Source organism: Pseudomonas sp. DrBHI1 (assembly GCF_002205115.1).
GTDB lineage: Bacteria > Pseudomonadota > Gammaproteobacteria > Pseudomonadales > Pseudomonadaceae > Aquipseudomonas > Aquipseudomonas mosselii.
The window spans coordinates 1-112288 of record NZ_NIBE01000061.1; the positions used below are offsets into that span (position 1 = coordinate 1).

Consider the following 112288-nt stretch of genomic DNA (forward strand, 5'->3'; position numbering starts at 1 on the left):
ATCGGTTCATCAGGCCGACCTGGTGAAAGTCAGGGCCTGCCTGACGGCAGGCCGTTACCGGCCCGCACACAAAAAATCTGACACTTCCTTATCTTCTACGAATGCGCATAAAAAAATCAAAACAATCACCCCGAACCCGAACCCGAACTACCCCCGAAAAGCCCGAACAAAAACCCCAACAGCCTCCCTCACATGCGCCTCAGCCTCATCCCCACTCAGCGCCTGCGCGCACCCCAGCAACAACCGATAATCCGGCGCCCCCTTCACCAGGCAGAAGAAATGCTCCGCCGCCCGCAATGGGTTGTCGATCCGCAGCAACCCCTGCTGGTCGACACAGTGCAGCAGCGCCGCCATCCCGGCCATCACCCGCTTCGGCCCCGCCTCGTAGAAATACTGCCCAAACCCCGGATCCTGGCTGCCGAGGGCAAAGATCAGGCGACTCAGCTTGACCGCCTCGTCACTGCTGATGAGCGCCTGGAACCCCCGGGCAATGTTCAGCAGCACATCCTCCACCGCCACCCCTTCCGGATACTCGAACATCAAGTCAGGCAACTGGTTCTGGCAGGTGGCCATGACCGCCGCGCCGAACAGCGTCTGCTTGTCGGTGAAATGGCTGTAGACGGTGAGTTTGGAAACACCTGCCGCCGCCGCGACCGCATCCATGCTGGTGTTGGCATAGCCAAGGCTGAGGAACAGGTGCTTGGCGGCTTCGAGAATGGCCTCGCGCTTGGCCAGGTCCTTGGGCCGGCCTGGGCCGATGGGTGCGTCGTTGGACATGAGGGACCGCATTCAATGTGAAAGAGGCACATCTTACCGGGTCGAGAAGGTGTCGGCTGCAGCATCCGTCGCAACACTATTATGGATTTTCTCTAACGCGCCCGCTTCCCCGGCCAGGTTCGCTGACTTAATATACTCGCCAGTATAAATATTCGATGCGCCCTCTGCCAAAGGTCATTCATCATGTTGCGTCGTGCGTTGTCCCTCGCTCTGCCGGCAGCCGCCGTGCTTCTGCTCTCCGCTTGCGGCCAGGAGGCCGCTTCACCTGTCGCGCCGCGCCCGGCGCTGGTGGTCCAGCCGCACCCCGCGCAGGCCTCGGCCGACAGCTATCCAGGCGAGGTGCGCGCGCGCTTTGAACCCGAACTGGCGTTTCGCATTGGCGGCAAGGTCAGCAAGCGCTTGGTGGAAGAGGGGCAGCGGGTCAAGGCCGAGCAGCCGCTGGCCGAACTCGATCCCCAGGACGTGCGCCTGCAACTGGAGGCCAACCGCGCCCAGCTGGCGGCGGCCGAGGCCAACCTGGCGCTGGTGCGCGCCGAGCGCGACCGCTACCAGAAGCTACTGGGCCGGCAGATGGTCAGCCGCTCCCAGTTCGACAACGCCGAGAACCTCTACCGTGCCGGCCAGGCGCGGCTGAAGCAGGCCAAGGCCGAGTTCGAAGTGGCCGGCAACCAGGCCGAGTACGCGGTGCTGCGCGCGCCCCAGGCCGGGGTGATTGCCAAGCGCCAGGTCGAGGTGGGCCAGGTAGTGGCCGCCGGGCAGACCGTGTTCACCCTCGCCGCCGACGGTGAGCGCGAAGTGGCCATCGGCTTGCCCGAGCAGCAGTTCGCCCGCTTTGCCGTCGGCCAGGCGGTGAGCGTGGAACTGTGGTCGCATCCTGACCGGCGTTTCGAGGGACTGATTCGCGAGCTCTCTCCGGCGGCGGACCCACGTTCGCGGACCTTTGCCGCACGCATCGCCTTCACCTCCAATGCCACGCCGGCCGAGCTCGGCCAGAGCGCCCGGGTGTTCATCGATCATGCCGAACGCTCGCCACTGGCGGTGCCGCTCTCGGCGGTGACCGCAGAGGCCGGGCAGGCCTATGTCTGGCGGGTCGGCAAGGATAATCGCCTGGAGCGTGCGCAGGTGCGCCTGGGCGCCTATGGCGCCGACAGCGTGCCGGTGCTCGAAGGACTGCAGCCCGGCGACTGGGTGGTCGCCGCGGGCGGTCATGTTCTGCGCGAAGGGCAACAGGTGCGGCCTGTGGACCGCAGCAATCGTGAAGTGAACCTGGCGGCCAAGGAGTAAGTCCCGATGGGTTTCAACCTTTCCGCCTGGGCGCTGCGCAATCGCCAGATCGTGTTGTTCGTGATGATCCTGCTGGCGGCGATCGGCGCCATGTCTTACACCAAGCTGGGGCAGAGCGAAGATCCACCCTTCACCTTCAAGGCCATGGTCATCCGCACCCTGTGGCCCGGGGCGACCGCCGAGGAAGTGTCGCGCCAGGTCACCGAGCGCATCGAGAAGAAGCTGATGGAGACCGGCGAGTACGAGCGGATCGTCTCGTTCTCGCGGCCCGGTGAGTCCCAGGTCACCTTCATGGCCCGTGACTCGATGCATTCCGCGGATATTCCCGAGCTGTGGTACCAGATCCGCAAGAAAGTCGCGGACATCAAGCACACCCTGCCGCCCGAGGCGCAGGGGCCGTTCTTCAACGACGAGTTCGGCACCACCTTCGGCAACATCTATGCCCTGACCGGCGCCGGCTTCGACTATGCCGTGCTCAAGGACTACGCCGACCGTATCCAGATCCAATTGCAGCGGGTCAAGGACGTGGGCAAGGTCGAGTTGATCGGCCTGCAGGACGAGAAGGTCTGGATCGAACTGTCCAACGTCAAGCTGGCCACCCTGGGCGTGCCGTTGGCCGCCGTGCAGCAGGCGCTGCGCGAGCAGAACGCGGTAAGTACAGCGGGCTTCTTCGAAACCGCAAGCGAGCGCCTGCAACTGCGGGTCAGCGGGCGCTTCGACAGCGTCGAGCAGATTCGCCAGTTCCCCATCCGCGTCGGTGACCGCACCTTCCGCATCAGCGATGTCGCCGACGTGCAGCGCGGTTTCAACGACCCACCCGCGCCGCGCATGCGCTTCATGGGCGAGGATGCCATCGGCCTGGCGGTGTCGATGAAGAACGGCGGTGACATCCTGGTGCTCGGCAAGGCCCTGGAAGCCGAGTTCGCCCGCCTGGCGCAGAGCCTGCCGGCGGGCATGGAGCTGCGCAAGGTGTCCGACCAGCCGGCGGCGGTGAAGGCCGGGGTCGGCGAGTTCGTGCAGGTGCTGATCGAGGCACTGGCGATTGTCCTGCTGGTGAGCTTCTTCTCCCTGGGCCTGCGTACCGGCCTGGTAGTGGCGCTGGCGATCCCACTGGTACTGGCCATGACTTTCGCCGCCATGCACTACTTTGGCATCGGCCTGCACAAGATCTCGCTGGGGGCGCTGGTACTGGCCCTGGGGCTGCTGGTGGACGACGCGATCATCGCGGTGGAGATGATGGCGATCAAGATGGAGCAGGGCTACGACCGGCTCAAGGCGGCGAGCTACGCCTGGACCAGTACCGCGTTCCCGATGCTCACCGGCACCCTGATCACCGCCGCCGGTTTCCTGCCGATCGCCACGGCGGCTTCGAGCACGGGGGAGTACACCCGCTCGATCTTCCAGGTGGTGACCATTGCCCTGCTGACCTCCTGGGTCGCCGCGGTGGTGTTCGTGCCTTACCTGGGCGAGCGCCTGTTGCCGGACCTGGCCAAGCTTCACGCGGCCCGCCATGGCGCCGACGGGCATGCCCCCGACCCCTATGCCACGCCGTTCTACCAGCGCGTCAGGCGGGTGGTGGAGTGGTGCGTGCGGCGGCGCAAGACGGTGATCGTGCTGACCATCGCCGCGTTCGTCGGCAGCATCCTGCTGTTCCGTTTTGTGCCGCAGCAATTCTTCCCGGCCTCCGGCCGGCCGGAGCTGATGGTCGACCTGAAACTGGCCGAAGGCGCTTCGCTGAACAACACCGCCGAACGGGTCAAGCAGCTGGAGGCGCTGCTCAAGCAGCAGGACGGCATCGCCAACTATGTCGCCTACGTCGGCACTGGCTCGCCGCGCTTCTACCTGCCGCTGGACCAGCAACTGCCGGCGGCGAGCTTTGCCCAGTTCGTGGTGTTGGCCAAGTCGCTGGAGGACCGTGAGCGTCTGCGCAGCTGGCTGATCGGCACCCTCGAGCAGCAGTTCCCGGACCTGCGCTCGCGGGTCACGCGCCTGGAGAACGGCCCGCCCGTGGGCTATCCGGTGCAGTTCCGCGTCACCGGCGAGCACATCGAGAAGGTCCGCGCCCTGGCTCGCGAGGTGGCGGCCAAGGTGCGCGAGAACCCCCATGTGGTCAACGTGCACCTGGACTGGGAAGAGCCGAGCAAGGCGGTGTACCTGGATATCGACCAGGACCGTGCCCGGGCGCTGGGAGTGAGCACCGCGCACCTGTCGAGCTTCCTGCAGAGCTCGCTGACTGGCAGCAACGTCAGCCAGTACCGCGAGGACAACGAGCTGATCGAGATCCTCCTGCGCGGCACCCCGGAGGAGCGGCGCGAGTTGGGTAACCTGGGCAGCCTGGCGGTACCCACCGACAACCGCCAGAGCGTGGCCCTGTCGCAGGTGGCGACCCTGGAATACGGCTTCGAGGAAGGCATCATCTGGCACCGTAACCGCTTGCCCACTGTCACCGTGCGCGCCGATATCTACGACAAGGAGCAGCCGGCGACCCTGGTCAAGCAGATCCAGCCGACCCTGGCCCAGATCAAGGACGAGTTGCCCGATGGCTACCTGCTGGAAGTGGGCGGCACAGTGGAGGACTCCGAGCGTGGCCAGCGCTCGGTGAACGCCGGCATGCCCTTGTTCATCGTGGTGGTGCTGAGCCTGCTGATGATCCAGCTGCGCAGTTTCTCGCGGATGTTCATGGTGTTCCTCACCGCGCCCCTGGGGCTGATCGGCGTGACCCTGTTCCTGCTGGTGTTCCGCCAGCCGTTCGGCTTCGTCGCCATGCTCGGGACCATCGCCCTGGCGGGGATGATCATGCGTAACTCGGTGATCCTGGTAGATCAGATTGAACAGGATATCGCCGCCGGGATGGCGCGTTGGCAGGCGATCATCGAGGCCACTGTGCGGCGCTTCCGGCCGATCGTGCTGACCGCGCTGGCGGCGGTGCTGGCGATGATTCCGCTGTCGAGGAGCGTGTTCTACGGGCCGATGGCGGTGGCGATCATGGGTGGGTTGATCGTCGCCACGGTGTTGACCCTGTTGTTCCTGCCGGCGTTGTATGCGGCGTGGTTCAGGGTCAGGAAGGACTGACAACATCGCGGGTCAAGCCCGCTCCCACGGTGGGAGCGGGCTTGACCCGCGATCGGAACCGACGCCTCAGAGTGCGCCGAACACCTTCTTGGCCAGGCTGGTCGCGGCACCGGCCGGGTTCTGGCGAATGCTCTCTTCCTGCTTGGCGATCATCTCGAACAGACCGTCCAGCGCCTTCTCGGTCACGTAGTTCTCGATGTTGGCGCTCTTGGCGTCGACCACGCCCAGGCCTGCGGCCTGCCCGGCGAAGTTGTTGTACTGCTGGGCCAGGCCGACCTTGTCGGTGGCCTGCTTGACGATCGGCAGGAACTTGGCGCGGATCTGCTCGCGGCTGCTCTTGTTCAGGTACTGGGTGGCCGAGTCCTGGCCGCCGCTGAGGATGCCTTTGGCATCGGTCACGGTCATCTTCTTCACCGCGTCCACCAGGATCGCCTGGGCTTGCGGCACAGCGGCCTCGGCGGCCTTGTTCATGCTGGTCTCCAGGGCTTCGACCTGTTCACCCTTGCCGAACATCTTCATGGCCTTGGCGGCCTTGCCGAGGTTGCCCGGCAGCTCGATGCGCACGTCGGGGTTGTTGCTGAAACCGCCGGGGGTGCTCAATTGCTTGACGGCGATCTGCGCGCCTTGGGTGAGGGCGTCCTTCAGGCCGCCGGAGGCGTCGCTCTGGGACAGGTCGCCCAGCGACAGGGCCAGGGCGCTGGCCGACAGCAGCAGGCCGGCGCACAGGGTGGTGAAGCGCAAGGAGGAGCGAATCATGGGGATTTCCTTATGGGCAGAATGGAGCAGGTTCAGCGTATCGGGTAGACCGGGATCGGGCCAGTTCACTCAACCGCCACAGGTTCCGGTGTTTCATCGCGGTGCAAGGCTACCTGGCGGATCGACAGGCGCAGCTCCGCCGACAGTACCCGCTTGGCCACGCCTTCGGCCAGCTCGGCGAGCTTGTCGTGGTAGCCCAGCTTGCCATCGGTGTCCGGCTGCAGCACGCCTTCGCGCACCAGGGTCTGGATGAAGTGGCGGAACAGGGTCTTGTCGAAGAACTCCGGGGCGTTCAGGCCATGCAGGATCGACAGGCGCTGGGCCATCATCACACACAGCTCCTCCAGCTCCTCGGCACTCAGCGTGTGCTGGCCGCTGTTGAGCAGCAACGAGGTGGCCATGTAGAAGCGCTGCAGGGTCTGGGTGATGGTGCGCGCCAGCAGCGTCAGCAGGACGAACTGCCGCGAGCTGGGGGCCGGGCGCATGTAGATGTCCTGCTCCCGGCGTAGCAGCCCCTGCTCGACCAGCGCTGTCAGCCATTGGTCGATCACCTCGTCCAGTTGCTCGGGCGTCCAGCGCAGGAACAGCTCGGCCTGCAGGTACGGATACAACGCTCGCACGTACTGGCCCAGCAGGTCGCGGCTCATGCGCGAGCTGCTGAGGAAGAAGCTCGCCAGCAGCCCCGGTAGGGCGAAGATGTGCAGCACGTTATTGCGGTAGTAGGTCATCAGCACCGCGTTGGCTTCGTCCAGGTAGAGGATCCGGCCCAGCGCATCCTTCTGCTCGGCCAGCAGGTCCATGCCCAGCACGTGGTCGATCAGCGCCTTGCCGTCACCTTCTGGCAGGGTGGTGTGCGGCGAGTAGGGCACCTGGCGCAGCAGGGTCAGGTACAGGTCGAGCACGCGGGTCAGGGCGCGCTCGTCCAGGGCCAGGCGGCTGGTCGACAGCAGGGCCAGAGCCACCAGGTTGACCGGGTTGATCGCCGCAGCTTCGTTCAGGTGACGGGCGACGGTCTCACCCAGGCGGGTGGTGGTGTCGTTGAGCCAGGCCGGTCGGAACTGCGGGCCGAGCGGCTGATCGCGCCAGCCGGGCTGCTGTTCGTCGAGGAAGCTATTGAGGCGGATCGGCTCGCCGAAGTTGACGTAGACCTGGCCGAAGCGCTGCTTGAGCGCGCCGATGACCTTGAAGATGTCGAAGATCGATTCTTTCTTCTTGCTGGCGCCGCGCAGTTCGCCCAGGTAGGTGCGGCCTTCGAGCACCCGCTCGTAGCCGATGTACACCGGGACGAAGACGATCGGCGTGCGCGAGGAGCGCAGGAAGCTGCGCAGGGTGATCGCCAGCATGCCGGTGCGCGGCTGCAGCATGCGCCCGGTGCGCGAACGGCCGCCCTCGACGAAGTACTCCACCGGGAAACCCTTGGTGAACAGGGTGTGCAGGTACTCGTTGAACACCGCGGTGTACAGCGGGTTGCCCTTGAACGTGCGGCGCATGAAGAAGGCGCCGCCGCGGCGCAGCAGGCCGCCGATCACCGGCATGTTGAGGTTGATGCCGGCGGCGATGTGCGGCGGCGTCAGGCCATTTCGGAACAGCAGGTAGGACAGCAGCAGGTAGTCGATGTGGCTGCGGTGGCAGGGCACGTAGATCACCTCGTGACCGGGGGCGATGCCCTGCACCTGCTCAATGTGGTTGACCTTGATGCCGTCGTAGATCTTGTTCCAGAACCAGCTGAGCACCACTTCGAGGAAGCGGATGGCGGTGTAGGTGTAGTCCGAGGCGATCTCGTTGCCGTAGTGCAGCGCCTTGGCCTCGGCCTTGGCGTAGGGGATCTTCTCGCGGTCGGCCTCGTCGCTGATGGCCTGGCGCACCAGCGGGTCGTGCACCAGGCCCTTGACCAGGTTGCGTCGGTGCGAGATGTCGGGGCCGATCACCGCGGTCTTCAGGTTGCGGAAATGCACGCGCATCATGCGCTGGGCCATGCGCACGGTGCGCTCGTGGCCCTTGTTGTGCTGCACCAGTTCGCGCAGGTGGATCGGCGCGGAGAACTGCACCCGGGTCTTGCGCCCCAGGATCAGCACGCTGAGCAGGCGGCGCAGGCGGCCGGTGACGGCCCAGCTGTCGGCGAACAGCAGCTTCCACGGACTCGACTCGCTGGCGGGGGTCTGGCCCCAGAACACGCTGACCGGAATGATTTGCGCGTCTTCCTCGGCGTGCTGGCTGATCGCCGCAACCAGGCGCTCCAGCGTCGGTGGCGCGCCGCGTTTGTCCTGGCGGCCGAGCCAGTCAGGCTCGGGGGTCAGGTAGAAGAACGCCGCAGGCTCCTGCAATGGGCCGACAGCCACCGGCAGCACTGGGCGTGGCAGCCCCGCCTTGGTGCACTCGTGGTCGATCACGGCCAGGTCGGTGAGCGACGGCGAGGAGAGGGCGTAGAACACCGGTCGGCTACGGTCGAGCTTGAGCGTCAGCGAGGATTGGTTGATGGTTTCGGAGCGCACCCACAGGTAGAGAACGCGACGCAGGGCGCCGAAGATGAGGCGGCGCAGGGGAGAACGGGTCATGGGGTGGGGCCCTGGGTGAAAGTTTTCGTGTTTTACAGCCCGTTAGTCTGCCGTATCTGCGTAAGTTCAGCAAAATTCGGCCAAAAATGACCCTGTCATGAATTTTTTTTGTTCCCTGTCATATACTCGGCCTGCCGCTTGCAGGATATTTGTGCAAGCTGCGTCGGCGCGGATGGTGAACCCGCGCCAGCAAGGCGATCTTCAAAATAAAAATCCGGAGTAGTTCAGATGTCGTCTCGTGAGACTGGGAATGTGAAGTGGTTCAACGATGCCAAGGGTTATGGCTTCATTCAGCGCGAAGGTGGTGCGGACGTGTTCGTCCACTATCGGGCTATCCGCGGTGAGGGGCATCGCACCCTGGTCGAAGGGCAGCAGGTCGAGTACGCCCTCGTGCAAGGCCAGAAAGGCCTGCAGGCCGAGGACGTGGTAGGGCTCTGAGCCTCGAGGCTTAACGCTCAAGCTGCAAGTTGACCGTGGAACTTGCAGCCTGATGCGAACGCCTTCAGTGAGTGCGCCAGGTGATTTCCTGTTCACCGTCGGCGCTGATGCGGATCCAACGGTCTGCATCTTCTTCCCCGTCTTCCTCCGTCCAGCTGCCTGGCGCGCAACGCACTTCGACGTTGAGCGCGGCGAATGCCGCCCGGGCGCAGGCGATGTCGTCGGCCCACGGGGTCTGGTCGCTTTCTAGGTACAGGCTGTTCCATTTTCCCACAGCCTTCGGTAACCAAGTGACCGGAATGTTACCGGCCGTGCACTTGAAGGTCTGGCCCTTCTGCTTCCATTCGCTGCACGGCCCCAGGGCCTGGGTGAGCCAGTCGGCGATCTGCTTGTGGTCGACGTCGTCGTCCTTGAGGTAGATCTCGATATCGGGTTGACGCATGGGGGGCTCCAGTGTGCTCAGTCTTGGCGCACGAAATAGTCATAACGCATGGAAACGGTGACCTCGAAGGGTTCGGGCTGGTCGATCACCCGCGCGCGCTTCTCGGCGCTGGCGCGCCAGCCGTGCGGGGTCATGGCCAGCAGGTCGGCGCGGGCCTTGGCGTCGGCCAGGGTCAGGCGGAACTCGAGAATCTCGCCGTGGGCGTGGGCCATGCCTTCGGGGACCAGGGCCAGGTGCTTGTCGTCGGCGTAAGGGCGCACTTCATCGTAGAGCACCTCGCGCAGTTCCATCAGGTGGCCGCTGGTTGGGCCGACCCGCATCAGGCCGCCGCCGGGTGCCAGCAGGCGCTTGGCCTCCTGCCAGTCGAGCGGGCTGAACACGCTGGCGATGAAACCGCAGCTGGCATCGGCCATGGGCACGCGGGCCATGCTGGCGACCATCCAGGTCACCTCGGGGGCGCGGCGGCAGGCGCGCTTGACCGCCTCGCGGGAGATATCCAGGGCGTAGCCGTCGGCCGCCGGCAAGGCCTGGGCGATCTGCGCGGTGTAGTAGCCTTCGCCGCAGCCGATGTCCAGCCAGGCCTGGGGCTGGCGCTCGGCGGCCAGTTGCGCCAGGCGCCGGGCCACCGGCGCATAGTGGCCGGCGTCGAGGAAATCGCGGCGGGCTTCGACCATGGCCTGGTTATCGCCCGGATCGCGGCTGTTCTTGTGCTGCACCGGCAGCAGGTTCAGGTAGCCCTGGCGGGCGCGGTCGAAACGGTGGCCGGCGGGGCAGGCCACGCCATTGTCGAGTCGCGCCAGGGGTGCCTGGCAGAGTGGGCAGGCGAGCATCAGGCGAGCAACCGCACCAGGGTCTGGTAGTAGATTTCGGTCAGCAGGTCGAGGTCGCTGGCCAGGATGCGTTCGTCCACCTGGTGGATGGTGGCGTTGACCGGACCGAGCTCGACCACCTGGGTGCCCATGGTGGCGATGAAGCGGCCGTCGGAAGTGCCGCCGCTGGTCGACGGACGGGTCTCGCGACCGGTGACCGCCTTGATGCTCGACGACACCGCATCGAGCAGATCGCCCGGCTCTGTGAGGAACGGCAGGCCCGACAGCGCCCAGTCGATGCTCCATTCCAGCTGATGCCTGTCGAGGATCGCCGCGACGCGCTGCTGCAGGCCCTCGACCGTCGATTCTGTGGAGAAGCGGAAGTTGAACAGCGCGGTCAGCTCGCCCGGGACCACGTTGGTGGCGCCGGTGCCGGAGTTGAGGTTGGAGATCTGGAAGCTGGTCGGCGGGAAGAACGCGTTGCCTTCGTCCCAGTGCTCGGCGGCAAGTTCCGCCAGGGCCGGCGCGGCCAGGTGGATCGGGTTGCGCGCCAGATGCGGATAGGCCACGTGGCCTTGCTTGCCGCGCACGGTCAGCTTGGCGCCAAGCGAGCCGCGACGGCCGTTCTTGACCACGTCACCGAGCAGGGTGGTGCTGGACGGCTCGCCGACGATGCACCAGTCCAGGCGTTCGTTGCGTGCCTTGAGGCGCTCGACCACGGCCTTGGTGCCATGGTGGGCCGGGCCTTCCTCGTCGCTGGTGATCAGGAAGGCGACCTTGCCGCGGTGGTTCGGGTAGTCGTGCACGAAGCGCTCGCTGGCCACCACCATGGATGCCAGGCTGCCCTTCATGTCGGCGGCGCCACGGCCGCAGAGCATGCCGTCGGCATCGATCAGCGCCTCGAACGGCTCATGCTGCCACTGCTGCACCGGGCCGGTGGGGACCACGTCGGTGTGGCCGGCGAAGCACAGCACCGGGCCATCCTGGGTGCCATGGGTGGCCCAGAAATTGTCGACGTCCTCGATACGCATTGGCTCGAGCTGGAAGCCGACGGCGCCCAGGCGGTTCATCATCTGGGTCTGGCAGTCGGCATCGACCGGGGTGACCGAGGGGCGACGGATCAGGTCGCAGGCCAGTTGCAGGGTAGGCGAGAGCTCGGCTGGGGCCGTCATTGAGGGACTCCGGGGCATGGCAAGGCGGGAAACTGAGGGGCGTTATCTTATATCAAACTGACGGGCCGATGGGGCCGCTGTGCGGCCCTTTCGCGACACAAGGCCGCTCCCGCAGGAGTTGCACAGGCCTTCTGGGCTGCGGTAATCCTGTGGGAGCGGCCTTGTGTCGCGAAAGGGGCGCAACGCGCCCCCGGCGATCTCAAGCCTGTTGTGGCTCTGCAACCTTTTCGGAGGGCTTGGGCAACGACGACAGCAACGCCATCACCAGCGCCGCCAGGTATGGCAACGACTGCACCAGCAGCATCGCTACCCAGAAGCGCATGTCCGAACTCGGCAGCCCCTGTACCAGGTAGATCCCCAGTGCAGCACCCCACAGCAACAACATGATGAACAGTTCTTCGCGGGCCTCGGAGATCGCCACCAGCACACCGTGGCTGTCGGCATTCTTTGGCGTGCGGAAGAACGGCATGCTGCTGGTGAAGAACCCGTACAGCACCGCCTTGGCGATGGTGTGCGACAGCGCCAGCCCCGCCAGCGCGGCGGCGAAGGCATCCTTCAGGTTGACGCCTACCGCGCGGCGGTAGAGGAAGACGATCTTGCCGACCTTGAAGAAGAACAGCGCCAGCGGCGGAATGGCGAACATCATCAGCGGCGGGTCGACCCGGTGCGGCACGATGATCATCGCCGCCGACCACAGCAGCGCGCCGACGGTGAAGAAAATGTTCATGCCATCGGCAATCCAAGGCAGCCAGCCGGCCAGGAAGTGGTAGCGCTGGCCACGGGTCAGCTCGCTGCCCTTGCCACGCAGCAGGGCGCCGGCGTGGTGCTTGATGATCTGGATGGCGCCGTAGGCCCAGCGGAAGCGCTGCTTCTTGAAGTCGATGAAGGTGTCGGGCATCAGGCCCTTGCCGTAGCTGTTGTGGGCGTAGGCCGCCGACAGACCCTTCTCGAACACGCGCAGGCCAAGCTCGGCATCCTCGCAGATGCACCACTCGGCCCAGCCCAGTTCATCGAGCACGCTGCGCCTGGTCATGGTCATGGTGCCGTGCTGGATGATCGCGTCACGGTCGTTGCGGGTGACCATGCCGATATGGAAGAAGCCCTTGTATTCGCTGTAGCACAGCTTCTTGAACGCGCTCTCGTGTTGGTCGCGGTAGTCCTGGGGCGATTGCACCACGGCGATCTTCGGGTCGGCGAAGTGCGGCACCATGTGCTTGAGCCAATTGCGGTCGACACAGTAGTCGGAGTCGATCACCGCGATCACCTCGGCGTCCTTGGCCGTGTGCGGGATCAGGTAGTTCAGCGCGCCGCCCTTGAAGCCGGCCAGCGGCGCGACGTGGAAGAACCTGAAGCGCTCGCCGAGCTTCTCGCAGTGGGCCTTGAGCGGTTCCCACACGGCTGGGTCCTTGGTGTTGTTGTCGATCACCAGCACTTCGTAGTCCGGGTAGTCCAGCGCGGCGAGGGCATCCAGGGTCTGCTTCACCATCTCCGGCGGCTCGTTGTAGCACGGCACGTGCACCGAGACCTTCGGGCGATAGGCGCTGTCGCCCTGCACGGGCAGGAACTCACGGCGGCGCTTGTGGATCCACACTGCCTCGGCCAGTTCGTGGGCCTCGGTCAGCAGCACGATGAACACCCCGAGGGCGCCCAGCGCCAGCAGTACACCGACCGTCAGGCTGAACCAGGTGCTGTACTGCTGGCTGTAGTCGTAGGCGATCCACACCAGCACCGACCCGCACAGGAAGGTGATGAAGGTGAGGAAGGTACGCCCGCGCTGGCGCAGGGCCGAGCCGTCGATCAGCAGGATGGCCAGGGCGATCATCGCCAGCACCACCGAGGCCACGGCCAGGGCGCGCCATTGCGGGATCGCCACGATCGGGCCTTCAAAGTTGAATTTCTGCTGGCGCTCGGCGTTGTACACGCCCCAATAGGCGCCCACCGAGCCTTCGTCGCTGGCCTTCCAAGGCTGGTCGTAGGCCTCGATGACGAAGTAGTTGTAGCCGCGGCGGTTGAGGGTGTTGACCAGGGTGCGCAGGTAGATGGCCTGGTCGGCCTGGGTGGCGTCGGCGCCGCCACGCATGCGGCCGTTGCTCGGCCAGCCGACCTCCGAGAGCAGCAGCGGCTTGCGTGGGAATTGCTTGCGCAACTCGCGGGCGCGGTCGAGGACGAACTGCACCGAGTCCTTCATGGGCACGAACTCCCAGTAGGGCAGGATGTGCGCGGCGATCAGGTCGACGTGTTTTGCCAGCTCCGGGTGCTCCTTCCAGATGTGCCACTGCTCACTGGTGGTCACCGGCACCTTGACCGCGGCACGGACCCGGTCGAGGTAGCCGATCAACTGCTCGGCGCTAACTTCCTCGCGGAACAACGCCTCGTTGCCGACGACCACCCGCACCACGCTGCGCGAAGTGTTGGCCAGGCCGATGGCCTTTTCGATCTCCCGCTCGTTGCGTTCCTGGTCGTTGCTGATCCAGATCCCCAGGGTGATGCGCAGGCCAAGCTCCTCGGCCAGGCGCGGCACCTCGGCCTGGGTACCTTCGACGGTGTAGATGCGGATGTTGTCGGTCAGCTTGTTCAGTTGCTCAAGGTCCTGGCGGATCTCATCCTCGCTGGGGTACTGGCCCTTCTGTGGGCTTTGGCCGAGACGGAAGGGCGAGTAGGAAAAACCGGAAATCTGTTCCGGCCAGGCGGGGGCGGATACCGGGCGGTTGATCAAGGCCCAGAACCCGGTGAACAGCGCGGCGATGGCCAGGACCACTACCAGGTTGAGACCGAATTTGCGTGATGGCATAGGTGTTCGAGGTTCCGAAGAGGGGCGCGAGGCTTAGCCGCTGGGGCGTGGGGCCACGGATTCCGAGGAAGGTAACCCGTTGGATTATCGGCAGGGGATGTAGTTCTCAGTCCGCCTGCCTGTCGTCCAGATATAGTTACTTGATAGGACATTAAAGCAGGCTTGGTAGGACTTTTTCCAACCCGTGGCCGCTCTGGCATGCCCTGGCGGCATGATCGGGTGGTGCGCTTTGCCCGCGACCCCATGGCTTGGCCTATAATGCGCGCCGGTTTTTTCGGGGTATCAGCATGAGCACAGAAGATCCACGCTTTGCCGGCGTCGCCCGGCTCTACGGCGACGACGGCTTGCAACGCTTGCGCCAGGCCCATGTGGCCATCGTCGGCATTGGCGGCGTCGGTTCGTGGGCGGCCGAAGCGCTTGCCCGCAGCGGCGTGGGCGAGATCAGCCTGTTCGATCTGGACGATGTCTGCGTGAGCAACACCAACCGCCAGGCTCACGCCCTCGAAGGCCAGGTCGGCCGGGCCAAGGTCGAGGTGATGGCCGAGCGCCTGCGGGCGATCAACCCGGCCTGCGCAGTGCACGCGGTGGCCGATTTCGTCACCCGCGAGACCATGGCCGAGCACATCACCGAGCAGATGGACTGCGTGATCGACTGCATCGACAGCGTGATGGCCAAGGCGGCGCTGATCGCCTGGTGCCGCCGCCGCAAGATCGCCATCGTCACCACCGGTGGCGCCGGCGGGCAGATCGATCCGACCCAGATCCAGATCGGCGACCTCAACAAGACCTTCAACGACCCGTTGGCTTCACGGGTGCGCTCGACCCTACGCCGGGACTACAATTTCTCGCGCAACACCAGCCGTAACTATGGCGTGCCGTGCGTGTTTTCCAGCGAACAGCTGCGCTACCCCAAGGGCGACGGCAGCGTGTGCCTGCAGAAGAGCTTTGTCGGTGAAGGCGTGCGCCTGGACTGCGCCGGTGGATTCGGCGCGGTGATGATGGTGACCGCGACCTTCGGCATGGTCGCGGCGAGCAAGGCCGTGGAGAAGCTGGTGGCCGGGGCGCGGCGGCCTTCTGAGCGGATCAAGGCCGAATAGGTTATCGCGGGCTTGCCCCGCGATGAATCCAACAGCGATTCAGGCTTGGGTAGCGAGTTCGGCCATCTTCAGCAACACCGCATGCAGCCCATTGCTGCGCGACGGAGACAACTGCCGCTCAAGCCCCAACTGGGTAAACCAGGCGCTCAGGTCGAGCGCTGCCAATCGATCGCTCGCCAAGCCCTGCACCCGCACCAGCAGCAGTGCCAGCAAGCCGCGCAACAGCCGTGCATCACTAGCGGCTTTGAAATGCCACTGACCCTTTTCTTGTTGGGCCACCAGCCACACCAGGCTCTCGCAGCCATGCACTCGGTTGGCCTCGATCTTCTCGCTGTCGTCCAGCGGCTCCAGCCGATCACCCCATTGCATCAGCAACCGCGCCCGCTGCTCCCAACCGCGCGCTTGCTCGAAGCTCTCCAGCGCCTGGCTGGCCTCGGCCGACAGGCTCATCGCAGCAGCTCCAGGCCCTGATCGAGTGCGTCGAAGAACCGTTGCAGGTCGTCGCTGTCGCTGTAAAGCCCCAGCGACACGCGGATCGCGCCGTCCAGGCCCAGATGCCTGAGCAGCGGCATGGCGCAATGATGCCCGGCGCGCACGGCGATGCCCTGTTCGGTCAGCAGATGGGCAATATCGGCGTTGTGCACCCCGTCAATGACGAAGCTGGCGAGCGCCGCTTGCGGTGAGCCAAGCAGGCGAACCCCCTCGCGATCGGCCAGGCCGCGCACCAGGTGCTGGTGCAAGGTGGCCTCATGGGCGGCCACGGCATTGGCATCAAGGCTGGCCAGGTAGTCCAGGGTGGCGCCCAGGCCAATGACACCGGCGATCGGCGGCGTGCCGGCCTCGAATCCCAGCGGTGCCGGGCGGAAGCTGGCCTCCTGGTAGTCCGCCAACTGCACCATCTCGCCGCCGTACTGCCAGTGGCGCAGCAGTGCCAGCGCCTGCTGGCGACCGTACAGCACGCCGACGCCATCCGGGCCGTACAGCTTGTGGCTGGAGAACACATAGAAGTCGCAGTCCAGCTGCTGCACATCGTGGCGCCCGTGGACCACGCCCTGGGCGCCATCGACCACGCTCAGCACGCCCTGGGCGCGGGCATGGGCCAGCAACGGCGCCAGAGGCTGCCAGGTCCCCAGCACATTGGACAGTTGGCTGATCGCCAGCACGCGGGTGCGCGGGCCGATCAGTTGCAGCGCTTGTTCCAGATCTACCTGCCCCAGATCGTTCACCGGCAGTACTACCAGGCGCAGCTGACGTCGGTGGGCCAACTGTTGCCAGGGCAGGAGATTGGCGTGGTGTTCCAACGCGCTGACGACAATCTCGTCACCGGCCTCGAAGCGGTGCTCCAGGCCATAGGCCAGCAAGTTCAGGGCCGAGGTAGCACCATGGGTGAAGACGATCTGCCGCGCGTCGGCGGCATTGAGCCAGGCAGCGAGCTTGTCGCGAGTGCCCTCGAAGGCTTGGGTGGCCAGGGCGCCGGGCAGGTGCTGGGCGCGGTGCACGTTGGCGGCGCCATGGCCATAGTAATGACCCAGGGCATCCAGCAGAGCCTGGGGCTTCTGGGTGGTGGCGGCGCTGTCCAGGTAGGTCTGGTGCTGCCGTTGCAGGGCGCCGATGGCGGGGAAATCGGCACGCCAGGGGGAGGGCTGGAACATGTTAGCGGGGCCTGGAAAGAAAAATCGGGTCTGCCCACAGGCAAAACCTGGGAGCAGACCCGATCTTATCACTTCAAACCCAGGCGGGTTCTCAGTTGTGCGCGTGCAGCGCCTCGTTCAGCTCGATGGCCGACTTGTGAGTCTTGCACTCCACCGCGCCATTGAGCGAGTTGCGACGGAACAGCAGGTCGGTCTGGCCGGCCAGGTCGCGGGCCTTGACCACCTTGACCAGCTGGTTGTTCTCGTCCAGCAGGTTCACCTTGGTCCCGGCGGTGATGTACAGGCCGGCCTCGACGGTGTTGCGGTCGCCCAGCGGGATGCCGATGCCGGCGTTGGCGCCAATCAGGCAGCCTTCGCCGACCTTGATGACGATGTTGCCGCCACCGGACAGGGTGCCCATGGTCGAGCAGCCGCCGCCCAGGTCCGAACCCTTGCCGACGAATACGCCGGCGGAGACGCGGCCTTCGATCATGCCCGGGCCTTCGGTGCCGGCGTTAAAGTTGACGAAACCTTCGTGCATGATGGTGGTGCCTTCGCCGATGTAGGCGCCCAGGCGCACGCGGGCGGTGTCGGCGATACGCACGCCGGCCGGCACGACGTAGTCGGTCATCTTCGGGAACTTGTCCACCGAGAACACTTCCAGCAGTTCGCCTTTCAGGCGCGCTTCCAGTTGTAACTCGGTCAGCTCGGCCAGGTCGACCGCGCCTTGGTTGGTCCAGGCGACGTTCGGCAGCAGCGGGAAGATGCCGGCCAGCGACACGCCGTGCGGCTTGACCAGGCGGTGCGACAGCAGGTGCAGCTTGAGGTAGGCCTCTGGGGTGGAGGTCAGCGCGCCGTCTTCGGCCAGCAGGGTGGCGACCAGCGGCTTGTGGCTTTCGGCCAGGCGGGTCAGCAGGGCGGCCTGGGCGGCATCGACGCCCTTGAGTGCGTCGGCCAGTTGGGCGGCCTGGGCGGTGGTGAAGGCGATGGCCTGGTTGCCCCCTTCGTAGCCCAGCACTGGTGCGACGGCTGCGACCAGCTCGGCGGATGGCTTGAGCACGGGTTGTGCGTAGAAGACTTCCAGCCAGGTGCCCTGGCGGTTCTGGGTGCCGACACCGAAGGCCAGGCTGAACAGCGATTGAGACATGCGATTACCTCGTACGAAAAGGGGATGGAGCGTAATGCGGGATCAGGCCAGCGCCGCGGCGTACAGGTCAGGCTTGAAGCCGACCAGGGTACGCTCGCCGAGGTCGAGCACCGGGCGTTTGATCATCGACGGTTGGGCGAGCATCAGTTCGACGGCCTTGGCCTGGTCGAGGTCGGCCTTGCTGGCGTCGTCGAGCTTGCGGAAGGTGGTCCCGGCGCGGTTCAGCACGACTTCCCAGCCATGTTCGTCGCACCAGCGGTTCAAGCTGTCGCGGTCGATGCCCTGGGTCTTGTAGTCGTGGAAGTCGTAGCCGATGGCCTTGTCTTCAAGCCAGGTGCGGGCCTTTTTCATGGTGTCGCAGGCTTTGATGCCGTAGAGAGTGTAAGCCATTGAATGCCTGGGGCCGCCTGGTCGGGCTGGGCGTCCCCGATGCTCCTTGAAGATTGGGTGGGCCGATTATGCGGTATCGATGGGGCTGGCGCCACGGCTGCGGGCTGGAAGGCGTCGCCGATGTGTTTCACCGCTTCTCGCGTAGCATTGTGTTACACATTCCCGGCCAGGCTGCGACTATCGTGCAGCGGTCCACGATAGCGAGTCCCCGCTAACATATTGTTTCAATGGCGATGTTTCGCCTCGCTGTGGTTTCTCCGATCAAACAGGAAGCTTGCCGATGCAGTCAGCCTATACCGTTCTAATCCTGCTGATGCTGGTGAGCGTGTCGAAACTGGTCGGGCGGGTGCTGCCACTGCCCCTGCCGCTGGTGCAGATTGGCGCCGGCGCCTTGCTGGCCTGGCCGACCCTGGGCCTGCACGTGGCGCTGGACCCGGAGCTGTTCCTTTTCCTGTTCCTGCCGCCGCTGCTGTTCGCCGACGGCTGGCGCATGCCCAAGCGCGAACTGTGGCGTATCCGCGGGCCTGTGGTGGCGCTGGCGGTGGGGCTGGTGCTGTTCACCGTGGTCGGCGCCGGCTACTTCATCCACTGGCTGTTGCCGAGCATTCCGCTGGCGGTGGCCTTCGCCCTGGCGGCGGTGCTGTCGCCCACCGACGCCGTGGCCGTCTCGGCCATCACCCAGGACCGCCTGCCGACACCGCTGATGCACATGCTTCAGGGCGAGGCGCTGATGAATGACGCTTCGGGCCTGGTGACCTTCAAGTTCGCCCTGGTGGCGGCGATCACCGGAGTGTTCTCGTTGACCGAGGCCAGCCTGACCTTCATCCTGGTCGCCCTCGGCGGCCTGGCGGTGGGGGTGGCGCTGAGCTGGCTGGTTGGGCGCCTGCGTATGTGGATGATCACCCGCGGCTGGGACGACCCGGCGACTCACGTGGTATTCATGCTGCTGCTGCCCTTTGCCGCCTACGTACTGGCTGAACGGCTCGGCGTATCCGGCATTCTCTCGGCGGTGGCTGCCGGGATGATGCAGAGCTGGCTGGACCTGCTGCCCCGGCAGACCAGCACGCGCCTGCTCAATCGCAGCGTCTGGTCGCTGCTGGAGTTTGCCTTCAACGGCCTGATCTTCCTGCTGCTGGGGCTGCAATTGCCGGACATCATCAAGGCAGTGGTGACCGACGAAGCCGCAGCCTGGACGACCCTGGCCTGGCGCTGCCTGGATGTGGTGGCGATCTTCGCTGCGCTGGTGCTGTTGCGGTTCATCTGGGTGCAGAGCATCTGGCGGGCTATCGGCGTGGTCAGACGCTGGCGCGGCAAGCCTGCGCTGGTGCTGATGCCGACCGCGCGCTCCTGCTGGTTGCTGACCCTGGGCGGCGTACGTGGTGCTGTGACCCTGGCGGGCGTGATGTCGGTGCCGCTGCTGATCGGCGCGGGCAAGGCGTTTCCCGAGCGCGACCTGCTCATCTTCATCGCCGCCGGAGTGATTTTGCTGTCGCTGGTCAGCGCCTGTATTGCCTTGCCTCTCTTGCTGCGCGGGGTAACCAAGAGCCCGGACGAGCGCTTGCACCAGGAGGTGCAGGAGGCCTGGCGGCGCACCGCCGAGGCGGCGATCCATGCGCTTGAGGCCGAGGAGGTGATCGATGCAAACGCGCCGCAGGATGCCGCCCAGGCGACCCTGGCCACCGAGCTCAAGGCGCGGCTGATGGCCGAATACCGCGATGAGCTGGACAGCTACAACGACAGTGCCGAGGCCCGGGCGTTGGCCGAGCAGATGGATCTGCTCGAACGTCGTTTACGCCTGCGGGCCCTGCGTGCGCAGCGGCTGGAGTTGTACGAGTTGCATCGCCAGCACCTGGTCGGGGACGAAGTGGTGCGTCAGGTGCTAGGCGAGCTGGACCTGAGCGAGGCCAACCTCGGGCAGGTCCGCTAGTTATTGGCATGAAGCCGGATAGACCAGGCGCATGAAGCGCTTGTCCTTTTTGCTGATTTTCAGGTTATGGCTGCGCTTGAACGCGTGGCGCGTGAGTTTCTGCCTGATGGGGTAGTGCATGATCGACCGCCTGTCATAGGGCAGGATGAGCAGGTCGCCGTTGTCGGGCAAGGGCAGGAACTGAGTGGCAAGGTCCTCTTCGATCAGGTCGTCGAGGTCATTCGGGTTGTTGGCCTCGTCGGCCAGGACCACGGCCAGCATTTGGCGCACCGCGTCAAGGTCCCAGGGTATGTTGGCCCTTGGGTGTTGGTGCTCATGCTCCATCCCCAATGCGTGTCCGAACTCATGCAGTACGAACGGCTCGAACAGCGGGTCCGACAGCTTGACCCCCAATGCCATGGTGGCACCGCCCACGTCCAAGGCCTGGTTGCCCAGGAAACTGAAATTCACGCCTTCCTGCACATCGGTCTGGATGCGGATCTCGGCTTTGTCGACATCGTTGTCCAGGAGCTCGAAGTTCAGGTTGGCATATTTCAGCCATTGGCACGCGGTGTCGAAAATCGATTTCTTGAGCCAGGGGCATGGCGTGCCGATGAACGAGATCCTGAGTGTCTGGCCGGGGCGCCAGAATACAGAGTGATCGGCCACCGAGCGTTTCTTGCGCGGCTTTATCGCCTGGGGCAGATGCAGCTTCTGGCGTAGACGGTAGATCGCGTTTGCCACGAGAGTATCGGACATGGTTGTGCACCTTCAGGGGTTGATAGGTGCCAACTATCGGTCGCCAGTGTTCTGCACCAGCGGTACTTAATGCTTGTCTCGATAGAGATTGCGCCCCCCTGTGAGGAGGGGCGCCTGCCATCAGCGGCCCAGGAACGCGCGAATCCGCTCGGCCGCCTCGATGCATTCGGCCAGCGGCGCGACCAGGGCCATGCGCACGCGCCCGGCGCCCGGATTGACTCCGTCTACTTCGCGGGACAGGTACGAACCCGGCACCACGGTCACATGCTCGGCCTCGAACAGGTCGCGGGTGAAGTCGGCATCGCTGCCCGGTACCTTGGCCCACAGGTAGAAACTGCCGTCCGGGCGTTGCACGTCGAGCACCGGCTGCAGGATGTCGAGCACGGCGTCGTACTTGGCGCGGTACTGGTCGCGGTTTTCGCGTACATGGGCCTCGTCCTGCCAGGCGGCGATGCTGGCCAGCTGGGTCTGCACCGGCATGGCGCAGCCGTGGTAGGTGCGGTACAGCAGGAACGGCTTGATGATTTCGGCGTCGCCGGCGACGAAGCCCGAGCGCAAGCCCGGCAAGTTGGAGCGCTTGGACAGGCTATGGAACACCACGCAGCGCTTGAAGTCATTTCGGCCCAGTGCCGCGCAGGCGCTGAGCAAGCCCGGTGGTGGCGTTTCCTCGTCGAAGTACAGCTCGCTGTAGCACTCGTCGGCGGCGATCACGAAGTCGTGCTCGTCGGCCAGGGCGATCAGCTTTTTCAGGGTGTCCATCGGCACCAGGGCGCCAGTGGGGTTGCCCGGGGAGCACAGGAACAGGATCTGGCAACGTTTCCAGACGTCGGCCGGCACGGCGTCGAAATCCGGGTTGAAACCGTTGTTTTCCAGGCAGGGCAGGTAGTGCGGCGTGGCGCCCGCCAGCAGGGCCGCGCCTTCGTAGATCTGGTAGAACGGGTTGGGGCTGACCACCAGGCCGTCCGCGGAGCGATCGACCACGGCCTGGGTGAAGGCGAACAGCGCCTCACGGGTGCCGTTGACCGGCAGGATATGGCGGTCGGCGTCCAGCCAGCCGGCCGGCACGCCGAAGCGCCGCTCGCACCACTGGCCGATGGCCTGGCGCAGGGCCGGCAGGCCCAGGGTGCTGGGGTAGACCGCCAGCTTGTCGAGGTTGTCGGTCATGGCCTTGGCGACGAAGGCCGGCGATTCGTGCTTCGGCTCGCCGATCGACAGGGCGATCGGGCGTTTGTCCGCCGCCGGTTTCACGCTCCCCAGCAGGGCACGCAGTTTCTCGAACGGGTAGGGCTGGAGCTGGGTCAGTGCTGGGTTCATTGGCGCAAGGTCTCGTTATCGTCAAAAGGTCATGCGGGTGGGGCTGGCATCGCTGGCCTGGCCGGCCTGCAGCTGCCGGACGATGGCCTCCTGCAGGCGGCTGCACAGCTGCGGGTCGGACAGCGGCTGGTTGTCGGCGTCGGTGATGAAGAACACGTCCTCCACGCGCTCGCCTAGGGTGGCGATCTTGGCGTTCTGCAGCGAGATGTCGAACTCCAGGAAGATCCGCCCGATCCGTGCCAGCAGGCCGGGGCGGTCCGGGGCGGTGATCTCGAGGATGGTCACTGGCCGTTGGGCGTCGTTGAGGATGGTCACCTGCGGCGGGAAGTCAAAGTGCTTGAGCTGGCGCGGCACCCGGCGCTGGATGATCGTCGGGTAGTCTTCGGGGGTGCGAAGCGCTTCGGTCAAGCCGTCGCGGATCTGCCTGACCCGCTGCGGATTGTCGCCGATCGAGCCGCCGTCGTTATCGAGCACAATGTAGGTGTCGAGGGTGAACTGGCTGCTCGAGGTGATAATCCGGGCGTCGTGGATGTTCAGGTTGAGCTGGGCCATGGCGGCCACGGTCACGGCGAAGAAATCGTGCTGGTCGGGGGCATAGATGAAGATCTGCGTGCCGCCCTCGAACTCGCGCTGGGTGGTTTCCTTGATCAGTACCAGCGGCCCGCCGTCGGCCGGCTGCTGGAGGATCGCGTCGCTGTGCCAGGCCACGTCGGCGGCGGTGTGTTTGAGGAAGTAGTCGTCACCCAGTTGCGACCAGAGCTGTTCGACGTCGTCCGGGTCGGTCCCTTCGCGCACCAGGATGTCGAGTGCGGCGCTCTGGGTCTGGCGGATCTGCTCCTCGCGGTCCAGCGGGTTTTCCAGGCCCCGGCGCAAGGCGCGCTTGGTCTCGGTGTAGAGCTGGCGCAAGAGGCTCGCCCGCCAGGAGTTCCACAGGCTGGGGTTGGTGGCGTTGATGTCGGCCACGGTCAGCACGTAGAGGTAGTCCAGGCGCGTCTCGTCGCCCACGTGCAGGGCGAAGTCGTTGATCACCTGAGGGTCGGAAAGGTCCTTGCGTTGCGCAGTGGTAGACATCACCAGGTGGTTCTGCACCAGCCAGACGATCAGCCGGCTGTCCCAGGCCGGTAGCTGGTGGCGCGCGCAGAAGGCCTGTGCGTCCACTGCGCCCAGCTCGGAGTGATCGCCCTGGCGACCCTTGCCGATGTCGTGGTAGAGGCCGGCCAGGTAGATCAGCTCGGGCTTGGGCAGGCGGCCCATGAGCTTGCTGGCCAGCGGAAATTTCTCGGAAACCGGGGTGTACTGCAGCTTGCGCAAGTGCTTGATCAGGTTGAGGGTGTGCGCATCGACCGTGTAGATGTGGAACAGGTCGTGCTGCATCTGCCCGACGATCAGGCCGAACTCCGGCAGGTAGCGGCCGAGGATGCCGTAGCGGTTCATCCGCCGCAGGTTGCGGTGGATGCCGATTTCGCACTTGAACAGCTCGATGAACAGGCTGGTGTTGCGGATATCGTTGCGGAACTTGTCGTCGATCAGGTGGCGATGCTCGCGCAGCAAGCGCACGGTGTCGGCGCGCACGCCCTTGATCTCGGGGTGCTGGGCCATCAGCACGAAGATCTCCAGCATGGCAAAGGGGGTGCGCCGGAAAACGTTCGGGTTGACCGCTTCTATATAGCCGTCGTGCAGGCGGAAGCGCGCGTTCAGCGGCTGGGTGGCGCCGCTGTCGTCATCGGCGAGGATCACTTCCTCGAAATGCTGGATGATCAGGTCGCACAGCTGGCTGATGCTCATTACCACCCGGTAGTACTGCTGCATGAACTGTTCGATGGCGCGCTTGGGGTTGTCGTCGGTGTAGCCCAGCAGCGCGGCGATGCTGCGCTGGTGGTCGAACAGCAGGCGGTCCTCGGCTCGCCCGGCGAGCATGTGCAGGGCATAGCGCACGCGCCAGAGGAAGGCCTGCGACGAAGCCAGCAGTTCGTTCTCGCTCTCCAGCAGGAAATCCTCGCCGGCCAGGGCATGCAGGTTCAGGGTGCCGTACTGGCGCCGGGCCACCCAGAGCACCGTTTGAATGTCGCGCAGGCCGCCCGGCCCGCCCTTGACGTTGGGCTCGAGGTTGTACTCGGTGTCGTTGTATTTGTGGTGGCGGGCCTTGAGCTCGGCGCGTTTGGCCAGGAAGAACTCCTTGCTCGGCCACATGTGCGCGGTGCTGGTGGCATCGAGCATGCGTTGGCGCAGCGACTCGGGGCCGGCGATGGTGCGGCTTTCCATCAGGTTGGTGATGACCGTGAGGTCGGCCCGGGCCTGCTCGGCGCATTCGTCGACGGTGCGCACGCTCTGGCCGACTTCCAGGCCGATATCCCACAGCAGTGTGAGGAAGCGCTCGATGGCGTCGCGGTACTGCTCGTGCTCGGCGGCGTCGAGCAGGATCAGCAGGTCGATGTCCGAGAACGGGTGCAACTCGCCGCGGCCATAGCCGCCCACCGCCACCAGGGCGATGCCGTCCGGCGTGCCCCAGCTGAACTGGTGCCAGGCCTGTTGCAGGATGTTGTCGACGAACCAGGCACGATCCTCGATTAGCCGGCGGATCTCGCGGCCTTCACGGAAACGCTTGTCGAGCACCTCGCCGGCCATGCGGATGGCTTTCTTGAAAGCGGCGATAGGGCTTGCCTTGAGGGCCAGTTCCGCCTGGAACTGGCCGCGGTCGAACAGCTCGGGATCCACCTGGGGCATCGAGTCGCGTTCCTGTTAGTCAGTGTCAGGCCGAGGTGCGCGCAATGGTGTCGTCCTTGCGCAGGGTGAAGATCTCGTAGCCGTTGGCGGTCACTACCAGGGTGTGTTCCCACTGGGCCGAGAGCTTGCGGTCCTTGGTGATGGCGGTCCAGCCGTCGCCAAGCACCTTGGTGTCGGCCTTGCCCTGGTTGATCATCGGCTCGATGGTGAAGGTCATGCCTTCCTTGAGCTCCATGCCAGTGCCGGCGCGGCCGTAATGGAGGATCTGCGGCTCTTCGTGGAACACCTTGCCGATGCCGTGACCGCAGAACTCGCGAACCACCGAAAAACCGTTCTTCTCGGCGTGCTTCTGGATCACCTCGCCAATGTCGCCAAGACGGCAGCCGGGCTTGACCAGCTCGATGGCCTTGTACAGGCACTCCTGAGTGACCTTGGACAGGCGCTCGGCCCATGGCGCGACGGTGCCGACATGGAACATGCGGCTGGTGTCGCCGTGATAGCCGTCCTTGATCACGGTCACGTCGATGTTGATGGTGTCGCCGTCCTTTAGCGCCTTGTCATTGGGAATGCCGTGGCAGACCACATGGTTGATCGAGGTGCAGATCGACTTGGGGAAACCCTTGTAGTTGAGAGGCGCGGGGATCGCCTGCTGGACGTTGACGATATAGTCGTGGCACAGGCGGTCGAGTTCCTCGGTGGTGACGCCGGGCTTGACGTGCTCCTCGATCATTTCCAGCACTTCGGCGGCCAGGCGGCCAGCGATGCGCATCTTCTCGATGTCTTCTGCGGTCTTGATGGTGACGGTCATGAACAGGCTCTCTACGGCGCCCTGTGTGGCGCGAACAAACGGGAAAGACCGGATTCTACCAGAGCGCGGCGGCGATCTGTCGGGAGAGTCCCGTGGATCCGGAGGTCTATTGAAGGCATTCTGGCCGCAAAGCGTGGGGCCTGCAAAAGCCGCTGACGGACGAAGCATGATCCGGGTTCCGTTCGCGCTCGGCCTGTGGTATAAAATGCGCCGCTTTCGGGGGATGTCCTCCGTCAGCTCAAACCCACACACGTGTCGACACGATGGCCTGGGTGCCCGGTTTCCCTGGAAACACGGGTTGGTCATTGGGATACGTGGAGGCCCAACCCGACTTATCAAGGAACTATCATGTCCCAAGTCAACATGCGCGATATGCTGAAGGCCGGTGTGCACTTCGGCCACCAGACCCGTTACTGGAACCCGAAAATGGGCAAGTACATTTTCGGCGCGCGTAACAAGATCCATATCATCAACCTGGAAAAAACCCTGCCAATGTTCAACGAAGCTCTGTCCTTCGTAGAGCGCCTGGCCCAGGGCAAGAACAAGATCATGTTCGTCGGCACCAAGCGTTCCGCCGGCAAGATCGTCGCCGAGCAAGCTGCTCGTTGCGGTTCGCCATACGTTGATCACCGTTGGTTGGGCGGCATGCTGACCAACTACAAGACCATTCGCGCCTCGATCAAGCGTCTGCGCGACCTGGAAACCCAGGCCGAAGACGGCACCTTTGCCAAGCTGACCAAGAAAGAAGCCCTGATGCGTTCGCGCGATCTGGAAAAGCTGGATCGCAGCCTGGGTGGTATCAAGGACATGGGCGGCCTGCCTGATGCCCTGTTCGTGATCGACGTCGACCACGAGCGCATTGCCATCACCGAAGCCAACAAGCTGGGCATCCCGGTCATCGGCGTTGTCGATACCAACAGCAGCCCGGAAGGTGTTGACTACATCATCCCAGGTAACGATGACGCCATCCGCGCCATCGAGCTGTACATGACTTCGATGGCTGACGCCGTCATCCGCGGTCGCAACAACGTTGCCGGCGGCACTGAAGTCTACGCTGAAGAAGCGGCTGCACCTGCTGCCGAGTAATTGACGCCTGGCGTCGACTTGGCACGCAAAAAGGGGGCTTGGCCCCCTTTTTGCCACCTTGAAATCCTGCTGTCAGCAACGGCCCCGCATCATGGGCGAGCTGATATAAAGGCAGCGATTTGCAGAATTTAACGCCCGTGACGAGCGGGTGGAATGGTTGAAAAACTTTCCAAGAGGATTTTGAAATGGCAGCAATTACTGCGGCGCTGGTCAAAGAACTGCGCGAGCGTACCGGCGAAGGCATGATGGATTGCAAGAAGGCCCTGGAAAAGGCCGGCGGCGACATCGAAAAAGCCATTGACGACATGCGTGCCTCGGGCGCCATCAAGGCCGCCAAAAAGGCTGGTAACGTCGCTGCTGAAGGCGCTATCGCGGTCAAGACCGACGGTAAATCCGCCGTTCTGCTGGAAGTGAACTCGCAGACCGACTTCCTGGCCCTGCAGGACGACTTCAAGAACTTCGTTGCCGAAAGCCTCGAAGAAGCCTTCGCCCAGAAGCTGACCGACGCAGCTCCGCTGATCGCCTCGCGTGAAGCCGCTCGTGAAGCCCTGGTTGCCAAGTGCGGCGAGAACGTCAACATCCGTCGCCTGGTGCGCGTTGAGGGCGACGTTGTCGGCGCTTACCTGCACGGCAACAAGATCGGTGCCGTTGTTGTCCTGAAAGGCGGCGACGTCGACCTGGCCAAGAACATCGCCATGCACGTTGCAGCCTCGAACCCAGAGTTCCTGGACGCGTCGGAAATCTCCGCCGAGGCCATCGAGCGCGAGAAGAACGTCTTCCTGCAACTGAATGCCGACAAGATCGCCGGCAAGCCGGAAAACATCGTTGAGAACATGATCAACGGTCGTATCTCCAAGTTCAAAGCCGAAGCCTCGCTGAAAGAGCAAGCCTTCGTCATGGATCCGGAAGTCAAAGTTGGCGCGCTGGCCAAGAAAGCCGGTGCTGAAATCGTTTCCTTCACCTACTTCAAGGTCGGCGAAGGCATCGAGAAGCCGGTTGACGACTTCGCTGCCGAAGTTGCCGCCCAGGTAGCTGCCGCCAAGCAGTAAGACGGATTCGTCTGTCGCCCCGAAGAGGCTGCCCGCTTACGCGCGCAGCCTCTTTGTCAAAGCGGGAGCGGTTCACGAGACCGTTGCTCGCTGACGCATCAAGTGCGTCACGCTAGAGTTACGCGCAGGCTGAAACAGCCCGCCAGATTTTTACAAACGCCGCAGGAGAGATTCGCAATGGCTCAGCAGGGCAGTGGTCATCAGGCTCGCTATAAACGCATTCTACTCAAACTTAGCGGCGAGGCCCTGATGGGCTCGGAAGAGTTCGGGATCGACCCCAAGGTCCTGGATCGCATGGCGCTGGAAGTCGGCCAGCTGGTCGGCATCGGCGTTCAGGTCGGCCTGGTGATCGGTGGCGGCAACCTGTTCCGTGGCGCGGCGCTCAGTGCGGCCGGCATGGACCGCGTTACCGGCGACCACATGGGCATGCTGGCCACCGTGATGAACGGCCTGGCCATGCGCGACGCGCTGGAGCGGGCGAACATCACCGCCATCGTCATGTCGGCTATCTCCATGGTGGGTGTGACCGATCACTACGATCGCCGCAAGGCCATGCGCCACCTGAATTCCAAGGAAGTCGTAATCTTCGCTGCCGGTACCGGCAACCCGTTCTTCACCACCGACTCCGCCGCTTGCCTGCGCGCCATCGAAATCGATGCCGACGTGGTATTGAAGGCAACCAAGGTCGATGGTGTATACACTGCAGATCCATTCAAGGACCCGCATGCCGAGAAGTTCGATCATCTGTCCTACGATGAAGTGCTGGATCGCAAGCTGGGCGTAATGGACCTGACGGCAATCTGCCTTTGCCGCGATCACAAGATGCCGCTGCGCGTCTTCAACATGAACAAGCCCGGCGCCCTGCTCAATATTGTGCATGGTGGTGCGGAAGGAACTCTGATCGAGGAAGTTCAAAAATGATCAACGACATCAAGAAAGACGCCCAGGAGCGCATGGGCAAGTCCCTCGAGGCCTTGGCCCGCAACCTGGCGGCGATCCGCACCGGTCGCGCCCACCCGAGCATCCTGGATAGCGTCAAGGTGCCGGCCTGGGGCAGCGACATGCCGCTGAACCAGGTGGCCGCGATCACCGTCGAGGACGCCCGTACCCTGAAGATCGTCGCCCACGACAAGAACCTCAGCGCAGCCATCGAAAAGGCCATCCTGACCTCCGACCTGGGCCTGAACCCGTCCAGCGCCGGCACCACCATTCGTGTGCCGATGCCGGCCCTGACCGAAGAAACCCGCAAGGGCTACACCAAGCAGGCCAGCGGCGTTGCCGAGGACGCCAAGGTTGCAGTGCGCAACGTGCGTCGCGATGCCCTCGCCGATCTGAAGAAGCTGACCAAGGACAAGGAAATCAGCGAAGACGAAGAGCGCCGCGCGGCTGACGAGATCCAGAAGCTGACCGACAAGTTCGTTGCTGAGGTCGATGCTGCCTTCAAGGCCAAGGAAAAGGACCTGATGGCCGTTTGAGGCCAGGGTTGCTCTCTTAATGGAAAAGACCAAGTCAGCGGCACCGGGCTCGGTGCCGCGTCACGTCGCGATCATCATGGACGGCAACAACCGCTGGGCGAAGAAGCGTCTTCTGCCCGGCGTCGCCGGCCACAAGGCCGGCGTGGATGCCGTTCGCGCGGTGATCGAAGTCTGCGCCGAGGCCAAGGTCGAGGTGCTCACGCTCTTCGCCTTCTCCAGCGAAAACTGGCAGCGTCCGGCCGAGGAGGTCGGTGCGCTGATGGAGCTGTTCTTCTCGGCATTGCGTCGGGAGGCCAAGCGCCTGAACGACAATAACATCAGCCTGCGCATCATCGGTGATCGCTCGCGCTTTCACCCTGAGCTCCAGGCGGCGATGCGCGAAGCCGAAGCGGCGACGGTGGGTAGCAACCGTTTCATCCTGCAGATCGCCGCCAACTATGGCGGCCAATGGGACATCGCCCAGGCCGCGCAACGCCTGGCGCGAGAAGTCCAGGCCGGTCATCTTCGCCCCGAGGACATCACCCCGGATCTGCTGCAGACCTGCCTGGCTACCGGTGACCTGCCGTTGCCCGACCTGTGCATCCGAACCGGTGGCGAGCACCGCATCAGCAACTTCCTGTTGTGGCAGCTGGCCTACGCCGAGCTGTACTTCTCCGACCTTTATTGGCCGGACTTCAAACACGAGGCCATGCGCAACGCGCTGGCCGATTTCGCTTCACGCCAGCGACGCTTCGGTAAGACCAGCGAGCAGGTCGAAGCCGGAGCCCGTGCTTAATGCTTAAACAACGCATCATTACCGCGCTGATCCTGCTGCCGATCGCGTTGGGTGGTTTCTTCCTGCTCAACGGTGGGGATTTCGCCCTGTTCATCGGCTGCGTGGTAACGCTCGGCGCCTGGGAGTGGGCGCGTCTGGCCGGCCTGGTGGCGCAGCCGCTGCGCATTGCCTACGCCGCCGTGGTGGCCGGTGGCTTGATGCTGCTCTACCTGATGCCCGACCTCGCGCCTTGGGTGCTGGGTGCATCGGTGATCTGGTGGGCCCTGGCCACCTGGCTGGTGCTGACCTACCCGCGCAGCGGCGAGCTGTGGAGCAGTGCCGCCTGTCGCCTGCTGATCGGCCTGCTGGTGCTGCTGCCTGCCTGGCAGGGGTTGGTGCTGCTCAAGCACTGGCCATTGGGCAACTGGCTGATCCTGTCGGTCATGGTCCTGGTCTGGGCTGCCGATATTGGCGCTTACTTCTCCGGTCGGGCCTTCGGTAAGCGCAAGCTGGCGCCGCAGGTCAGCCCGGGCAAGAGCTGGGAGGGCGTCTATGGCGGTCTTGCGGTCAGTCTGCTGATCACCCTGACCGTGGGCTTTGCCCGTGACTGGAGTATCGGCCAGGTGCTACTGGGGCTCTTGGGCGCCGGGGTGGTGGTGATGTCTTCGGTAGTCGGTGACTTGACCGAAAGCATGTTCAAGCGCCGTGAAGGCATCAAGGACAGCAGCAATCTGCTGCCGGGTCATGGCGGCGTGCTCGATCGCATCGACAGCCTGACTGCGGCGATTCCGATGTTTGCCGTGCTGTTGTGGGCGGCTGAGTGGGGTGTGATGTGAGTGCTGTGCAACGCATAACCGTGCTGGGAGCCACTGGCTCCATCGGCCTTAGCACGCTGGACGTCATTGCCCGGCACCCTGATCGTTACCAGGTGTTCGCCCTGAGCGGCTATTCGCGCATCGATGAGCTGCTCACCCTGTGCAAGCGTCATCGTCCGGCGTTTGCCGTGGTGCCGAGCGCCGAGGCGGCCACGCGCCTGCGTCAGGGGCTGGGCGCGGCGGGCTGCGCCACCGAGGTGCTCGAGGGTGAGGCCGGATTGTGCCAGGTGGCCGCTGCGTCAGAGGTGGACACCGTGATGGCGGCCATCGTCGGCGCCGCCGGCCTGCGCCCGACCCTGGCCGCGGTCGAGGCGGGCAAGAAGGTGTTGCTCGCCAACAAGGAGGCCCTGGTGATGTCCGGGGCCCTGTTCATGGATGCGGTGCGCCGCAGCGGTTCGGTGTTGCTGCCGATCGACAGTGAGCACAACGCGATCTTCCAGTGCATGCCCGGCGACTACGCCCGTGGCCTCGGTGCTGTCGGTGTGCGCCGGATCCTGCTGACCGCCTCAGGCGGGCCGTTCCGCGAAACCCCTGCCGAAGTGTTGCTGGATGTAACCCCGGAGCAGGCCTGCGCGCACCCGAACTGGTCCATGGGTCGCAAGATCTCGGTCGATTCGGCCAGCATGCTGAACAAAGGCCTAGAGCTGATCGAGGCCTGCTGGCTGTTCGATGCCAAGCCGTCCCAAATTGAAGTGGTGGTACACCCGCAAAGCGTCATCCATTCGCTGGTGGATTACGTCGATGGCTCGGTGCTTGCCCAGCTGGGTAACCCGGACATGCGCACGCCAATCTCCAACGCCCTGGCCTGGCCAGAGCGTATCGATTCGGGCGTCGCGCCGCTGGACTTGTTCGCCATCGCCCGTCTGGATTTCCAGGCGCCCGACGAACAGCGCTTCCCATGCCTGCGCCTGGCGCGTCAGGCTGCCGAGGCGGGCAACAGTGCGCCGGCGGTGCTCAACGCCGCCAACGAAGTGGCCGTCGAGGCGTTTCTCCAGCGGCGTATCCGCTTCCCGGAGATCGCGGGTATGATCGAACAGGTGCTCGACCAGGAGCCCGTGGTGGCATTGCCCACCCTCGAGGCGGTGTTCGCCGCCGACCAGCGTGCCCGGGAGCTGTCCCGGGAGTGGCTGCGACGCCACGGCCGCTGAAGCCTGCGGCCGACTCCGCCGAATGTCACCCGGAGATTGGACATGACTGCGCTCTACATGATTGTCGGCACCCTGATTTCACTGGGTGTGCTGGTTACCTTCCACGAGTTTGGCCACTTCTGGGTGGCGCGGCGTTGCGGGGTCAAGGTCCTGCGTTTCTCGGTGGGTTTCGGCACGCCGCTGGTGCGCTGGCATGATCGCCACGGTACCGAGTTCGTCGTCGCCGCTATTCCGCTGGGCGGTTACGTCAAGATGCTCGACGAGCGCGAGGGCGAGGTTCCTCCGGCGCTGGTCGAGCAGTCGTTCAATCGCAAGTCGGTTCGCCAGCGTATTGCCATCGTGGCCGCCGGTCCCATCGCCAACTTCCTGCTGGCCATCCTGTTCTTCTGGGTTGTGGCCATGCTGGGTTCGCAGCAGGTACGTCCGGTCATCGGTGGCGTCGAGGCTGGCAGCCTGGCGGCCAGCGCCGGTCTGAGCGTTGGCCAGGAAATCGTTTCCATCGATGGCGAACCGACCAATGGCTGGTCGGCGGTCAATCTGCAACTGGTACGCCGTTTAGGCGAGACCGGCACGTTGCGGATCGGGGTGCTCGATGAGGGCGCGACGGCCGAGCGCCAATTGAATGTTTCCCTGAATCAATGGCTCAAGGGCGTTGACGAACCCGAGCCGATCCAGTCCCTAGGCCTGCGCCCATGGCGTCCGGCTGTGGTGCCGGTACTGGCAGAGATCGATCCGAAAGGGCCGGCGGCCGCGGCCGGGCTCAAGACCGGTGACAAGCTGCTGGCGCTCGACGGCGTGGAGCTGGCCGATTGGCAGCAGGTGGTCGACGCAGTCCGTGCCCGTCCCGAGAAAAAGGTCAGCCTGCGCATCGAGCGTGACGGCGTGCCACTCGAGGTTGCCGTCACCCTGGCACGCAAAGGCGAGGGCCAGGCTTCTGGCGGCTATCTGGGCGCCGGGGTCAAGGCCGCCGAGTGGCCGGCGAAGATGCTCCGCGAAGTCAGCTATGGGCCGCTGGAGGCGGTGGGCGAGGGACTTTCCCGCACCTGGAACATGAGCGTCCTTACCCTCGAATCGCTGAAGAAAATGCTGTTCGGGGAGCTCTCGGTAAAAAACTTGAGCGGACCGATAACCATTGCTAAAGTGGCGGGCGCTTCAGCCCAGTCGGGCGTTGGGGATTTCCTGAATTTCCTGGCCTACCTGAGCATAAGCCTGGGGGTTCTGAACCTGCTGCCCATCCCGGTACTGGATGGGGGGCATTTGCTGTTCTACCTGATCGAGTGGGCGCGCGGTCGTCCGCTCTCGGATCGGGTGCAAGGTTGGGGGGTCCAGATCGGTATCAGTTTGGTCGTCGGGGTGATGTTGCTCGCCCTGATCAACGATCTGGGTCGACTATAAAAGCTTCGCTCAATCGCGAAAACCTGCCGCCTTGTCGCGGCAGGTTGTTTATTGCCAGTTGGAATAAAAGGACTTCATGAAACGTCTGCTGCTAACTGCGGTGCTCTCCGCACTGATGATCGCTGAAGTTCACGCCGAGTCCTTCACCATCTCCGATATTCGTGTCAACGGCCTGCAGCGGGTGTCCGCCGGCAGCGTGTTCGGCGCGTTGCCGCTGAACGTCGGTGACCAGGTCGACGACCGCCGTCTGGTCGAATCGACCCGCTCGCTGTTCAAGACCGGCTTCTTCCAGGACATTCAGCTGAACCGCGACGGCAATGTCCTGATCATCAACGTGGTCGAGCGCCCCTCGGTGTCGAGCATCGAGATCGAAGGCAACAAGGCGATCAGCACCGAAGACCTGATGAAGGGCCTGAAGCAGTCGGGCCTGGCCGAAGGTGAAATCTTCCAGCGCGCGACGCTGGAAGGCGTGCGTAACGAACTGCAGCGCCAGTACGTTGCCCAGGGCCGCTACTCCGCCGAGGTCGACGCAGAGGTCGTTCCGCAACCGCGCAACCGCGTCGGCCTGAAGATCAAGATCAACGAAGGCACCGTGGCCGCGATCCAGCACATCAACGTGGTGGGTAACACGGTCTTCGACGACGAGACCCTCGGCCAGTTGTTCGAGCTCAAGACCACCAACTGGCTGTCGTTCTTCAAGAACGACGACAAGTACGCCCGGGAAAAGCTCTCCGGTGACCTGGAGCGGCTGCGTTCCTACTACCTGGACCGCGGCTACATCAACATGGACATCGCGTCCACCCAGGTGTCGATCACCCCGGACAAGAAGCACGTCTACATCACCGTCAACATCAACGAGGGCGAGAAGTACACCGTCCGCGACGTGAAGCTGTCTGGTGACCTGAAAGTGCCGGAAGACCAGGTCAAGTCGCTGCTGCTGGTGCAGCCGGGCCAGGTGTTCTCGCGCAAGGTGATGACCACCACCTCCGACCTCATCACCCGTCGTCTGGGCAACGAAGGCTACACCTTCGCCAACGTCAACGGCGTGCCGCAGCCGAACGACCAGGATCACACCGTCGACATCATGTTCGTCGTCGATCCGGGCAAGCGTGCCTACGTCAACCGCATCAACTATCGCGGCAACACCAAGACCGAAGACGAAGTGCTGCGCCGCGAAATGCGTCAGATGGAAGGTGGCTGGGCTTCGACCTACCTGATCGACCAGTCCAAGACCCGCCTCGAGCGCCTGGGCTTCTTCAAGGAAGTCAACGTCGAGACGCCGCCGGTACCGGGTACCGACGACCAGGTCGACGTCAACTACAGCGTCGAAGAGCAGGCCTCCGGCTCGATCACTGCCAGCGTCGGTTTCGCCCAGAGCGCCGGCCTGATCCTGGGCGGCTCGATCAGCCAGAACAACTTCCTCGGTACTGGTAACAAGGTCTCCATTGGCCTGACCCGCTCCGAGTACCAGACCCGCTACAACTTCGGCTATGTCGATCCCTACTTCACCGCCGATGGCGTGAGCCTGGGCTACAACGCCTTCTACCGCAGCACCGACTACGACGACCTCGACGTCGACGTGGCCAGCTATGCGGTGGACAGCCTCGGTGCCGGTGTCAGCCTCGGCTACCCGATCAGCGAGACCTCGCGCCTGACCTACGGCCTGACCGTGCAGCAGGACAAGATCAAGACCGGCCGTTACACCGTCGATGAGATCTTCAAGTTCCTTCAGGACGAAGGCGACAACTTCCTGAACTTCAAGGCCTCGATCGGCTGGTCCGAGTCGACCCTGAACAAAGGCGTGCTGGCTACCCGTGGTCACTCCCAGAGCCTGACGCTGGAAACCACCGTGCCGGGCAGCGACCTGTCGTTCTACAAGCTCGACTACCGTGGCCAGCTGTTCAAGCCGATCAATAACGACTACACCCTGCGCCTGCACACCGAACTGGGCTATGGTGATGGTTTCGGCTCGACCTCCGGCCTGCCGTTCTATGAAAACTACTATGCGGGCGGCTTCAACTCCGTGCGCGGCTTCAAGGACAGCACCCTGGGCCCACGCAGTACTCCGAGCCGTGGAGCTGCGGTAACCGGCAACCAGGGCACCATCGCCGACCCGGACCAGGATCCGCTGCCGTTCGGTGGTAACGTCCTCGTCCAAGGTGGCGTGGAGCTGCTGTTCCCGCTGCCGTTCGTCAAGGATCAGCGTTCGCTGCGCACGTCCGTGTTCTGGGATGTGGGTAACGTGTTCGACACCAACTGCGGCTCGAAGCCCGATTGCACCAAGGTCGGCTTCTCGGACATGGCCAGCTCGGTCGGTCTGGGCGTGACTTGGATCACCGCGCTGGGCCCGTTGAGCTTCAGCCTGGCGATGCCGATCAAGAAACCGGACGACGCCGACACGCAAGTGTTCCAATTCTCTCTGGGCCAGACCTTCTGAGGTCGGCCCTTGCATAACGACAACGGATTATCCAGGAGTGCATCGTGCGTAAGTTGACCCAACTGGCCTTCGTAGCCGCGGCGCTGGTCGCCACCCCGGCTTTCGCCGAAATGAAAGTTGCCGTGCTGAACTATCAGATGGCTCTGCTGGAATCCGACGCGGCCAAGAAGTACGCCGTTGACGCCGAGAAGAAGTTCGGCCCGCAACTGACCAAGCTCAAGGGCCTGGAAAGCAGCGCCAAGGGTATCCAGGATCGCCTGATCAAGGGCGGCGACAAGATGCCTCAGCCTGAGCGTGAACGCCTGGAGCTCGAGTTCAAGCAAAAAGCCCGCGACTTCCAGTTCCAGTCCAAGGAACTCAACGAAGCCAAGGCCGTGGCCGACCGCGACATGCTCAAGCAGCTCAAGCCGAAGCTCGACGGTGCTGTCGAGGAAGTGATCAAGAAGGGCGGTTTCGACCTGGTTCTGGAGCGTGGCGCGGTCATCGATGTCAAGCCTCAGTACGACATCACCCGTCAGGTCATCGAGCGCATGAACCAAGCCCGTTGATATGACTGTGACCATGACGCTCGGCCAGCTGGCCGAAGCCCTCGGGGCCGAACTCAGAGGCCCCGAGGCGCTGCAGATCACCGGGCTGGCCACCTTGCAGGAGGCCGGTTGCGGGCAGTTGAGCTTCCTGGCCAACAAGCAGTATCGCAAGTTCCTGGACGATTCCTCGGCCAGTGCGGTACTGCTCAAGGCCGAGGACGCCGAAGGTTTTGCCGGCAACGCCTTGATCGTTCCCGACCCTTACCTGGCCTATGCGCGCATTTCGCACCTGTTCGATCCGAAGCCCAAGGCTGTGGCGGGAATCCATCCCAGCGCCGTGGTGGCCGAGGATGCCCAGGTCGATGCCAGCGCCAGCATCGGCCCGTTCGCGGTGATCGAAAGCGGCGCGTGCATCGGCGCCAATGTGACGGTCGGCGCGCACTGCTTCGTCGGTGCCCGCTGTGTCATCGGCGAGGGTGGCTGGCTGGCTGCGCGTGTCACGCTGTATCACGACGTGACCATTGGTAAGCGCGTGGTCATCCAGTCTGGCGCGGTGATCGGTGGCGAGGGCTTCGGCTTTGCCAACGAGAAGGGCATCTGGCGCAAGATCGCGCAGATCGGCGGCGTCACCCTGGGTGATGATGTGGAGATCGGCGTGAACACCGCGGTAGACCGTGGTGCGCTGTCGGACACCCGCATCGGCGATGGCGTCAAGCTCGACAACCAGATCCAGATCGCCCACAACGTGCAGGTCGGCGACCACACGGCGATGGCGGCCTGCGTCGGGATTTCCGGCAGTACCCGCATCGGCAAGCATTGCATGATTGCCGGTGGTGTCGGGATGGTCGGCCACATCGACGTCTGCGACAATGTCTTCGTTTCCGGCATGACCATGGTGACCCGTTCGATTACCGAGCCGGGTGGCTATTCTTCCGGTACGGCCATGCAACCCTTGGCCGAGTGGCGCAAGAGCGCCGCTCGCATTCGCCAGCTGGACGAGATGTCCAAGCGTCTCCAGCAGCTGGAAAAGCGTGTCGACACCGTGACCTCAGGTGGCCAGCCGACATCAGAAGGCTGATACCATTTACTGAGCGAGCGTTACAGTCGCTAGCTGGCTCCTCTTTGGATCTGCAAAAGGAGCGTGTGGTCAGCACCTGCGCTCCCTATTCTTATACAGGCTTCCCCCCGAAATGATGGACATCAACGAGATTCGCGAATACCTGCCTCACCGTTACCCGTTCCTGCTCGTGGACCGAGTGACGGATCTGGACTTCGAGGCTCAAAGCATTCGTGCCTACAAGAATGTCAGCATCAACGAGCCGTTCTTCAATGGCCACTTCCCGGCGCATCCGATCATGCCGGGCGTGCTGATCATCGAGGCGATGGCCCAGGCGGCCGGGATTCTCGGATTCAAGATGCTCGACGCCAAGCCGGCGGACGGCACCCTCTACTACTTCGTCGGCTCCGATAAGCTGCGTTTCCGCCAGCCGGTGCTGCCGGGCGACCAGCTGGTGCTGGAAGCCAAGTTCCTCAGCCGCAAGAGCATGATCTGGAAGTTCGAGTGCCGCGCCCTGGTGGACGGCAAGCCGGTCTGCTCGGCCGAGATCACCTGCGCGGAACGCTCCCTATGAGTTCGATTGACCCACGGGCGATCATCGACCCCTCGGCCAAGTTGGCCGAGGGCGTCGAGGTCGGCCCCTGGTCGATCGTAGGCCCCGATGTGGAAATCGGGGAGGGTACCGTCATCGGTCCGCATGTGGTGCTAAAGGGGCCGACCCGTATCGGCAAGCACAACCGCATCTATCAGTTTTCCTCGATCGGCGAAGACACCCCTGACCTGAAGTACAAGGGTGAGCCGACGCGCCTGGTGATCGGTGACCACAACGTGATCCGCGAGGGTGTCACCATCCACCGCGGCACCGTGCAGGACCGTTCGGAAACCACCCTGGGCGATCACAACCTGATCATGGCCTATGCCCACATCGGCCACGACAGCGTCATCGGCAACCACTGCATCCTGGTCAACAACACCGCGCTGGCGGGCCATGTGCATGTCGGCGACTGGGCCATCCTGTCCGGTTACACGCTGGTGCACCAGTACTGCCATATCGGCGCCCATGCGTTTTCCGGCATGGGCACCGCGATCGGCAAGGACGTACCGGCCTATGTCACCGTGTTCGGCAGCCCGGCCGAGGCGCGCAGCATGAACTTCGAAGGCCTGCGTCGTCGCGGTTTCAGCGACGAAGTGCTGCACGCCCTGCGTCGCGCCTACAAGATCGTCTACCGCCAGGGCCTGACTGTCGAAGAGGCGCTCAAGGAGCTGGATGAGCTGGTCACGCAGTTCCCTGAAGTCGATCTGTTCCGTCAATCGATCGCCAATTCCGCACGCGGCATCACCCGCTGATATGGCCCAGCTCTGCGTGGCGCTGGTCGCCGGCGAGGCCAGCGGGGACATTCTCGGTTCCGGCCTGATGCGCGCTATCAAGGCACGTCATCCCGATGTGCGGTTCATCGGTGTTGGCGGTCCCTTGATGGAAGCCGAGGGCATGACCTCCTACTTTCCGATGGAACGCCTGGCCGTCATGGGCCTGGTCGAGGTGCTCGGGCGCCTGCGCGAGCTGCTCAAGCGGCGCAAGGAACTGATCCACACACTGATCGGCGAAAAGCCCGACGTGTTCATCGGTATCGATGCCCCCGATTTCACCCTCAATATCGAACTCAAGCTGCGTCAGGCCGGAATCAAGACGGTGCATTACGTCAGCCCGTCGGTCTGGGCCTGGCGGCAGAAGCGCGTGCTGAAAATTCGCGAGGGCTGCGACCTGATGCTCACCCTGCTGCCGTTCGAGGCGCGCTTCTATGAAGAGCAGGGCGTGCCGGTGCGTTTCGTTGGCCATCCGCTGGCGGACACGATTCCCCTGGAGGCCGACCGTGGCGCGGCGCGTGCCGAACTGGGCCTGGCCGAAGGCCCGGTGATCGCGTTGATGCCTGGCAGCCGGGGCGGTGAGGTAGGGCGCCTGGGAGCTTTGTTCCTCGATGCCGCCCAGCGCTTGCGCGAGCTGGTGCCCGGCGTGCGCTTCGTGCTGCCGTGCGCGAATGCCGCCCGGCGCGCTCAGGTCGAGCAGATGCTCGAAGGGCGCGAACTGCCACTGACCTTGCTGGATGGCCGCTCGCACCAGGCGCTGGCCGCCTGTGACGCGGTGCTGATCGCCTCCGGCACCGCCACCCTGGAAGCGATGCTGTACAAGCGACCGATGGTGGTGGCCTACCGCTTGGCGCCGCTGACCTACTGGATCCTCAAGCGCATGGTCAAGAGCCCGTACGTGTCGCTGCCCAACCTGCTGGCCCAGCGCCTGCTGGTACCGGAGCTGTTGCAGGACGCCGCTACCAGCGAAGCCCTGGCACAGACCCTGGCGCCGCTGGTCAAGGACGGCTCGCAGCAGACGGACAGCTTCGACCAGATCCACCGCACCTTGCGCCGCGACGCCTCCAATCAGGCGGCCGACGCGGTGCTCGCCCTGTTGAAGGACCGCTGAGATGCAGATGGGACTGGATTTCAACCTGGTTGAAGAGCTGGTAGCCGGCGTCGATGAAGTGGGCCGTGGCCCGCTGTGCGGCGCGGTGGTCACCGCGGCGGTCATTCTCGACCCGCGCCGACCGATCCTCGGCCTGAACGACTCGAAAAAGCTCACCGAGGCCAAGCGCGACGCGCTGTTCGACGAGATCTGCGAGAAGGCGCTGAGTTTCTGCATCGCTCGCGCCGAGGTCGAGGAAATCGACCGACTGAACATCCTCCATGCGACCATGCTGGCCATGCAGCGTGCGGTCGAAGGGTTGCACATCACACCGAAACTGGCGCTGATCGACGGCAACCGTTGCCCGAAGCTTTCGGTACCGGCTGCGCCTGTGGTCAAGGGTGACTCGCAGGTGCCGGCGATCGCCGCTGCATCGATCCTGGCGAAGGTCACCCGCGACCGCGAGATGAGCGCGTTCGAGCTGATCTACCCGGGTTATGGGATCGGCGGGCACAAGGGGTATCCGACTCCAGTGCACCTTGAGGCCCTGGCCCGGCTTGGGCCGACGCCCATTCATCGGCGTTCGTTCGCGCCGGTTCGGGCCGCATGGGAAGCCCGTGAAGGCATTTCCACTTCGCTGATCTGATCGGCGCCACTCATCGCGGGGCAAGCCCGCTCCCACGCCAAGCCTGCACTGGAATCGGCTGCGTGGGAGCGGGCTTGCCCCGCGATGCATTCTGCAACCAACCGCTGACCTCCAGGCGAGGCAAGCGAAGAGCAATACGCTACAATCCCGCCCTTGTCGTTCAGCACTGCTACAGGATCCTCCATGTCGGTCTCCTTCGTTCACCTTCGCGTGCACTCCGAATTCTCCCTGGTCGACGGCCTGGTGCGGATCAAGCCGCTGGCCAAGGCCCTGGCCGGGATGAACATGCCGGCGGTGGCAATTACCGACCAGAGCAACATGTGCTCGCTGGTGAAGTTCTACAAGACCGCCATGGGCGCTGGCATCAAGCCGATCTGCGGCGCCGACCTGTGGCTGGCCGGGGCCGATTCCGAGGCGCCGCTGTCGCGCATCTGCTTCCTGGCCATGAATCCCAAGGGCTATCGCAACCTCACCGAGCTGATCTCCCGAGGCTGGACCGACGGCCAGCGCAACGGCCTGGTGATCATCCAGCGCGACTGGATCGCCCCGGCCAGCGAGGGGCTGATCGCCCTGTCGGCAGGCAAGGAAGGCGATATTGGCGTGGCCCTGATGGCCGGTCGCCAGGACGAAGCCGAAGCCCTGCTCGGCGACTGGATGGGCATGTTCCCGGACCGCTTCTATGTCGAGTTGCAGCGTACCAATCGCGCCGGTGACGAAGAGTACGTGCACGCCGCCGTGGCCCTGGCCGACAAGCTCGGCGCCCCGCTGGTGGCGACCAACGATGTGCGCTTCATCAAGCAGTCGGATTTCGACGCCCACGAGACCCGCGTGTGCATTGGCGAGGGCTGGACCCTCGACGACCCGCGCCGCCCGCGCGGCTACAGTGACCAGCAGTACCTCAAGTCGCCCGAAGAGATGGCCGAGCTGTTCAGCGACCTGCCGGACGCCATCGCCAACACCGTGGAGATCGCCAAGCGCTGCAACATCACCGTGCAGCTGGGCAAATACTTCCTCCCCGATTTCCCGACGCCCAACGGCATGGGCATCGACGACTACCTGCGTCACGTCTCCCACGAAGGCCTGGAGGAGCGCCTGGCGGTGCTTTGGCCGAAAGAGACCACGCCCAATTACGAAGAGAAGCGCCAGGTCTACCTGGACCGCCTGAAGTTCGAGCTGGACATCATCATCCAGATGGGCTTCCCCGGTTACTTCCTGATCGTTATGGACTTCATCAAGTGGGCGAAGAACAACGACGTGCCGGTTGGCCCGGGCCGGGGCTCGGGTGCCGGCTCCCTGGTGGCCTATGTACTGAAGATCACCGACCTCGACCCGCTGGCCTATGACCTGCTGTTCGAGCGCTTCCTGAACCCTGAACGTATTTCCATGCCTGACTTCGACGTCGACTTCTGCATGGATGGCCGTGACCGGGTGATCGACTACGTGGCCGAAGCCTACGGCCGCAACGCGGTGAGCCAGATCATCACCTTCGGCACCATGGCCGCCAAGGCGGTGGTGCGCGACGTGGCGCGGGTGCAAGGCAAGTCCTACGGCCTGGCCGACCGCCTGTCGAAGATGATCCCGTTCGAAGTGGGCATGACCTTGGAGAAGGCCTACGAGCAGGAAGAGATCCTGCGCGACTTCCTCAAGGGTGACGAGGATGCCCGCGAGATCTGGGACATGGCGCTCAAGCTCGAAGGTGTCACCCGCGGTACCGGCAAGCACGCCGGTGGCGTGGTGATCGCGCCGACCAAGCTCACTGACTTCTCACCGATTGCCTGTGACGAAGAGGGCGGCGGCCTGGTGACCCAGTTCGACAAGGACGACGTCGAGGCTGCGGGCCTGGTGAAGTTCGACTTCCTCGGCCTGCGGACCCTGACCATCATCAAGTGGGCGATGGAGATCATCAACCGCGAGCAGGCCAAGAAGAACCTGCCCGACGTCAACATCGACTTCATCCCGCTGGACGACCGCAAGACTTACGAGCTGCTGCAGAAAGCCGAAACCACGGCGGTGTTCCAGCTCGAATCCCGGGGCATGAAGGAGCTGATCAAGAAGCTCAAGCCCGACTGCCTGGAAGACCTCATCGCACTGGTGGCGCTGTTCCGTCCGGGCCCGTTGCAATCGGGCATGGTGGACGACTTCATCAACCGCAAGCACGGCCGAGCGGAACTGGCCTACCCGCACTCCGACTACCAGTACGAAGGTCTGAAACCGGTACTCGCGCCTACCTACGGCATCATCCTGTACCAGGAACAGGTGATGCAGATCGCCCAGGTGATGGCCGGCTACACCCTCGGTGGCGCCGACATGCTGCGCCGGGCCATGGGTAAGAAAAAGCCCGAGGAAATGGCCAAGCAGCGCGGTGGTTTTATCGAAGGCTGCGTGGCCAACAACATCGATGCGGACCTGGCCGGTAACATTTTCGACCTGGTAGAGAAATTCGCCGGCTACGGCTTCAACAAATCCCACTCCGCCGCCTACGGCCTGGTGTCCTACCAGACCGCCTGGCTGAAAACCCACTACCCGGCGCCGTTCATGGCCGCGGTGCTGTCGGCGGATATGCACAACACCGACAAGGTGGTGGTGCTGGTCGAGGAAGTGCGCAGCATGAAGCTGCGCCTGGACGCGCCGGACGTGAACTTCTCGGACTTCAAGTTCACCGTCAACAACGATGGCCGCATCGTCTATGGCCTGGGCGCGATCAAGGGCGTCGGCGAGGGGCCGGTGGAGGCAATCGTCGAGGCCCGCGCCCAGGGCGGCCCGTTCAAGGACCTGTTCGACTTCTGCGAGCGTATCGACCTCAAGCGGGTCAACAAGCGGACCCTCGACGCGCTGATCCGCAGTGGTGCGCTGGACCGCCTGGGGCCGCATTTCCATGACGAGATCAAGGCCTATCAGGCCAACATCGACATCAACCGTGCAACCTTGCTGTCGGCGCTGGGCGAGGCAGTCAAGGCTGCCGAGCAGGCCGCCCATACTGCGGACAGTGGCCACGTCGACCTGTTCGGCGGCATGTTCGACGAGGCGGATGTCGACGTCTACGCCAACCACCGCAAGGTGCGCGAGCTGACGCTCAAGGAACGCCTCAAGGGTGAAAAGGACACCCTTGGCCTGTACCTGACCGGCCACCCGATCGACGAATACGAGACCGAGATCCGCCGCTTCGCCCGCCAGCGCATCGTCGACCTCAAACCGGCCCGCGACACCCAGACCATCGCCGGCATGATCATTGCCCTGCGGGTGATGAAGAACAAAAAGGGTGACAAGATGGGCTTCGTCACCTTGGATGACCGTTCCGGGCGCATCGAGGCCTCGCTGTTCGCCGATGCCTTCATGGGCGCCCAGGCCCTGCTGCAGACCGACGCCATGGTGGTGGTGGAGGGGGAGGTGAGCAACGACGACTTCTCCGGCGGCCTGCGCCTGCGGGTCAAGACCGTGATGACCATGGAGGATGCCCGGACCAAGCTGGCCGAGAGCCTGCGCCTGAAGGTTGGTCACGACGCGCTCAAGGGCGATCGCCTGAAATGGCTGGGCGAGCTGATCACCCGGCACCGTGGTGGTTGCCCGATCACCCTGGAGTACACCGGCAGCGACGCCAAGGCCATGCTGCAGTTTGGCGACCAGTGGTCGATCGACCCGGCCGATGGGCTGATTCAGGCACTGCGTGACCAGTTCGGGCGTGAGAACGTCTTCCTGCAATACCGTTGAAACGACGCATTTTAATCTCGACCTTTATGCGCCTGATCCCTTAAGGTAGGGCGCCAAACGGATCAACCGGCCGGCCGCCTGGCCGTAGACCCAAGACGGAAGCCTATGAACCCGAATTTCCTCGATTTCGAACAGCCGATTGCCGACCTGCAAGCCAAGATCGAAGAGCTGCGCCTGGTGGGCAACGACAACTCGCTGAACATCAGCGATGAAATTGCCCGTCTGCAGGACAAGAGCAGCACCCTGACCGAGAGCATCTTCGGCAACCTGACCAGCTGGCAGATCGCCCGTCTGGCCCGTCACCCGCGCCGCCCGTACACCCTCGATTACATCGACCACATCTTCACCGAGTTCGAGGAGCTGCACGGCGACCGTCACTTTGCCGACGACGCCGCGATCGTCGGTGGCACCGCGCGCCTGAACGACAAGCCGGTCATGGTCATCGGTCACCAGAAGGGCCGTGAGGTGCGTGAAAAGGTACGCCGCAACTTCGGCATGCCGCGCCCTGAAGGCTACCGCAAGGCCTGTCGCCTGATGGAAATGGCTGAGCGTTTCAAGATGCCGATCCTGACCTTCATCGACACCCCGGGTGCCTACCCGGGCATCGACGCCGAAGAGCGCAACCAGAGCGAGGCCATTGCCTGGAACCTGCGCGTGATGGCGCGCCTGAAGACGCCGATCATCGCCACCGTGATTGGTGAGGGTGGTTCCGGCGGCGCACTGGCCATCGGCGTGTGCGACCAGCTGAACATGCTGCAGTACTCCACCTACTCGGTGATCTCGCCGGAAGGTTGCGCCTCGATCCTGTGGAAGACCGCCGACCGCGCGGCCGATGCCGCCGAGGCCATGGGCGTGACCGCCGAGCGCCTGAAGAGCCTGAACATCGTCGACAAGGTCATCCCCGAGCCGCTGGGCGGCGCCCACCGCGATCCGGCGAAGATGGCGGCCAATGTTCGCGCCGATCTGATCGAACAGCTGGACATGCTCGGCAAGCTCGACAACGACGCGCTGCTCAAGCGCCGTTACGATCGCCTGATGAGCTACGGCCTCTGATGGATTCCGGGGGGCCGCTTCGCGGCCCTTTCGCGACACAAGGCCGCTCCCACAGGATTGCGCAGTATTCGAAACTGACGCCATCTTGTGGGAGCGGCCTTGTGTCGCGAAAGGGGCGCAAGGCGCCCCCGGCGATCTCAAGTCCTGTGAGGCCCTGATGCTCAACCTCACCCCCTGGCTCAACGCCCCCGCCTGGTACGTCGCCTTCTCCGGTGGCCTGGACTCCACCGTCCTCCTGCACCAGCTCGCCGACTACACCCGCAACCACCCCGCGCCCCCTCTGCGCGCCATCCATGTCCATCACGGCCTGCAAGCCGCCGCCGATGCCTGGCCCGATCACTGCCGAGCGGTGTGTGCTGCACTGGGTGTCGAACTCGATGTGCTTCCTGTCCAGGTTGCCCCCGGTGCCAGCCTCGAACAGGCGGCCCGCAACGCCCGCTACGACGCCTTCGAAAAACGGCTGGGCCTAGGCGAAGTGCTGTTCACCGGCCAGCACCGTGACGATCAGGCCGAGACCCTGCTGTTTCGCTTGCTGCGCGGCGCCGGCCTGCGTGGCTTGTCCGCCATGCCGCAACAGCGGCCGCTAGGGCAGGGCAGCCTGGTGCGCCCATTGCTGGGGCTGTCGCGCCAGCAACTGCAGACCTACGCCGACATGCACGGGCTGGTATGGGTCGACGACCCTTCCAATAGCGATACAGCCTTTGCCCGCAACTTCCTGCGCGGCGAGGTCTTCCCAATCCTGCGCCAGCGTTGGCCACAGGCCGAAGCCAACCTGGCACGCAGTGCCGAACACCTGGGCGAGGCGATGGGCCTGCTGGACGAACTGGCCGCCAGCGACCTGGCGATCGCCTGCGACAATGCGCCGCTGCCCTGGCTGGAGCTGTATTCGCTCAGCCTCGAGGTGCTCGCCGCGATGTCCCCAGCGCGCCAGCGCAATGCCCTGCAGTTCTGGCTCAGCCAGCGCACCCGCCTGCCCGACAGCCGCCACTGGGCCGGTTGGAACGATCTGCGCGACGCGGCGGCCGATGCCTGCCCGGTCTGGCGCCTGACCGATGGCGAACTGCATCGCAGCCATGGACGTATCTGGTGGCTAAATGGCGTTTGGCTGGCCGCGGTGTCGGGTAATTACCCCTGGCTGGACAGCGGGCAACCGTTGCGCCTGCCGGGTAATGGCAGTGTCCGCCTGATGTCGGCCCCGTTGGGTGAAGGCCTGCACATCCGCTACCGCCAGGGCGGCGAGATCATGCAACTGCCTGGTCGCGGTCGGCGCGATCTCAAGCGCCTGCTCAACGAGCTGCAGGTCCCGCACTTCGTGCGCCCGCGACTGCCGCTGCTGTATCGCGGCGAGCAGTTGCTCGCGGTGGCCAACCTGCCCGAGCTGGCGCAGGCGGATTGTCAGTTGCACTGGCAGCCGCCGACGAACGTGCAAGGTTTGAGCTGAAGGGTACATTCGGGTAGACTACCCTCCCTTCTTGATACAGCTTCTGTGGGTTGCGCAAAATCACAGAGGTTGCCGATTACCAAGCAGTTTTTTGCTGGGCTGATTTCTTAAAATGACGAGCGAGCTCCATGCCGGGGACACCCCTGGTCTGTACAGACGCGGCAGTTTTTCGAGATGCACTGTGATTGACGCAGGTGATCGGGGGCTTCGGCCTTCCTTCGCTTTCTCCGGCGGCCCATGCCGCCTTAACGCAGACTTCTAGGGTTTTTCATGACGCGCTACATATTCGTCACGGGCGGTGTTGTTTCTTCATTGGGGAAAGGCATTGCCTCGGCTTCCCTGGCGGCCATCCTGGAAGCGCGGGGGCTCAAAGTCACCATGCTCAAGCTGGACCCGTACATCAACGTCGACCCGGGCACCATGAGCCCGTTCCAGCACGGTGAAGTATTCGTCACCCACGACGGCGCCGAGACCGACCTTGACCTGGGCCACTACGAGCGGTTCATCCGCACCACGATGACCCAGAACAACAACTTCACCACCGGCCGCATCTACGAGCACGTGCTGCGCAAGGAACGCCGTGGTGATTACCTGGGCGCGACCATCCAGGTCATTCCGCACATCACCGACGAGATCAAGCGCCGCATCATCAAGGGCGCCGGCGATGCCGACGTCGCGCTGGTCGAGATCGGCGGCACCGTGGGCGACATCGAGTCGCAACCGTTCCTCGAGGCGATCCGCCAGCTGCGCGTCGAAGTGGGCTCCAAGCGCGCCATGCTGATGCACCTGACCCTGGTCCCGTACATCGCCACTGCCGGCGAGACCAAGACCAAGCCGACCCAGCACTCGGTCAAGGAGTTGCGCTCCATCGGCCTGCAGCCCGATGTGCTGATCTGCCGCTCCGACCACCCGGTCGATGCCTCGTCGCGTCGCAAGATCGCGCTGTTCACCAACGTCGAAGAACGTGCGGTGATCTCGCTGGAAGACGTCGACACCATCTACAAGATCCCAGGCGTACTGCACGCCCAGGGCCTGGACGACTTCGTCGTCGAGCGCTTCGGCTTGCAGTGCAACAGCGCCGACCTGTCCGAGTGGGACAAGGTCGTCGATGCCAAGCTCAACCCTGAGCAGGAAGTGACCATCGCGATGGTCGGCAAGTACATGGAGCTGCTGGACGCGTACAAGTCGCTGATCGAAGCGATGAGCCACGCCGGCATCACCAACCGCACCAAGGTCAACCTGCGTTACATCGACTCCGAGGACATCGAGAACCAGGGCACCAGCCTGCTCGAAGGCGCCGATGCCATTCTGGTCCCGGGCGGTTTCGGCCTGCGCGGCGTCGAAGGCAAGATCACCGCGGTGCAATATGCCCGTGAGAACAAGGTCCCGTACCTGGGCATCTGCCTGGGCATGCAGGTGGCCGTGATCGAGTTCGCCCGCAACGTGATGGGTTGGAAAGACGCCAACTCCACCGAGTTCGACCGCAACAGCGGCCACCCGGTTGTCGGCCTGATCACCGAATGGGCCGATGCCACCGGCGCGGTCGAGACCCGTACCGAAGCCTCCGACCTGGGCGGCACCATGCGCCTGGGCGCCCAGGACTGTCAGCTGGCGGCCGGCTCCAAGGTTCACGACTGCTACGGCAAGGACGTGATCACCGAGCGCCACCGTCACCGTTACGAAGTCAACAACGTCCTGCTGCCGCAACTGGTTGACGCCGGCCTGGTGGTTTCCGGCCGTTCCGAGGACGGCGCGCTGGTCGAAGTGGTCGAGTCCAAGGACCACCCTTGGTTCGTTGCTTGCCAGTTCCACCCGGAGTTCACCTCGACCCCGCGTGACGGCCACCCGCTGTTCAGCGGCTTCGTCAAGGCGGCCCTGGCACAGAAGAACAAGGCCTGATCCATGACTCAGAAGATCATTCGCGTCGGTAACATCGAGATCGCCAACGACAAGCCGTTCGTCCTGTTCGGCGGCATGAACGTCCTGGAGTCCCGTGACCTGGCCCTGAAGGTCTGCGAGGAGTACGTGCGGGTGACCGAGAAGCTCGGCATCCCGTACGTGTTCAAGGCCAGCTTCGACAAGGCCAACCGTTCGTCGGTCAACTCGTACCGCGGCCCCGGCATGGAAGAAGGCCTGAAGATCTTCGAGGAGATCAAGCAGACCTTCAATGTGCCGGTGATCACCGACGTGCACGAGCCCTACCAGTGCGAGCCGGTGGCCAAGGTGTGCGACATCATCCAGCTGCCGGCCTTCCTGTCGCGCCAGACCGACCTGGTCGTGGCGATGGCCAAGACCGGTGCCGTGATCAACATCAAGAAGGCGCAGTTCCTCGCGCCCCACGAGATGAAGCACATCCTCGCCAAGTGCGTCGAGGCAGGCAACGACCAGCTCATCCTCTGTGAGCGCGGTTCGAGCTTCGGCTACAACAACCTGGTCGTGGACATGCTCGGCTTCGGCATCATGAAGCAGTTCGAGTACCCGGTGTTCTTCGATGTGACCCATTCGTTGCAAACCCCAGGTGGTCGCGCCGACTCCGCAGGCGGCCGCCGCGCCCAGGTCACCGACCTGGCCAAGGCTGGCATGAGCCAGGGCTTGGCGGGCCTGTTCCTCGAGGCCCACCCGGATCCGGACAACGCCAAGTGCGACGGTCCGTGTGCCCTGCGCCTGGATAAGTTGGAGCCGTTCCTGGCCCAGCTCAAGCAACTGGACGACCTGGTGAAAAGTTTTCCGACGGTAGAAACCGCGTAAAGCTCGTTTCTCGGGTAAAGTACCGCCCGTTCCACCCCTGACCTTTCGGTCAGGGGCTCCCTTCGCCAGGCCTGCCCGTGCCATGTCGCCTGGTGAACGGCAAGAATTCCCAAAGCTGCGTTGTTTTCGTCAATTCTGGAGTGCTTACAACAATGGCAAAGATCGTCGACATCAAAGGTCGTGAAGTTCTCGATTCGCGTGGCAACCCCACCGTGGAAGCCGATGTACTGCTCGACAACGGCATCATCGGCAGCGCCTGCGCGCCGTCGGGTGCTTCCACTGGCTCGCGCGAAGCGCTGGAGCTGCGTGATGGCGACAAGAGCCGTTACCTGGGCAAGGGCGTGCTGAAGGCCGTCGGCAACATCAACGGCCCGATCCGTGACCTGCTGCTGGGCAAGGACCCGGCCGACCAGAAAGCCCTGGACCGTGCCATGATCGAGCTGGACGGTACCGAGAACAAGGCCAAGCTGGGCGCCAACGCCATCCTGGCAGTATCCCTGGCCGCCGCCAAGGCCGCCGCTCAGGACCTGGACCTGCCGCTGTACGCCCACATCGCCAACCTCAATGGCACCCCAGGCCAGTACTCCATGCCGGTGCCGATGATGAACATCATCAACGGCGGCGAGCACGCCGACAACAACGTCGACATCCAGGAGTTCATGGTGCAGCCGGTTGGCGCCAAGACCTTCTCCGATGGCCTGCGCATGGGCACCGAGATCTTCCACCACCTCAAGGCTGTACTGAAGGCCCGTGGCCTGAACACCGCCGTCGGTGACGAAGGTGGCTTCGCGCCGAACCTGGCTTCCAACGAAGACGCCCTGGCAGCCATTGCCGAAGCCGTCGAAAAGGCCGGCTACAAGCTGGGCACCGACGTGACCCTGGCCCTGGACTGCGCGGCTTCCGAATTCTATGAAGACGGCAAGTACAACCTGTCCGGTGAAGGCAAGTCGTTCGACGCCGAAGGCTTCGCCGAGTACCTGAAGGGCCTGACCGAGCGTTTCCCGATCATCTCGATCGAAGACGGCCTGGACGAGTCCGACTGGGCCGGTTGGAAGATCCTGACCGACAAGATCGGTGCCAAGGTGCAACTGGTTGGCGACGACCTGTTCGTGACCAACACCAAGATCCTCAAGGAAGGCATCGAGAAGGGCATCGGCAACTCGATCCTGATCAAGTTCAACCAGATCGGCTCGCTGACCGAGACCCTGGAAGCCATCCAGATGGCCAAGGCCGCCGGCTACACCGCGGTGATCTCGCACCGTTCCGGTGAAACCGAGGATTCGACCATCGCCGACCTGGCCGTGGGTACCGCAGCCGGTCAGATCAAGACCGGTTCGCTGTGCCGTTCCGACCGCGTCAGCAAGTACAACCAACTGCTGCGCATCGAAGAGCAACTGGGCGCCAAGGCTGTATATCGCGGCCGTGCCGAGTTTCGCGGCTGAGCAAGAGATGGTAAAAAGGCAGCAGCCGGGGCCGGCTGAACGTTCGTACTGATCGTTCGGTCGTTTCCACGGGTTTCTGTCGACGAAGCCTGGCCTCGGCCAGGCTTCGTGCTATCGGAAGCTCGCTGCGGCGGCCTTTTTTACCCTGGATATCTTCATGCGCAGTCCCTATTGGTTGTTCCTCGTCCTGCTCCTGCTGCTCGGCGGCCTGCAATATCGCCTTTGGGTAGGCAATGGCAGCCTGGCGCAAGTGACCGAACTCAAGCAGCAGATCGCCGACCAGCATGCGGAAAACGAGCGCCTGCTGGAGCGCAATCGCGTGCTCGACGCTGAAGTCCTGGAATTGAAGAAAGGTATGGAGACCGTGGAAGAACGGGCTCGTCATGAACTGGGGATGGTCAAGGAGGGCGAAACCCTCTACCAGCTGCCGCAGAAATGACACATGAACTGCCGGCCTTCTGGGCCGTGATTCCCGCCGCGGGCGTTGGTGCCCGCATGGCTGCCGACCGTCCCAAGCAGTACCTGCAACTGGGCGGGCAGACGATTCTCGAGCACAGCCTCGACTGTTTCCTCGACCATCCCATGCTCAAGGGCGTGGTGGTCAGCATTGCCGAACAAGACCCTTACTGGCCCGGCCTGCGCTGCGCCAGCGATCCACGCATCCAGCGCGCCCCGGGCGGTCGCGAGCGCGCCGATTCGGTGCTCAATGCGCTGTTGCTGCTGCACGCACAGGGTGCATCGGATGACGACTGGGTGCTGGTGCACGACGCCGCGCGGCCGAACCTGGCGCGCAGCGATCTGGACAAATTGCTGTCAGCCCTGGCTGAAGATCCCGTCGGCGGATTGCTCGCCGTTCCCGCCCGGGACACGCTCAAGCGTGCCGACGGCGAGGGCAGGGTGGCGGCCACGGTCGATCGCAGCACCGTCTGGCAGGCGTACACCCCGCAGATGTTCCGCCTTGGCATGCTGCATCGGGCGCTGGCCGAGTGCCTGGTATCCGATGTGGCGGTCACCGACGAGTCGTCGGCCATCGAATGGGCCGGTAATGCGCCGCGCCTGGTCGAAGGGCGCAGCGACAACATCAAGGTGACCCGTCCGGAAGACCTGGAGTGGCTGCGCCAGCGCTGGGCCGGGCGCCGCTGAGCGCCTGCGGGGGAGTGGTGCGATACTCCGGCAACTGTGCCAACCCTTCCTTCAGGTAGTCGACCAACCTGCGCACCTTCGGCGACAGATGCCGTTGCTGTGGATACAACGCCCACACCGCCGTATTCGGCGGCTGATGGCCCTCCAGCAACGACACCAGCGCGCCGCTGTGCAAATGCTCGAGCACGTAGTAGTCCGGCAACTGGCACAGCCCCATGCCTTGCAGCGCCGCGTCCAGCACCGCCTGGCCGCTGTTGCAGCGCCAGTTGCCCTGCACCCGCTGGCTGATCTCGCGTCCCTCCTGCTGCAGCGCCCACAGGTCCGAACTGCCCACCAGGCAGTTGTGCCGCGCCAGCTCCGACAGACTGTGCGGTCGACCATAGCGCTCCAGGTAGGCCGGCGACGCGCACAGGTACATGCGCCGAGGCGCCAGGCGCGTGGCCACCAGCCGCGAATCCTGCAGCCGTCCCAGGCGGATCGCCAGGTCCATGCCTTCGTGCAGCAGGTCGAGGGTACGGTTGCTCAGTTCCACCTCGACCCGCAACTGTGGGTACTGCGCCATGAAGCGTGTCACCAAGGGCACGATGAAGCGTTCGCCATAGGCCACCGCGCAGGTCATGCGCAGCAGGCCCTTGGGCTCGCTGGCCAGGTCGCCCATGGCCCGCAGCGCCTCCTCGCGGCCGTCCTGCAGGCGCTGGCAGTGCTGGAGAAAGGTCTGCCCGGCTTCGCTCAGGGTCACCCGCCGGGTGCTGCGGTACAGCAAACGTGTCTGCAGGCGTTCCTCCAGGCGGGCGATCTGCCGGCTGATGTGCGAGGACGACACCCCAAGTCGTTCGGCGGCGGCGGTGAACTGACCTGATTCGGCCACCGCGACGAACTCGTCGATGCCTTCCCAGCGGCTGCTCATGGATTATCCCTGTGTAGCAATAATGTTTTGTGAGTGGCTGGATTATTCATCAAAAGGCGGTGAATTACACTGCAAGCCAGCAACCCATACCTGTTCTGGAGACCTTTGATGATCAAGTCCCGCGCCGCCGTCGCCTTCGAGGCCAAGAAACCCCTGGAAATCGTCGAAGTGGACGTGGCCATGCCCAAGGCCGGCGAAGTGCTGCTGCGCGTTGTCGCCTCCGGTGTCTGCCACACCGACGCCTATACCCTGTCCGGCGCCGACCCGGAGGGCATCTTCCCGTCGATCCTTGGCCATGAGGGTGGTGCGATTGTCGAAGCCGTAGGCGAAGGCGTCACCTCGGTGGCGGTTGGTGACCATGTGATCCCGCTGTACACCCCGGAATGCGGCAAGTGCAAGTTCTGCCTGTCGGGCAAGACCAACCTGTGCCAGGCCATCCGCGCCACCCAAGGCAAAGGCCTGATGCCCGACGGCACCACCCGCTTCAGCTACAAGGGTCAGCAGCTGTTCCACTACATGGGCACCTCGACCTTCTCCGAGTACACCGTGCTGCCGGAAATCTCCGTGGCCAAGATCCAGAAGGAAGCTCCGCTGGAAAAGGTCTGCCTGCTCGGTTGCGGCGTGACCACCGGCATCGGCGCGGTACTCAACACCGCCAAGGTCAAGCCGGGTGACACCGTGGCCATCTTCGGCCTCGGCGGCATCGGCCTGTCGGCGGTGATCGGCGCGGTCAAGGCCAAGGCTTCGCGCATCATCGCCATCGACATCAACCCGGCCAAGTTCGAGATCGCCCGCCAACTGGGCGCCACCGACTGCATCAACCCGAAAGACTACGATCGCCCGATCCAGGAAGTGATCGTCGACCTCACCGACGGCGGCGTCGATTTCTCCTTCGAGTGCATCGGCAACGTGCAACTGATGCGCGCGGCGCTGGAGTGCTGCCACAAGGGCTGGGGCGAGTCGGTGATCATCGGCGTCGCCGGTGCCGGCCAGGAAATCGCCACCCGTCCGTTCCAGCTGGTCACCGGCCGCGTCTGGCGTGGTTCGGCCTTCGGCGGCGTGCGGGGTCGCAGCGAGCTGCCGAGCTACGTCGAGATGTCCGAGAAGGGCGAGATTCCGCTGGACACCTTCATCACCCACACCATGGGCCTGGAGGACATCAACAAGGCCTTCGACCTGATGCACGAAGGCAAGAGCATCCGCAGCGTGATCCACTTCTGAGGGCCTCGCCATGACCCTGGAAAATCTCTCCTGCCAGAAAAGCTTCGGCGGCTGGCACAAGCGTTACCGGCACAGCTCCAAGGTGCTCGGCTGCGACATGGTGTTCGCCGTGTACCTGCCGCCCCAGGCCGAGCAGGGCGAGAAGCTGCCGGTATTGTACTGGCTCAGCGGCCTGACCTGCACCGACGAGAACTTCATGCAGAAGGCCGGTGCCCAGCGCCTGGCCGCGGAACTCGGGCTGATCATCGTTGCCCCGGATACCAGCCCGCGTGGCGAGCAGGTGCCGGGCGACCCGGACGGCGCCTGGGACTTCGGCCTGGGCGCAGGGTTCTACCTCAATGCCACCCAGCAGCCCTGGGCCCAGCATTACCGGATGCACGACTACGTGGTGGAGGAGTTGCCGGCCCTGATCGAGGCGCACTTCCCGGCGTCGGACCAGCGCAGCATCAGCGGCCATTCCATGGGTGGGCATGGCGCGCTGGTCTGCGCCCTGCGCAACCCAGGGCGCTACCGTTCGGTGTCGGCGTTTTCGCCCATCAGCAATCCGATGGATTGCCCGTGGGGCGAGAAGGCGTTTTCCCGCTACCTGGGGGAGGACCGTGCGCGTTGGCGGGAGTGGGACGCCAGCGTGTTGCTGGCCGAGGCAGGGGAGTGCCCGCCGTTGCTGGTGGACCAGGGCGATCGCGATGACTTCCTCGAGAAGCAGCTCAAGCCGCAGGCGCTGGAGCAGGCGGCGCGCAAGGGTGGTCATGCGCTGACCCTGCGCCTGCAGCCGGGCTATGACCACAGCTACTACTTCATCGCCAGCTTCATCGATGAGCACCTGCGTCATCATGCGGTGGCGTTGGGCAGGGTCTGACACCGCCTGCAATTTCTGGGAGAGCTGGCTTGCCGGCGATGGGCTGCGAAGCAGCCCCATTACCTCAAAAGCAGGTAGAATCACGCCCTGACTCAATCAGGGCGTTTTTCTATGCGTATTGGCCACGGCTACGATGTCCACCGTTTCTGCGACGGTGATTTCATTACCTTGGGCGGGGTGCGTATCCCCCACAAGTTCGGCCTGCTGGCCCACTCCGACGGTGACGTGCTGCTGCACGCCCTGAGCGATGCCCTGCTCGGCGCTGCGGCGTTGGGCGACATCGGCAAGCATTTCCCTGACACCGACCCGCAGTTCAAGGGTGCCGACAGTCGCGTGCTGCTGCGCCACGTGGTCGCCGTCGTGCGCGACAAGGGCTGGAAGGTCGGCAACGTCGACGCCACCATCGTCGCCCAGGCGCCGAAGATGGCACCGCATATCGAGACCATGCGCCAGCAGATCGCCGCAGACCTGCAGGTCGAACTCGACCAGGTCAACGTCAAGGCCACCACCGAAGAAAAGCTGGGCTTCACCGGCCGCGAGGAGGGCATCGCCGTTCACGCGGTCGCCCTGCTACTGCCAGCATGACCGAACTGGAACTGCTGGGGCCGCGGGCCTCGGGCGAAGCCTTGGGCACCGCCGTGCTCAAGGCGGTGGCCGAAGACTTCCAGGTCGATGAAGTCCTCGATATCCCGCTGTCCGGTCAGGGGGAGCATCTGTGGCTGTGGGTCGAGAAGCGCGATCTCAACACCGAGGAAGCGGCCCGCCGCCTGGCCCGCGCCGCCGGTGTGCCGGTGCGCGCCATCAGCTATGCCGGCCTGAAGGACCGCCAAGCCTTGACACGCCAGTGGTTCAGCCTGCACCTGCCGGGCAAGGCCGACCCCGACCTGTCCCGCGCCGAGGACGACACCCTGCGGGTGCTCAAGCAGGTGCGCCATCAGCGCAAGCTGCAGCGTGGGGCGCATTCGGCCAATGGTTTCACCTTGCGCCTGACCGCGCTGCAGGCCGACCGCCCGGCCCTCGATGCCCGCCTGGAGCAACTCAAGCAGCAGGGTGTGCCTAATTACTTCGGCAGCCAGCGTTTCGGTCATGCCGGCGGCAACGTGCATGATGCCCAGGACTGGGCTGCACGCCAGGCATTGCCCGAGCAGCGCAACGTGCGCTCGCGGCTGTTGTCGGCCGGGCGCAGCTACCTGTTCAACCAGGTGCTGGCCGCCCGGGTGGCCGATGGCACCTGGCAGCGTGCCCAGGTCGGCGACCTGCTCGCGTTCACCGACAGTCGCAGTTTCTTCCCGGCAGGAGAGGGCGAGTGCAGCGATCCGCGCCTGGCCATTCTTGACTTGCATCCCACCGGCCCGCTGTGGGGCGAAGGGCAATCGCCTTGTGCCGGCGCGACCCAGGTGCTCGAGAGCGAAGTCGCCGCGCGTCATCCTGCGTTGTGCCAATGGCTGGCGCGAGCGGGCATGGATCACGAACGGCGCATCCTGCGGCTCCCTATTGGGCGTCTGTCGTGGCATTATCCCGAGCCTGATATCCTGCAACTGGAATTCGTCCTTCCGGCCGGATGCTTCGCCACCGTGGTGGTGCGCGAACTCGTCGATCTGGTGCCGGCAGGGCAGACGGACAGCCCATGCGTATTCTGATTTCGAATGACGACGGTGTTACCGCACCCGGCATCGCCGCGCTGCATGAAGCGCTGGCGGATTACGCCGAGTGCGTGGTGATTGCCCCGGATCAAGACAAGAGCGGCGCCGGCAGTTCGCTGACGCTTGATCGGCCGCTGCACCCGCAGACCCTGGCCAACGGTTTCATCAGCCTCAACGGCACGCCCACTGACTGCGTGCACCTGGGGCTCAACGGCCTGCTGCCGGAAACCCCCGACATGGTGGTGTCCGGCATCAACCTGGGCGCCAACCTGGGTGACGACGTGCTGTATTCCGGCACGGTCGCCGCCGCCCTGGAAGGGCGTTTCCTCGGCGGTACCTCGCTGGCCTTTTCGCTCCTGTCGCGCCTGCCCGACAACCTGCCGACTGCCGCCTATATCGCCCGGCGCCTGGTCGAGGCGCAGTCGCGCCTGGAGCTGCCACCGCGCACCGTGCTCAACGTCAATATCCCCAACCTGCCGCTGGAGCACATCCGTGGCATCCAGCTCACCCGCCTGGGACATCGGGCGCGTGCCGCGGCGCCGACCAAGGTGGTCAACCCGCGGGGCAAGGAAGGCTACTGGATCGCCGTGGCCGGCGATGCCGAGGACGGCGGGCCGGGTACCGATTTCCATGCAGTGATGCAAGGCTACGTGTCGATCACGCCGTTGCAGCTGGATCGCACCTTCAACGATGCCTTCGAGCGCCTCGACGGCTGGCTGGAGGGCGTGCTCTGATGCGCGAACAGGACGATCTGCAGCGTCGCGGCATCGGCATGACTTCCCAGCGTACCCGGGAGCGGCTGATCCAGCGCCTCTACGAAGAAGGCGTGTCGAACGCCAAGGTGCTCGAGGCCATTCGCCGCACTCCGCGCCACCTGTTCGTCGATGAAGCCCTGGCCCATCGGGCCTACGAGGACACGGCGCTGCCGATCGGCCATAACCAGACGATCTCCCAGCCGTTCATGGTCGCGCACATGAGCGAGCTGTTGCTGGAAGCCGGGCCCCTGGACAAGGTGCTGGAGATTGGCACCGGTTCGGGCTACCAGACGGCGATCCTGGCCCAACTGGTGGAACGGGTGTTTTCGGTTGAGCGGATCAAGGTCCTGCAGGATCGGGCCAAGGAGCGTCTGGTCGAGCTCAACCTGCGCAACGTGGTGTTCCGCTGGGGCGACGGCTGCGAAGGTTGGCCGGCGCTGGCGCCGTACAACGGCATCATCGTCACCGCGGTTGCGCCCGAGGTGCCCCAGGCACTGCTCGACCAGCTGGCACCGGGCGGGCGCATGGTGATCCCGGTCGGTCCGGCGGGGGAAACCCAGCAACTGATGCTGATCGTGCGTGAAGAACATGGTTTCTCGCGCCGGGTGCTCGGGGCCGTGCGCTTCGTGCCCCTGCTCAACGGCCCGCTGGCCTGAGTGGCGCAACGGAATATTTGCGTCGGCGACGAATTCTTGCGTCGGGCCCCTGTCTATCTGGCGTGGCGATATTCGTACACCGATCAGGCCAATTGCGAGTCACCCCTGGCAGGGTGGCTCGGTTATAATTGAAACAATATTGCATTTTGTATCGTCATTATTTGACAGCATGAGGGGAGCGCGGGTGGGTCACACAGGCATGCGGCAGCGCAAGGAACGGTCGGTATTGAAGCTTCTGGTGATTGCGCTGGCCATGGGTACCCTGTTGGCTGGCTGTTCCAGCACCAGCTCCAACGGCGCCCGCGTGGTCGATCGCAACAACACCGCGCCCAAGCGCCCGACCGTCACCTCGGGGCAGTACATCGTCAAGCCTGGGGATACGCTGTTCTCCATCGCCTTCCGCTATGGCTGGGACTACAAGGAGCTGGCGGCGCGCAACAACATTCCCGCCCCCTACACCATTCGCCCGGGTCAGCCGATTCGTTTCAGTAGCGGCGTGGGGGGGAGCACCACGGTTGTCAGCAGCCCTTCTTCGTCGAGCAAGACCACCGTCATCCGCCGACCGGTCGCGACCACCGTACCGGCGACCGGTAATGGCAAAAGTGCCACTACTGCCTCTTCCACCACCTCGCAAACGGTTGCCCAGGTGCCCGCCGCAGAGCGCGCCGTGGGCGGTTGGACGTGGCCGGCGAACGGCGTGCTGATTGGTAAATTTGCTTCAAACGGTAGTTTGAATAAAGGCATTGATATCGCCGGTGATTTGGGACAGCCTGTTTTTGCTGCGTCTGATGGAGCGGTGGTCTACGCCGGCAGTGGCTTGAGGGGCTATGGCGAGCTCATCATCATCAAACACAGCGATACCTACGTCAGTGCCTACGGTCACAACCGCAGGCTTTTGGTTCGGGAGGGGCAGCAGGTCAAGGCAGGGCAGACGATCGCAGAAATGGGGTCCACGGGCACTGATCGGGTGAAGCTGCATTTCGAGATTCGCCGCCAGGGCAAACCCGTCGATCCTCTCCAGTTCCTGCCACGCCGTTGATCAATGTCCCAGCCTGTTCCTTGGATGTAGAGGGGACAGGCTCCAGCGCTGCCATGGAAGGGTGACGCTCGAGTCTGAGTTCGAACTCAGCAAAGGACTATAACAATGGCTCTCAGCAAAGAAGTGCCGGAGTTTGACATCGACGATGACCTGCTTCTGATGGAGACAGGCATCGTTTTGGAAACGGATGTGGTGTCAGACGAACCTGCTGTACCTTCGGTTCGGACCAAGTCGAAACAGGGCGCGTCGCTCAAGCAGCACAAGTACATCGACTACAGTCGCGCACTTGATGCCACTCAACTGTATCTCAATGAAATCGGCTTCTCGCCCCTGCTTTCGCCAGAGGAAGAAGTGCATTTCGCGCGCCTGTCGCAAAAAGGCGACCCGGCCGGTCGCAAGCGCATGATCGAAAGCAACCTGCGCCTGGTGGTCAAGATCGCCCGCCGTTACGTCAATCGCGGCCTGTCGTTGCTCGACCTGATCGAGGAAGGCAACCTTGGCCTGATCCGTGCGGTGGAGAAATTCGACCCCGAGCGGGGCTTCCGTTTCTCGACCTACGCGACCTGGTGGATCCGCCAGACCATCGAGCGGGCGATCATGAACCAGACCCGCACCATTCGCCTGCCCATCCACGTGGTCAAGGAGCTCAACGTCTACCTGCGCGCTGCCCGTGAGCTGACGCAAAAGCTCGACCACGAGCCGTCGCCGGAAGAAATCGCCAGTCTGCTGGAGAAGCCGGTGGCCGAGGTCAAGCGCATGCTTGGCCTGAACGAGCGGGTGTCCTCGGTGGATGTCTCGCTCGGGCCTGACTCCGACAAGACGCTGCTCGACACGCTTACCGATGATCGCCCCACCGATCCGTGCGAGCTGCTGCAGGACGACGACCTGTCGCAGAGCATCGACCAGTGGCTGGGCGAACTGACCGACAAGCAGCGCGAGGTGGTGGTGCGGCGTTTCGGCCTGCGTGGGCATGAAAGCAGCACCCTCGAGGATGTCGGCCTGGAGATCGGCCTGACCCGCGAGCGTGTGCGCCAGATCCAGGTTGAAGGCCTCAAGCGCCTGCGCGAGATCCTCGAGAAGAATGGCCTGTCCAGCGAGTCGCTGTTCCAGTAGTCACTGACGTGCGCCAGGCAAACGCCCCGACTTGTTCGGGGCGTTTGCGTTTTTTGCGCAGGCGCCAATCTGGTTGACTGACCTGACATCATTGAGGGGCCTTACTCACAACCCCATAGCCTGTCACCTGCGAAGTATTTATTTCTCCACCCTCGTAGCATCGCGTGTAAGCATTCGCTTACTCGTCATGTAAGCGATCGCTGTAGGGATCAGTAAATCAATGTCGTTTCCAGTGGCGTACTTTTTCTAACTATATGAAATATATAGGTTTTATAAATATCAAAAGATGTGTCGTCTGAATCATCCTGAGATATTCGTCGCTTGTTCCGTACCGGGGAATCGCTAGTATTCGAACTGTGTCAAGGGACAGACACAGGCCTTCAAGGATGACGGCCAGGGACATCGCGGGACGCGATTCATCAGTGGATGATGATTGGGACATACAGGGACTACGGAAAAAAATGTGGGCGGGTCAAACCGCCCCTTTTTTTTGCCTGTCGGAAATGAAAAAAGGCCCTTTCGGACCTTTTTCGCAACTGAACGCGATCAGCGCTCCAGATCGGCAATCTTGCCAGTCTTGCCGTCCCACGCTTCGGCGTCCGGCAGGGCGTCTTTCTTCTCGGTGATGTTCGGCCAGATCTCCGCCAGCTCGGCGTTCAGCTCGATGAAGTTCTCCATGCCGGACGGCACTTCGTCTTCCGAGAAAATCGCCTGAGCCGGGCACTCCGGCTCGCACAGCGCACAGTCAATGCACTCGTCCGGGTGAATCACCAGGAAGTTCGGGCCTTCGTAGAAGCAGTCCACCGGACAGACTTCCACGCAGTCGGTGTACTTGCATTTGATGCAGTTGTCGGTGACGACGAAGGTCATTTCTAATTCTCTCCTCAGGCGACGGCAGCTTGCCCTTCCTTACCAGGGCAGCGCGGTTCACGGTGCTGGCTGCAGGCCAGGCTAATAACCTGCAGTGCTCGCAAACCGCGCCGGATTCTACCAGCTTGCGCGGTGGGCCGTTATAACAGGTTTTTCAGTTGATATAGCATTTCGATAGCTTGGCGCGGCGTCATGTCGTCCAGGTCCAGCTTGCCCAGCTTCTCGATGGCCGGGTGTGGCAGGCTGGCGAACAGGTCGCTCTGGTGCGGCACGTGAGGCATGTTGTCGCGGGCCGGCATGACTGGCGCCTCGTGGGGCAGGCTGGCAGTCTCCAGCCGGCCCAGATGCTCGCGGGCGCGCTGGATCACCGCCGCCGGCACGCCCGCCAGTTGTGCCACGGCCAGGCCGTAGCTCTGGCTCGCCGGCCCCGGCAGGACGTGGTGCAGGAACACGATGCGTTCGTTGTGTTCGGTGGCGTTCAGGTGCACGTTGGCCACCAGTGGTTCGCTGTCCGGCAACACGGTGAGTTCGAAGTAGTGGGTGGCAAACAGCGTGTAGGCGCGCAGCTGGGCCAGGCGCTCGGCGGCGGCCCAGGCCAGCGACAGGCCATCGAAGGTGCTGGTGCCGCGGCCGACCTCGTCCATCAGCACCAGGCTGCGGTCGGTGGCATTGTGCAGGATGTTGGCAGTCTCGCTCATCTCGACCATGAAGGTCGAACGCCCGCCGGCAAGGTCGTCGCTGGAGCCGATACGGGTGAAAATGCGGTCGACCGGCGACAGTTCGCAGGCGGCGGCCGGGACGAAGCTGCCGATATGGGCCATCAGCACGATCAGGGCGGTCTGGCGCATGTAGGTGGACTTACCGCCCATGTTCGGGCCGGTGATGATCAGCATGCGCGTGCCGTTGTCCAGCCCGAGGTCGTTGGCCACGAACGGCGTGGTCAGCACCTGCTCGACCACCGGGTGACGACCCTGCTCGATGCGCAGGCACGGCTCGTCGACGAAGCTTGGGCAGTTCAGGTCCAGGTTCAGGGCGCGCTCGGCCAGGTTGCTCAGCACATCCAGTTCGGCCAGCGCGGCGGCGCTGTCCTGCAACGGCGCCAGGTGCTCGATCAGGGTTTCGAGCAGGGCGTCGTAGAGCATCTTCTCGCGGGCCAGGGCGCGGCTCTTGGCCGACAGCGCTTTGTCCTCGAACGCCTTGAGCTCGGGGGTGATGAAGCGTTCGGCCCCTTTGAGCGTCTGCCGGCGGATGTAGTCGACCGGCGCCTGCTCGGCCTGCTTGGTCGGCAGCTCGATGAAGTAGCCGTGCACGCGGTTGTAACCGACCTTGAGGTTGGCAAGGCCCGTGCGGGCCTTCTCGCGGGCTTCCAGGTCGATCAGGAACTGGCCGGCGTTCTCGCTGATCGCCAGCAGCTCGTCCAGCTCGCTGTCGTAGCCGGTCTTGAGCACGCCACCGTCGCGGATCACCGCCGGCGGGTTGTCGATGATCGCCCGCTCCAGCAGGCCGGCCAGCTCCGGGTAGGTGCCGGTGATCGCGGCCAGCCGCGCCAGGTGCGGGGCCTCCAGCTCGGCCATGGCGTTCTGCAGCTCCGGCAGGGCGCCGAGGGCATCGCGCAGGCGTGCCAGGTCACGGGGGCGGGCGTTGCGCAGGCCGATCCGCGCGAGGATCCGCTCGATGTCGCCGATTTCCTTGAGCTGCGGCTGCAGCTTCTCGAAACGGTAGCCGTCGAGCAGGCAGCGGATCGAATCCTGACGGGCCTTTAGCACCTTCAGGTCGCGCAGCGGACGGTTCAGCCAGCGGGTCAGCAGCCGGCTGGCCATGGCGGTCTGGCAACGGTCGATGACCGATTGCAGGGTGTTGTCGCGGCCACCGGCCAGGTTGATGTCCAGCTCCAGGTTGCGGCGGCTGGCGGCATCGAGGATGACCGTGTCGTCCATGCGCTCGTGGCGCAGGCTGCGCAGGTGGGGCAGGGCGGTGCGCTGGGTTTCCTTGGCGTAGGTCAGCAGGCAGCCGGCGGCGCCGATGGCCAGGGTCAGCTTGTCGCAGCCAAAGCCCTTGAGGTCCTGGGTGGCGAACTGCTGGCAGAGGCTCTTGCGCGCCGTGTCGCGGTCGAAGTCCCACGGTGCGCGGCGGCGGGCGCCGGGGCGCTTCTCGGCCGGCAAGCCCTGCGGCCAGTCGTCGGGGATCAGCAGTTCCACCGGGTTGATGCGCTCGAGTTCGGCCAGCAGGTTCTCCCAGCCCTTGATCTCCTGCACGGTGAAGTTGCCGCTGGTGATGTCCAGCACCGCCAGGCCGAACAGCCGCTCGTCACCCAGCAGGGCGGCGATCAAGTTGTCGCGGCGCTCATCGAGCAAGGCCTCGTCGCTGATCGTGCCCGGGGTGATGATGCGCACCACCTGGCGCTCCACCGGGCCCTTGCTGGTGGCCGGGTCGCCGATCTGTTCGCAGATCACCACCGATTCGCCGAGCTTGACCAGCTTGGCCAGGTAGCCTTCCAGCGAGTGGAACGGAATCCCGCACATGGGAATCGACTGGCCCGCGGACTGACCGCGGGCTGTCAGGGTGATATCCAGCAGTTTCGCGGCTTTCTTCGCATCTTCGTAGAAGATCTCGTAGAAATCGCCCATGCGGTAGAACATCAGCTGGTCCGGGTGCTGGTTTTTCAGCTTCCAGTACTGCTGCATCATCGGGGTGTGTGCGGAGAGATCAGACATTCAGGGCCTTACAGCGGGTGGTCTGGTGGCAAATTTCGAAACCGCTAATGGTACAGGCTTTTTCCGGTCGACGCAGGTCGGATGGGGTGGGGCAAATCTGCGCAGGTTGCCTGTTACAGGGCCCATTGCATTTTCGCTTCCACGGTTGCATTATGCGCATTATGCAAAAACGCAACGTAGCCTCCGTACTCAGAGAACTGCTCGCCCGCCACGGCCTGTCCCCTACAGAGCTGCATCGGCGCACGGGCGTGCCTCAATCCACCCTGTCGCGGATCCTCAGCGAGAAGATCGTCGATCCTTCGGACAAGCACGTCTCGAAGATCGCCGAGTACTTCGGCGTGAGCACCGACCAGTTGCGCGGCCGTGTCGAACTGGGCGAATCCCGTGACGCGGCCCCGCTCGCCCAGGGCCACGCGGCCCTGAGCGATATCAGCCTGTGGGACGATGAAACCCCCGTCGAGGACGACGAGGTCTCCGTTCCTTTTCTTCGTGAGGTCGAGTTGGCAGCAGGATCAGGAAGATTCGTCATCGAGGAAAGCGAGAACGCTCGCTTGCGCTTCGGCAAACGCAGCCTGCGCCACAATGGCGTGCAGTTCGACAACGCCAAGTGCGTGACGGTACGTGGCAACAGCATGCTGCCGGTGCTGCGCGATGGCGCCACGGTCGGGGTCAATACCGGTAAAAGCACCATCGGCGACATCATCGACGGTGACCTTTATGCCATCAACCACAATGGCCAGCTGCGGGTGAAACAAGTGTACCGCCTGCCCACCGGCATCCGCCTGCGCAGCTTCAACCGCGATGAGCACCCCGACGAGGACTACAGCTTCCAGCAGATGCAGGAAGAACAGATCAGCCTCCTCGGTCACGTTTTCTGGTGGGGCATGTACGCCCGTTGATCCCCGCGCCTCGATAGAAACCCGCCTCGGCGGGTTTTTTTTCGTCCTCAGAACCCCCCTACATCCACGTCGGATCAGGCCTCCATGCATAGGAGCAAAAGCTGATGCATAAAAATTTGAGTTTGTGCATTGACTGCATATGCATGAATGCATAATATGTATCCCAAGCCGGACGCAAACCGGTTGAGATACAGGCAGCGATGAACAGGCCTCGACTGTTCAGAGGGTTGGCAACTGGCCCGGGTGTGCAGCGTAAAGCACCACGATCAGTTATCCGGCGGGCAGGCGGCCGCGGTCGGAGTCACCAATTTGAAGCGCAACCGTACGGCGTCACCAGTCGTGGCCGACGGTTACACCGCGCATTACTGAAAAGCCTGCATAGCGGGCTTTTTGGAATGCCGAGTCAAGCCAATCACGATCCGCCGGCCTGTCGCCGGCGGGCAAACACACAGGAGACAGGAACGTGACGAACGAGCAACAGACGTTGCTGGAGATGCCGCTCTGGCTGGTGATCCTCCTGGCATTGCTGGGCGGACTTTCCGGCGAGATGTGGCGCGCCGACAAGGCCGGCGCCCGCGGCTGGGGGCTGCTCAGGCGGCTGGCGCTGCGCTCGGGGGCCTGCATGGTCTGCGGGGTGTCGACGGTCATGCTGCTGTACGCCAGCGGCATGTCGATCTGGAGTGCCAGCGCTTTTGGCTGCCTTACCGCCATGGCCGGCGCCGACGTGGCCATCGGCCTTTACGAGCGCTGGGCCGCTCGGCGGCTGGGGTTGGACGAACAGCCCGCGGCTGTACGCCAGGACGAAGAATGAACGTGGCAACAAGGAAGAAAAGCGAATGTTCAACGAGTTTCGCTGCGGTAAATGCAACCGCTTGCTGGCCCGCATCGGCGGGGCGGCGGTGGTCCAGATCAAGTGCTCGCGTTGCGCGACCTTGAACCACATGAAGGCCACGGGCCTCGACAACGTGCCGACGAGCGATCAGGACGGGCCGCAGAGTCCAGCTCCCCTTCAATCGATCCAGTAGGAGAAACACCATGGCAGGTCGTACCCGCATTCCTTTCAACGGCGTCGGCACTTCGGTGCTGCCCGCTTACCAGACCCTGTCGGCGGGCCAGTACCTGCTGTCGCCCAATCAGCGCTTCAAGCTGCTGCTGCAGGGCGATGGCAATTTGGTGATCCAGGACAACGGCGCCACCGTCTGGGTCGCCAATGAACAGCAACCTTTCAGCTCGACTATTCCCTTGCGCAACAAGAAGGCCCCGCTGGCCTTCTACGTTCAGTACGGCGCGTTCCTCGACGACTACTCGCGACGCCGGGTGTGGCTGACTGACAACAGCACCTTCACCAGCAACGACCAGTGGAACCGTACCCACCTGGTGCTGCAAGACGACGGCAATATCGTGCTGGTCGACTCGCTGGCGCTGTGGAACGGCACGCCGGCCATCCCGCTGGTGCCTGGCGCGATCGACTCGCTGCTGCTGGCACCTGGCTCCGAGCTGATACAGGGCGTGGTGTACGGCGCGGGCACCAGCAAGCTGGTGTTCCAGGGTGACGGTAATCTCGTGGCCTATGGCCCGAACGGCGCGGCCACCTGGAACGCCGGCACTCAAGGCAAGGGCGCCGTGCGCGCGGTGTTCCAGGGTGACGGCAACCTGGTGGTCTACGGTGCCGGCAATGCGGTGCTGTGGCACTCGCATACCGGCGGCCATGCCAGCGCTGTGCTGCGCCTGCAGGCCAACGGCAGCATCGCCATCCTCGACGAGAAACCGGTATGGGCGCGCTTCGGCTTCCAGCCGACCTATCGCCATATCCGCAAGATCAACCCTGACCAGAAGCCGATCGACATCTGGACCTGGCACTTCTGAGTCGGGCGTCGGGCCTTCACGGGCCCGGCCTTCGCCGAACCGAGCGTTCAAGGAGCACAAGCATGAGCGAACTGGCCCAGTTGTACGCGGCCGTCACCTCCACCCTGCGGGCGACGTTGCCGGCATTCGCCACGGTCGCCACGGAGGGCGACGTCACGCTCGAACCAGCATTGCCGGCCTTGGTCCATGGCGTGTTGCGCATGCGTGGCGACGAGGCGCTGCGTGACGGTCGCTCATTGCTGATGGCGACCTTCGAGGCCCGCGTCACCGCCCAGGGCACCCCCGCGCAGGCACGGACGCAGGCCGGCGTGCTGGCGGCGCAGCTGATCGATGTGCTGCGCCAGCAGTCCTGGGGGCTTGATTACGTCGAGGGCGCACGGGACATCCTCGCCGAAGCCGAGGGCACTTCCTGGCGGGTGCAATGGGAGCAACCGGTCCTGCTGGGCAGTGTCCAGTGGCCCTGGCCCGACCAGCCGGCGGGCAGCCTGATGCTGGGCTTCGCGCCGGACACCGGGCCCGGCAACCAGGACAAGTACCTGTCACCGGAGGACCTGGCATGAGCTACGCCAGCGCCATGCACGATCGCATGCTGGCCAGCCTGGTGATTCCCTGCCGGGTAGTGGCGGTGGACCTGGCCGCGGCCCGGGTACGGGTGTCCGACGGCGGCGGCTGGACCAGCGCCTGGGTGCGCTGGCATGCCCAGGCTGCCGGCATGGCCCGCCATTGGCGGGCACCGAGCCTGGACGAGCAGGGCGTGTTGATCAGCCCCAGCGGCGAACCGGCCTTGGGCACCTTCGTCCCGGGGTTGTACGGCAATGCCGGGACGGCGCCGGACAACCGCGACCATGTCGAGGTCTGGCGCTTCGACGATGGCGGCTCACTGGCCTACGACTGGCAGGCCAAACGCTATGACATCCAGCTGCCCAGCGGCCAGGCCACGGTCAAGGTCGGCGCCAGCACCCTGGTGGTCAGCGACAACGCTATCACCCTCGACGCCGCGTCGATCACCCTGACCGGCAAGGTTGCCATCAACGGCCCGCTGACGGTCAGCGGCGACATCAACGGCGGTGGCCGGATCATCGACACGGCCGGCAACACCGCCAACCACAAGCACTGAACCAAGGCCTGTACGAAATGTGTCTGCGCGAAGGCCAGACAAGGCGAAACGGGGGGAGGAACGGCCGGGGTCGCGCCCGACTGTACTGGAGTACATGAGCATTCCGAGCCCCGTTTCAACGCAGTATGGGCGAGTGCAGATACATTTCGTACAGAGCCCAAGGCCTTGAGCCCAGCAAGATCGCCATTGAGCGACATGAGCGCGGCATGTGCCGCGACCCATCATTTCGACTCAAAAGGTAAAGCAACATGGAAGCAGTAAAAGTCGGCAAGCATTTCTTCAACGCCCACCCAACCGCCGTCAGCCAGGTCTTCAGCGCCGCGGATAACAAGGATGGCGTGTACCTGCGCACTGCCACCCTGTGCACCGGCGGCGGCATCCTCAACCTGTACACCGGCCCGAAGGCGCCGGCCTACCTCGGTGACATGAGCGTCCACGCCATCATGGGCGGGATCAACGGCGGCATTGATTCGCAGTACACCCTGCCTTATCAGCTGTTCATCCCGGCGGGTTACGGCCTGTGGACCGTCGCCAACAACGCCACGGCGGCCATCGCCCTGACCTACGACTTCGTCTCCTGAAACGGCTGTCCGGCTTGTCCGGGCAACCCTTTCCTGCCTGCCAGGTGATAACCATGCGCTATCCGAACAGGCTACCTGGAGCCTCAATTCCAGGAGGTGCCCCATGATCGGCATGGACCGCCGCACCGGCCAGCCCCTGTCGGGCGTGGCCCACCTGCGTCAATCCATCGAGGACATTCTCACCACGCCGTTGGGCAGCCGGCGAATGCGTCCGGAGTACGGCAGCCAGCTGCGCCGTTACGTCGACCTGCCGGTCAACGAAGGCTGGAAGAGTGCGGTGCAGGCCGAGGTGGCCAGGGCCCTGGGGCGCTGGGAGCCGCGGCTGAAGCTGGAGCGGGTCAAGGTCGTCGCGGTGCTCGATGGCCAGGTCAGCCTGGCCTTGAGCGGTCGTTACCTGGGGGATGACGTCCTGGTGGAGGTGACGGTATGAGCCAGGTCGACCTGTCGAAACTGCCCGCTCCGCAACTGCTTGAAGACCTCGATTTCGAGGCGCTGTACCAGGAGGACTTGGCCAGCTTCCGTGCCCAGCTGGGCGACGGCTGGACCGCCAATCTTGAAAGCGACCCTGTGACCAAGCTGCTCGAGGTCGGCGCGTACCGCAAACTGCTCAACCGGGCACGGATCAATGACGCGGCCAAGGCGCTGCTACTGGCCTATGCCCAGGGCAGCGATCTGGATCAGCTGGCGGCCAACGTCAGCCTGCAACGCCTGGTGATCCAGGCGGCGGACCCGGGCACGATTCCACCGACCGAGGCCGTGCTCGAATCCGACGACGCCCTGCGCGAACGGGTGCAACTGGTCTACGAAGGCCTGACCACCGCCGGCCCGCGCAACAGCTACATCCTCCATGCCCGCAACGCTTCGGGGCGGGTTGCCGACGCGACCGCCGAAAGCCCGTCGCCGGCGGTGGTGGACGTTACTGTGCTTAGCCTGGACAACGACGGTGTGGCCAGCCCCGAGCTGCTGGCGCAGGTAAACGCCTACCTCAACGACGACGATATTCGCCCGGTCGCCGACCGGGTCAATGTGCGCAGCGCCGAGGTGCTGCCGTACCGCGTCGAGGCAGTGCTGCACATGGCCGACAACGGCCCGGAGTTCGAGGCGATCCTCAGCGAATGCCAGCGCCGTCTCCAGGCCTGGGTCAATCCGCGTCGACGCCTTGGCGTCGAGGTCGCCCGCTCCGGGATCGATGCGCAGTTGCACATTGATGGCGTAAGCCGTGTCGAGCTGGTCGGTTGGAGCGACATTCGCCCGAGCAAGGCCCAGGCCGCTTGGTGCACCGGCATCGTACTGCGGCGGGGAGGTTGATATGCAGAGCCTTCTGCCGCTCAACCGCACGCCGCTGGAGCGGGCCATCGAGGTGGCGGCCGACGAGGACCTCAAGGTCACGTTGCGCACCCTCTACAACCCCGACACCTGCCCGGCGCACCTGCTCTACCAGCTGGCCTGGGCCTGGTCGGTGGACCGCTGGGACGACAGCTGGAGCGAGGCGATCAAGCGCTCGGTGATCCGCTCGGCGTTCTTCGTCCATGCCCACAAGGGCACCCTCGGCGCCCTCAGGCGTGTGGTCGAGCCATTCGGCTACCTCATCGAGGTGCAGGAATGGTGGCAGACCCAGCCTGCCGGCGTACCGGGGACCTTTGCCCTGAAGGTCGGGGTGGCGGACAGCGGCATCGACGAACAGACCTACCAGGAGCTTACCCGCCTGATCGAGGACGCCAAGCCGGTAAGCCGGCATCTGGTCGGCCTCGACATCAGCCTGGAAAGCCTCATCCCCGCGTATCAGGCTGTTGCTCTCTATGAAGGTGAGCTGCTGGAGGTGCATCCCTGGCAGGCATCGGACATCGATGTGCATGTGGGCGCCTACAACCTGGTGAGCGACCAAACTCTGGACATACTGGACATCTACCTCAATGGCTAACTCAACCACGCAATTCGGTGGGTTCCTGACCAACGTGGGCATTGCCCAGCAGGCCAACACCGCCGTGCTGGGGCTGCCCTGGAACATCACCCACATGTTGATCGGTGATGCCGGTGGCGAGCCTTCGCAAACGCCGGACCCTACACCGAAACCTATCCAGACCGCGCTGGTGCGCCAGGTCTACCGGGCGCAACTGAACGCCCTCTATCAATCGCCTGCCGATCCCGGCGTGCTGGTCGCCGAGCTGGTCCTGCCGCCGGAAACCGGCGGCTGGTGGATCCGCGAGCTGGCGTTGGAAGATGCCAACGGCAACTTCATCGCCGTGGCCAAGCCGGCGCCCAGCTACAAGCCGTTGCTGGCGCAAGGTTCCGGACGTACCCAGACCATTCGCATGCACGTGGTTTTCGGCAATGTCGCCAACGTCACGCTGAAGGTCGACCCAAGCATCGTCTTGGCCACTCGCGATTACGTCGACAAGGCCCGCGAAGCCGCCGAGTTGTATGCGCGCAACCAACTCAAGACGCACCTGGAGGCAGCCGACCCGCACCCGCAGTACCTGCGCCGTGCCGACGCGGCCAAGGACGTCGGACCGCTGGCCTGGCTTGGTGCTGCCACCGGGACCGCCGATGCCTTGACCCTGAAGCTCAAGAGCGGCGAGTCGGCCTTGGCAGCCTATGCCCCTGGCCAGCGCTTCCAGTTCCAGGCCAGCGCCACCAACACCGGCGCCGTGACGGTGCGTATCAATGGCTTGGCTGCTGTGGCAGTGAAGAAGTCCGGCAATGCCGGCCTGGTCGACCTGGTAGGCGGTGACATCCGTAGCGGTATCCTGTACGACCTGAACTACGACGGAACCTGCTTCCAGCTCGGCGGTGGTGTCGGTGCCAGCAAGGCGTTCGAGCGTTTCTCGTTCGAGGCGTCGGTCGGCCAGACCGTCTTCAACCTGGCGCATACCGTCGGCAGCACCATCGTGCTGCGCAATGGCCGTGAGATCACCGACTACCTGTCCGATGGCCTGAAGATCACCTTCAAGGCACCGTGCAGCCTTGGCGAGGGGGTCGAGATCCTGGCATTCAGCTCGTTCTCAGCGGCCAACACCTACACCAAAGCCGAAATCCAGGCGCTGCTGACTACAGCTTCGGCGCTGCCAGTCGGCAGTATGTTGCCGTTCCCCAAGGGCACGGTGTCGCCGGGGTTTTTGGAGGTTGACGGTAGCGTGCAGAGCTCGACGGTTTTCCCAGACTTGGCCGCTTATCTGGCTGGCTCCTTCAACAAAGGGGATGAGCCGGCGGGTTACTTCCGACTGCCGGACTCGCGAGGAGAGTTCCTGCGTGGTTGGGATCATGGGCGAGGGGTTGATGTTGGGCGTGAGCTTGGTAGCAGCCAACTTGATGCCTTCAAGAGCCATGGCCACGGGGCCCCCATGTGGGCATCCAATGTTGTGGATAACACCGGCGGTCCGTTTTTTGTCGGCGCTGATGCTGGTGGAGTCGCTACAGGTACCAACTTCACAAACCTTACCTCCACGGGAGGTGAGGAGACTCGCCCACGCAACCTGGCAGTCATGTGGTGCATAAAGGCGTGGAGCACCCCGGTTAACCAGGGCCATGCCGACGTTGCCGCGCTTATTGCCGAAGCGAAGGCGCTGATGAAGGCATCGGCGACCGTGGGCGAGGCGCGCGGTGTGCGCATGGAGATCGCTTCGGCATCTGCCACGGCAACTGTTCAGGCAGATGAACTGGTGGTCAAGAACGCTCTGGGTGGCGCCGGCTGGTCGGTTGCGAACGTCTCTGTGCCGTTGAACCTGGGCACGGTCGGTGCCGGCGGCATGAATACCGGCACTGCGCCTGCCAACGGCTATGTGGCCATTTATGTGTTGCACAACTCCCAAGCCAAAACGACCGCAGCGGTAGCGGTGAATGCCAGCAGGGAGATAGCTGCCGAGGTTTTTGCCGGACCATGGCCTTCTGGAGGTTTCAGCGCCTCGGCACTGGTGGCAGTAGTGCCAACGGATGGCGCCGGGAGAATGCTCCCAGTGGTGGTGCGCGGACGCCTGGTTGCGCCAGCTCCCACTCAACCCTACCTGGGGACCGCTGCCGTCAGCATGGCACCGGTCTCCTTGGTAGGCTCCGTGCCTCCCAACGCAGTATCGGCCGAGGGGTTGTTCTCGGTCAGAAGTTCTCAGGCGGGCGCGATCTCCATCGAGTTGTACGCAACACCCAATGGCATAGGCATCAAACGCAACACCGCGACTCTTCCGGCGAACGGTGCCAGTTCCATCATGTTCGAAGGCTTGCCGCTCGTTACGCGCCAGCTCATGTACATGACCACTGTCAACCAGACACAGGGTACGCCGGAGTACAGCGTCTATATCACGGGGTATCGCATATGAAGTACTTGAGTATCTTGGATGGGGAAGTGACAAGTGTCTTTGCCTGCCCTCAATCACCTGAGTTCTGGTCGGGCATCGTGGAAGTGGAAGATGATGACCCACGTTACCTTGCGTTTCTAAACCAACGGCTCCCTGTAGGGCAGAGCGATGACCGCGTGTGGCGTGACACCGAGCTGGCCGAGATGGCCTGGCTGCGGGACCGACACCGCGATCAGGTGGAGCTGGGCATCGACATGACGCTCGATGCGCAGCAGTACAGCGCACTGATGGCTTATATCCAGGCGTTGCGTGATTGGCCTCAGGCCAGTGAATTTCCGCAGATCGAACATCGCCCCATGGCGCCTGAATTTCTTGTGCAGCCAGGGAGGTCGGCATGAGCCGCAGTGAAGTGCTTGCAGCCATCGAGAGCGGTATGCTCTCGGTACAAGGTCTCAACAATTCGGTCATCCGTGCCAACAAGGTGCTGGAGCCTCACGAAACCGGATTTCTGCTGGCAGACGCTTCGGCAGGCCAGACCATGATCACCCTGCCCAAGGCCAACCGCATCATGGATGTGCGGGTACAGCGCGTCGACAATAGCGCCAATGCCTTGCTGGTCTACGCCGCCAGCGGTGAGAAAATCAAGTTCCATATGCACCTGCGTCCAGAAGGTTACCCTTTCTGCATGGTGCTGGGTGGCGGTGATTTCTGGCATCTGCGCAGTGATGGCGCTGGTAGCTGGCTGCTGCTTGACCGGTTCGATAATACGCCGCTGGGACGTATCGCCTTTGAAACCACTACAGCCTCCAACCCAGGAGGCTGGGGGCGGCCTGACGCTCGGTTGCTGGGGCGTGGCGACTGGCCCTGGTTATGGGACCACGCTCAGCAATCGGGAATGCTTGTGGATGAAGCGCAGCGTGCTGGCATGGAGGGTGCCTGGACTCGTGGTGACGGCACTTCGACGTTCCGCATTCCGGATTTTCGCGGCGAATTTCTTCGCATGCTCGATGAGGGACGGGGGGTCGATCCTGGCCGTACTGCCGCCAGTTGGCGCATGGGGACAAAAATCACCGGTGACAATGCCAGTGCGCCTGCCGTTCAGGGTATCGGCAATCTGGCTGAGGTTGGGGTCGACAAAGGTGATGGTTTCACCAGCGCAATCTATTACGTCGGCGCCACTCAGACGGAAACGAATGCAATCTACTGGGGGACGGTAAGACCCCGCAGCACTGCCTACCCTGGACGTTTGAAGCTGATCTGAAGCGGGTTAGGCGGACTGTCTTCGCTTTCTTCACTTCGTTCTACTCCGGCCCTGAACGCTGTCAGGACCGGCTCCCATCCTGGCCCCGCACTCGCGGGGCTTTCTTTTTTCCTGGAGTAAACCTACATGAGTGGATTCTTCCACGGCGTCACCGTGACCAACGTCGACACCGGCGCCCGCAGCATCGCGCTGCCGTCGTCCTCGATCATCGGCCTGGTCGACACCTTCACCGAAGGCCCGGGCGTCACCGCCAAGGCCAATGACCTTATCCTGATCACCAGCGAGCGCGAAGCGGTCGCGGCGTTCGGCCAGGACGCGGCGATCACCAAGGCCTGCCGCGCCATCTACAGCCGCGCCAAGGCGGTCATCGTCGCCTGCGGCGTGGCCAAGCTCGAAGATGCCGCCGAGCAGACCTCGGCGATCATCGGCAACGTGCTGGCCGACGGCAAGCGCACCGGCCTGCAGGCGCTGCTCGACGGCAAGAGCCGCTTCAACGCCCAGCCGCGCCTGCTGGTCACCCCCAAGCACAGCGCCACCCAGGCCGTCGGCACCGCCCTGGTGGCCCTGGCCGACAAGCTGCGCGCCATCGCCATCATCGACGGCCCCAACACCACCGATGAAGCGGCCATCGCCTACGCCAAGAACTTCGGCGCCAAGCGCGCCTTCCTGGTCGATCCGGGCGTGCGCTACTGGGACAACGCCGAAGAGGTCACCGTCGACGCGCCGGGGTCGGCCTGGGTCGCCGGCCTGTTCGCCTTCACCGACCGCGAGTACGGCTTCTGGGCTTCGCCTTCGAACAAGGAGTTCGTCGGCATCACCGGCACCACCCGCGCCGTGGAGTTCCTCGACGGCGACGACACCTGCCGCGCCAACCTGCTGAACAACGCCAACATCGCCACCATCATCCGCGACGACGGCTTCCGCCTGTGGGGCAACCGCACCCTGTCGAGCGACCCGAAATGGGCTTTCGTCACCCGCGTACGGACCATGGACATTGTCATGGACGCGATCCTCTACGGCCACAAGTGGGCCGTCGACCGCTCCATCACCGCCACCTACGTCAAGGACGTCACCGAAGGCCTGCAGGCCTTCATGCGCGACCTGAAGAACCAGGGCGCGATCATCAACTTCGAGGTCTTCGCCGATCCGGAACTGAACACCGCCAGCCAACTGGAGCAGGGCAAGGTGTACTGGAACATCCGCTTCACCGATGTGCCGCCTGCCGAAAACCCCAATTTCCGCGTCGAAGTCACCAACCAGTGGCTGACCGAAGTCCTCGATTCCGCCGCTTAAGGAGCGCATCCGCATGGCAATGATTCCCGAAACACTGGCCAACCTGAACCTGTTCGTCGATGGCGTCAGCTTCCAGGGCGACGTGCCCAGCCTGACCCTGCCCAAGCTCACCCTGAAGATGGAAGAGCACCGCCCCGGCGGCATGGACATGCCGGTCGAGATGGACCAGGGCATGGAGAAGCAGGAAGCCGCCTTCACCACCACCGGCGTGCGCCGCGAGTCGCTGAAGTTCTTCGGCCTGGCCGACGGCACCGCCTTCAACGGCACCTTCCGCGGCGCCTTCAAGGGCCTGAAGGGCAAGATCAACCCGGTCATCGTCACCCTGCGCGGTTCGCTGAAAGAGATCGACATGGGTGACTGGAAGTCCGGCGACAAGGCCGAGATCAAGCACAGCGTCGCTGTCACCTACTACAAGCTCGAAGTCGATGGCCGCCTGGTCTACGAAATCGACGCCCTGGGCATGAAGCGGGTGATCGACGGCGTCGACCAACTGGCCGCCCAGCGCGCCGCCCTGGGTCTTTAAGGAGAACGCTCGATGGCTCAAGCGAAAAAATTGCCGCAATGGCTGACCGTCGACGCCGAGCGCGTGACCGTGCGCCTGTCGCGCCCCAGCGAGGCCAACGGTGTGCAGGTCGACAGCCTGTCGTTGCGCGCACCGACCGTGCGCGACATCCGCAATGCCCAGGCCGGTGGCGTGGGCGATGACGAGCAGCGCGAACTGAACCTGTTCGCCTCGCTCGCCGAGGTTGGCGTCAAGGACCTCGAGGGCCTGGCCCTGAAGGACTACAGCCGCCTGCAGACTGGCTATTTTCGCCTGGTGCAGGACGACGAGGTTTGACCCTGCCCGGCAGAAGGCCGCCGCCAGGCGGCTGGCCAAGGAGCTGAACTTTTCCGCCAGCGAAATCATGACCATGTCGTACAGCGACATGGTCTGGTGGCTGGCGGAGTGACAAGGAGCAAGCCATGGCGAACACACAGGTGTTCACCCTCGGCGTCACCAGCGACCAGGCATTGGGCAGGTCCGTCGACAGCTTGCGTGGCCAGGTCGAGCGCCTGCGCAGGCAAGCGGACGGTACCCGGCTCGGGCGGTTGATCGGCGAGGTCATCCGCCTGGGGCTCGAGCTGGACAAGGTGGGCCAGGCCGAAAGGCAGCTGGATAACGACCAGGCATGGACACATAAGGCGCAGATCGACCGATTACGCCGTGAGGGGAACGAGGTCGAGCGCTTGCGCAGGCTTTACCTGTCACTTGGGCGCAAGCCGCTGGAACTGCGTGCGATGGCGGTGGCCTCGAGCGCGCCCACCGCCAAGGAGTCACCAGCCCCGACGTTGGAGCTGCGCAAGGCGGCCTTGCTGGAGGGGACGAGTCCCGCGCCACGGCCGGCCCGGGGTGATCCGCCCGAGGCGCGCAGCGCGGAGCAGGGGCGTGTGCCTCTGGAGTCGGCGAATGCGGGTTTGGCGGTGCTCAAGGCTGGAGCGGTCGGTGCCGGTACTGTCGCTGTAGCCGCTGGCACTGCCTGGGGAGCACGTTCGTATTATCAAAGCCGAACGTCCGAAAGACAAAGCGAGATCACCAAGGGCTTGAAGGAGAACGGTGGCAAGGCTGCCGCCAAGGGCCTCACCAAGCTTGGCTTGGTCATGCTCAAGGACAAGGGCGAGGACAAGGCCGAGGCCGCAGGCGCAGCGCTTGGAGGCGTACTCGGCAACCTGGGAGCGGAGCTCCTGGGCGGCCTGACCAAGAACAAGCAGATCCAGAAGTACGGTGGTGAGATCGGCGAAATGATCGGCGAAGGTGTCGGCGGATTTTTTGGCAAAAAAGTCTTCGGCTGGTTCTCCGATACGCCCGCCGCCAACGATGCACCAGGCAAGGACAAGGCCGCGGCTGACGCTTCAGCTCAACGTTCTGTCGATGCACCCGAGGGGACCGCCACGCCGTCAGAGCAGACCCAAAGCGCCGCACCCGAGAGCGCTGCTGCAACGCAAGAACGCCCCCCCGAAGGGCCCGCCAATGGCGCTCGGGAGATCGTGAAGGGCGGATTGATCGCGGCAGGCGCACTGGGCGGTACCGCGTTTGCCGCCTGGGGCGCGCGGACCTACCAAGGGCAATCTCCCGACCGACGCAGCGAGATCACCAGCGGTCTCAGGGAGAACGGTGGCAAGGCCGCCGCCAAGGGCGTCACAAAGCTTGGCCTGGCCGTGCTCAAGGACAAGAGCGAGGACCAGGCCGAGGCGGTAGGCGCCGCTTTTGGCAGTGTACTGGGAAGCTTTGGGGCGGAACTGCTCGGAGGTGTGACCAAGAACAAGCGGATCCAGAAGTACGGCGGTGAGATTGGCGAAATGATCGGTGAAGGTCTCGGCGGCCTGGCTGGCAAGACGCTCCATGGATTGTTCTCCGACAAGCCCACCGCCAACGACGCTCCTGCCGACAAGGCAAAGACTCCTGCCGCTCGCATGCCGAAAGCGGGTGACGATGCCGAGGAGCCGGAGGAAGAGGAGGAGGAAGAAGAGGTCGACGAAGCCGAGGACGAGGCGGCCTTCTTCGAGGCCCAGGAAGCTGTCCAGGACAGACCGCCAGCCGCCGCATCGGCAGCCAGCGCAGCCGGACTCGCCAGTACTGCATTCACGGGCCAGGTGGGCAGGGCGGTGGCCGGCAATGCCGGCGCCTCGGTGGCAAGGCGAGTGTTCAGGCGCATTCCTGGTGCCAACTTGCTCGACACCGGCCTGCAACTTGCCGAGACCTACAACAGCGACGCCCCCCCCGAGCAGAAACTCGAGGGATATGGCACCGCCGTCGGTGGCCTCGGAGGCGGTTTGGCCGGTGCTGCGGCAGGTGCCGCCATCGGTTCGGTGGTGCCGGTGATCGGCACCGCGATCGGCGGCCTGATCGGTGGCGTGCTGGGCAGCATGGGTGGTGAAAGCATCGGTGGCTGGCTGGGCAAGGCGCTAGGTTCGGGCAAGGAAGAGCTCGCCGCCAAGCCGGGCCTGGGTGAGGCAGCACGGGTAATGGATAGCCCTGCGCCACAGCCGCCGCTACCCGCGCCACCGGTAGCGACGGCCACGCCAGCGGTCCCGCCCGCGCCGATCAACCAGCAATTCACCTTCACCGCCAACATGCCGGTCACGTTCAGCAACAGCCTCGATGACCCTTCGGTGTTGCAACAGCTGGAGGCCATCGCCCGTCGCCAGCTCGAGGAACTCATGCGCCAGGCCCGTTCCGCGCAGTTGGCCGACACCCCACATATCGCACTTTAAGGAGGATCCATGACCTATCTGGAGCAGCTGCAAGCCACGCTGCACGCCCTGGTCAAGGCGGGAGAGGCAGGGCGTCGGCGTGCCGACGCCATGCTCGATCCGATGAACGACGCGATCGTCCATATACAGGGCGCGGTGGGTGAGCTGGAAGGCTTGCCGGTGGTCGGCCCGATCATCGGGGCCAAGCTGCAGCGCACCATGCGCGCAATCACCAACGCCCAGGCCCGGGTTGCCAAGGTGGTGGCCAAGTACGACCAGGCGGTGGCGGTGGTGCGCCAGGTGCGTGATCGCATCGACGGCTTCGCCGCCCATGCCGCCAAGGCCGGTGCGGCGATTCGCCGTGTGGTGGGGGAGGTGCGCTCGACCGTCAATGGCGTGCTGTCGACGCTGGGTTTCGCGCCCGAGGCGACGCCGGCCGCCGAAGCGGTCAAGCCGTTCCCGCACTTGCTGGTGCTGCAACCGCTCAAGGCGGGCGCGGCGCCGTACTACTTCAACCTGGACACCGCCGCCTTCGACCAGCTGCGCCGACAGACGCGCTTTCGCTGGGCCGGGCAGGAGCGCCTGAGCCGCGCGAACGCCCAGCAGGCGGTCAGCCTGGGCGAGGAGAGCATCAACATCCGTGGCGCGATCTTCCCCGGGTTCAAGGGCGGCCTGGGCCAGTTGCAGACGCTGCGCAGCATCGGCCGCCAGCTGCTGCCGCTGTCATTGACCACCGGTTACGGCGAGGTGCTCGGCACCTGGTGCCTGACCAGCATCGAGGAGGAGCAGAGCGTCCTGCTGGCCGGCGGCATTCCGCGCAAACAAGGGTTTTCACTGGAGTTCGTGAGCTATGGCCAAGACCTGCACAACGTCTGAGGGCGACCTGCTCGATACGCTCTGCCAGCACTACTACGGCCACTTGGCCGGTACGGTCGAGGCCGTGCTGGATGCCAACCAGGGGCTGGCGGACGAGGCGCAGCCGTTTCGCGCCGGGGTGAGGATCCTGTTGCCGGAACTGCCGATGACGACGAGCGATACCGTGCAACTGTGGGACTGATCTGGAGCCTCAATCGTGCAACCCCAATTTCGTATCACCGCCGATGGCAACGATATTACCACCCTGATCAACGACCGTTTGCTGCTGCTGCGCACCACCGACAAGCCGGGCCTGGAGTCCGATGAGTTCGAACTGCGCCTCGATGCGCGGGACGGCGTCCTGGCCTTGCCAGCCAGGGGCGCAATGCTCGAAGTGCACCTGGGTTACGCCGGGCAGCCATTGAACCGCCTGGGCCGCTACACCGTGGACGAGGTCGAGCTGTCCGGACCGCCGGACACCCTGGTGATCCGCGGCAAGGCCAGCGACCTGCGTGGCAGCGGCAAGACCATCCGCAGCGGCAGCTGGGAGAACGCGACGCTGCAGCGCATCGTCGCCGAGATCGGTGCCCGCAATGGCTGGCAGGCGGTGTGCCCGGTGGCCGTGCAGGTGCCGCGGGTCGACCAGTACAGCGAGTCGGACTTCAACTTCATCACCCGCCTGGCGCGCCTGCACGACTGCACCGCCAAGCTCGCCAACGGTCAGCTGCTGGTGCTGCCGCGCCAGGGCGGTCAGAGTGCCAGCGGCAAGCCCCTAGGGGTGATCGGCATTGCCCGCAACGAGGTCAGCCAGTGGCAGTTTCGCCTGGCTGACAAGAGTACCCACAAGGCCGTCAGGACCCGCCACCAGGACAGCGCCAGCGGGCGCCTGCAGGCGGTGGAACTGGTCAATGACGATGCGCCGGACGGCCTGCAGCCGGTCTACACCGACCGCCACCTGTACCCCAACCGCGCGGCGGCGGAGCAGGCAGCCCGCGCCCGGCTGGCCAGCTTCAACCGCGACACCGCCAGCGTGCGCCTGGACATGCCCGGGCGCACCGACCTGTTCGCCGAGCGCGCCATCGATGTCCAGGGCTTCCTGGCTGGGCTCGATGGGCACTACCTGATCGAGTCGGTCGAGCAGGTGTTCACCAGCAGCGGCTGGCGCACCACCGTGCAGTGCAACGGCGGCCGCCAGGGCAAGGCCAAGGCCAAGGGTTCCGCGCCTCGGCGGGCGGGTTCGCTCAAGGCCTGAGACAGGGCGGTGAGGGTTTCCCGATGCCTGCCGGCGGTGGCGCTCCCTATAGTCGCTGTCAGCCGGCCGCATCACCCTGTTTCCGAGCTCCAGATCAGGTGCGGCGCTCGCCATACCTTGAATCCTGTGAAAGCCACGCGCTTCGAGCCATCGCCCATGAGCGAGCCACAGGCGGCACCGGCCGCCTTTCGATCAGACCGCAATGGAGAATGCACCGATGCCGCTCACTGAACAGCAACTCAAGCAGATCTACCCGCTCGCCGGCCAACGCGTCGCCGCCTTCCTGCCGGCGCTGAACACGGCCATGGCCAACTGGGAGATCGACCACCCCAAACGCATTGCCGCGTTCCTGGCCCAGGTCGGCCATGAGTCCGGTCAGCTGCGCTACGTCAAGGAACTGGGCGGCGACCGCTATCTGGCCCGCTACGACACCGGCAGCCTGGCCTTGCGCCTGGGCAATACGCCCGAAGCCGACGGCGATGGCCAGCGCTATTGCGGCCGTGGCCTGATCCAGGTGACCGGACGCAACAACTACCAGGCCTGCAGCCGTGCGCTGTTCGGCGACGAACGCCTGCTGGCGCAACCGCAGATGCTCGAGCAGCCGCGCTGGGCCTGCGAATCGGCGGCCTGGTTCTGGCACTCGCGCGGGCTCAACGCCCTGGCCGACCAGGGCGAGTTCAACCGCATCACCCGGCATATCAACGGCGGCCTGAACGGCTTGTCGGAGCGCCTCGAACTGTGGACGCGGGCGCGGGAGGTGCTGTGCTGAGCCGCCTGCAACTGGCGCTGTGCCTCGGGCTGATGGCGTTGTCCGCGGCACTGGCCTGGCAGCTGCAGGGCTGGCGCCTCGGACGTCAGCTGGCCGAGCAGGAACAGGCGCTGGTGCAGCAGCGCCTTGACCAGGCCGAGGCGCTGCACGGCCTGCTGCTCGCCGAACGCGATCAGCGCCAGGACCTCGAACAACGCCTGCATGACAGTGAAACGAAGCATTTCCAGGAGCTGACCAATGCCCAACAGACTCAGGCTCGCCTGCGTGACCGCCTTGCTACTGCCGATCTGCGCCTGTCGGTCCTGGTCGAGCGCGACACCGCCTGTGCCCCAGTGCCTGCCGCCGCCGGCGCCAGCGGCGTGGATCATGGCCCCGTACGCGCCAGACTTGACCCGGCGCATGCTCGACGAATTGTCGCCATCACCGACGACGGCGACCGTGGACTGATCGCCCTGCGGGCGTGTCAGGCCTATATCCGTGCGCTGTCGCCCTGAGTGCTTGCCAGCAGGGGCGGGAGTGGTAGGGTAGGGCGCAGTCTTGCCAGGAGCTAGCCATGGACCCGATCACCGTACTCTCCGCCCGCCTGGGCGAACACCTGCGGCGCTTCAACGCCCAGGTGAGCACCGCTGAATCCTGCACCGGCGGCGGCATCGCCGAGGCGATCACCCGCATCCCCGGCAGTTCGGCCTGGTTCGAGGCCGGCTATGTCACCTATTCCAATGCCCAGAAAACCCGCCAGTTGGGCGTCCCCGAGGCGTTGTTCGCCCAGGTGGGGGCGGTCAGCCAGGAAGTGGTCGAGGCCATGGTGCGGGGCGCCCAGGCCGCCAGCGGAGCGCGCTTCGCGGTGGCGGTCAGTGGCGTGGCCGGGCCAGACGGCGGTTCGCCGGCCAAGCCGGTGGGCACGGTGTGGCTGGCCTGGGCTGACGGAACCCACGTGAGCAGCGAGCGCCGGCACTTCGACGGCGACCGCGAAGCGGTGCGCCGACAGACGGTGATCGCCGCGTTAGACGGCTTGTTACAGCTTGGTGCGGAGTAAATCGCCCGACGGGGGTTTGCGGAAACGAATCGCTGTGGAATAATACTGGCTACTTATACAGTTATTCCGGCCGTCAGGGCCACGTCGAACACGTGAGGATTTCAATGGACGACAACAAGAAGCGCGCCTTGGCTGCGGCCCTGGGTCAAATCGAACGCCAATTCGGCAAGGGTGCGGTCATGCGCATGGGCGACCACGAGCGCCAGGCCATTCCTGCCATCTCCACCGGTTCCCTCGGCCTGGACATCGCCCTGGGCATCGGCGGCCTGCCGAAAGGCCGTATCGTCGAGATCTACGGCCCGGAATCCTCGGGTAAAACCACGCTGACCCTGTCGGTCATCGCCGAAGCCCAGAAGAACGGCGCCACCTGCGCCTTCGTCGACGCCGAGCACGCCCTCGACCCTGAGTACGCCGGCAAGCTGGGCGTCAACGTCGACGACCTGCTGGTCTCGCAGCCGGACACCGGCGAACAGGCCCTGGAAATCACCGACATGCTGGTGCGCTCCAACGCCGTCGACGTGATCATCGTCGACTCCGTGGCCGCCCTGGTGCCGAAGGCCGAGATCGAAGGCGAGATGGGCGACATGCACGTCGGCCTGCAGGCCCGCCTGATGTCCCAGGCCCTGCGCAAGATCACCGGTAACATCAAGAACGCCAACTGCCTGGTCATCTTCATCAACCAGATCCGTATGAAGATCGGCGTGATGTTTGGCAGCCCGGAAACCACCACCGGTGGTAACGCCCTGAAGTTCTACGCCTCGGTGCGCCTGGACATCCGCCGTACCGGCGCGGTCAAGGAAGGCGACGAAGTGGTCGGTAGCGAAACCCGCGTCAAGATCGTCAAGAACAAGGTTTCGCCACCGTTCCGTCAGGCCGAGTTCCAGATCCTCTACGGCAAGGGCATCTACCGCAACGGCGAGATCATCGACCTGGGTGTGTCCCAAGGCCTGGTGGAAAAATCCGGTGCCTGGTACAGCTACCAGGGCAACAAAATCGGTCAAGGCAAGGCCAACGCCGCCAAGTACCTGCAAGAGAACCCGGCCATTGGCAGCGAGATCGAGAAGCAAATTCGCGACAAGCTGCTGACCGCGGGTGCCGCCGCCGCTGCAGCAGCTGCCGCCAAGGCCGGTGCAGCCGAAGCCGATGCCGACGACCTGGCTGACGCCGACGCCGGTTATTGATTGGCCCCATGTCCGTCGTACTCGACACCCCCGTCGCCGTTCGGCGGACAGCCATGGACCTGCTCGCTCGCCGCGAGCATGGTCGCGTCGAGCTGACGCGCAAGCTGCGTCAGCGTGGCGCACCGGACGAGCTGATCGAGCCTGCGCTCGATCGGCTGGCCGAAGAAGGGCTGCTCAGTGAGGCCCGCTATCTGGAAAGCTTCATCCGCTACCGGTCCAGTGCCGGCTACGGCCCCGCGCGAATTCGCGAGGAGCTTGGCCAACGCGGCTTGAACCGTGGCGATATCGACCAGGCCCTGCGCGACAGCGAAGTGGACTGGGCGACGCAACTGCGTGATGTCTGGCAGCGCAAGTTCGCCGGGCAACGCCCGCAAGATCCACGCAGCCGGGCGCAGCAGACACGTTTTCTCGCCTACCGTGGTTTCCCCATGGACATGATCGGCCGGCTGCTCAGCGGTCGTGATCTCGACGATTATTGATGCCCTGTACGGCTGACACCCATGCGTGTCAGCCGTACAGGGCATTTTGCGTTCAGCTGACCCGCAAGGCTTCCCGGGCGCGCTGGGTGGTGTGCATCGGCTGGGGTTTGGCCCAGTTCTCCGGCAGATTGATGAAGTCGACCAGTTCGCGCAGGCGGCCCTGGTCGCGGCCGTTGAAGGCAAAGGTCAGGCGCGTCAGGTGGCTGAAGTTGCCTTCCTCGTGTTCGGCGCCGCTGTCCGGTTGCTGGTGGTACCTGCCGCTCAGGCGCAGGTCGGCGAAGCCTTCTTCCACATCATGCAGGGCCGCCTCGCTCAAGGGGTGGTGCATGCGGATCACGAACTGGCTCTTCAGCCAGCGGCTGGAGTGGTAGTTGCTGTAGAACTGGTTGATCTCCTCGACCGCCTCGTCGGCGCTGTGCACCAGGCGCACCAGCTTGAGGTCGCTGGGCAGGATATAGCGGTTCTCTTCGAGCTGGCGGCTGATGAAGGCCAGGGCGTCCTGCCAGAAACTGCCGCCGGGCGAGTCGAGCAGCACCACCGGCACCAACGGGCTCTTGCCGGTCTGGATCAGCGTCAGCACCTCCAGCGCCTCGTCGAGGGTGCCGAAGCCGCCGGGGCAGAGCACCAGCGCGTCGGCTTCCTTGACGAAGAACAGCTTGCGGATGAAGAAGAAATGGAACGGCAGCAGCTTGTCGGTGCCATTGACCGTGGCATTGGCGTGCTGTTCGAACGGCAGGGTGATGTTGAAGCCCAGGCTGTGGTCGGTGCCGGCGCCTTCATGGGCGGCGGCCATGATGCCGCCACCGGCGCCGGTGATGACCATCAGGTCCGAACGCGCCAGCGTCGCGCCCAGCTCCCGGGCCAGGGCGTACATGGGGTGTTCCATTGGTGTGCGCGCCGAACCGAATACGGTGACTTTGCGCCGCCCCTTGTAGTGCTCGAGGGTGCGGAAGGAGTGGTCGAGCTCGCGCAGGGCCTGCAGGGTGATCTTGGCGTTCCAGCGGTTGCGGTCGTCGTGGGCCATGCGCAGTACGGTCAGCAGCATGTCGCGGTACAGCGGCAGGTTGGGACTGTTCGGCGCGACCAGTTGCAGTTGTTCGTCGATCTTGCTCAGGTCGATGCCGTTGTCCCTGAAATGGTTGAACAGCAGCTCGTTCGATTGGTAAGGCATTCAACGTCTCCTTCTGCAGCAAAACCTCTGACCGGGTCGATGGCGTGTCCCGGCCGCGACACTGCGTGTGTCGCTGGCTGCTGTGGCTCGAGTGTGCCCCCCGAGCGTTGCAGTAGGCCTTCAAGGCCATGTTGCAGTGGCAATTCCATCGCGTTGTCGTTGTTATGGGTACTCGATATCAATCTAGACGCTGGCGCGGCTTTGTGCCGCCACAGGCGCGCACTACCGCCGGTCAGGCGAAAGCCAGTGACGACAGGGCTTTGATTAACTGGGGGCAGTGAAGCGATACAGCGAGGTGACGGTATGCACCGGCTGGTGATCGAGGTGGATAGGCAACTGTTGCAGTTGCTCGAGTACGAGGCCAAGGCTCATCACCTGAGTCTTGAGGGGGAGTGCCTGCGCCGGCTGCAAGGGGCCGAGGCGCATTCGCGCTACTTGCAGGCCCTGCTGGCCGAGTTGCGCGCCGATGATGAGCAGCGGCGCGCCAGTAACAGCGATCAGTTGGCTTGAATCACTTCTTCTTGTTGCCGGCCGCGCAGCTGGCGGCGTCGAAGGCCTGGTCCATGACCGGCTGGTTGGTCTTGTAGACAGTGAAGCGGTAGACCATTACGGCACCCTTGGACATCAGCTGGCGGTAGCCGTTGTTACGGCACACGCTGTCACCCAGCTGGCTGCGAACCTGCGCGGGATTGGCCTGCATGCGCTGGGCGTGCTCCTGGCGTACGCTCAGGTGATTGACCAGTGCCTTGCCTTCGACGGTGTAGCCCTGGTCGAGGATGTCCTCGTTGATGGCACGCGGGGTGCCGACGCTGCTTTCCTTGGCGACCTTCTGCAGCATCTGGTTCAGCTCGTATTCCTGCTTGGACGCAGCCTGGGCGGCCAGGGGCAGGGCGAGCAGCAGGCTCAGGGTCGGGACGATAAGACGCAGCATGGATCTCTCCTGGTTCGATGACTGGCGCTTTGACCAGCGCCGACGGGCGGCGTTCCATGAAACCGCAGGGTTTCCAGGCCGCCAGGACCTGCGATTATAAAGGAGCGGCGCCGCTGGCTGCACGGCAAATGACGTGGGCTCTGGTAGACTGGGCGCCTTGTTTTCATCGAGTCGTCGCCGTGCCCCTCCCACTTCCCTGCCAAGGCCTGCTGCCATGAGCCACGCGGTAGCGCGCCTACGCGCCGAACGCCTGGCGCGCAGCATCAAACCCTTTGTCGCCCGAGGCTCGCGCGCCGAGCGTTGCCCGGATTGCCGGGTGATCGCCACGCACTGCCTGTGCGCCTGGAAACCCCGGGTGCCGGCCGAGTCCGGCATGTGCCTGCTGATGCACGATACCGAGCCGCTGAAGCCGACCAACACCGGTTGGTTGATCGCCGATGTGATCGAGGACACCTCGGCCTTCGGCTGGCTGCGCACCTCGGTGGACGAGGGGCTGCTGGCGCTGCTGGACGATCCCCGCTGGCAGCCCTACATCGTCTTTCCGGGCGAGTTAGTCAAGGAAGATCGGGTGGTCAGCGAAGTCGTGCGCGAGCCGGGCAAGCGCCCGTTGTTCATCTTGCTCGACGCCACCTGGACCGAGGCGCGCAAGATGTTCCGCAAGAGCCCTTACCTCGATCGCTTCCCGGTGCTGAGCCTGCAGCCCGAGCAGATGTCGCGCTACCGCCTGCGCCGTTCCAAGCGTGATGACCACTTCTGCACCGCCGAAGTGGCCGCCATGTGCCTGGAACTGGCCGGCGACGGCCAGGCTTCGCAGGCCCTGGACGCCTACCTGGACGTCTTCAGCCTGCACTACCTCAGTGGCAAGCGGCGCCTGCCGCTGGACGAGCAGGACGAGGTCCACCAGCGTTTGCATACCTTCCTATAGTCCAAGGGGCAGGCGCGACGGATTGGTTCATACTGTCGGGGCTGGCAGCCAGGGTAGGCGGGTTCGACCGGGCAAGTGGCTTGACCACCCGGGGCGTGCTCGGCATCCTTGGCGCCGCTTCGGGCACGACGAAGCTGCTGTTATCCCGGACTTTGCCGTGCCATCCCGGCCCGCGGCCCTGCCGTTCGCGCCATGAGTTGCCCGCCAGGCGTCTCCCGTATCCCCTGCGCCTGGCACAGAACAGGATCCATAGATCGATGGCCACATACGAAATCCTGATAGCCGATGACCACCCGCTGTTTCGCAGCGCACTGCGCCAGGCCGTTACCCTCGGTCTGGGCCCGGACGTGCGCCTGGTCGAGGTGGCGAGCATCGCCGAACTGGAAACCAGCCTCACCGAGAAAGCCGACTGGGACCTGGTCCTGCTGGACCTGAACATGCCCGGCGCCTATGGCTTCTCCGGCCTGGTCCTGCTGCGCGGCCAGTACCCGCAGATCCCGGTGGTGATGGTCTCGGCCCAGGAAGAGGCGGCCGTCGTGGTCAAGTCCCGCGAATTCGGCGCCAGCGGCTTCATCCCCAAGTCCAGCGAGCTCAGCAAGATCCAGGAAGCTGTGCGCAACGTGCTCGATGGCGATGTCTGGTGGCCGCCGCAGGCATTCGACAAGGTCGATGTGTCGGCCGAGGCCAAGGCCGCCAGCGAAGGCCTGGCCAGCCTCACCCCGCAGCAGTTCCGCGTGCTGACCATGGTCTGCGAAGGGCTGCTGAACAAGCAGATCGCCTATGAACTGAACGTTTCCGAGGCGACCATCAAGGCCCACGTGACGGCGATCTTCCGCAAGCTGGGGGTGCGCACGCGGACCCAGGCGGCGCTGCTGTTGCAACAACTTGAATCGGTTTCGGCCAGCTAAGTACCCGTGCATTCACGCTTTTTTGACTCAGGCTGGACTAGCCTTCGGGCCTTTCTCCGGTGAAGTGACGGACACACATGTCGCCATTCAAAGGCCAGACCGGCCTCAAACGTATCGTCAACGCCGCCAGCTATTCGCTGGACGGCCTGCGCACCGCCTTCAAGGGCGAGGCCGCCTTCCGGCAGCTGGTGCTGCTCAACGTGGTGCTGGTGCCGCTGGCCTTCTGGCTGCCGGTCAGCCGCGGTGAGCGGGCGATCCTCATTGCCGTGTGCCTGCTGGGGCTGATCGTCGAATTGCTCAATTCGGCGGTGGAGGCGGCCATCGACCGCATTTCCCTCGACCGCCACCCACTGTCGAAGAACGCCAAGGACATGGGCAGCGCCGCGCAGCTGGTGGCCATGAGCATGGTTGCGGTGGTCTGGGGTGTGATCCTGCTTGGTTGAACCTTCAAGCGATCGGCGGCAGCACGATTTCGTCGCTGCGCCGCACGCCTGCAGTAAAGCTGCGGCACAGTTCGAGGAACTCGCGCATGGCCGAGGTCTGGTACTTCTGTTTGTGCCAGATGAAGTAGAACTGCCGCGCCAGGTCCAGGGTCGGGGTCTCCACCGGTACCAGGCTGCCGCGGCGGAAAGCATCCCGCAGGGCCAGGCGTGAGATGCAGCCGATGCCCAGGCCCGACTCCACGGCGCGCTTGATCGCCTCGGTATGTTCCAGTTCCAGGCGGATGTTCAGGTTGGCACGGTGATGGCGCATGGCCTGGTCGAAGGTCAGGCGCGTGCCCGAGCCCTGCTCGCGCAGGATCCAGGCTTCATGGGATAACTGCTCGATACCGGCATGGCCGACCTTGGCCAGGGGATGCTGGGGCGCACAGAACACCACCAGCTCGTCCTCCACCCAGGGCTGAACCTCAAGATCGGGATGGTTGCAGTCACCTTCGATTAGACCCAGGTCAATTTCATAGTGGGCGACCTGTTGCACGATATGCGCGGTGTTCTGCACGTGCAGCTTGACCTGGCTTTCCGGGTGTACCTGCATGAAGCTGCCGATCAGCAGGGTGGCCAGGTAGTTGCCGATCGTCAGCGTGGCGCCGACGGCCAGCGAGCCGAACCCCGACTTGCCGTTGAGCAGGTCCTCGATCTCCTTGGCCTGGTCGAGCAGGGCCACGGCCTGGGGCAGCAGTTGATGGCCCAGAGCATTGAGACTCAGGCGCTTGCCGGCGCGGTCGAACAGCTGGCAGCTGGACTGGCGCTCCAGTTCGGTGATCGAGGTGCTGGCGGCCGATTGCGACAAGGCCAGCACGCCGGCGGCCCGGGACACGCTCTGGTGCTGGGCGACGGCGACGAATACCTGGAGCTGACGGAGTGTGAATCGCATATCTATATAACCGATAACACATATCTTGATAATTCAGTTAACAGATATTGTCGCTGCCCCTAAACTATCGCGCAACTGCGCGTCTTGCGCGCGCCGCGTTTTCCTTCAGGAGCCCCATCGATGAGCAACATGAACCACGAACGTGTCCTCAGTGTGCACCACTGGAACGACACCCTGTTCAGCTTCAAGTGCACCCGTGATCCGGGCCTGCGCTTCGAGAACGGTCAGTTCGTGATGATCGGCCTGCAGCAGGACAGCGGCCGTCCGCTCATGCGCGCCTACTCCATCGCCTCGCCGAACTGGGAAGAGCATCTGGAGTTCTTCAGCATCAAGGTGCCGGACGGCCCGCTGACCTCGCAGTTGCAGCACCTGAAGGAAGGCGACGAGATCATCATCAGCAAGAAGCCTACCGGTACCTTGGTGCTGGATGACCTGAACCCGGGCAAGCACCTGTATCTGCTGAGCACCGGCACCGGCCTGGCGCCGTTCATGAGTGTCATCCAGGACCCGGAGACCTACGAGCGCTTCGAGAAAGTGATCCTGGTTCACGGCGTGCGTTACGTCAACGAAGTGGCCTACCGCGAGTTCATTACCGAGCACCTGCCGCAGAACGAGTTCTTCGGTGACGCGGTGCGTGACAAGTTGATCTACTACCCGACCGTGACTCGCGAGCCTTTCGAAAACCAGGGGCGCCTGACCGACCTGATGCGCAGTGGCAAGCTGTTCAGCGACATCGGTCTGCCACCGATCAACCCGCAGGACGACCGCGCGATGATCTGCGGCAGCCCGAGCATGCTCGACGAGACCAGCGAAGTGCTCGACAGCTTCGGCCTGAAGATCTCCCCGCGCATGCGTGAGCCAGGTGACTACCTGATCGAGCGTGCGTTCGTCGAGAAGTAAGGCGAGCGGCAGGCATTAAAAACGCAGGCTTGGCCTGCGTTTTTTTATGCCTGGAATGTGGGTCTTATCGACACCCCATTACTCCGGCGTCACCTCCAGCACCCGAATCACATCCGGCTGCGGATAATGCCAGCGCACCTGCACATCCCAGAACTTCACCCCATACACTCGTTCGGGCGGTGGCACCTGGTAGGCCGGGCGTGGATCCTGGGCCAGGCACTGCTCGATCAGCTCGACCAAGGGTTCGCCCAGGCGCAGTGCGTGGGTGTGTGCCTGTGGCAGTGCGCTCTCGCTCCATTGCACCCTGATCGGCTCCGGCGCATCACTGGCCATCAGGTTCGATGCCTCGGCGACGCTGTCCGCATACGGCACGTAAGGCTTGATATCCAGCACCGGCGTACCGTCCAGCAGGTCGATCCCCGACAGCAGCAGACGCCCCGGTTCGACGCCTTCCAGGCGCACCACCGACTGGCCGATGCCATTGGGCCGGTGGGTGGCCCGGGTGGCGAACACCCCCATGCTCTTGTTGCCGCCCAGGCGCGGTGGCCGCACCTTCAGGCGTGGCTTGTCTTCCAGTGCCTGGTGGAACAGGAACAGCAGCCACACATGGCTGACCTGTTCCAGCCCTTCGACGGCATCGCCCTGGTCAAAGGGCGGCAGCAGCTCCAGCACGCCACGGGCGGCCGGCGCCAGCTGGGGCTGGCGCGGGATGGCGAACTTTTCCTTGAAGCAGGAACGGACGATGCCGACCGGCGAGACGCTATGCTGCATCACGGCTCAGCCGCGCACGCGCAGGGTCAGGCCCTTGAGGAAATTGCGCAGCAACTGGTCGCCGCAGGGCCGGTAGTTGTCGTGGCCGACCTTGCGGAACAATGCGCTCAGCTCGGGCTTGGACACCGGGAAATTGACTGACTTGAGCACTGCGTGCAGGTCGTCTTCCTTCAGCTCGAAGGCCACCCGCAGCTTCTTGAGTACGGTGTTGTTGGTCACCGGTACTTCGATCGGCTGCGGTGGGCGGCTGTCGTCACGACCGCGACGGTGGATCACCAGGGCGTCGAGGAAGTGCGCCATGACCTTCTCCGGGCAGCGCACGAAGCCAGGTTCCTCTTCTTTCTTGACGTAGCCGGCGATGGCCTCGGCGGAAACTTCCAGGCCCGAGAGCTTGATAATCTCGACCAGCTTCTGGTCGTTGGCCTTGAGCATGTAGCGCAGGCTGCGCAGTACATCGTTGTGGTTCATTGCAGCGAATCCTGTTCTGTTGCCGTGTCAGTCTTTGCGCGGCGGTAATGCTGGGCTCTGTACGAAATGTATCTGCACTCGCCCATACTGCGTTGAAACGGGGCTCGGAATGCTCATGTACTCCAGTACACTCCGCTTCCCCCCGTTTCTCCTTGTCTGGCCTTCGCGCAGACACATTTCGTACAGACCCTAGAAGCGTTCTGTAGCGGCCACATAGCGCCACTGGCCCACTGGCAGCTTGCCCATCGACACGCCGCCCAGGCGAATGCGGCGCATCGCCAGGACCTTGAGGCCGGCGGTTTCGCACAGTTGTTCGATCAACCCGGGCTGCGGGTTCTTCAGGACCATGCGCAGGTGCTGTTCGTTCTGCCAGCTGGCCTTGGCCTTCGGCAGTTCGACGCCCTTGCGCTCGACACCGCGGGCCAGGCGCTCGAGAGCGCCTGGCTTGGCTTCACCGCTGACCTGGACGATGTATTCCTGCTCCATTCGGCGCAGGTCGGCGTCGAGCTTGCGGGTCACCCGCCAGTCCTGGGTGAACAGTTGCAGGCCGCTGGCGCCTGGCAGCAGCGGGGCGACACAGGCCTGGCGGGTGAAATGCCCGTGCAGCGGGCGCACGCCATCGCGGTGCGCTTCGCTGAGACTGGCCATGCTCATGCCCGCCTGGGCGCTGGCGACGTCCTGTCCGGCCTGCTGATTGAGCAGCAGGGTCACCGGTTCAAGTGTTTCGGCACGGGCGCCCGGGAGCAGTTCGATGCGTTGTCCGGCGACCTTGAACTGCGGCTGTTCGACCACCTCGCCGTCAACCGTGACCCAGCCTCCCTCGATGTACAGTTCGGCCTCTCGGCGGGAGCAGCCAAGCTGTTCGATGAGGCGTTTGGAGAGACGAATGGGTTCGGACATGGACACGGGCATCACGCGGTAGGGAAAGCTCTCATTGTACCTGCCCGCGCAGGGTAGCGGCTGCAAATCGATGTCATTTGCGCCATTTCGGAGCGGGGTGGTGGTTTCCTTGGCTTTTGTCCTAGGACGTTGTACGAATCAGCCTCATGTGCAGCAGGGGATAGGGCTGCCCCAGGCCGTCGGTTTCCGAGCGCCCGTACACCTCGAAGCCTTCGTGCAGATAAAAGCCCAGGGCCTGCGGGTTCTGCTCGTTGACGTCCAGGCGTTCGGCATTGAGCTCTCTTACAGCATGCCGCAGCAGGCGTTGGCCAATACCCTGGCCACGGTACTGCGGCGCGACGAAGAGCATGTCGACACGGCCATTGGCCACGCCGGCGAAGCCAAGGATGCGTCGCCTGGCGTCCTTGCAGCAGACCAGCATCACCGCGTCGAGGTATTTGCGCAGCACATGCTCGCGCAGCAGCACGATGTAGCCGTCGGGCAGGAAGTCGTGGGTGGCGCGCACCGACGCCTCCCACACCCGCACCAGTTCGGGGTAGTCGCTCAAGTGGGGCGTTTGCAGCGTGACGGTGGGCGACATCCTGTGATCCTCGGGGCCATTGAGGAAAACATAGATGCAAAAAAATACCCCGCCAGTGGGCGGGGTATCTTCAGGCGAGCATCGCTCAGACGGGCTCGGCCCACATGTCATACTCGTCGGCATCGACGATGCGGCAACGGACCTTGTCGCCCGGCTTGAAGCCGTGGTCGCCGTCGATGAACACGTTGCCGTCGATTTCCGGTGCGTCGAAGAAGCTGCGACCGACCGAGCCCTGCTCCTCGACCTCGTCGATCAGCACTTCGATCTCCTTGCCGATGCGCTGTTGCAGGCGCGCGGCGCTGATCGCCTGCTGGTGGGCCATGAAGCGGTCCCAACGTTCCTGCTTGACGTCGTCCGGTACTTCATCCAGGCCCAGGTCATTGGCCGGGGCGCCTTCGACCGGCGAGTACTGGAAGCAGCCGACGCGGTCGAGCTGGGCTTCGGTCAGCCAGTCGAGCAGGTACTGGAAGTCTTCCTCGGTCTCGCCGGGGAAGCCGACGATGAAGGTCGAACGGATCACCAGCTCCGGGCACTGCTCGCGCCAGCTCTTGATGCGCGCCAGGGTGCGGTCTTCGAAGGCCGGGCGCTTCATCGACTTGAGCACCTTGGGGCTGGCGTGCTGGAACGGAATGTCCAGGTACGGCAGGATCTTGCCGGCTGCCATCAGCGGGATCACGTCGTCGACGTTCGGGTACGGGTAGACATAGTGCAGGCGCACCCAGGCGCCCAGGCTGCTCAAGGCCTCGCACAGCTCGAGCATGCGGGTCTTGACCGGGCGGCCGTTCCAGAAGTCGGTCTTGTACTTGACGTCGACGCCGTAGGCGCTGGTGTCCTGGGAAATCACCAGGATCTCCTTGACGCCGGCCTTGACCAGGCGCTCGGCCTCGCTCAGCACTTCACCGACCGGACGGCTGACCAGCTTGCCGCGCATCGACGGGATGATGCAGAAGCTGCAGCTGTGGTTGCAGCCTTCGGAAATCTTCAGGTAGGCATAATGGCGCGGGGTCAGCTTGATGCCTTGCGGCGGCACCAGGTCGATCAGCGGGTTATGGTCCTGGCGTGGCGGCACCACCTCGTGCACGGCGTTGACCACCTGCTCGTACTGCTGGGGGCCACTGACCGACAGCACGCTGGGGTGCACGTCGCGGATATTGCCTTCCTCGACACCCATGCAGCCGGTGACGATGACCTTGCCGTTCTCCTTGATCGCCTCGCCGATCACTTCCAGCGACTCGGCCTTGGCACTGTCGATGAAGCCGCAGGTGTTGACCACCACCACGTCGGCGCCATCGTAGGTAGGCACGACTTCATAGCCTTCCATGCGCAGCTGGGTCAGGATGCGCTCGGAATCGACCAGGGCCTTGGGGCAACCCAGGGAAACGAAGCCGACCTTTGGGGTGGCGGGAGTGGTGGACATGGCTAACCTCGGTATTGAATACAGGTCGCCCGACCGGTAACGGGGGCGATCCTGGCGGACGCTTTTGGCGCCTCTGATCAAAAAGTGCGCAATTCTAGCGAGCGCAAGGTCGCTTTACCAGCAGAAATACGACGAACGCTGCGCTATGCTTCGCGCCGTTGCGCCGGGGCATCCGGGATGGCCCGGCGCGGGTAGGAATTCAACCGGTCTAGATGGCCGTCTGCGGGAGTGGTCGATGGTTCAGGCAAGCAGTCACGCCGAAGGCGGACAGGGCGCGGCACGGCCGCTGGGCCTGCTGGTGGCAGCTGTTGGGGTGGTCTATGGCGATATCGGCACCAGTCCGCTTTACACCCTCAAAGAGGTCTTTACCGGTGGTTATGGCGTACAGGTCAACCATGACGGGGTGCTGGGCATCCTGTCGTTGATCCTCTGGTCGCTGCTGTGGGTGGTGTCGTTCAAGTACGTGATGTTCATCCTGCGCGCCGACAACCAGGGCGAGGGCGGCACCATGGCCCTGACCGCGTTGGCGCGGCGGGCCACGGCGCAGTACCCGCGGTTGCGCATGCTGATGGTCGGTTGCGGCCTGGTCGGCGCCTCGCTGTTCTACGGCGACAGCATGATCACCCCGGCGGTGTCGGTGCTCTCGGCGGTGGAGGGCATGGGCCTGGCGTTCGAGGGTATCGATCACTGGGTGGTGCCGATTTCGCTGGTGGTACTGGTGGCACTGTTCCTGGTGCAGAAACACGGTACGGAGAAGATCGGCAAGGCCTTCGGCCCGATCATGGTCGCCTGGTTCCTGGCCCTGGCGGCGCTCGGGGTGCACGGCATCTCGCAGAGCCCGGAAGTGCTCAAGGCCTTCAACCCGGGCTGGGCGCTGAATTTCTTCATCGTTCATCCGGGCATGGGGGTGGCGATTCTCGGTGCTGTGGTGCTGGCGCTGACCGGCGCCGAGGCCCTGTACGCCGACATGGGTCACTTTGGCCGCAAGCCCATCGCCCGCGCCTGGTTCGCCCTGGTGCTGCCGGCGCTGGTGCTCAACTACTTCGGCCAGGGTGCGATGCTGCTGCAGAACCCGGAGGCGGCGCGCAACCCGTTCTACCTGCTGGCGCCGAGTTGGGCGTTGCTGCCGCTGGTCGGGTTGGCCACCATGGCCACGGTGATCGCTTCGCAAGCCGTGATTTCCGGTGCCTTCTCCCTGACCCGACAGGCCATCCAGCTGGGCTACGTGCCGCGCATGCAGATCCAGCACACTTCCAGCGACGAGCAGGGGCAGATCTACATCGGCGCGGTGAATTGGACGCTGATGGTTGGCGTGGTGCTGCTGGTGATCGGTTTCGAGTCCTCCGGCGCCTTGGCCGCCGCCTACGGCGTGGCGGTGACCGGCACCATGTTGATGACCACGATCCTGGTGTCGGCGGTCATGCTGCTGCTGTGGAAGTGGCCACCGGTGCTGGCGGTGCCGCTGCTGGTGGGCTTCCTGCTGGTCGACGGGCTGTTCTTCGCCGCCAACGTGCCGAAGATTGTCCAGGGTGGTGCCTTCCCGGTCTTGGCGGGGATCGTGCTGTTCGTGCTGATGAGTACCTGGAAGCGCGGCAAGCAGATCCTGGTCGATCGCATCGATGAAGGCGCGCTGCCGTTGCCGGTGTTCATCAGCAGCATTCGCGTGCAGCCGCCGCACCGGGTGGAGGGCACCGCGGTGTTCCTCACTGCCCGGCCCGATGCCGTGCCCCATGCGCTGCTGCACAACATGCTGCACAACCAGGTGTTGCACAGCCAGGTGGTGCTGCTGACGGTGGTCAGCGAAGACCGGCCCAGGGTGCCGGAGCACGAACGGTTCGAGGTGGAAGCCTATGGCGACGGGTTCTTCCGGGTGCTGCTGCACTTCGGCTTCATGGACGAGCCAGACGTGCCGGCGGCGCTGAAGCTGTGCCACCTGGACGCGCTGGACTTCAGCCCGATGCGCACCACTTACTTCCTCAGCCGGGAAACGGTGATCGCCTCGCGCCTTGAAGGCATGTCGCGCTGGCGCGGGAACCTGTTCGCGTTCCTGCTGAAGAACGCCAACGGCAACTTGCGGTTCTTCAACCTGCCGCTCAATCGGGTGATCGAGTTGGGGACACAGGTCGAGATCTAAGCTGGGTCAGGGCCGCGAAGCGGCCCTTTTCCCTGTCATTTTTCAGCGACGTTGGCCTTTCCCTGGCGGGTCTCGATCTCGCCGATCAGACGCTTGGCCAGCGCCGGGTAGTTCTCGTCGAAGTGATGGCCGCCCGGCAGCTTCATGCGCTCGCCCACGGCTGTCTTGTCAGTGCAGCCGCTCTCGTCGGTCTCTTCGACGCCATAGATGCACACCACCTTCGCTGCTGGCAACCTGGCCATCTCAGGTCCGGTCGGCGCCTCCTGGCCTTCCTTGCCCAGCCAGCCCTCCACCTCGATCTCGAAGCTGCCGCTGCGGGCGAAGGCCAGCAGGATCACCGCGTCGATACGCTTCTGGTCTTCCTCGGAGAGGCGGTTGTAGATGGCCGGCAGCACATCGGCGCCGAACGAGTAGCCGGTCAGCACGAAGCGCTTGGTGCCCCATTTCTGGCGGTAGTGCTGCATCAGTTCGGACAGGTCGGCGGCGCTCTGTTCCGGGGTCTTGTGCTGCCAGTAATAACGCAGGGTGTCGATGCCGACCACCGGGTAGCCGAGCTTGGCCATCTCGCCGGCCACGTCGCGGTCCAGGTCGCGCCAGCCGCCGTCGCCGGAAAGGAACAGGGTCACGGTGTCGGTGGTCTGCCCGGCCGGAACTTCCACCACCGGGATCGCCAGGGCGTTGCCGTCATGGCCGACCAAGGCCTGGGTCAGTTGGGCCTTGAGCACCTGGGGCAGGTGGATGTCGTAGTCGGCGATGCTGGTCTCGGCGTTGGCCTGGTCGCGCACGAAGGCGGCGCTGGCGTCATCCGGGTTGTCGTTCCAGGCCACGTTCCAGTGGCCGTGGGCGGCGGACTTGGGCAGGGCGACCTGGCAGCCGGGCTGCTCGACGGTAAAGTCCACCGAGATGGCCCGGGCCTCGTCGTCGCCTTGTGCGGCCAGCCAGCGCCAAGCCTGGGCCGCGCCCGGGCCGATGCCGGCGACCAGGGTCGGTTTGTCGGCCAGGCGGGTGAGGGCCTGGTCCATCGCCGCCTGCTGCTTGGCGCAGTCGGCGGGCGGCAGGATCACCTGCACCAGCTGAGCCTCGCCGGCCTGGCTGAGGTCGAGCAGTTGCTTGTCGGTCAGGGCTTGGGCCTGGGGCACGCCGATGGCCACCCGGGCCTTGGCGTGCACGCCGGGGGTGGCGCGGGTCAGGGCACTGCCGTCGTCGAGGGTGAGGTGCTCCAGGCGCGCCTCGGGCGCCGGCCGGGTCCACAGCCAGAAGGCCGCGCCGCCGGCCAGCACGGCCAGCAGCAGGGGAATCAGTACGTACAGCCAATAGCGTCGGATCATCAACGTTTCACCAATCCAGTCAGGCCGCCAGCGATCAGGGCGGCAGTATCAGCCAGTGCCACGAGCGGGTCGAGCCCGGCCGGCACGGCCATGTAGCGGGGTTCCCAGTCCGGCTGGAACTTGTCCTTGAAGCGCCGCAGGCCCTGGAAGTTGTAGAGCTGCTCGCCGCGCTGGAACACCATCGAGCCCAGACGCTGGGTCAAGGGGGCGCCACGGCGTGGCTGCAAGCCGGAGAGAGGGACCATCCCCAGGCTGAATCGGCCATAGTCATGGCTCTTGTAGTGCAGGATCAGGCCGACCATCATGAATTCCATGGTCAGTTTCGGTGCCTCAGGGTGCGCACGCATCAGGTCGAGGCTGGCCAGTTCGTTGCTGCGGGTTTCCAGCAGGTTGGCGAAGGCCACCGGACGGCCCTGGAAGCGGATCAGCGCGATGCGGAAATGCTGCAGGTACTCGGGGCTGAAGCGACCGAGGGAGAAGCCTTTCTCGCGCACATTCTTGCCGTCGAGCCAGGCGTCGGAGATTTCCTTGAGCTCGGCCAGCGGCGCTTGACCAGGCTCGTGGATCTCCAGGCTCAGCCCGTCCCGCCCGCCTCGGTTCCAGGTGTAGCGCAGGTCCTTCATCTCCTTGCCCTTGGCTTCGATGTCGAAGCGCCGCAGGTCGACCCGGGCCTCTTCGCCGAGCTTGATCGCGGTCAGGCCGATGTCCATGTAGAACGGCAGGTTCTCCGCGCGTACCTGGTAGAACACCGGGCGTGCATGATGCAGGTCGCACAGGTCGCGGAACTGCCAGATCATCTCGGCGCGCTCCTGGGCCGGGCCGATCGGATCGTACAGGGCCACCAGGCTGCGGCCACGGCGGGCATACATGAGGAAGGCGTTGTCGTTGGGGTGGAACAGCAGCGCCTTGTCGCCGGTCAGGGCCAGGCCGCCGTCGGGCTGGTCGGAAGCCAGCAGGATGCGGTTGGCGCGTTGCAACTCGTCGTCGGTTGGCAGATGGATGACCGGGCGGGCGGTGCGTAGCAGCCAGGTCAGGGCGACGATCACCAGCAGCACGGCGCTGCCGAGGGCGGCGCGCAGGCCGCGCGGCGCGTCGGCGTCGAGGGTGAATTGCCACCACAGCTTGTGGGTGTAGGGCACGTCCTGATAGGCAAACAGCAGCAACCACACCGAGGCACCGACCACGCAGGCGCTGGCTACCAGGTACACCGGCGAGAACGGGAGCTCCAGCAGACGGCTGGGGCGGTAGAACGAGCGGCGGAACAGGGCGAGCAGGGCGGCGGTGAAGCACATCAGGCTGGCTTCTTCCCAGTCGAAGCCCTTGAGCAGCGACAGCACCGCGCCCACCAGCAGCAGCACCGTGGTCAGCAGCCAGGCGGCCGAAAGGCGCCGGCGCAGGCCCTGGGCGAGCAGCAGGCAGAGCACGCCGATCAGGCTGGCACCGAAGTGCGAGGCATCGATCAGGCGGTGCGGAATCAGAAAACCCATGTGTTCCAGACGGCTGTCGATCTCCGGGGTGGCGCCGGAGAACAGCAGCACCACACCGGAGAGAAACACCAGGATTGCCAGCACCGGCGCGGCCAGGCCGGAGGCGGCGCGGATCGCCTGCTGGGCGACCATCAGGCGCCGGGCCTCGTTGGCCAGCAACAGCACACAGGCCAGCAACAGTGGCAGGACCACGTAGATCAGCCGGTACAGCAGCAGCGCGGCAGCCAGTGGCGCGGCCCCCAGCTGGTTGGCAAAGGCCGCCAGCAGGATCGCCTCGAACACGCCGACGCCGCCCGGCACATGGCTGAGCACGCCGGCGGCGAGGGCCAGCAGGTAGACCAGCACGAAGGCGCCGAACGGCGGCGCTTCCGGTAGCAGCAGATAAAGCACGGTGGCGGCGGCGGCGACATCCAGGGCAGTGATCAGCAGTTGCAGCGCGGTCAGGCGCGCACCCGGAAGGCGCAGAGTACGACGGCCGAACTGCACCATCAGGCTGTCGGCCAATGGTTGTTCGGGTAGGCGCCGGCGATACAGGCCCATCACCACGGCTGCGGCGGCCACCAGCACGGCAATTGCAATCCCGCCCAGCAGTGGCGCGGGCAGACGTAGCGCGGTTGCCGCCGCCGGCAAGTCGCTCAGGGTGGCCAGGGCAGCCAGGGGGGGGAGGGCGCATCCCAGCGAGAGGCTGGCAAACACCGTCATGCGCGCGACTTCCGCGGCGCCCAGGCCTTGGCGCGCATAGAGGCGATATCGGACCGATCCGCCGGACAGCATCGACAGGCCAATGGCGTTGCCGATGGCGAAGGCACTGAAGCCGCCGAGCACCAGGATGCGGGGTGGCAGTTGCACGGCCGCATAACGGCTGGCGGACCATTCGTAGCCCAGCAGGATCACGAAACCGATCACGGTGGCCAGTATTGCGCCGATCAGCGAACGTGCCGGTACTTCGAGCATGGCGTCATGCAGCGCGTAGATATCCAGCTCGCTCAGCAGGTGACGGCAGGCAATCAGGCCCATGGCGAACAACACCAAGGTCACTGCCAGCCCAATGGGCTGGCGGTACTTACTCAGCCGCTCCAGCCAGGGCAGGCGCTGAGCCGCCGTGGGCAGGGCCGCTGTCAATGGCGCCTGGGTTTCGGGAGTGGGGGCGGTCATGGGGTGCCTCGTGCAGTCTGCGCGAGGTGGAGGCGAGGTACGGCCAAGTGAAAGTCCCTTTGGAAAACGTATCCGAATATTACTCCGGGCCGGCGTCTTAATCTGTTTCAGGATAGTTAAAGATAGTTCATTCAGCCGCAGGGTCGGCATGGGAGCGAGGAGGGCGGGGAGGATTGTCTTTTACAGGGCGCTGAATGCAACAAACCCCGCGCTATCTTGCGATAGGCGGGGTTCGTTCTGACGAATATGGTTGCGGGAGCCGGATTTGAACCGACGACCTTCGGGTTATGAGCCCGACGAGCTACCAGGCTGCTCCATCCCGCGTCAGAGGGGCGCATTATACGGATTGGCCGTGAGTTGTCAAGTGCGTACGTTAAGTACAACGTCGCTTGGCTGATCAACAGACAATAAAAAGGCCACTGTCGAAACAGTGGCCTTTTTTTGAATCTGGTTGCGGGAGCCGGATTTGAACCGACGACCTTCGGGTTATGAGCCCGACGAGCTACCAGGCTGCTCCATCCCGCGCCTGTGAGATCGAATTCTACGGATTTCCTTTCCGGTGTCAAGCATTAATTCAAAAAAATCCTTTTTTGTTCAACCCCTTAGCGTCTCAAATCGGCACGCGGCTCAGTCGCGACGGGGCTTGCAGGCCGATCGTCCCGCGCAGGCTGTTTCGTGGCAGGGGCATGGGATACTATCTGTATGAATTTACAGTAGTGGCTGTCGTCCATGTCCCTGCGCAAGATCATCCACATTGATTGTGACTGTTTCTACGCCGCCATCGAGATGCGTGACGACCCGCGCCTGGTCGGTCGACCCATGGCGGTGGGCGGGCAGCCTGGGCAGCGTGGAGTGATCGCCACCTGCAACTATGAGGCGCGCGCCTACGGGGTTCGTTCGGCGATGGCGTCCGGGCATGCCCTGAAGCTGTGTCCGGACCTGGAGATCGTCAAGCCGCGCTTCGAGGCCTACCGCGAGGCGTCGCGGGAGATTCACGCGATCTTTCGCGACTACACCGAGTTGATCGAGCCGCTGTCCCTGGACGAGGCCTACCTGGATGTCAGTGACAGCCAATGGTTCGCCGGCAGCGCCACACGGATTGCCGAGGACATTCGCCGTCGGGTGGCCCGGCAGTTGCACATCACGGTTTCTGCCGGTGTGGCGCCGAACAAGTTCCTGGCCAAGATTGCCAGTGACTGGCGCAAGCCCAACGGCCTGTTTGTCATTACCCCGGACCAGGTGGAGGCGTTCGTTGCCCATCTGCCGGTGGCGCGCTTGCATGGGGTTGGCAAGGTGACAGCGGACAAGCTTTCGCGGCTGGGGATCGATACCTGCCTGTCGCTGCGCGACTGGTCGCGGCTGGCGTTGGTTCGCGAGTTCGGCAGTTTCGGCGAGCGCTTGTGGGGGCTGGCGCGGGGGATCGACGAGCGTGCGGTGCAGAACGACAGCCGGCGGCAGTCAGTCAGCGTCGAGAACACCTATGACCATGACCTGCCCGACTTGAACAGTTGCCTGGATAGACTGCCGGAGTTGCTGGCCAGCCTGAACGAGCGGATTGCGCGGATGGACAGCAGCTATCGGCCCGACAAGCCCTTCGTCAAGGTCAAGTTCCATGACTTCAGCCAGACCACCCTGGAGCAGGCGGGGGCGGGGAGGGACCTGGAAAGTTACCGGCAGTTGCTGAGCCAGGCGTTTGCCCGGGGTGGCAAGCCGGTACGTTTGCTGGGCGTTGGCGTGAGGCTGCGCGATCTGCGCGGGGCGCATGAGCAGTTGGAGTTGTTCGCAGATATATAGAAGAAGGGCTGCAAAGCAGCCCTTTTTCGTATTACTGCGCGCCCGGATCGGCCACCAGGCGCCCGGTGGCCTTGGTCAGTGTCTGCAGGAACTCCTGTTGCAGCTCCGGATCGTTGCGGGTCAGCTCGATCAGGCTCTGCTCCAGTTCACTGGCTTCTTCTTCCAGACCCAGTTCCGACAGGCGCTTCACCCGGTGGACCCACTGGCCGACATCATCGTCCTCGAGATCGTCGAAGATCAGCTCATGGGCCTCGAGCAGCTTGCCGCGCAGGTTGCCGCTGACCAGCAGGCTGGCATCGCCGCGCACCTGGTTGTCCTCGTCGACCACCTGCAGGTGCAGGGTGCCGATATGGTTGAGGTTCTGCTCGGAGAACGGGCTATCGAGCAGGTTCAGGCGTAGCACACCGTTCTTGTCGGTGGTCAGCTCGTGAGTCATCTTGCCGGCTTTGACCTCGACCAGACGTTCGTTCCACGGCAGGCTGATGGACTCCTCGCGCTTGCCCTTCTCGATCTCGTCGATGCCGGCCAGGTTCTGCTGGGCGCGACCGTTGGACTGCACGTTCATGAACGGGTTGACCCCCGCCAGGCCATAGCTGAGCCAGTCGTGGGTGACGCTGTCCGGCAGGTTGCCCAGGGCGAACACGTTGACCACGTTGGCACCAACGCCGGCCACCACCGCCACCGCGCCCAGCGGGATCTCGTAGATCTCCCGCCAGGGTTGGTAGGGTGTGTAGCGGTCGTAGCGGCGGGTCACCTCGAACTCGGTGACCTCGAAGCGCTTGAGCTCATGGATGCGTACACGTCGTTGCGGAAGCTCCATCACCTTCGGCTCGCCGACATCGATCTGCAGACTGTGCTCGAGCAGTTTGCGCTCGACGCGCTCCTCATGATCGCTGCGCTGGGACATCTGGTTGGCGCAGCCGCCGAGGAGCAGGGCGCCGCACAGTGCGGCGCCCCCCAGGGTGTAGGTACTTCGCTTGGACATGATCACTCGCGTAACGGGTTATCAGCGGCGGATGCGGGCCTGCAGGAAGGTCAGCACGTCATCGAGCGGCAGTGCCTGGGCCTCCGATTCGGTGCGGTGCTTGTACTCCAGGTTGCCTTCGGCAAGGCCCCGGTCGCTGACGACGATGCGGTGCGGAATGCCGATCAGCTCCATGTCGGCGAACTTGATGCCGGGGCTGGTCTTCTTGTCGCGGTCGTCCAGCAGTACGTCGTAGCCGGCGGCGGTCAGTTCGGCATACAGCTTGTCGGTGGCTTCGCGGACTACGTCGGTTTCGTAGCGCAGCGGTACCAGGGCGATCTGGAACGGGGCCAGGGCGTCGTTCCAGATGATGCCTTTTTCGTCATAGCTCTGCTCGATGGCGGCGGCAACCACGCGGGACACGCCGATGCCGTAGCAGCCCATGGACAGCACCACAGGCTTGCCGTTCTCACCCAGTACCTGGCACTTGAGCGCCTCGCTGTACTTGGTGCCGAGCTGGAAGATGTGGCCGACTTCGATGCCGCGCTTGATCACCAGGGTGCCCTGGCCGTCCGGGCTCGGGTCGCCCTCGACCACGTTGCGCAGGTCGGCGACCTGTGGAACCGGCAGGTCGCGCTCCCAGTTGACGCCGAAGTAGTGCTTGTCGTCGATGTTGGCGCCGATGCCGAAGTCGCTCATCAGGGCGACCGAGCGGTCGATGATGCACTCCAGCGGCAGGTTCAGCGGGCCGAGGGAGCCTGCGCCGGCACCGATGGCGGCGCGCAACTCGGCGTCGGACGCCATCACCAGCGGATCGGCGACCTGTTCCAGCTTGGCGGCCTTGATCTCGTTTAGTTCGTGGTCGCCACGGACGATCAGGGCGACCAGCTTGCCTTCCTCGGCGCCATGCACGATCAGGGTCTTGACGGTCTTCTCGATCGCCAGGCCAAAGTTTTCCACCAGTTCGGCGATGGTCTTGGCGTTCGGGGTGTCGACCAGGCGCAGCTCTTCGGTCGGCGCCGGACGCACGGTTTCACGCGGGATGGCCTCGGCCTTCTCGATGTTGGCGGCGTAGTCGGAGGTGTCGCTGAAGATCACGTCGTCCTCGCCGGAGGAGGCGAGCACGTGGAACTCGTGGGAGTAGCTGCCACCGATGGAACCGGTGTCGGCCTGCACCGGACGGAAGTCCAGGCCCAGGCGGGTGAAGATGTTGGAGTACGCCAGGTGCATGCGGTCGTAGGTTTCCTGCAGGGAAGCCTGGTCGGCATGGAAGGAGTAGGCGTCCTTCATGATGAACTCGCGGCCGCGCATCAGGCCGAAGCGCGGACGGATCTCGTCACGGAACTTGGTCTGGATCTGGTACATGTTCAGCGGCAGCTGCTTGTAGCTGGACAGCTCGTTGCGCGCCAGGTCGGTGATGACCTCTTCATGGGTCGGGCCGACGCAGAATTCGCGCTGGTGGCGGTCCTTCAGGCGCAGCAGCTCGGGGCCGTATTGCTCCCAGCGGCCGGATTCCTGCCACAGTTCAGCCGGCTGGATGCTCGGCATCAGCACTTCGAGGGCACCGGCGGCGTTCATTTCCTCGCGGACCACGGCTTCGACCTTGCGCATCACCCGCAGGCCCATCGGCAGCCAGGTGTACAGGCCAGAGGCCAGTTTGCGGATCATGCCGGCACGCAGCATGAGCTGGTGGCTGATGACCACTGCATCGGCAGGGGTTTCTTTCTGGGTGGCGAGCAAATATTGACTGGTGCGCATGGTGGGCCGTGTCGATTGCCTGAATGTGAAATGACCCCGCATTGTACGGGGGCGAAACGAAAGCGTACAGAATGCAGCAGTCAGGCTTTTCTGTCAGCCAGGAAAAAGCCCGGCGATTGCCGGGCTTCTTCATTTACAGAGCGATGCAAGCGCGGGCTTACAGGATGCTCAGCGGGTACTCGACGATCAGGCGCAGTTCGTCCAGCGACGGGGAACCATAGTAGACACCGTCGGCGGAGCGGTAGGTGGCTTGGCGCACGCGGAAGCTCAGGTCTTTGGCCGGGCCTTCCTGGAGTACGTACTTGATGTCGATGTCGCGTTCCCATTCCTTGCCGTTGGTGGTGCCGGCGACGTTGGCGTCGCTGCCGCGGGCGTAACGGGTCATGAAGGTCAGGCCTGGAATGCCGTACTCGGCAAAGTTCAGGTCGTAACGTGCCTGCCAGGACTTCTCGTCTTCGGCGTTGAAGTCGGAGCGGGCGATGGAGTTGGCCAGGAACACGGTGCCGCCGCCGTCGATGCCGTAAGCGTAGTCGCCATCACCGGTGACCTTCTGGTAGGCGAGGGTGAAGGTGTGCGCGCCTACGTTATAGGCGGCCGAGAGGCTGAAGGCTCGGTTGTCGAGCTTGTCGCCATCGAACGCCTTGACGTTGGCGGCGCCGCTGCTCTTGGTGTCGTAGATGTTGAAGTCGAATACCAGGCCTTGTTTATCGGACAGCGGTACTGCCCAGTTCACGTTGGCGTAGTATTTGCGCCAGTAGTCTTCGACTTTGGAGTAGTAGAGGCTGGTGCTCAGGCCGTCGGTGATGGCATAGGTGCCGCCGAAAATGTTCGCTTCGGTCAGGCCGCCGTTCTTGATGCCGGCATCGTTGCGTCCGCGGATACTGTCCTTGTAGCTCTGGGCTTGTGCGTCGAGGCGAGTGAAGTGACCCGCGTTGAGCTCAAGGCCTTCGATCTCCTTGCTGGTCAGCAGGAAACCCTCGGCGGCTTCAGGCAGCAGACGGCTATCGTCAGTGGCGAAGACTGGCAGTGCAGTAAACTGACCGCCGAATTTCAGCACGGTGTTGGAGATGCGAGCTTTTACCGCGCCGTAGCCCTTGGAGTAGCTATCTTCCGGGCGGCCTTCGGAGTCGACCGGGAACAAGCCGGTGTTGGTGGTTCCGCGGCCGCCATCCAATTTGATGCCCAGCAGGCCGATGGCGTCGACGCCGACGCCAACGGTGCCTTGGGTGAAGCCGGATTCGAAGGTGCCAATGAAGCCTTGGCCCCATTCGGCTTGACGGCTCTGGCGGTCACCTGTCTCCGGGTCACGGTCATCGTTGCGACGGTCGCGGCTGAAATACAGGTTGCGCATTTTCACGTTCAGCGTGCTGTCATCGACGAAACCCTTGGACTCGTCCTGCGAAGAGGCGACAGCCAGTTGCGAAGTCCCTGCCGCTACGGCCAGGGCGATCATGCTCCACTTCATCACGCGCATCGTGATTTGCTCCTTTGGTTTTTAGGAAGAGTACCGCCGCACCCGGGTATTTTAGTTATGGGGCCGGCTCTTTCTTGTTATGTCGGCGAAAATGTATATCACGCGGACTATTCTTGGCGATATGGGCAGAAACAACCTTTCGGTAACTTTATGGCCATGTCGCTGTTGGTTGTCTCCATGTCGCAAATCACGCCTGTCATATAAGGGCGTACAACTCCAGCGCTGTCTCGAAACCGTCATTTTTGTATAAATACAAAGTACGGCTTGTGAAACTCCCTGGTTTATCCGATGCCGCTGTTGTTATTTGTCGCGTCCACCCTGCAATGCAGGGGTCGTGCCGACTTGGCGTGAAACGAATGCAACAAGCGTGCTCAAAATCACGAACGCTTGATGAAATTTTCACATTTGCCTTGAGCGGGGCTGGGAAACCTCCGCAAACACGGGGCGCGACCGGTTCGTCGGTGGGTCGCGATCCCTCCTTGTGTTTGCTTGTGAAGCTGCCTTCCAAGTCAAGGTGTTACCGCCGATTGTTTATCCTGGCTGTTTTATGTGAAGGATGTGTGGCGAAGGTCTGGCGAGCGGCATCATTTTGGTGCGAAAAGTAGCGCAGTGTTACCGAAGCAGGGCGTTGATGTTGTCATTCGCGTGCCACAAATGCCCAGGATCGACGTCGACGGGTGTGGCAGCGGTCGAAGCGGAGTATCCTTGCGCGCCTGTGCCCGACCGCTCGGAAGGGCAGAATCGCTTTAAGGAGGTTTGCCGTGTTCACCCTCGATTCGCGTCTGCAGGAGGATTCCCTAGTACTGGGCGACCTGCCGCTGTGCCGCCTGCTGCTGAGCAAGGATGCCAACTACCCCTGGTTCATCCTGGTGCCGCGTCGCGCCGATATCACCGAAGTGTTCGAGCTCGAGGAGGCCGACCAGCAGCAACTGTGGGTCGAGACCACCGCCCTGGCCGAAGCGCTGAAGGATGCCTTTGCCGCCGACAAGATGAATGTCGCGGCGTTGGGTAACGTGGTCAGCCAGTTGCACATGCATGTGATCGTGCGCCGCCAGGGTGATGCTGCCTGGCCTGCCCCGGTTTGGGGCAAGGTGCCGGCCATCGGCTACACCCAGGAACAGATCGACGGCATTCGCCAGCAAGTGCGTGCGCTGCTGGGCGAAAGCTTCAAGGGGGCTTGAGGATGTCGCAGGAGCTGGAAATGCGCATGGTCGAACTGGAGACCCGTCAGGCGTTCCAGGACGACAGCTTGCAGGCGCTCAATGATGTGATTGTCGAGCAAAGTCGAGTAATCGAACGCTTGCAATTGCAGGTGGCGGAGCTGATCAAGCGCTACGAGGAAATGGCCGGCCAGCAGGGCGGCGGGGAAGAAGAAGCGCCGCCGCCTCATTATTGAGCGCGGCGGCGGCAAAGGGTCAGCGGCGGGCGACGGCGACCACGTCTTCGGCCTGCAGGCCCTTGTCGCGGTGCATCACCGAGAACTCCACGCGCTGGCCTTCGACCAGCACCCGGTGGCCTTCGCCACGGATGGCGCGAAAGTGCACGAAGATATCGTCACCGGAGTCGCGGGAGATGAAGCCGAAGCCCTTGGAGGTGTTGAACCACTTCACGGTGCCGGTATCGCGATTGCCGGCGTCATGCGAAGTGCCTTGGGTGGAGCGGGCCTTTCGCGTGCCGCGAACGAAGCCGGCAATCAGGTGCAGGGCGCAGGCCAGGACAGCACAGGCCAGGGCTGGCAGGTTGCCCAGCTCCGGACGGGCCAGCAGGGTGACGGTCTGCAGCACCACAGCCAGCACCAGCAGCAGGCTGGCGGCGTGTTGCAATTGCTGGCGCATGCCTTTGTAGTACTGCGGCAGTACCGGGGCAATGACCAGGTTGAGCAGCCCGAGCAGCGCCAGGTAGACGGCCTCGGGTTGTTGCAGGAAGGGTGTTGCGTCAGCTTTCAGGCTGGGTATGAGCGATAGCAGCAACGCCGCCAGGCCCGTCACCAGATGGACGATCTTGAACATTGGTTTGGCTCACATTGATAAGGCCGATCACAGGATGAGCTGGTCGCACGGTGCGCGTGAACGGTAGGCGCGAAAACGTGGCGGGCCAGCCTATGCACCCGGCACTGACAATCCGCACGGGTGGCACACTGCCTATTTAACAGCAAAGGCGCAGGCTTCTCAAACCGGTTGGCACGGGCGGCCCTGTGCCGCATGCGCCGGGCGGCAACTCTTGTTAGAGTGTTTGCTGCCCGCTTGATGATCAAGCCTTATGGAAAGGGGAGCTTCATGGCAATCGATATCGGTATCAATGAAGAAGATCGCAAGTCCATCGTCGATGGGTTGTCCCGCCTGTTGTCGGATACCTATGTGCTGTATCTGAAAACCCATAACTTCCATTGGAACGTCACCGGTCCGTCGTTCCGTACTCTGCACCTGATGTTCGAGGAGCAATACAACGAGCTGGCCCTGGCGGTCGATTCGATTGCCGAGCGTATTCGTGCCCTGGGCTTCCCGGCACCGGGTTCCTACGCCTTCTATGCCCGCCACTCCTCCATCAAGGAAGAGGAGGGGGTGCCGCCTGCCGAGGAAATGATCCGCCAACTGGTGCAGGGGCAGGAGGCGGTGGTGCGCACCGCGCGCAGCATCTTCCCGGTGGTGGACAAGGTCAGTGATGAGCCGACCGCCGACCTGCTGACCCAGCGCATGCAGGTCCACGAGAAAACGGCGTGGATGTTGCGGGTCCTGCTCGACGGGAACTGATTGCCGGTTGCTTGTCGTTCTGCCGAATGCACCCGGGCCCGATACCGTTCGGCGGTATCGGGCCCGGGTGTTTGTGGGGAAGGCTTTGCCGCTGCTATCGGCCTGGTGGGTGGCGCTTCATGACAGTTATGGACCCGTTTGCTGACGAACGGGGTGTGTTTCGTGACGATGGGGCGGTGCGATGGGCGATCCGATGCGTGGTATCGATGGCAATGCAAGGCAGGGGGGAGGCAGTCCCCGGATTGATCCGTTCAGGCGGGATTTCGACATGGCCCAGGCCGGCCCCGTGTCACGCTCGGTGCGGCTCAACGGCTTTGCCACCTGCCTGCGCCTGGAGGTGGTGTACTGGCGCATCCTGGAGCGCATCGCCCAGGCCAACCGCTGTTCGGTGAGCGCCGTGCTGTCCTATGTGGATCGTGAGGTGCACCTGCGTCATGGTGGGGTGCGCAATTTCAGCGGCTTGGTCAGGGTGATCTGTGTCGCCTGGCTGCAGGAAGCGCGGGACGCGCACTGATCGCCGGGCTGCGCTGCTCTTCTTTACCATATATAATCCCGCTCTTTGCTGCCCTGGGCAGCGTGCGATGTGGTTGACGAGAGACACCCATGCCCCTGTATGACTATCAATGTGCATCCTGCGAACACCGAATGGAGGTGTTGCAGAAGATCAGTGCCGCGCCGCTGACCGATTGCCCGGCGTGTCAGGCGCCGGCATTGAAGAAGCTGCTGTCGGTCCCCGGCTTTCGCCTGAGTGGCAATGGCTGGTACGAGACCGACTTCAAGACCGGGGCAAAAAAGAATCTGGCAGGCGGCGACAAGGCCGACTGAGTTGAATTGCACCCGCCGGGTCTTGCAGTATTAGCCCCTTGGGCGGCCAAGACCTCCACCGAACACACGAATCACGAGAAGCGAAACCACGATCATGATGCGCAGCCATTATTGCGGCCAACTGAACGAGTCCCTGGACGGCCAGGAAGTCACCCTTTGCGGCTGGGTCCATCGTCGCCGCGACCACGGCGGGGTGATTTTCCTCGATATCCGTGACCGCGAAGGCATGGCCCAGGTCGTGTTCGACCCGGATCGCGCCGAAACCTTCGCCGCCGCCGACCGCGTGCGCAGCGAATATGTCGTGCAGATCACCGGCAAGGTGCGCAAGCGCCCAGAAGGCGCGGTGAACGCCAACATGGCCTCGGGCGCCATCGAGATCCTCGGCTACCAGCTGAACGTGCTCAACGAAGCGGAAACCCCGCCGTTCCCGCTGAACGAATACTCCGACGTCGGCGAGGAAACCCGCCTGCGCTACCGCTTCATCGACCTGCGCCGTCCGGAAATGGCCGACAAGCTGCGCCTGCGTTCGCGCATCACCAGCAGCATCCGTCGCTTCCTCGACGAGAACGGCTTCCTTGATGTCGAAACACCGATCCTGACCCGCGCCACCCCTGAGGGCGCGCGCGACTACCTGGTGCCGAGCCGCACCCACGCTGGCAGCTTCTTCGCCCTGCCGCAGTCGCCGCAACTGTTCAAGCAGCTGCTGATGGTCGCCGGCTTCGACCGCTACTACCAGATCGCCAAGTGCTTCCGCGACGAAGACCTGCGCGCCGACCGCCAGCCGGAATTCACCCAGATCGACATCGAGACCAGCTTCCTCGACGAGTCCGAGATCATGGGCCTGACCGAAAGCATGATCCGCAAGCTGTTCAAGGAAGTGCTGGACCTGGAGTTCGGTGAATTCCCGCACATGACCTTCGAAGAAGCCATGCGCCGCTACGGTTCCGACAAGCCGGACCTGCGTATTCCGCTGGAGCTGGTCGACGTCGCTGACCAGCTGAAAGACGTCGACTTCAAGGTCTTCGCCGGCCCTGCCAACGATCCGAAGTGCCGCGTCACCGCCCTGCGCCTGCCAGGCGGCGCCAGCATGCCGCGCAGCAAGATCGATGAGTACACCAAGTTCGTCGGCATCTACGGTGCCAAGGGCCTGGCCTACATCAAGGTCAACGAGCGCGCCAAGGGCGTCGAGGGTCTGCAGTCGCCGATCGTCAAGAACATCCCCGAGGCCAACCTCAACAACATCCTCGACCGCGTGGGTGCCGTGGATGGCGACATCGTGTTCTTCGGTGCCGACAAGTTCAAGATCGTCAGCGAGGCCCTGGGCGCGCTGCGTATCCGTCTGGGCCACGACTTCGAGCTGCTGACCTGCGAGTGGGCGCCGATGTGGGTCGTCGACTTCCCGATGTTCGAAGAGAACGAAGACGGCAGCTTCACCGCGCTGCACCACCCGTTCACCGCGCCGAAGTGCACCCCTGAAGAGCTGGAGGCCAACCCGGCCACCGCGCTGTCGCGTGCCTACGACATGGTCCTGAACGGCACCGAGCTGGGTGGCGGTTCGATTCGTATCCACCGTAAAGAGATGCAGCAAGCGGTCTTCCGCCTGCTGGGTATCGAAGCGGCAGAACAGGAAGAGAAGTTCGGCTTCCTGCTCGACGCCCTGAAGTTTGGCGCGCCGCCTCACGGCGGCCTGGCCTTCGGCCTGGATCGCCTGGTCATGCTGATGACCGGCGCCCAGTCGATCCGTGAAGTGATCGCCTTCCCGAAAACCCAGAGCGCCGCCTGCGTCATGACCCAGGCCCCGGGCATGGTCGACGCCAAGGCCCTGCGTGAACTGCACATCCGTCTGCGCGAGCAGACCAAGGTCGAGTGATCGACCGGGGCGCCCCGGCAACGGGGTGCCCCCGCGCTTGAGGCGCAGGATTCTTCACGTTCCGCCCTTCGGGGCGGAACCTGTTTCTGTTTCAAGGATTCGGAGTCGTTATGGCTGGTCATTCCAAGTGGGCGAACATCAAGCACCGCAAAGAGCGCCAGGATGCCAAGAGAGGCAAGGTCTTCACCAAGTGGATCCGCGAACTGA

General features: G+C 64.1%; 107 protein-coding genes and 2 tRNA genes (1 of these 109 cut by a window edge). 75 read left to right on the top strand and 34 right to left on the bottom strand.

Going from position 1 to position 112288, the window contains the following annotated elements; all coding sequences use genetic code 11:
- Window positions 1-147: 147 nt before the first annotated feature.
- Entirely contained in the window at window positions 148-789 is a 642-nt protein-coding gene (locus tag CC207_RS13520) for a TetR/AcrR family transcriptional regulator (protein WP_028690696.1), read from the bottom strand.
- A 171-nt stretch (window positions 790-960) separates the two neighbouring features.
- Here CC207_RS13520 and CC207_RS13525 point away from each other — a divergent pair, with 171 nt between their 5' ends.
- Both CC207_RS13525 and CC207_RS13530 read left to right on the top strand, forming a co-directional pair.
- A complete protein-coding gene (locus tag CC207_RS13525; protein ID WP_062361406.1) occupies window positions 961-2061 on the top strand; it encodes an efflux RND transporter periplasmic adaptor subunit in 1101 nt (366 codons plus the stop codon).
- Window positions 2062-2067: 6 nt separating this feature from the next.
- Complete coding sequence (locus CC207_RS13530) at window positions 2068-5133, top strand: efflux RND transporter permease subunit (protein ID WP_088852254.1); 3066 nt, start codon at window positions 2068-2070, stop codon at window positions 5131-5133.
- 66 nt (window positions 5134-5199) lie between these two features.
- On the opposite strand, the gene CC207_RS13535 is transcribed toward CC207_RS13530, so the two are convergent.
- On the bottom strand, window positions 5200-5889 hold the full coding sequence (locus CC207_RS13535; RefSeq protein WP_028690693.1) for a DUF4197 domain-containing protein: 690 nt from the start codon (window positions 5887-5889) through the stop codon (window positions 5200-5202).
- Window positions 5890-5954: 65 nt separating this feature from the next.
- Window positions 5955-8444 carry a glycerol-3-phosphate 1-O-acyltransferase PlsB gene (gene plsB / locus CC207_RS13540; RefSeq protein WP_028690692.1) on the bottom strand — a complete coding sequence of 830 codons (2490 nt, stop codon included), beginning with the start codon at window positions 8442-8444 and terminating at the stop codon, window positions 5955-5957.
- A gap of 228 nt (window positions 8445-8672) precedes the next feature.
- On the opposite strand from plsB, the gene CC207_RS13545 reads away from it, so the two are divergent.
- Window positions 8673-8882, top strand: coding sequence for a cold-shock protein (locus tag CC207_RS13545; RefSeq protein ID WP_011535295.1), 210 nt, complete (start codon window positions 8673-8675; stop codon window positions 8880-8882).
- A 64-nt stretch (window positions 8883-8946) separates the two neighbouring features.
- On the opposite strand, the gene CC207_RS13550 is transcribed toward CC207_RS13545, so the two are convergent.
- From CC207_RS13550 to CC207_RS13565, 4 genes are all read right to left on the bottom strand, one after another.
- Window positions 8947-9324, bottom strand: coding sequence for a hypothetical protein (locus CC207_RS13550; RefSeq protein WP_028690691.1), 378 nt, complete (start codon window positions 9322-9324; stop codon window positions 8947-8949).
- A gap of 17 nt (window positions 9325-9341) precedes the next feature.
- On the bottom strand, window positions 9342-10154 hold the full coding sequence (locus CC207_RS13555; RefSeq protein ID WP_028690690.1) for a putative RNA methyltransferase: 813 nt from the start codon (window positions 10152-10154) through the stop codon (window positions 9342-9344).
- Window positions 10154-11305 (bottom strand): succinyl-diaminopimelate desuccinylase, encoded by a 1152-nt coding sequence (gene dapE, locus CC207_RS13560; protein WP_028690689.1) that lies wholly within the window; start codon window positions 11303-11305, stop codon window positions 10154-10156. Before dapE ends, CC207_RS13555 begins: the two co-directional genes overlap by 1 nt.
- A 199-nt stretch (window positions 11306-11504) precedes the next feature.
- A complete protein-coding gene (locus CC207_RS13565) occupies window positions 11505-14096 on the bottom strand; it encodes a glycosyltransferase (RefSeq protein ID WP_028690688.1) in 2592 nt (863 codons plus the stop codon).
- A 287-nt stretch (window positions 14097-14383) separates the two neighbouring features.
- On the opposite strand from CC207_RS13565, the gene tcdA reads away from it, so the two are divergent.
- Window positions 14384-15193 carry a tRNA cyclic N6-threonylcarbamoyladenosine(37) synthase TcdA gene (gene tcdA, locus CC207_RS13570; RefSeq protein ID WP_036986092.1) on the top strand — a complete coding sequence of 270 codons (810 nt, stop codon included), beginning with the start codon at window positions 14384-14386 and terminating at the stop codon, window positions 15191-15193.
- Window positions 15194-15232: 39 nt separating this feature from the next.
- Here the strand turns inward: tcdA and CC207_RS13575 are convergent, their stop codons facing one another.
- The 4 genes from CC207_RS13575 to CC207_RS13590 all read right to left on the bottom strand — a co-directional run bounded on the left by CC207_RS13575 (window position 15233) and on the right by CC207_RS13590 (window position 18361).
- Window positions 15233-15643, bottom strand: coding sequence for a SufE family protein (locus CC207_RS13575; RefSeq protein WP_062361399.1), 411 nt, complete (start codon window positions 15641-15643; stop codon window positions 15233-15235).
- A complete protein-coding gene (locus CC207_RS13580) occupies window positions 15640-16845 on the bottom strand; it encodes a cysteine desulfurase (RefSeq protein ID WP_028690685.1) in 1206 nt (401 codons plus the stop codon). The genes CC207_RS13575 and CC207_RS13580 overlap by 4 nt, the downstream gene beginning before the upstream one ends.
- A gap of 91 nt (window positions 16846-16936) precedes the next feature.
- A complete protein-coding gene (gene dapD / locus CC207_RS13585) occupies window positions 16937-17971 on the bottom strand; it encodes a 2,3,4,5-tetrahydropyridine-2,6-dicarboxylate N-succinyltransferase (protein ID WP_088852255.1) in 1035 nt (344 codons plus the stop codon).
- 42 nt (window positions 17972-18013) lie between these two features.
- Entirely contained in the window at window positions 18014-18361 is a 348-nt protein-coding gene (locus CC207_RS13590; protein ID WP_028690683.1) for an ArsC family reductase, read from the bottom strand.
- A gap of 280 nt (window positions 18362-18641) precedes the next feature.
- Here CC207_RS13590 and CC207_RS13595 point away from each other — a divergent pair, with 280 nt between their 5' ends.
- Window positions 18642-20288 (top strand): Na+/H+ antiporter, encoded by a 1647-nt coding sequence (locus CC207_RS13595; protein WP_028690682.1) that lies wholly within the window; start codon window positions 18642-18644, stop codon window positions 20286-20288.
- Here the strand turns inward: CC207_RS13595 and CC207_RS13600 are convergent, their stop codons facing one another.
- From CC207_RS13600 to map, 4 genes are all read right to left on the bottom strand, one after another.
- Window positions 20289-21026, bottom strand: coding sequence for a hypothetical protein (locus CC207_RS13600; protein ID WP_051555671.1), 738 nt, complete (start codon window positions 21024-21026; stop codon window positions 20289-20291).
- Between the two features lie 120 nt (window positions 21027-21146).
- The gene (gene dapC / locus CC207_RS13605) at window positions 21147-22340 is read right to left on the bottom strand and encodes a succinyldiaminopimelate transaminase (protein ID WP_028690681.1); all 1194 of its coding nucleotides are present in this window, start codon (window positions 22338-22340) and stop codon (window positions 21147-21149) included.
- A 21-nt stretch (window positions 22341-22361) separates the two neighbouring features.
- Window positions 22362-25064, bottom strand: coding sequence for a [protein-PII] uridylyltransferase (locus CC207_RS13610; protein ID WP_028690680.1), 2703 nt, complete (start codon window positions 25062-25064; stop codon window positions 22362-22364).
- A gap of 25 nt (window positions 25065-25089) precedes the next feature.
- The gene (map, locus tag CC207_RS13615) at window positions 25090-25872 is read right to left on the bottom strand and encodes a type I methionyl aminopeptidase (protein WP_028690679.1); all 783 of its coding nucleotides are present in this window, start codon (window positions 25870-25872) and stop codon (window positions 25090-25092) included.
- Between the two features lie 348 nt (window positions 25873-26220).
- Between map and rpsB the strand changes: the two genes are divergently transcribed.
- From rpsB to ispD, 23 genes are all read left to right on the top strand, one after another.
- Entirely contained in the window at window positions 26221-26958 is a 738-nt protein-coding gene (rpsB, locus tag CC207_RS13620; RefSeq protein WP_028690678.1) for a 30S ribosomal protein S2, read from the top strand.
- Window positions 26959-27143: 185 nt separating this feature from the next.
- Entirely contained in the window at window positions 27144-28007 is an 864-nt protein-coding gene (tsf, locus tag CC207_RS13625; RefSeq protein ID WP_028690677.1) for a translation elongation factor Ts, read from the top strand.
- A gap of 177 nt (window positions 28008-28184) precedes the next feature.
- Window positions 28185-28928: a UMP kinase gene (gene pyrH / locus CC207_RS13630; protein ID WP_028690676.1), complete on the top strand. Its 744-nt coding sequence runs from the start codon at window positions 28185-28187 to the stop codon at window positions 28926-28928.
- Complete coding sequence (gene frr, locus CC207_RS13635; protein ID WP_028690675.1) at window positions 28925-29482, top strand: ribosome recycling factor; 558 nt, start codon at window positions 28925-28927, stop codon at window positions 29480-29482. The genes pyrH and frr overlap by 4 nt, the downstream gene beginning before the upstream one ends.
- 19 nt (window positions 29483-29501) lie before the next feature.
- Window positions 29502-30257 (top strand): polyprenyl diphosphate synthase, encoded by a 756-nt coding sequence (gene uppS, locus CC207_RS13640; RefSeq protein WP_028690674.1) that lies wholly within the window; start codon window positions 29502-29504, stop codon window positions 30255-30257.
- Window positions 30257-31072, top strand: a complete 816-nt coding sequence (locus tag CC207_RS13645) for a phosphatidate cytidylyltransferase (protein ID WP_028690673.1) — start codon at window positions 30257-30259, stop codon at window positions 31070-31072. Before uppS ends, CC207_RS13645 begins: the two co-directional genes overlap by 1 nt.
- On the top strand, window positions 31069-32259 hold the full coding sequence (gene ispC, locus CC207_RS13650; protein WP_062361390.1) for a 1-deoxy-D-xylulose-5-phosphate reductoisomerase: 1191 nt from the start codon (window positions 31069-31071) through the stop codon (window positions 32257-32259). Before CC207_RS13645 ends, ispC begins: the two co-directional genes overlap by 4 nt.
- A 42-nt stretch (window positions 32260-32301) precedes the next feature.
- Window positions 32302-33654 (top strand): RIP metalloprotease RseP, encoded by a 1353-nt coding sequence (rseP, locus tag CC207_RS13655; protein ID WP_088852256.1) that lies wholly within the window; start codon window positions 32302-32304, stop codon window positions 33652-33654.
- A 76-nt stretch (window positions 33655-33730) separates the two neighbouring features.
- A complete protein-coding gene (gene bamA / locus CC207_RS13660; RefSeq protein WP_028690670.1) occupies window positions 33731-36091 on the top strand; it encodes an outer membrane protein assembly factor BamA in 2361 nt (786 codons plus the stop codon).
- Window positions 36092-36135: 44 nt separating this feature from the next.
- Window positions 36136-36639 (top strand): OmpH family outer membrane protein, encoded by a 504-nt coding sequence (locus CC207_RS13665; protein WP_028690669.1) that lies wholly within the window; start codon window positions 36136-36138, stop codon window positions 36637-36639.
- A 1-nt stretch (window position 36640) separates the two neighbouring features.
- Window positions 36641-37696, top strand: a complete 1056-nt coding sequence (gene lpxD / locus CC207_RS13670) for a UDP-3-O-(3-hydroxymyristoyl)glucosamine N-acyltransferase (protein ID WP_028690668.1) — start codon at window positions 36641-36643, stop codon at window positions 37694-37696.
- 112 nt (window positions 37697-37808) lie between these two features.
- Entirely contained in the window at window positions 37809-38249 is a 441-nt protein-coding gene (fabZ, locus tag CC207_RS13675) for a 3-hydroxyacyl-ACP dehydratase FabZ (RefSeq protein WP_003252314.1), read from the top strand.
- A complete protein-coding gene (gene lpxA / locus CC207_RS13680) occupies window positions 38246-39022 on the top strand; it encodes an acyl-ACP--UDP-N-acetylglucosamine O-acyltransferase (protein ID WP_028690667.1) in 777 nt (258 codons plus the stop codon). Before fabZ ends, lpxA begins: the two co-directional genes overlap by 4 nt.
- Before the next feature lies 1 nt (window position 39023).
- Window positions 39024-40151 (top strand): lipid-A-disaccharide synthase, encoded by a 1128-nt coding sequence (lpxB, locus tag CC207_RS13685; RefSeq protein ID WP_028690666.1) that lies wholly within the window; start codon window positions 39024-39026, stop codon window positions 40149-40151.
- A 1-nt stretch (window position 40152) separates the two neighbouring features.
- On the top strand, window positions 40153-40776 hold the full coding sequence (gene rnhB / locus CC207_RS13690; RefSeq protein ID WP_088852257.1) for a ribonuclease HII: 624 nt from the start codon (window positions 40153-40155) through the stop codon (window positions 40774-40776).
- A gap of 183 nt (window positions 40777-40959) precedes the next feature.
- A complete protein-coding gene (gene dnaE / locus CC207_RS13695; protein ID WP_062361385.1) occupies window positions 40960-44484 on the top strand; it encodes a DNA polymerase III subunit alpha in 3525 nt (1174 codons plus the stop codon).
- A 105-nt stretch (window positions 44485-44589) separates the two neighbouring features.
- Complete coding sequence (locus CC207_RS13700) at window positions 44590-45537, top strand: acetyl-CoA carboxylase carboxyltransferase subunit alpha (RefSeq protein WP_028690663.1); 948 nt, start codon at window positions 44590-44592, stop codon at window positions 45535-45537.
- Between the two features lie 157 nt (window positions 45538-45694).
- The gene (gene tilS / locus CC207_RS13705) at window positions 45695-46978 is read left to right on the top strand and encodes a tRNA lysidine(34) synthetase TilS (RefSeq protein WP_028690662.1); all 1284 of its coding nucleotides are present in this window, start codon (window positions 45695-45697) and stop codon (window positions 46976-46978) included.
- Between the two features lie 270 nt (window positions 46979-47248).
- Window positions 47249-48877 carry a CTP synthase gene (locus CC207_RS13710; RefSeq protein ID WP_028690661.1) on the top strand — a complete coding sequence of 543 codons (1629 nt, stop codon included), beginning with the start codon at window positions 47249-47251 and terminating at the stop codon, window positions 48875-48877.
- A 3-nt stretch (window positions 48878-48880) separates the two neighbouring features.
- Window positions 48881-49726 carry a 3-deoxy-8-phosphooctulonate synthase gene (gene kdsA, locus CC207_RS13715; protein WP_028690660.1) on the top strand — a complete coding sequence of 282 codons (846 nt, stop codon included), beginning with the start codon at window positions 48881-48883 and terminating at the stop codon, window positions 49724-49726.
- Window positions 49727-49878: 152 nt separating this feature from the next.
- Window positions 49879-51168 (top strand): phosphopyruvate hydratase, encoded by a 1290-nt coding sequence (gene eno / locus CC207_RS13720; RefSeq protein WP_028690659.1) that lies wholly within the window; start codon window positions 49879-49881, stop codon window positions 51166-51168.
- A gap of 157 nt (window positions 51169-51325) precedes the next feature.
- A complete protein-coding gene (ftsB, locus tag CC207_RS13725; RefSeq protein ID WP_011535259.1) occupies window positions 51326-51607 on the top strand; it encodes a cell division protein FtsB in 282 nt (93 codons plus the stop codon).
- A complete protein-coding gene (gene ispD / locus CC207_RS13730; protein ID WP_028690658.1) occupies window positions 51604-52311 on the top strand; it encodes a 2-C-methyl-D-erythritol 4-phosphate cytidylyltransferase in 708 nt (235 codons plus the stop codon). Before ftsB ends, ispD begins: the two co-directional genes overlap by 4 nt.
- Here ispD and CC207_RS13735 read toward each other — a convergent pair.
- Complete coding sequence (locus CC207_RS13735) at window positions 52250-53218, bottom strand: LysR substrate-binding domain-containing protein (RefSeq protein ID WP_028690657.1); 969 nt, start codon at window positions 53216-53218, stop codon at window positions 52250-52252. The two genes, ispD and CC207_RS13735, sit on opposite strands and share 62 nt — an antisense overlap.
- 108 nt (window positions 53219-53326) lie before the next feature.
- Here CC207_RS13735 and CC207_RS13740 point away from each other — a divergent pair, with 108 nt between their 5' ends.
- The 8 genes from CC207_RS13740 to rpoS all read left to right on the top strand — a co-directional run bounded on the left by CC207_RS13740 (window position 53327) and on the right by rpoS (window position 60504).
- Window positions 53327-54439 (top strand): S-(hydroxymethyl)glutathione dehydrogenase/class III alcohol dehydrogenase, encoded by a 1113-nt coding sequence (locus CC207_RS13740; protein ID WP_016712915.1) that lies wholly within the window; start codon window positions 53327-53329, stop codon window positions 54437-54439.
- A 10-nt stretch (window positions 54440-54449) separates the two neighbouring features.
- Window positions 54450-55298, top strand: a complete 849-nt coding sequence (gene fghA / locus CC207_RS13745; RefSeq protein WP_028690656.1) for an S-formylglutathione hydrolase — start codon at window positions 54450-54452, stop codon at window positions 55296-55298.
- A 111-nt stretch (window positions 55299-55409) separates the two neighbouring features.
- Entirely contained in the window at window positions 55410-55883 is a 474-nt protein-coding gene (gene ispF / locus CC207_RS13750) for a 2-C-methyl-D-erythritol 2,4-cyclodiphosphate synthase (RefSeq protein WP_028690655.1), read from the top strand.
- Complete coding sequence (truD, locus tag CC207_RS13755) at window positions 55880-56938, top strand: tRNA pseudouridine(13) synthase TruD (protein ID WP_028690654.1); 1059 nt, start codon at window positions 55880-55882, stop codon at window positions 56936-56938. Before ispF ends, truD begins: the two co-directional genes overlap by 4 nt.
- On the top strand, window positions 56926-57675 hold the full coding sequence (gene surE / locus CC207_RS13760; RefSeq protein ID WP_028690653.1) for a 5'/3'-nucleotidase SurE: 750 nt from the start codon (window positions 56926-56928) through the stop codon (window positions 57673-57675). The genes truD and surE overlap by 13 nt, the downstream gene beginning before the upstream one ends.
- 38 nt (window positions 57676-57713) lie before the next feature.
- A complete protein-coding gene (locus CC207_RS13765; protein ID WP_162175259.1) occupies window positions 57714-58352 on the top strand; it encodes a protein-L-isoaspartate(D-aspartate) O-methyltransferase in 639 nt (212 codons plus the stop codon).
- 184 nt (window positions 58353-58536) lie between these two features.
- Window positions 58537-59391 (top strand): peptidoglycan DD-metalloendopeptidase family protein, encoded by an 855-nt coding sequence (locus CC207_RS13770; RefSeq protein ID WP_028690651.1) that lies wholly within the window; start codon window positions 58537-58539, stop codon window positions 59389-59391.
- 105 nt (window positions 59392-59496) lie between these two features.
- Window positions 59497-60504, top strand: coding sequence for an RNA polymerase sigma factor RpoS (rpoS, locus tag CC207_RS13775; protein ID WP_011535249.1), 1008 nt, complete (start codon window positions 59497-59499; stop codon window positions 60502-60504).
- 546 nt (window positions 60505-61050) lie between these two features.
- On the opposite strand, the gene fdxA is transcribed toward rpoS, so the two are convergent.
- Entirely contained in the window at window positions 61051-61374 is a 324-nt protein-coding gene (gene fdxA, locus CC207_RS13780) for a ferredoxin FdxA (RefSeq protein WP_028690650.1), read from the bottom strand.
- Window positions 61375-61514: 140 nt separating this feature from the next.
- Complete coding sequence (gene mutS, locus CC207_RS13785) at window positions 61515-64088, bottom strand: DNA mismatch repair protein MutS (protein ID WP_069016707.1); 2574 nt, start codon at window positions 64086-64088, stop codon at window positions 61515-61517.
- Between the two features lie 152 nt (window positions 64089-64240).
- Between mutS and CC207_RS13790 the strand changes: the two genes are divergently transcribed.
- The 25 genes from CC207_RS13790 to recX all read left to right on the top strand — a co-directional run bounded on the left by CC207_RS13790 (window position 64241) and on the right by recX (window position 84197).
- Window positions 64241-64987 (top strand): XRE family transcriptional regulator, encoded by a 747-nt coding sequence (locus CC207_RS13790; protein ID WP_082337656.1) that lies wholly within the window; start codon window positions 64241-64243, stop codon window positions 64985-64987.
- A gap of 463 nt (window positions 64988-65450) precedes the next feature.
- Window positions 65451-65798, top strand: coding sequence for a phage holin family protein (locus CC207_RS13795; protein ID WP_028690647.1), 348 nt, complete (start codon window positions 65451-65453; stop codon window positions 65796-65798).
- Between the two features lie 25 nt (window positions 65799-65823).
- Entirely contained in the window at window positions 65824-66012 is a 189-nt protein-coding gene (locus CC207_RS13800) for a Com family DNA-binding transcriptional regulator (RefSeq protein WP_028690646.1), read from the top strand.
- A 10-nt stretch (window positions 66013-66022) separates the two neighbouring features.
- Entirely contained in the window at window positions 66023-66853 is an 831-nt protein-coding gene (locus CC207_RS13805) for a putidacin L1 family lectin-like bacteriocin (protein WP_088852258.1), read from the top strand.
- A 62-nt stretch (window positions 66854-66915) separates the two neighbouring features.
- Window positions 66916-67413 (top strand): hypothetical protein, encoded by a 498-nt coding sequence (locus CC207_RS13810; protein ID WP_028690644.1) that lies wholly within the window; start codon window positions 66916-66918, stop codon window positions 67411-67413.
- Window positions 67410-67970: a phage baseplate assembly protein V gene (locus CC207_RS13815; protein ID WP_088852259.1), complete on the top strand. Its 561-nt coding sequence runs from the start codon at window positions 67410-67412 to the stop codon at window positions 67968-67970. Before CC207_RS13810 ends, CC207_RS13815 begins: the two co-directional genes overlap by 4 nt.
- A gap of 248 nt (window positions 67971-68218) precedes the next feature.
- Complete coding sequence (locus CC207_RS13820; RefSeq protein ID WP_028690642.1) at window positions 68219-68551, top strand: hypothetical protein; 333 nt, start codon at window positions 68219-68221, stop codon at window positions 68549-68551.
- Between the two features lie 103 nt (window positions 68552-68654).
- Window positions 68655-68981 (top strand): GPW/gp25 family protein, encoded by a 327-nt coding sequence (locus CC207_RS13825; RefSeq protein ID WP_088852260.1) that lies wholly within the window; start codon window positions 68655-68657, stop codon window positions 68979-68981.
- On the top strand, window positions 68978-69859 hold the full coding sequence (locus CC207_RS13830) for a baseplate J/gp47 family protein (RefSeq protein WP_088852261.1): 882 nt from the start codon (window positions 68978-68980) through the stop codon (window positions 69857-69859). Before CC207_RS13825 ends, CC207_RS13830 begins: the two co-directional genes overlap by 4 nt.
- A 1-nt stretch (window position 69860) precedes the next feature.
- The gene (locus CC207_RS13835) at window positions 69861-70472 is read left to right on the top strand and encodes a phage tail protein I (protein WP_050704440.1); all 612 of its coding nucleotides are present in this window, start codon (window positions 69861-69863) and stop codon (window positions 70470-70472) included.
- Window positions 70465-72861: a phage tail protein gene (locus tag CC207_RS27625; RefSeq protein WP_088852262.1), complete on the top strand. Its 2397-nt coding sequence runs from the start codon at window positions 70465-70467 to the stop codon at window positions 72859-72861. Before CC207_RS13835 ends, CC207_RS27625 begins: the two co-directional genes overlap by 8 nt.
- The gene (locus tag CC207_RS13845) at window positions 72858-73238 is read left to right on the top strand and encodes a phage tail assembly chaperone (RefSeq protein ID WP_088852263.1); all 381 of its coding nucleotides are present in this window, start codon (window positions 72858-72860) and stop codon (window positions 73236-73238) included. Before CC207_RS27625 ends, CC207_RS13845 begins: the two co-directional genes overlap by 4 nt.
- A complete protein-coding gene (locus CC207_RS13850) occupies window positions 73235-74101 on the top strand; it encodes a phage tail protein (RefSeq protein WP_088852264.1) in 867 nt (288 codons plus the stop codon). Before CC207_RS13845 ends, CC207_RS13850 begins: the two co-directional genes overlap by 4 nt.
- Before the next feature lie 126 nt (window positions 74102-74227).
- Window positions 74228-75394 carry a phage tail sheath family protein gene (locus CC207_RS13855; RefSeq protein WP_088852265.1) on the top strand — a complete coding sequence of 389 codons (1167 nt, stop codon included), beginning with the start codon at window positions 74228-74230 and terminating at the stop codon, window positions 75392-75394.
- Window positions 75395-75407: 13 nt separating this feature from the next.
- Window positions 75408-75917 (top strand): phage major tail tube protein, encoded by a 510-nt coding sequence (locus tag CC207_RS13860; RefSeq protein WP_023628885.1) that lies wholly within the window; start codon window positions 75408-75410, stop codon window positions 75915-75917.
- A 12-nt stretch (window positions 75918-75929) separates the two neighbouring features.
- Window positions 75930-76232, top strand: coding sequence for a phage tail assembly protein (locus tag CC207_RS13865; protein ID WP_028690637.1), 303 nt, complete (start codon window positions 75930-75932; stop codon window positions 76230-76232).
- Between the two features lie 125 nt (window positions 76233-76357).
- A complete protein-coding gene (locus CC207_RS26770) occupies window positions 76358-78646 on the top strand; it encodes a hypothetical protein (protein WP_028690636.1) in 2289 nt (762 codons plus the stop codon).
- A gap of 9 nt (window positions 78647-78655) precedes the next feature.
- Window positions 78656-79501: a phage tail protein gene (locus CC207_RS13875; protein ID WP_028690635.1), complete on the top strand. Its 846-nt coding sequence runs from the start codon at window positions 78656-78658 to the stop codon at window positions 79499-79501.
- A complete protein-coding gene (locus tag CC207_RS13880; RefSeq protein WP_028690634.1) occupies window positions 79476-79682 on the top strand; it encodes a tail protein X in 207 nt (68 codons plus the stop codon). Before CC207_RS13875 ends, CC207_RS13880 begins: the two co-directional genes overlap by 26 nt.
- Window positions 79683-79697: 15 nt before the next feature.
- Window positions 79698-80732, top strand: a complete 1035-nt coding sequence (locus CC207_RS13885; RefSeq protein WP_088852266.1) for a phage late control D family protein — start codon at window positions 79698-79700, stop codon at window positions 80730-80732.
- A gap of 217 nt (window positions 80733-80949) precedes the next feature.
- The gene (locus CC207_RS13890) at window positions 80950-81501 is read left to right on the top strand and encodes a glycoside hydrolase family 19 protein (RefSeq protein WP_062361266.1); all 552 of its coding nucleotides are present in this window, start codon (window positions 80950-80952) and stop codon (window positions 81499-81501) included.
- Window positions 81502-81533: 32 nt separating this feature from the next.
- The gene (locus CC207_RS13895) at window positions 81534-81995 is read left to right on the top strand and encodes a lysis system i-spanin subunit Rz (protein WP_051555675.1); all 462 of its coding nucleotides are present in this window, start codon (window positions 81534-81536) and stop codon (window positions 81993-81995) included.
- Between the two features lie 59 nt (window positions 81996-82054).
- Window positions 82055-82537 (top strand): CinA family protein, encoded by a 483-nt coding sequence (locus CC207_RS13900; RefSeq protein WP_088852267.1) that lies wholly within the window; start codon window positions 82055-82057, stop codon window positions 82535-82537.
- 104 nt (window positions 82538-82641) lie between these two features.
- Complete coding sequence (gene recA, locus CC207_RS13905) at window positions 82642-83718, top strand: recombinase RecA (protein WP_028690616.1); 1077 nt, start codon at window positions 82642-82644, stop codon at window positions 83716-83718.
- A gap of 8 nt (window positions 83719-83726) precedes the next feature.
- Window positions 83727-84197 carry a recombination regulator RecX gene (gene recX / locus CC207_RS13910; protein WP_028690615.1) on the top strand — a complete coding sequence of 157 codons (471 nt, stop codon included), beginning with the start codon at window positions 83727-83729 and terminating at the stop codon, window positions 84195-84197.
- 52 nt (window positions 84198-84249) lie between these two features.
- Here the strand turns inward: recX and CC207_RS13915 are convergent, their stop codons facing one another.
- A complete protein-coding gene (locus tag CC207_RS13915; RefSeq protein ID WP_028690614.1) occupies window positions 84250-85368 on the bottom strand; it encodes an LOG family protein in 1119 nt (372 codons plus the stop codon).
- A 303-nt stretch (window positions 85369-85671) separates the two neighbouring features.
- Here CC207_RS13915 and CC207_RS13920 point away from each other — a divergent pair, with 303 nt between their 5' ends.
- Window positions 85672-85878: a hypothetical protein gene (locus CC207_RS13920; protein ID WP_028690613.1), complete on the top strand. Its 207-nt coding sequence runs from the start codon at window positions 85672-85674 to the stop codon at window positions 85876-85878.
- Window position 85879: 1 nt separating this feature from the next.
- On the opposite strand, the gene CC207_RS13925 is transcribed toward CC207_RS13920, so the two are convergent.
- Window positions 85880-86299 carry a quorum-sensing-regulated virulence factor family protein gene (locus tag CC207_RS13925; RefSeq protein ID WP_028690612.1) on the bottom strand — a complete coding sequence of 140 codons (420 nt, stop codon included), beginning with the start codon at window positions 86297-86299 and terminating at the stop codon, window positions 85880-85882.
- A gap of 214 nt (window positions 86300-86513) precedes the next feature.
- Here CC207_RS13925 and CC207_RS13930 point away from each other — a divergent pair, with 214 nt between their 5' ends.
- The 3 genes from CC207_RS13930 to CC207_RS13940 all read left to right on the top strand — a co-directional run bounded on the left by CC207_RS13930 (window position 86514) and on the right by CC207_RS13940 (window position 88575).
- Complete coding sequence (locus CC207_RS13930) at window positions 86514-87224, top strand: tRNA-uridine aminocarboxypropyltransferase (protein ID WP_088852268.1); 711 nt, start codon at window positions 86514-86516, stop codon at window positions 87222-87224.
- 257 nt (window positions 87225-87481) lie between these two features.
- Complete coding sequence (gene erdR / locus CC207_RS13935) at window positions 87482-88132, top strand: response regulator transcription factor ErdR (protein WP_028690610.1); 651 nt, start codon at window positions 87482-87484, stop codon at window positions 88130-88132.
- 77 nt (window positions 88133-88209) lie between these two features.
- The gene (locus tag CC207_RS13940) at window positions 88210-88575 is read left to right on the top strand and encodes a diacylglycerol kinase (protein ID WP_028690609.1); all 366 of its coding nucleotides are present in this window, start codon (window positions 88210-88212) and stop codon (window positions 88573-88575) included.
- A gap of 4 nt (window positions 88576-88579) precedes the next feature.
- Here the strand turns inward: CC207_RS13940 and finR are convergent, their stop codons facing one another.
- The gene (gene finR, locus CC207_RS13945) at window positions 88580-89506 is read right to left on the bottom strand and encodes a LysR family transcriptional regulator FinR (protein ID WP_028690608.1); all 927 of its coding nucleotides are present in this window, start codon (window positions 89504-89506) and stop codon (window positions 88580-88582) included.
- Between the two features lie 120 nt (window positions 89507-89626).
- Here finR and fpr point away from each other — a divergent pair, with 120 nt between their 5' ends.
- Complete coding sequence (gene fpr / locus CC207_RS13950) at window positions 89627-90406, top strand: ferredoxin-NADP reductase (protein ID WP_028690607.1); 780 nt, start codon at window positions 89627-89629, stop codon at window positions 90404-90406.
- Between the two features lie 78 nt (window positions 90407-90484).
- On the opposite strand, the gene tsaA is transcribed toward fpr, so the two are convergent.
- The 5 genes from tsaA to rimO form a co-directional block, all read right to left on the bottom strand.
- Window positions 90485-91177 carry a tRNA (N6-threonylcarbamoyladenosine(37)-N6)-methyltransferase TrmO gene (tsaA, locus tag CC207_RS13955; protein ID WP_062361257.1) on the bottom strand — a complete coding sequence of 231 codons (693 nt, stop codon included), beginning with the start codon at window positions 91175-91177 and terminating at the stop codon, window positions 90485-90487.
- Window positions 91178-91183: 6 nt separating this feature from the next.
- On the bottom strand, window positions 91184-91645 hold the full coding sequence (locus CC207_RS13960; protein ID WP_088852269.1) for a DUF1456 family protein: 462 nt from the start codon (window positions 91643-91645) through the stop codon (window positions 91184-91186).
- Window positions 91646-91834: 189 nt separating this feature from the next.
- The gene (locus CC207_RS13965; RefSeq protein ID WP_088852270.1) at window positions 91835-92545 is read right to left on the bottom strand and encodes an rRNA pseudouridine synthase; all 711 of its coding nucleotides are present in this window, start codon (window positions 92543-92545) and stop codon (window positions 91835-91837) included.
- Window positions 92546-92666: 121 nt separating this feature from the next.
- Entirely contained in the window at window positions 92667-93125 is a 459-nt protein-coding gene (locus CC207_RS13970) for a GNAT family N-acetyltransferase (RefSeq protein ID WP_088852271.1), read from the bottom strand.
- Window positions 93126-93210: 85 nt separating this feature from the next.
- A complete protein-coding gene (gene rimO / locus CC207_RS13975; RefSeq protein ID WP_050704462.1) occupies window positions 93211-94542 on the bottom strand; it encodes a 30S ribosomal protein S12 methylthiotransferase RimO in 1332 nt (443 codons plus the stop codon).
- A gap of 235 nt (window positions 94543-94777) precedes the next feature.
- Here rimO and CC207_RS13980 point away from each other — a divergent pair, with 235 nt between their 5' ends.
- Complete coding sequence (locus CC207_RS13980; protein WP_028690601.1) at window positions 94778-96676, top strand: potassium transporter Kup; 1899 nt, start codon at window positions 94778-94780, stop codon at window positions 96674-96676.
- Window positions 96677-96711: 35 nt separating this feature from the next.
- On the opposite strand, the gene CC207_RS13985 is transcribed toward CC207_RS13980, so the two are convergent.
- The 4 genes from CC207_RS13985 to CC207_RS14000 form a co-directional block, all read right to left on the bottom strand.
- The gene (locus CC207_RS13985; protein ID WP_069016694.1) at window positions 96712-98004 is read right to left on the bottom strand and encodes a virulence factor family protein; all 1293 of its coding nucleotides are present in this window, start codon (window positions 98002-98004) and stop codon (window positions 96712-96714) included.
- Window positions 98004-100646, bottom strand: a complete 2643-nt coding sequence (gene mprF, locus CC207_RS13990; RefSeq protein WP_028690599.1) for a bifunctional lysylphosphatidylglycerol flippase/synthetase MprF — start codon at window positions 100644-100646, stop codon at window positions 98004-98006. Before mprF ends, CC207_RS13985 begins: the two co-directional genes overlap by 1 nt.
- 247 nt (window positions 100647-100893) lie before the next feature.
- Window positions 100894-100970 (bottom strand) — tRNA-Met (locus CC207_RS13995).
- A gap of 124 nt (window positions 100971-101094) precedes the next feature.
- Window positions 101095-101171 (bottom strand) — tRNA-Met (locus tag CC207_RS14000).
- Between the two features lie 210 nt (window positions 101172-101381).
- Between CC207_RS14000 and dinB the strand changes: the two genes are divergently transcribed.
- On the top strand, window positions 101382-102440 hold the full coding sequence (gene dinB / locus CC207_RS14005) for a DNA polymerase IV (RefSeq protein ID WP_162175258.1): 1059 nt from the start codon (window positions 101382-101384) through the stop codon (window positions 102438-102440).
- Window positions 102441-102471: 31 nt separating this feature from the next.
- Here dinB and CC207_RS14010 read toward each other — a convergent pair whose 3' ends face one another.
- From CC207_RS14010 to CC207_RS14020, 3 genes are all read right to left on the bottom strand, one after another.
- Entirely contained in the window at window positions 102472-103425 is a 954-nt protein-coding gene (locus tag CC207_RS14010; protein ID WP_028690597.1) for a hypothetical protein, read from the bottom strand.
- Between the two features lie 21 nt (window positions 103426-103446).
- Window positions 103447-105162 (bottom strand): proline--tRNA ligase, encoded by a 1716-nt coding sequence (locus CC207_RS14015; protein ID WP_088852272.1) that lies wholly within the window; start codon window positions 105160-105162, stop codon window positions 103447-103449.
- Between the two features lie 157 nt (window positions 105163-105319).
- Window positions 105320-106636, bottom strand: coding sequence for an OprD family porin (locus CC207_RS14020; RefSeq protein ID WP_028690595.1), 1317 nt, complete (start codon window positions 106634-106636; stop codon window positions 105320-105322).
- Between the two features lie 761 nt (window positions 106637-107397).
- On the opposite strand from CC207_RS14020, the gene CC207_RS14025 reads away from it, so the two are divergent.
- Both CC207_RS14025 and CC207_RS14030 read left to right on the top strand, forming a co-directional pair.
- Complete coding sequence (locus CC207_RS14025) at window positions 107398-107817, top strand: HIT domain-containing protein (RefSeq protein ID WP_028690594.1); 420 nt, start codon at window positions 107398-107400, stop codon at window positions 107815-107817.
- 2 nt (window positions 107818-107819) lie between these two features.
- Complete coding sequence (locus CC207_RS14030) at window positions 107820-108032, top strand: SlyX family protein (protein ID WP_256582085.1); 213 nt, start codon at window positions 107820-107822, stop codon at window positions 108030-108032.
- 19 nt (window positions 108033-108051) lie between these two features.
- Here CC207_RS14030 and CC207_RS28190 read toward each other — a convergent pair whose 3' ends face one another.
- Complete coding sequence (locus CC207_RS28190) at window positions 108052-108645, bottom strand: cold shock domain-containing protein (RefSeq protein ID WP_028690592.1); 594 nt, start codon at window positions 108643-108645, stop codon at window positions 108052-108054.
- Between the two features lie 267 nt (window positions 108646-108912).
- On the opposite strand from CC207_RS28190, the gene CC207_RS14040 reads away from it, so the two are divergent.
- The 5 genes from CC207_RS14040 to CC207_RS14060 form a co-directional block, all read left to right on the top strand.
- Entirely contained in the window at window positions 108913-109386 is a 474-nt protein-coding gene (locus CC207_RS14040) for a Dps family protein (RefSeq protein ID WP_062361241.1), read from the top strand.
- 193 nt (window positions 109387-109579) lie between these two features.
- Complete coding sequence (locus CC207_RS14045) at window positions 109580-109900, top strand: ribbon-helix-helix domain-containing protein (RefSeq protein WP_051555674.1); 321 nt, start codon at window positions 109580-109582, stop codon at window positions 109898-109900.
- An 89-nt stretch (window positions 109901-109989) separates the two neighbouring features.
- Window positions 109990-110211 (top strand): FmdB family zinc ribbon protein, encoded by a 222-nt coding sequence (locus CC207_RS14050; RefSeq protein ID WP_003254776.1) that lies wholly within the window; start codon window positions 109990-109992, stop codon window positions 110209-110211.
- A gap of 94 nt (window positions 110212-110305) precedes the next feature.
- A complete protein-coding gene (aspS, locus tag CC207_RS14055) occupies window positions 110306-112081 on the top strand; it encodes an aspartate--tRNA ligase (protein WP_028690589.1) in 1776 nt (591 codons plus the stop codon).
- Between the two features lie 110 nt (window positions 112082-112191).
- Window positions 112192-112288, top strand: partial view of a YebC/PmpR family DNA-binding transcriptional regulator gene (locus tag CC207_RS14060; protein WP_062574893.1) — the start only. Its footprint extends 656 nt past the window's final position; only the first 97 of its 753 coding nucleotides appear in the window; the start codon lies at window positions 112192-112194; its stop codon lies off the right edge, out of view.

Coding starts and splice junctions, on each gene's coding strand:
- bamA (WP_028690670.1), top strand. CDS start 33,731: ATGAAACGTCTGCTGCTAACTGCGGTGCTCTCCGCACTGATGATCGCT.
- frr (WP_028690675.1), top strand. CDS start 28,925: ATGATCAACGACATCAAGAAAGACGCCCAGGAGCGCATGGGCAAGTCC.
- CC207_RS13895 (WP_051555675.1), top strand. CDS start 81,534: ATGGCGTTGTCCGCGGCACTGGCCTGGCAGCTGCAGGGCTGGCGCCTC.
- CC207_RS13800 (WP_028690646.1), top strand. CDS start 65,824: ATGTTCAACGAGTTTCGCTGCGGTAAATGCAACCGCTTGCTGGCCCGC.
- CC207_RS26770 (WP_028690636.1), top strand. CDS start 76,358: ATGGCGAACACACAGGTGTTCACCCTCGGCGTCACCAGCGACCAGGCA.
- CC207_RS13565 (WP_028690688.1), bottom strand. CDS start 14,096: ATGCCATCACGCAAATTCGGTCTCAACCTGGTAGTGGTCCTGGCCATC.
- eno (WP_028690659.1), top strand. CDS start 49,879: ATGGCAAAGATCGTCGACATCAAAGGTCGTGAAGTTCTCGATTCGCGT.
- fdxA (WP_028690650.1), bottom strand. CDS start 61,374: ATGACCTTCGTCGTCACCGACAACTGCATCAAATGCAAGTACACCGAC.
- CC207_RS14010 (WP_028690597.1), bottom strand. CDS start 103,425: ATGTCCAAGCGAAGTACCTACACCCTGGGGGGCGCCGCACTGTGCGGC.
- CC207_RS13575 (WP_062361399.1), bottom strand. CDS start 15,643: ATGAGCCTGTCGGCCGAGGCCAGCCAGGCGCTGGAGAGCTTCGAGCAA.
- lpxB (WP_028690666.1), top strand. CDS start 39,024: ATGGCCCAGCTCTGCGTGGCGCTGGTCGCCGGCGAGGCCAGCGGGGAC.
- CC207_RS13595 (WP_028690682.1), top strand. CDS start 18,642: ATGCAGTCAGCCTATACCGTTCTAATCCTGCTGATGCTGGTGAGCGTG.
- CC207_RS13965 (WP_088852270.1), bottom strand. CDS start 92,545: ATGTCCGAACCCATTCGTCTCTCCAAACGCCTCATCGAACAGCTTGGC.
- CC207_RS13740 (WP_016712915.1), top strand. CDS start 53,327: ATGATCAAGTCCCGCGCCGCCGTCGCCTTCGAGGCCAAGAAACCCCTG.
- finR (WP_028690608.1), bottom strand. CDS start 89,506: ATGCGATTCACACTCCGTCAGCTCCAGGTATTCGTCGCCGTCGCCCAG.
- recA (WP_028690616.1), top strand. CDS start 82,642: ATGGACGACAACAAGAAGCGCGCCTTGGCTGCGGCCCTGGGTCAAATC.
- surE (WP_028690653.1), top strand. CDS start 56,926: ATGCGTATTCTGATTTCGAATGACGACGGTGTTACCGCACCCGGCATC.
- fabZ (WP_003252314.1), top strand. CDS start 37,809: ATGATGGACATCAACGAGATTCGCGAATACCTGCCTCACCGTTACCCG.
- mprF (WP_028690599.1), bottom strand. CDS start 100,646: ATGACCGCCCCCACTCCCGAAACCCAGGCGCCATTGACAGCGGCCCTG.
- rnhB (WP_088852257.1), top strand. CDS start 40,153: ATGCAGATGGGACTGGATTTCAACCTGGTTGAAGAGCTGGTAGCCGGC.
- CC207_RS13805 (WP_088852258.1), top strand. CDS start 66,023: ATGGCAGGTCGTACCCGCATTCCTTTCAACGGCGTCGGCACTTCGGTG.
- CC207_RS13590 (WP_028690683.1), bottom strand. CDS start 18,361: ATGGCTTACACTCTCTACGGCATCAAAGCCTGCGACACCATGAAAAAG.
- CC207_RS13880 (WP_028690634.1), top strand. CDS start 79,476: ATGGCCAAGACCTGCACAACGTCTGAGGGCGACCTGCTCGATACGCTC.
- CC207_RS13850 (WP_088852264.1), top strand. CDS start 73,235: ATGAGCCGCAGTGAAGTGCTTGCAGCCATCGAGAGCGGTATGCTCTCG.
- CC207_RS13735 (WP_028690657.1), bottom strand. CDS start 53,218: ATGAGCAGCCGCTGGGAAGGCATCGACGAGTTCGTCGCGGTGGCCGAA.
- rpsB (WP_028690678.1), top strand. CDS start 26,221: ATGTCCCAAGTCAACATGCGCGATATGCTGAAGGCCGGTGTGCACTTC.
- CC207_RS13580 (WP_028690685.1), bottom strand. CDS start 16,845: ATGTTCCAGCCCTCCCCCTGGCGTGCCGATTTCCCCGCCATCGGCGCC.
- CC207_RS13820 (WP_028690642.1), top strand. CDS start 68,219: ATGGAAGCAGTAAAAGTCGGCAAGCATTTCTTCAACGCCCACCCAACC.
- CC207_RS13520 (WP_028690696.1), bottom strand. CDS start 789: ATGCGGTCCCTCATGTCCAACGACGCACCCATCGGCCCAGGCCGGCCC.
- dapE (WP_028690689.1), bottom strand. CDS start 11,305: ATGACGGCCCCAGCCGAGCTCTCGCCTACCCTGCAACTGGCCTGCGAC.
- CC207_RS14015 (WP_088852272.1), bottom strand. CDS start 105,162: ATGCGCACCAGTCAATATTTGCTCGCCACCCAGAAAGAAACCCCTGCC.
- dapD (WP_088852255.1), bottom strand. CDS start 17,971: ATGTCTCAATCGCTGTTCAGCCTGGCCTTCGGTGTCGGCACCCAGAAC.
- CC207_RS13900 (WP_088852267.1), top strand. CDS start 82,055: ATGGACCCGATCACCGTACTCTCCGCCCGCCTGGGCGAACACCTGCGG.
- tsf (WP_028690677.1), top strand. CDS start 27,144: ATGGCAGCAATTACTGCGGCGCTGGTCAAAGAACTGCGCGAGCGTACC.
- CC207_RS14040 (WP_062361241.1), top strand. CDS start 108,913: ATGGCAATCGATATCGGTATCAATGAAGAAGATCGCAAGTCCATCGTC.
- CC207_RS13890 (WP_062361266.1), top strand. CDS start 80,950: ATGCCGCTCACTGAACAGCAACTCAAGCAGATCTACCCGCTCGCCGGC.
- CC207_RS13545 (WP_011535295.1), top strand. CDS start 8,673: ATGTCGTCTCGTGAGACTGGGAATGTGAAGTGGTTCAACGATGCCAAG.
- CC207_RS13700 (WP_028690663.1), top strand. CDS start 44,590: ATGAACCCGAATTTCCTCGATTTCGAACAGCCGATTGCCGACCTGCAA.
- ispD (WP_028690658.1), top strand. CDS start 51,604: ATGACACATGAACTGCCGGCCTTCTGGGCCGTGATTCCCGCCGCGGGC.
- CC207_RS13960 (WP_088852269.1), bottom strand. CDS start 91,645: ATGAACCACAACGATGTACTGCGCAGCCTGCGCTACATGCTCAAGGCC.
- tcdA (WP_036986092.1), top strand. CDS start 14,384: ATGAGCACAGAAGATCCACGCTTTGCCGGCGTCGCCCGGCTCTACGGC.
- aspS (WP_028690589.1), top strand. CDS start 110,306: ATGATGCGCAGCCATTATTGCGGCCAACTGAACGAGTCCCTGGACGGC.
- CC207_RS13825 (WP_088852260.1), top strand. CDS start 68,655: ATGATCGGCATGGACCGCCGCACCGGCCAGCCCCTGTCGGGCGTGGCC.
- CC207_RS13915 (WP_028690614.1), bottom strand. CDS start 85,368: ATGCCTTACCAATCGAACGAGCTGCTGTTCAACCATTTCAGGGACAAC.
- CC207_RS13845 (WP_088852263.1), top strand. CDS start 72,858: ATGAAGTACTTGAGTATCTTGGATGGGGAAGTGACAAGTGTCTTTGCC.
- recX (WP_028690615.1), top strand. CDS start 83,727: ATGTCCGTCGTACTCGACACCCCCGTCGCCGTTCGGCGGACAGCCATG.
- fpr (WP_028690607.1), top strand. CDS start 89,627: ATGAGCAACATGAACCACGAACGTGTCCTCAGTGTGCACCACTGGAAC.
- uppS (WP_028690674.1), top strand. CDS start 29,502: ATGGAAAAGACCAAGTCAGCGGCACCGGGCTCGGTGCCGCGTCACGTC.
- CC207_RS13970 (WP_088852271.1), bottom strand. CDS start 93,125: ATGTCGCCCACCGTCACGCTGCAAACGCCCCACTTGAGCGACTACCCC.
- kdsA (WP_028690660.1), top strand. CDS start 48,881: ATGACTCAGAAGATCATTCGCGTCGGTAACATCGAGATCGCCAACGAC.
- CC207_RS14045 (WP_051555674.1), top strand. CDS start 109,580: ATGCGTGGTATCGATGGCAATGCAAGGCAGGGGGGAGGCAGTCCCCGG.
- tilS (WP_028690662.1), top strand. CDS start 45,695: ATGCTCAACCTCACCCCCTGGCTCAACGCCCCCGCCTGGTACGTCGCC.
- CC207_RS14020 (WP_028690595.1), bottom strand. CDS start 106,636: ATGCGCGTGATGAAGTGGAGCATGATCGCCCTGGCCGTAGCGGCAGGG.
- CC207_RS14030 (WP_256582085.1), top strand. CDS start 107,820: ATGTCGCAGGAGCTGGAAATGCGCATGGTCGAACTGGAGACCCGTCAG.
- CC207_RS13535 (WP_028690693.1), bottom strand. CDS start 5,889: ATGATTCGCTCCTCCTTGCGCTTCACCACCCTGTGCGCCGGCCTGCTG.
- CC207_RS13610 (WP_028690680.1), bottom strand. CDS start 25,064: ATGCCCCAGGTGGATCCCGAGCTGTTCGACCGCGGCCAGTTCCAGGCG.
- erdR (WP_028690610.1), top strand. CDS start 87,482: ATGGCCACATACGAAATCCTGATAGCCGATGACCACCCGCTGTTTCGC.
- map (WP_028690679.1), bottom strand. CDS start 25,872: ATGACCGTCACCATCAAGACCGCAGAAGACATCGAGAAGATGCGCATC.
- mutS (WP_069016707.1), bottom strand. CDS start 64,088: ATGTCTGATCTCTCCGCACACACCCCGATGATGCAGCAGTACTGGAAG.
- dnaE (WP_062361385.1), top strand. CDS start 40,960: ATGTCGGTCTCCTTCGTTCACCTTCGCGTGCACTCCGAATTCTCCCTG.
- dapC (WP_028690681.1), bottom strand. CDS start 22,340: ATGAACCCAGCACTGACCCAGCTCCAGCCCTACCCGTTCGAGAAACTG.
- CC207_RS13790 (WP_082337656.1), top strand. CDS start 64,241: ATGCGCATTATGCAAAAACGCAACGTAGCCTCCGTACTCAGAGAACTG.
- CC207_RS13525 (WP_062361406.1), top strand. CDS start 961: ATGTTGCGTCGTGCGTTGTCCCTCGCTCTGCCGGCAGCCGCCGTGCTT.
- ftsB (WP_011535259.1), top strand. CDS start 51,326: ATGCGCAGTCCCTATTGGTTGTTCCTCGTCCTGCTCCTGCTGCTCGGC.
- CC207_RS13855 (WP_088852265.1), top strand. CDS start 74,228: ATGAGTGGATTCTTCCACGGCGTCACCGTGACCAACGTCGACACCGGC.
- CC207_RS13925 (WP_028690612.1), bottom strand. CDS start 86,299: ATGCTGCGTCTTATCGTCCCGACCCTGAGCCTGCTGCTCGCCCTGCCC.
- CC207_RS13600 (WP_051555671.1), bottom strand. CDS start 21,026: ATGTCCGATACTCTCGTGGCAAACGCGATCTACCGTCTACGCCAGAAG.
- CC207_RS13985 (WP_069016694.1), bottom strand. CDS start 98,004: ATGATCCGACGCTATTGGCTGTACGTACTGATTCCCCTGCTGCTGGCC.
- rpoS (WP_011535249.1), top strand. CDS start 59,497: ATGGCTCTCAGCAAAGAAGTGCCGGAGTTTGACATCGACGATGACCTG.
- CC207_RS13830 (WP_088852261.1), top strand. CDS start 68,978: ATGAGCCAGGTCGACCTGTCGAAACTGCCCGCTCCGCAACTGCTTGAA.
- CC207_RS13815 (WP_088852259.1), top strand. CDS start 67,410: ATGAGCTACGCCAGCGCCATGCACGATCGCATGCTGGCCAGCCTGGTG.
- CC207_RS28190 (WP_028690592.1), bottom strand. CDS start 108,645: ATGTTCAAGATCGTCCATCTGGTGACGGGCCTGGCGGCGTTGCTGCTA.
- CC207_RS13810 (WP_028690644.1), top strand. CDS start 66,916: ATGAGCGAACTGGCCCAGTTGTACGCGGCCGTCACCTCCACCCTGCGG.
- lpxD (WP_028690668.1), top strand. CDS start 36,641: ATGACTGTGACCATGACGCTCGGCCAGCTGGCCGAAGCCCTCGGGGCC.
- CC207_RS13835 (WP_050704440.1), top strand. CDS start 69,861: ATGCAGAGCCTTCTGCCGCTCAACCGCACGCCGCTGGAGCGGGCCATC.
- rseP (WP_088852256.1), top strand. CDS start 32,302: ATGACTGCGCTCTACATGATTGTCGGCACCCTGATTTCACTGGGTGTG.
- CC207_RS13980 (WP_028690601.1), top strand. CDS start 94,778: ATGGTTCAGGCAAGCAGTCACGCCGAAGGCGGACAGGGCGCGGCACGG.
- CC207_RS13920 (WP_028690613.1), top strand. CDS start 85,672: ATGCACCGGCTGGTGATCGAGGTGGATAGGCAACTGTTGCAGTTGCTC.
- CC207_RS27625 (WP_088852262.1), top strand. CDS start 70,465: ATGGCTAACTCAACCACGCAATTCGGTGGGTTCCTGACCAACGTGGGC.
- CC207_RS13865 (WP_028690637.1), top strand. CDS start 75,930: ATGGCTCAAGCGAAAAAATTGCCGCAATGGCTGACCGTCGACGCCGAG.
- CC207_RS13860 (WP_023628885.1), top strand. CDS start 75,408: ATGGCAATGATTCCCGAAACACTGGCCAACCTGAACCTGTTCGTCGAT.
- CC207_RS14050 (WP_003254776.1), top strand. CDS start 109,990: ATGCCCCTGTATGACTATCAATGTGCATCCTGCGAACACCGAATGGAG.
- rimO (WP_050704462.1), bottom strand. CDS start 94,542: ATGTCCACCACTCCCGCCACCCCAAAGGTCGGCTTCGTTTCCCTGGGT.
- CC207_RS13930 (WP_088852268.1), top strand. CDS start 86,514: ATGAGCCACGCGGTAGCGCGCCTACGCGCCGAACGCCTGGCGCGCAGC.
- CC207_RS13710 (WP_028690661.1), top strand. CDS start 47,249: ATGACGCGCTACATATTCGTCACGGGCGGTGTTGTTTCTTCATTGGGG.
- pyrH (WP_028690676.1), top strand. CDS start 28,185: ATGGCTCAGCAGGGCAGTGGTCATCAGGCTCGCTATAAACGCATTCTA.
- CC207_RS13940 (WP_028690609.1), top strand. CDS start 88,210: ATGTCGCCATTCAAAGGCCAGACCGGCCTCAAACGTATCGTCAACGCC.
- CC207_RS13550 (WP_028690691.1), bottom strand. CDS start 9,324: ATGCGTCAACCCGATATCGAGATCTACCTCAAGGACGACGACGTCGAC.
- lpxA (WP_028690667.1), top strand. CDS start 38,246: ATGAGTTCGATTGACCCACGGGCGATCATCGACCCCTCGGCCAAGTTG.
- plsB (WP_028690692.1), bottom strand. CDS start 8,444: ATGACCCGTTCTCCCCTGCGCCGCCTCATCTTCGGCGCCCTGCGTCGC.
- truD (WP_028690654.1), top strand. CDS start 55,880: ATGACCGAACTGGAACTGCTGGGGCCGCGGGCCTCGGGCGAAGCCTTG.
- tsaA (WP_062361257.1), bottom strand. CDS start 91,177: ATGCAGCATAGCGTCTCGCCGGTCGGCATCGTCCGTTCCTGCTTCAAG.
- CC207_RS13875 (WP_028690635.1), top strand. CDS start 78,656: ATGACCTATCTGGAGCAGCTGCAAGCCACGCTGCACGCCCTGGTCAAG.
- CC207_RS13555 (WP_028690690.1), bottom strand. CDS start 10,154: ATGCTCGCCTGCCCACTCTGCCAGGCACCCCTGGCGCGACTCGACAAT.
- ispF (WP_028690655.1), top strand. CDS start 55,410: ATGCGTATTGGCCACGGCTACGATGTCCACCGTTTCTGCGACGGTGAT.
- fghA (WP_028690656.1), top strand. CDS start 54,450: ATGACCCTGGAAAATCTCTCCTGCCAGAAAAGCTTCGGCGGCTGGCAC.
- CC207_RS13530 (WP_088852254.1), top strand. CDS start 2,068: ATGGGTTTCAACCTTTCCGCCTGGGCGCTGCGCAATCGCCAGATCGTG.
- CC207_RS13765 (WP_162175259.1), top strand. CDS start 57,714: ATGACTTCCCAGCGTACCCGGGAGCGGCTGATCCAGCGCCTCTACGAA.
- CC207_RS13645 (WP_028690673.1), top strand. CDS start 30,257: ATGCTTAAACAACGCATCATTACCGCGCTGATCCTGCTGCCGATCGCG.